The 115,343-nt window shown below is 61.1% G+C and carries 93 protein-coding genes, 2 pseudogenes and 1 riboswitch (1 of these 96 running past the window's edge); of the genes and pseudogenes, 32 read left to right on the top strand and 63 right to left on the bottom strand.

Annotated elements, in window-relative coordinates:
• From AB4037_RS03870 to AB4037_RS03860, 3 genes are all read left to right on the top strand, one after another.
• On the top strand, positions 1–654 hold the end of the coding sequence (locus tag AB4037_RS03870) for a sensor histidine kinase (RefSeq protein ID WP_441770595.1). It extends 714 nt beyond the left edge of the window; 654 of the gene's 1,368 nt are visible here — the last part of the coding sequence; the start codon falls outside the window, past its left edge; the stop codon is at positions 652–654.
• 201 nt (positions 655–855) lie between these two features.
• Positions 856–2,133, top strand: coding sequence for an ImpA family type VI secretion system protein (locus AB4037_RS03865; RefSeq protein WP_434960573.1), 1,278 nt, complete (start codon positions 856–858; stop codon positions 2,131–2,133).
• Positions 2,134–2,328: 195 nt separating this feature from the next.
• On the top strand, positions 2,329–4,653 hold the full coding sequence (locus tag AB4037_RS03860; RefSeq protein ID WP_441770594.1) for a caspase family protein: 2,325 nt from the start codon (positions 2,329–2,331) through the stop codon (positions 4,651–4,653).
• Positions 4,654–4,744: 91 nt separating this feature from the next.
• Here the strand turns inward: AB4037_RS03860 and AB4037_RS03855 are convergent, their stop codons facing one another.
• The 13 genes from AB4037_RS03855 to AB4037_RS03795 form a co-directional block, all read right to left on the bottom strand.
• On the bottom strand, positions 4,745–5,110 hold the full coding sequence (locus AB4037_RS03855; RefSeq protein ID WP_434960571.1) for a tail fiber domain-containing protein: 366 nt from the start codon (positions 5,108–5,110) through the stop codon (positions 4,745–4,747).
• Positions 5,111–5,870: 760 nt separating this feature from the next.
• On the bottom strand, positions 5,871–6,866 hold the full coding sequence (locus AB4037_RS03850; protein WP_441770593.1) for a zinc-binding dehydrogenase: 996 nt from the start codon (positions 6,864–6,866) through the stop codon (positions 5,871–5,873).
• A 28-nt stretch (positions 6,867–6,894) separates the two neighbouring features.
• Positions 6,895–7,980 carry an ABC transporter ATP-binding protein gene (locus tag AB4037_RS03845; protein WP_441770592.1) on the bottom strand — a complete coding sequence of 362 codons (1,086 nt, stop codon included), beginning with the start codon at positions 7,978–7,980 and terminating at the stop codon, positions 6,895–6,897.
• A gap of 81 nt (positions 7,981–8,061) precedes the next feature.
• Positions 8,062–8,886: a carbohydrate ABC transporter permease gene (locus AB4037_RS03840; RefSeq protein ID WP_434960568.1), complete on the bottom strand. Its 825-nt coding sequence runs from the start codon at positions 8,884–8,886 to the stop codon at positions 8,062–8,064.
• 17 nt (positions 8,887–8,903) lie between these two features.
• Positions 8,904–9,797, bottom strand: a complete 894-nt coding sequence (locus AB4037_RS03835) for a carbohydrate ABC transporter permease (RefSeq protein WP_441770591.1) — start codon at positions 9,795–9,797, stop codon at positions 8,904–8,906.
• 76 nt (positions 9,798–9,873) lie between these two features.
• Positions 9,874–11,286 (bottom strand): extracellular solute-binding protein, encoded by a 1,413-nt coding sequence (locus AB4037_RS03830; RefSeq protein WP_434960566.1) that lies wholly within the window; start codon positions 11,284–11,286, stop codon positions 9,874–9,876.
• A 115-nt stretch (positions 11,287–11,401) separates the two neighbouring features.
• On the bottom strand, positions 11,402–11,914 hold the full coding sequence (locus AB4037_RS03825; protein WP_434960565.1) for a VOC family protein: 513 nt from the start codon (positions 11,912–11,914) through the stop codon (positions 11,402–11,404).
• Positions 11,915–12,015: 101 nt separating this feature from the next.
• Positions 12,016–13,671 (bottom strand): GMC family oxidoreductase, encoded by a 1,656-nt coding sequence (locus AB4037_RS03820; RefSeq protein WP_441770590.1) that lies wholly within the window; start codon positions 13,669–13,671, stop codon positions 12,016–12,018.
• 104 nt (positions 13,672–13,775) lie between these two features.
• On the bottom strand, positions 13,776–14,813 hold the full coding sequence (locus AB4037_RS03815; protein WP_441770589.1) for a LacI family DNA-binding transcriptional regulator: 1,038 nt from the start codon (positions 14,811–14,813) through the stop codon (positions 13,776–13,778).
• Between the two features lie 151 nt (positions 14,814–14,964).
• The gene (locus tag AB4037_RS03810; RefSeq protein ID WP_441770588.1) at positions 14,965–15,825 is read right to left on the bottom strand and encodes a sugar phosphate isomerase/epimerase family protein; all 861 of its coding nucleotides are present in this window, start codon (positions 15,823–15,825) and stop codon (positions 14,965–14,967) included.
• A gap of 9 nt (positions 15,826–15,834) precedes the next feature.
• Positions 15,835–16,980 (bottom strand): dihydrodipicolinate synthase family protein, encoded by a 1,146-nt coding sequence (locus tag AB4037_RS03805; RefSeq protein ID WP_441770587.1) that lies wholly within the window; start codon positions 16,978–16,980, stop codon positions 15,835–15,837.
• 10 nt (positions 16,981–16,990) lie between these two features.
• Positions 16,991–17,773 carry a 3-ketoacyl-ACP reductase gene (locus AB4037_RS03800; RefSeq protein ID WP_441770586.1) on the bottom strand — a complete coding sequence of 261 codons (783 nt, stop codon included), beginning with the start codon at positions 17,771–17,773 and terminating at the stop codon, positions 16,991–16,993.
• Positions 17,770–18,915: an acyl-CoA dehydrogenase family protein gene (locus AB4037_RS03795; protein ID WP_441770585.1), complete on the bottom strand. Its 1,146-nt coding sequence runs from the start codon at positions 18,913–18,915 to the stop codon at positions 17,770–17,772. The genes AB4037_RS03800 and AB4037_RS03795 overlap by 4 nt, the downstream gene beginning before the upstream one ends.
• A gap of 134 nt (positions 18,916–19,049) precedes the next feature.
• Between AB4037_RS03795 and AB4037_RS03790 the strand changes: the two genes are divergently transcribed.
• The gene (locus tag AB4037_RS03790; RefSeq protein WP_441770584.1) at positions 19,050–20,066 is read left to right on the top strand and encodes an aldo/keto reductase; all 1,017 of its coding nucleotides are present in this window, start codon (positions 19,050–19,052) and stop codon (positions 20,064–20,066) included.
• Positions 20,063–20,536, top strand: a complete 474-nt coding sequence (locus AB4037_RS03785) for a MaoC family dehydratase (protein WP_441770583.1) — start codon at positions 20,063–20,065, stop codon at positions 20,534–20,536. Before AB4037_RS03790 ends, AB4037_RS03785 begins: the two co-directional genes overlap by 4 nt.
• A gap of 151 nt (positions 20,537–20,687) precedes the next feature.
• On the opposite strand, the gene AB4037_RS03780 is transcribed toward AB4037_RS03785, so the two are convergent.
• Both AB4037_RS03780 and AB4037_RS03775 read right to left on the bottom strand, forming a co-directional pair.
• Positions 20,688–21,458, bottom strand: coding sequence for an enoyl-CoA hydratase/isomerase family protein (locus AB4037_RS03780; RefSeq protein WP_434961347.1), 771 nt, complete (start codon positions 21,456–21,458; stop codon positions 20,688–20,690).
• A complete protein-coding gene (locus AB4037_RS03775; RefSeq protein ID WP_441770582.1) occupies positions 21,458–23,050 on the bottom strand; it encodes an acyl CoA:acetate/3-ketoacid CoA transferase in 1,593 nt (530 codons plus the stop codon). Before AB4037_RS03775 ends, AB4037_RS03780 begins: the two co-directional genes overlap by 1 nt.
• A 175-nt stretch (positions 23,051–23,225) precedes the next feature.
• Here AB4037_RS03775 and AB4037_RS03770 point away from each other — a divergent pair, with 175 nt between their 5' ends.
• Positions 23,226–24,044, top strand: coding sequence for an aldo/keto reductase (locus tag AB4037_RS03770; RefSeq protein ID WP_441770581.1), 819 nt, complete (start codon positions 23,226–23,228; stop codon positions 24,042–24,044).
• A 214-nt stretch (positions 24,045–24,258) separates the two neighbouring features.
• On the opposite strand, the gene AB4037_RS03765 is transcribed toward AB4037_RS03770, so the two are convergent.
• From AB4037_RS03765 to AB4037_RS03735, 7 genes are all read right to left on the bottom strand, one after another.
• Positions 24,259–25,857 (bottom strand): GMC family oxidoreductase, encoded by a 1,599-nt coding sequence (locus AB4037_RS03765; protein ID WP_441770580.1) that lies wholly within the window; start codon positions 25,855–25,857, stop codon positions 24,259–24,261.
• The gene (locus AB4037_RS03760; protein ID WP_434960553.1) at positions 25,857–27,356 is read right to left on the bottom strand and encodes an aldehyde dehydrogenase family protein; all 1,500 of its coding nucleotides are present in this window, start codon (positions 27,354–27,356) and stop codon (positions 25,857–25,859) included. The genes AB4037_RS03765 and AB4037_RS03760 overlap by 1 nt, the downstream gene beginning before the upstream one ends.
• Positions 27,357–27,441: 85 nt before the next feature.
• A complete protein-coding gene (locus tag AB4037_RS03755) occupies positions 27,442–28,476 on the bottom strand; it encodes a zinc-dependent alcohol dehydrogenase (protein ID WP_441770579.1) in 1,035 nt (344 codons plus the stop codon).
• Positions 28,477–28,492: 16 nt separating this feature from the next.
• Complete coding sequence (locus AB4037_RS03750) at positions 28,493–29,434, bottom strand: ABC transporter permease (RefSeq protein WP_441770826.1); 942 nt, start codon at positions 29,432–29,434, stop codon at positions 28,493–28,495.
• A gap of 11 nt (positions 29,435–29,445) precedes the next feature.
• Positions 29,446–30,951: a sugar ABC transporter ATP-binding protein gene (locus AB4037_RS03745; RefSeq protein WP_434960551.1), complete on the bottom strand. Its 1,506-nt coding sequence runs from the start codon at positions 30,949–30,951 to the stop codon at positions 29,446–29,448.
• 7 nt (positions 30,952–30,958) lie between these two features.
• Entirely contained in the window at positions 30,959–31,924 is a 966-nt protein-coding gene (locus AB4037_RS03740; protein WP_441770578.1) for an ABC transporter permease, read from the bottom strand.
• An 83-nt stretch (positions 31,925–32,007) separates the two neighbouring features.
• Entirely contained in the window at positions 32,008–33,120 is a 1,113-nt protein-coding gene (locus AB4037_RS03735; protein WP_441770577.1) for a sugar ABC transporter substrate-binding protein, read from the bottom strand.
• Positions 33,121–33,446: 326 nt separating this feature from the next.
• Here AB4037_RS03735 and AB4037_RS03730 point away from each other — a divergent pair, with 326 nt between their 5' ends.
• Positions 33,447–34,088, top strand: a complete 642-nt coding sequence (locus tag AB4037_RS03730; RefSeq protein ID WP_434960548.1) for a TetR/AcrR family transcriptional regulator — start codon at positions 33,447–33,449, stop codon at positions 34,086–34,088.
• Between the two features lie 220 nt (positions 34,089–34,308).
• Here the strand turns inward: AB4037_RS03730 and AB4037_RS03725 are convergent, their stop codons facing one another.
• From AB4037_RS03725 to AB4037_RS03685, 9 genes and pseudogenes are all read right to left on the bottom strand, one after another.
• Positions 34,309–36,105: a flavin-containing monooxygenase gene (locus AB4037_RS03725; protein WP_441770576.1), complete on the bottom strand. Its 1,797-nt coding sequence runs from the start codon at positions 36,103–36,105 to the stop codon at positions 34,309–34,311.
• Between the two features lie 230 nt (positions 36,106–36,335).
• A pseudogene (locus AB4037_RS03720) lies at positions 36,336–37,127 on the bottom strand (ABC transporter ATP-binding protein).
• Between the two features lie 149 nt (positions 37,128–37,276).
• On the bottom strand, positions 37,277–38,170 hold the full coding sequence (locus AB4037_RS03715; RefSeq protein ID WP_441770575.1) for a sugar phosphate isomerase/epimerase family protein: 894 nt from the start codon (positions 38,168–38,170) through the stop codon (positions 37,277–37,279).
• Between the two features lie 35 nt (positions 38,171–38,205).
• Positions 38,206–38,673: an SDR family NAD(P)-dependent oxidoreductase gene (locus tag AB4037_RS03710; RefSeq protein ID WP_441770574.1), complete on the bottom strand. Its 468-nt coding sequence runs from the start codon at positions 38,671–38,673 to the stop codon at positions 38,206–38,208.
• Entirely contained in the window at positions 38,670–39,443 is a 774-nt protein-coding gene (locus tag AB4037_RS03705) for an SDR family NAD(P)-dependent oxidoreductase (RefSeq protein WP_441770573.1), read from the bottom strand. The genes AB4037_RS03710 and AB4037_RS03705 overlap by 4 nt, the downstream gene beginning before the upstream one ends.
• 49 nt (positions 39,444–39,492) lie before the next feature.
• A complete protein-coding gene (locus AB4037_RS03700; protein ID WP_434960543.1) occupies positions 39,493–40,176 on the bottom strand; it encodes a class II aldolase/adducin family protein in 684 nt (227 codons plus the stop codon).
• Between the two features lie 97 nt (positions 40,177–40,273).
• Positions 40,274–41,029 carry a DeoR/GlpR family DNA-binding transcription regulator gene (locus AB4037_RS03695; protein ID WP_441770572.1) on the bottom strand — a complete coding sequence of 252 codons (756 nt, stop codon included), beginning with the start codon at positions 41,027–41,029 and terminating at the stop codon, positions 40,274–40,276.
• 36 nt (positions 41,030–41,065) lie between these two features.
• On the bottom strand, positions 41,066–42,475 hold the full coding sequence (locus AB4037_RS03690; RefSeq protein ID WP_441770571.1) for a rhamnulokinase: 1,410 nt from the start codon (positions 42,473–42,475) through the stop codon (positions 41,066–41,068).
• A 315-nt stretch (positions 42,476–42,790) separates the two neighbouring features.
• Positions 42,791–43,159: a winged helix-turn-helix transcriptional regulator gene (locus tag AB4037_RS03685; RefSeq protein ID WP_441770570.1), complete on the bottom strand. Its 369-nt coding sequence runs from the start codon at positions 43,157–43,159 to the stop codon at positions 42,791–42,793.
• Between the two features lie 126 nt (positions 43,160–43,285).
• On the opposite strand from AB4037_RS03685, the gene AB4037_RS03680 reads away from it, so the two are divergent.
• Complete coding sequence (locus AB4037_RS03680; RefSeq protein ID WP_441770569.1) at positions 43,286–44,119, top strand: enoyl-CoA hydratase/isomerase family protein; 834 nt, start codon at positions 43,286–43,288, stop codon at positions 44,117–44,119.
• Positions 44,120–44,195: 76 nt separating this feature from the next.
• Here the strand turns inward: AB4037_RS03680 and AB4037_RS03675 are convergent, their stop codons facing one another.
• The 7 genes from AB4037_RS03675 to AB4037_RS03645 all read right to left on the bottom strand — a co-directional run bounded on the left by AB4037_RS03675 (position 44,196) and on the right by AB4037_RS03645 (position 51,048).
• Entirely contained in the window at positions 44,196–44,972 is a 777-nt protein-coding gene (locus AB4037_RS03675) for an SDR family oxidoreductase (protein ID WP_441770568.1), read from the bottom strand.
• A gap of 10 nt (positions 44,973–44,982) precedes the next feature.
• Positions 44,983–46,260 (bottom strand): L-fuconate dehydratase, encoded by a 1,278-nt coding sequence (locus AB4037_RS03670; RefSeq protein ID WP_441770567.1) that lies wholly within the window; start codon positions 46,258–46,260, stop codon positions 44,983–44,985.
• 20 nt (positions 46,261–46,280) lie between these two features.
• Entirely contained in the window at positions 46,281–46,529 is a 249-nt protein-coding gene (locus AB4037_RS03665; protein ID WP_434960536.1) for a fumarylacetoacetate hydrolase family protein, read from the bottom strand.
• A gap of 25 nt (positions 46,530–46,554) precedes the next feature.
• Positions 46,555–47,499, bottom strand: coding sequence for an ABC transporter substrate-binding protein (locus AB4037_RS03660; protein ID WP_441770566.1), 945 nt, complete (start codon positions 47,497–47,499; stop codon positions 46,555–46,557).
• Positions 47,500–47,566: 67 nt separating this feature from the next.
• Complete coding sequence (locus tag AB4037_RS03655; RefSeq protein ID WP_441770565.1) at positions 47,567–48,565, bottom strand: ABC transporter permease; 999 nt, start codon at positions 48,563–48,565, stop codon at positions 47,567–47,569.
• Entirely contained in the window at positions 48,565–50,106 is a 1,542-nt protein-coding gene (locus tag AB4037_RS03650) for a sugar ABC transporter ATP-binding protein (RefSeq protein WP_441770564.1), read from the bottom strand. The genes AB4037_RS03655 and AB4037_RS03650 overlap by 1 nt, the downstream gene beginning before the upstream one ends.
• 192 nt (positions 50,107–50,298) lie before the next feature.
• The gene (locus AB4037_RS03645) at positions 50,299–51,048 is read right to left on the bottom strand and encodes an SDR family oxidoreductase (RefSeq protein WP_441770825.1); all 750 of its coding nucleotides are present in this window, start codon (positions 51,046–51,048) and stop codon (positions 50,299–50,301) included.
• 50 nt (positions 51,049–51,098) lie between these two features.
• Between AB4037_RS03645 and AB4037_RS03640 the strand changes: the two genes are divergently transcribed.
• Positions 51,099–51,953, top strand: a complete 855-nt coding sequence (locus AB4037_RS03640) for an IclR family transcriptional regulator (RefSeq protein WP_441770563.1) — start codon at positions 51,099–51,101, stop codon at positions 51,951–51,953.
• Between the two features lie 380 nt (positions 51,954–52,333).
• On the opposite strand, the gene AB4037_RS03635 is transcribed toward AB4037_RS03640, so the two are convergent.
• The 3 genes from AB4037_RS03635 to AB4037_RS03625 are packed head-to-tail and all read right to left on the bottom strand — an operon-like array spanning position 52,334 to position 55,819.
• Positions 52,334–53,281 carry a substrate-binding domain-containing protein gene (locus AB4037_RS03635; RefSeq protein WP_441770562.1) on the bottom strand — a complete coding sequence of 316 codons (948 nt, stop codon included), beginning with the start codon at positions 53,279–53,281 and terminating at the stop codon, positions 52,334–52,336.
• 35 nt (positions 53,282–53,316) lie between these two features.
• Positions 53,317–54,330 (bottom strand): ABC transporter permease, encoded by a 1,014-nt coding sequence (locus tag AB4037_RS03630; protein ID WP_441770561.1) that lies wholly within the window; start codon positions 54,328–54,330, stop codon positions 53,317–53,319.
• The gene (locus AB4037_RS03625; RefSeq protein ID WP_441770560.1) at positions 54,323–55,819 is read right to left on the bottom strand and encodes a sugar ABC transporter ATP-binding protein; all 1,497 of its coding nucleotides are present in this window, start codon (positions 55,817–55,819) and stop codon (positions 54,323–54,325) included. The genes AB4037_RS03630 and AB4037_RS03625 overlap by 8 nt, the downstream gene beginning before the upstream one ends.
• Before the next feature lie 432 nt (positions 55,820–56,251).
• Between AB4037_RS03625 and iolG the strand changes: the two genes are divergently transcribed.
• Genes iolG through AB4037_RS03610 form a run of 3 tightly spaced genes read left to right on the top strand, consistent with a single transcriptional unit; the run spans position 56,252 to position 59,539 of the window.
• Complete coding sequence (gene iolG, locus AB4037_RS03620) at positions 56,252–57,274, top strand: inositol 2-dehydrogenase (protein WP_441770559.1); 1,023 nt, start codon at positions 56,252–56,254, stop codon at positions 57,272–57,274.
• 2 nt (positions 57,275–57,276) lie between these two features.
• Positions 57,277–58,713 (top strand): NAD-dependent succinate-semialdehyde dehydrogenase, encoded by a 1,437-nt coding sequence (locus AB4037_RS03615; protein WP_441770558.1) that lies wholly within the window; start codon positions 57,277–57,279, stop codon positions 58,711–58,713.
• A gap of 10 nt (positions 58,714–58,723) precedes the next feature.
• Entirely contained in the window at positions 58,724–59,539 is an 816-nt protein-coding gene (locus AB4037_RS03610) for an HpcH/HpaI aldolase family protein (RefSeq protein ID WP_441770557.1), read from the top strand.
• Positions 59,540–59,628: 89 nt separating this feature from the next.
• Here AB4037_RS03610 and AB4037_RS03605 read toward each other — a convergent pair whose 3' ends face one another.
• Positions 59,629–60,630, bottom strand: a complete 1,002-nt coding sequence (locus AB4037_RS03605) for a Gfo/Idh/MocA family protein (protein ID WP_441770556.1) — start codon at positions 60,628–60,630, stop codon at positions 59,629–59,631.
• A gap of 33 nt (positions 60,631–60,663) precedes the next feature.
• Entirely contained in the window at positions 60,664–61,857 is a 1,194-nt protein-coding gene (locus AB4037_RS03600; protein ID WP_441770555.1) for a Gfo/Idh/MocA family protein, read from the bottom strand.
• A 333-nt stretch (positions 61,858–62,190) separates the two neighbouring features.
• On the opposite strand from AB4037_RS03600, the gene AB4037_RS03595 reads away from it, so the two are divergent.
• From AB4037_RS03595 to AB4037_RS03580, 4 genes are all read left to right on the top strand, one after another.
• On the top strand, positions 62,191–62,931 hold the full coding sequence (locus AB4037_RS03595) for an ATP-binding cassette domain-containing protein (protein ID WP_149250197.1): 741 nt from the start codon (positions 62,191–62,193) through the stop codon (positions 62,929–62,931).
• A 7-nt stretch (positions 62,932–62,938) separates the two neighbouring features.
• Complete coding sequence (locus AB4037_RS03590) at positions 62,939–63,982, top strand: ABC transporter permease (protein WP_441770554.1); 1,044 nt, start codon at positions 62,939–62,941, stop codon at positions 63,980–63,982.
• 62 nt (positions 63,983–64,044) lie between these two features.
• Positions 64,045–65,061, top strand: coding sequence for a substrate-binding domain-containing protein (locus AB4037_RS03585; protein WP_434960522.1), 1,017 nt, complete (start codon positions 64,045–64,047; stop codon positions 65,059–65,061).
• A gap of 173 nt (positions 65,062–65,234) precedes the next feature.
• Positions 65,235–66,104, top strand: coding sequence for a MurR/RpiR family transcriptional regulator (locus tag AB4037_RS03580; protein ID WP_434960521.1), 870 nt, complete (start codon positions 65,235–65,237; stop codon positions 66,102–66,104).
• Positions 66,105–66,223: 119 nt separating this feature from the next.
• On the opposite strand, the gene AB4037_RS03575 is transcribed toward AB4037_RS03580, so the two are convergent.
• The 3 genes from AB4037_RS03575 to iolD are packed head-to-tail and all read right to left on the bottom strand — an operon-like array spanning position 66,224 to position 69,840.
• Positions 66,224–67,042 carry an SDR family oxidoreductase gene (locus tag AB4037_RS03575; RefSeq protein WP_441770553.1) on the bottom strand — a complete coding sequence of 273 codons (819 nt, stop codon included), beginning with the start codon at positions 67,040–67,042 and terminating at the stop codon, positions 66,224–66,226.
• A 4-nt stretch (positions 67,043–67,046) separates the two neighbouring features.
• Positions 67,047–67,946: a myo-inosose-2 dehydratase gene (gene iolE, locus AB4037_RS03570; protein ID WP_441770552.1), complete on the bottom strand. Its 900-nt coding sequence runs from the start codon at positions 67,944–67,946 to the stop codon at positions 67,047–67,049.
• A gap of 49 nt (positions 67,947–67,995) precedes the next feature.
• Entirely contained in the window at positions 67,996–69,840 is a 1,845-nt protein-coding gene (gene iolD / locus AB4037_RS03565; RefSeq protein ID WP_441770551.1) for a 3D-(3,5/4)-trihydroxycyclohexane-1,2-dione acylhydrolase (decyclizing), read from the bottom strand.
• Between the two features lie 153 nt (positions 69,841–69,993).
• Between iolD and AB4037_RS03560 the strand changes: the two genes are divergently transcribed.
• Positions 69,994–71,004, top strand: a complete 1,011-nt coding sequence (locus tag AB4037_RS03560) for a hydroxyacid dehydrogenase (protein WP_434960517.1) — start codon at positions 69,994–69,996, stop codon at positions 71,002–71,004.
• Positions 70,991–72,118, top strand: a complete 1,128-nt coding sequence (locus tag AB4037_RS03555) for a Gfo/Idh/MocA family protein (protein WP_441770550.1) — start codon at positions 70,991–70,993, stop codon at positions 72,116–72,118. The genes AB4037_RS03560 and AB4037_RS03555 overlap by 14 nt, the downstream gene beginning before the upstream one ends.
• 307 nt (positions 72,119–72,425) lie before the next feature.
• Here AB4037_RS03555 and AB4037_RS03550 read toward each other — a convergent pair whose 3' ends face one another.
• On the bottom strand, positions 72,426–72,941 hold the full coding sequence (locus tag AB4037_RS03550) for a GAF domain-containing protein (protein ID WP_441770549.1): 516 nt from the start codon (positions 72,939–72,941) through the stop codon (positions 72,426–72,428).
• Positions 72,942–73,156: 215 nt separating this feature from the next.
• Here AB4037_RS03550 and msuE point away from each other — a divergent pair, with 215 nt between their 5' ends.
• The 3 genes from msuE to AB4037_RS03535 all read left to right on the top strand — a co-directional run bounded on the left by msuE (position 73,157) and on the right by AB4037_RS03535 (position 76,445).
• Positions 73,157–73,723, top strand: coding sequence for an FMN reductase (gene msuE / locus AB4037_RS03545; RefSeq protein WP_441770824.1), 567 nt, complete (start codon positions 73,157–73,159; stop codon positions 73,721–73,723).
• A 34-nt stretch (positions 73,724–73,757) separates the two neighbouring features.
• Positions 73,758–74,870, top strand: a complete 1,113-nt coding sequence (gene sfnG / locus AB4037_RS03540; protein WP_434960514.1) for a dimethylsulfone monooxygenase SfnG — start codon at positions 73,758–73,760, stop codon at positions 74,868–74,870.
• 465 nt (positions 74,871–75,335) lie between these two features.
• Complete coding sequence (locus AB4037_RS03535) at positions 75,336–76,445, top strand: calcium:proton antiporter (RefSeq protein ID WP_441770548.1); 1,110 nt, start codon at positions 75,336–75,338, stop codon at positions 76,443–76,445.
• Positions 76,446–76,872: 427 nt separating this feature from the next.
• Here the strand turns inward: AB4037_RS03535 and AB4037_RS03530 are convergent, their stop codons facing one another.
• Both AB4037_RS03530 and AB4037_RS03525 read right to left on the bottom strand, forming a co-directional pair.
• Positions 76,873–78,819 (bottom strand): TonB-dependent receptor plug domain-containing protein, encoded by a 1,947-nt coding sequence (locus AB4037_RS03530; protein ID WP_441770547.1) that lies wholly within the window; start codon positions 78,817–78,819, stop codon positions 76,873–76,875.
• A gap of 112 nt (positions 78,820–78,931) precedes the next feature.
• A riboswitch (cobalamin riboswitch) is annotated at positions 78,932–79,128 on the bottom strand.
• Positions 79,129–79,289: 161 nt separating this feature from the next.
• Positions 79,290–79,754 (bottom strand): MucR family transcriptional regulator, encoded by a 465-nt coding sequence (locus tag AB4037_RS03525; protein ID WP_441770546.1) that lies wholly within the window; start codon positions 79,752–79,754, stop codon positions 79,290–79,292.
• A 1,018-nt stretch (positions 79,755–80,772) separates the two neighbouring features.
• Here AB4037_RS03525 and AB4037_RS03520 point away from each other — a divergent pair.
• Complete coding sequence (locus tag AB4037_RS03520) at positions 80,773–82,230, top strand: hypothetical protein (protein ID WP_441770545.1); 1,458 nt, start codon at positions 80,773–80,775, stop codon at positions 82,228–82,230.
• A 494-nt stretch (positions 82,231–82,724) separates the two neighbouring features.
• Positions 82,725–83,000 carry a LysE family transporter gene (locus AB4037_RS03515; RefSeq protein ID WP_441770544.1) on the top strand — a complete coding sequence of 92 codons (276 nt, stop codon included), beginning with the start codon at positions 82,725–82,727 and terminating at the stop codon, positions 82,998–83,000.
• Between the two features lie 109 nt (positions 83,001–83,109).
• On the opposite strand, the gene AB4037_RS03510 is transcribed toward AB4037_RS03515, so the two are convergent.
• Entirely contained in the window at positions 83,110–84,231 is a 1,122-nt protein-coding gene (locus tag AB4037_RS03510; protein ID WP_441770543.1) for an MFS transporter, read from the bottom strand.
• A gap of 240 nt (positions 84,232–84,471) precedes the next feature.
• Here AB4037_RS03510 and AB4037_RS03505 point away from each other — a divergent pair, with 240 nt between their 5' ends.
• Entirely contained in the window at positions 84,472–85,257 is a 786-nt protein-coding gene (locus tag AB4037_RS03505; RefSeq protein ID WP_434960456.1) for an AraC family transcriptional regulator, read from the top strand.
• 219 nt (positions 85,258–85,476) lie between these two features.
• Here the strand turns inward: AB4037_RS03505 and AB4037_RS03500 are convergent, their stop codons facing one another.
• The 6 genes and pseudogenes from AB4037_RS03500 to AB4037_RS03475 all read right to left on the bottom strand — a co-directional run bounded on the left by AB4037_RS03500 (position 85,477) and on the right by AB4037_RS03475 (position 93,542).
• Entirely contained in the window at positions 85,477–86,913 is a 1,437-nt protein-coding gene (locus tag AB4037_RS03500) for an NAD(P)(+) transhydrogenase (Re/Si-specific) subunit beta (protein ID WP_434960455.1), read from the bottom strand.
• A 10-nt stretch (positions 86,914–86,923) separates the two neighbouring features.
• A complete protein-coding gene (locus AB4037_RS03495; RefSeq protein WP_434960454.1) occupies positions 86,924–88,495 on the bottom strand; it encodes a Re/Si-specific NAD(P)(+) transhydrogenase subunit alpha in 1,572 nt (523 codons plus the stop codon).
• Positions 88,496–89,212: 717 nt separating this feature from the next.
• Positions 89,213–89,359: pseudogene (locus tag AB4037_RS03490) on the bottom strand (ribose ABC transporter permease); the annotation flags it as partial.
• 50 nt (positions 89,360–89,409) lie between these two features.
• Entirely contained in the window at positions 89,410–90,894 is a 1,485-nt protein-coding gene (locus AB4037_RS03485) for a mannitol dehydrogenase family protein (protein ID WP_434960453.1), read from the bottom strand.
• A gap of 70 nt (positions 90,895–90,964) precedes the next feature.
• Complete coding sequence (locus tag AB4037_RS03480) at positions 90,965–91,915, bottom strand: ABC transporter substrate-binding protein (protein WP_441770823.1); 951 nt, start codon at positions 91,913–91,915, stop codon at positions 90,965–90,967.
• 400 nt (positions 91,916–92,315) lie between these two features.
• Positions 92,316–93,542 (bottom strand): MFS transporter, encoded by a 1,227-nt coding sequence (locus AB4037_RS03475; RefSeq protein WP_441770542.1) that lies wholly within the window; start codon positions 93,540–93,542, stop codon positions 92,316–92,318.
• A gap of 92 nt (positions 93,543–93,634) precedes the next feature.
• Here AB4037_RS03475 and AB4037_RS03470 point away from each other — a divergent pair, with 92 nt between their 5' ends.
• Entirely contained in the window at positions 93,635–94,654 is a 1,020-nt protein-coding gene (locus AB4037_RS03470; protein WP_434960451.1) for a LacI family DNA-binding transcriptional regulator, read from the top strand.
• Between the two features lie 178 nt (positions 94,655–94,832).
• Here the strand turns inward: AB4037_RS03470 and AB4037_RS03465 are convergent, their stop codons facing one another.
• On the bottom strand, positions 94,833–95,183 hold the full coding sequence (locus AB4037_RS03465; protein WP_434960450.1) for a hypothetical protein: 351 nt from the start codon (positions 95,181–95,183) through the stop codon (positions 94,833–94,835).
• Positions 95,184–95,218: 35 nt separating this feature from the next.
• Positions 95,219–95,779, bottom strand: coding sequence for a hypothetical protein (locus tag AB4037_RS03460; protein WP_434960449.1), 561 nt, complete (start codon positions 95,777–95,779; stop codon positions 95,219–95,221).
• Between AB4037_RS03460 and AB4037_RS03455 the strand changes: the two genes are divergently transcribed.
• The 5 genes from AB4037_RS03455 (at position 95,764) to AB4037_RS03435 (ending at position 99,498) form a co-directional block, all read left to right on the top strand.
• On the top strand, positions 95,764–96,096 hold the full coding sequence (locus tag AB4037_RS03455) for an NAD-dependent epimerase/dehydratase family protein (protein WP_434960448.1): 333 nt from the start codon (positions 95,764–95,766) through the stop codon (positions 96,094–96,096). The two genes, AB4037_RS03460 and AB4037_RS03455, sit on opposite strands and share 16 nt — an antisense overlap.
• 483 nt (positions 96,097–96,579) lie before the next feature.
• Complete coding sequence (locus AB4037_RS03450) at positions 96,580–96,858, top strand: hypothetical protein (protein ID WP_434960447.1); 279 nt, start codon at positions 96,580–96,582, stop codon at positions 96,856–96,858.
• A 1,601-nt stretch (positions 96,859–98,459) separates the two neighbouring features.
• The gene (locus AB4037_RS03445) at positions 98,460–98,657 is read left to right on the top strand and encodes a hypothetical protein (RefSeq protein WP_434960446.1); all 198 of its coding nucleotides are present in this window, start codon (positions 98,460–98,462) and stop codon (positions 98,655–98,657) included.
• A gap of 255 nt (positions 98,658–98,912) precedes the next feature.
• Complete coding sequence (locus AB4037_RS03440) at positions 98,913–99,122, top strand: cold-shock protein (protein ID WP_434960445.1); 210 nt, start codon at positions 98,913–98,915, stop codon at positions 99,120–99,122.
• 118 nt (positions 99,123–99,240) lie between these two features.
• Positions 99,241–99,498 carry a hypothetical protein gene (locus tag AB4037_RS03435; RefSeq protein ID WP_441770541.1) on the top strand — a complete coding sequence of 86 codons (258 nt, stop codon included), beginning with the start codon at positions 99,241–99,243 and terminating at the stop codon, positions 99,496–99,498.
• A 311-nt stretch (positions 99,499–99,809) separates the two neighbouring features.
• Here AB4037_RS03435 and AB4037_RS03430 read toward each other — a convergent pair whose 3' ends face one another.
• The 4 genes from AB4037_RS03430 to AB4037_RS03415 form a co-directional block, all read right to left on the bottom strand.
• Complete coding sequence (locus tag AB4037_RS03430) at positions 99,810–108,353, bottom strand: GH36-type glycosyl hydrolase domain-containing protein (RefSeq protein WP_441770540.1); 8,544 nt, start codon at positions 108,351–108,353, stop codon at positions 99,810–99,812.
• 418 nt (positions 108,354–108,771) lie between these two features.
• Positions 108,772–108,984: a hypothetical protein gene (locus AB4037_RS03425; RefSeq protein ID WP_441770539.1), complete on the bottom strand. Its 213-nt coding sequence runs from the start codon at positions 108,982–108,984 to the stop codon at positions 108,772–108,774.
• Positions 108,985–109,055: 71 nt separating this feature from the next.
• Positions 109,056–109,508: a hypothetical protein gene (locus AB4037_RS03420; protein WP_434960442.1), complete on the bottom strand. Its 453-nt coding sequence runs from the start codon at positions 109,506–109,508 to the stop codon at positions 109,056–109,058.
• A 727-nt stretch (positions 109,509–110,235) separates the two neighbouring features.
• Positions 110,236–111,072 carry a phytanoyl-CoA dioxygenase family protein gene (locus tag AB4037_RS03415; RefSeq protein WP_441770538.1) on the bottom strand — a complete coding sequence of 279 codons (837 nt, stop codon included), beginning with the start codon at positions 111,070–111,072 and terminating at the stop codon, positions 110,236–110,238.
• A 106-nt stretch (positions 111,073–111,178) separates the two neighbouring features.
• Here AB4037_RS03415 and AB4037_RS03410 point away from each other — a divergent pair, with 106 nt between their 5' ends.
• Entirely contained in the window at positions 111,179–112,228 is a 1,050-nt protein-coding gene (locus AB4037_RS03410; RefSeq protein ID WP_441770537.1) for a LacI family DNA-binding transcriptional regulator, read from the top strand.
• 260 nt (positions 112,229–112,488) lie between these two features.
• Here the strand turns inward: AB4037_RS03410 and AB4037_RS03405 are convergent, their stop codons facing one another.
• Complete coding sequence (locus tag AB4037_RS03405; RefSeq protein ID WP_441770822.1) at positions 112,489–113,652, bottom strand: extracellular catalytic domain type 1 short-chain-length polyhydroxyalkanoate depolymerase; 1,164 nt, start codon at positions 113,650–113,652, stop codon at positions 112,489–112,491.
• A gap of 352 nt (positions 113,653–114,004) precedes the next feature.
• Between AB4037_RS03405 and AB4037_RS03400 the strand changes: the two genes are divergently transcribed.
• Positions 114,005–114,928, top strand: coding sequence for a nitrilase-related carbon-nitrogen hydrolase (locus AB4037_RS03400; RefSeq protein ID WP_441770536.1), 924 nt, complete (start codon positions 114,005–114,007; stop codon positions 114,926–114,928).
• Positions 114,929–115,343 lie beyond the last annotated feature (415 nt).

Below are 115,343 nucleotides of genomic sequence, written 5' to 3'. Positions count from 1 at the left end.
GCCCTCGAAATCGCCCATGCCGTGAAGCTGGAACGCGAGCGCCTGATGCGGGAGATTCATGACGGCATCGGCTCGAGCCTGGTGGCGGCGCTGGCTTCGGCCGAACGCCAGGGCAAGGAGAGCACGACGGCTGTGGTCGCCCTCAAGGGCGCTCTGACCGATCTTCGCGTTGCGGTCGACTCGCTCGAGCCGGTGGAAGGCAATGTCGCCACCCTCCTTGCCAGCCTGCGCTATCGCTACGAGCCCGAGCTGCGAAAATCAGGGATTGCGGTCAAATGGATGGTCGAAGACGTGCCGGAGCTCGACTGGCTCGACGCGCCGAGCGCCTTGCACGTGCTGCGGATCCTGCAGGAATCGGTCAGCAACACCATGGGCCATAGCAAGGCGACGCAGCTCACCTTCAAGTGCAAGATGGCGCTGCTGCAGGGAAGGCCGGGTCTTCGCGTCGAGATTGCCGACAATGGCAGCGGTTTCGATATAAACGCTCCGGCCATAGGCCGCGGCCGCCGGAACATGGTCCAACGCGCCGAAGCCCTGGGTGCCACGCTGGACATATTGAGCAAACAGGGCGAAGGCACCGCCACCATCCTTTGGCTGCCGCTGGTCCGCAGGCATGGATTGAACCTGGAGGAAGGACAGGCAGCGGAGCAATAGACCGCTCGCAAGACCCACGGAATTGCTTTTCATAAGACACCGACAGTGGATCGATCGTTCCAAAACACAGATTGCGGAAGGCGGCCGCGGCCTTTGACAATGATCCGCGCGGCATTTTTGCGACCTCCCCCATATGGGGGGTTGCAGGTGGAGGCGCTGAACCGCATCATTTCGCTGCGGGATCCCAACAGGTAGGCCAAGATGGCAGTCTATGCCGGCATCGAGAACGAGATTTCAGCCGACACTCCCTGCGGGCCGGATCCCGATGCCGACGCCGATGCCCAGAATTTTCTGAGTGTCGCCGAAGGCCAATTGCCGGCGAGCTATCGCAGTTTCAACAGGAAGTCGTTCGAATCCAAGCAAACGCTTGCCGATCTTCGTACTCATCTCGAGAAATCGCGCGATCTGCGCTATCTCATCCTGGCGGCGAAATATCATATTCTGTCGGATGATTTGTCCGGCTTCGTCGACGCCATCGCAGCGAGCAATGCCTTGCTCGTCGCGCAGTGGGATCATTGCCATCCGACCCAGGCGGCCGGCGGTGCGGAACTGAGGTCCGCCTTCCTCAAATCGCTCGACGACCTGCCCACGGTCGTCCTGCCGCTGCAGAGCGCCACTTTGATCAACGACAAGCGCCTCGGTGCGGTATCGATTCGCTCGGTCCTGGTCGGGGAAGGAAAGCTGCCTGCCCGCGAGGGGGAGACGGTCATCGAGTCTTCCAGCATCAAGGACGCCTTTCTGCGGTTCGAGCCGCTGCAGCAGCTTGTCGATTTATCGGCCAGTCTTGAGACTGTCCTCGCCAGCCTCGAAAGCCTGCGCCAGCTTTTCATCGACAAGGCAGGACACGAGGCAGCGCCCCAATTCGAGCAGTTGCCAGATCTGGTGCGCGCCATTCGCGCTTACGTGGATGGTATCGTCACGACACGCGAGCCGGGCTTGGCACCGGCGGCGCCTACCGAAACCGAAAGCAGGCCGGAAAGCGCCGACGCCGCTGCCCCACCGCCCGCTCCCTTCGCGCCTTCGAATGTTGCTTCGGTGAAGGAGGCATCCAATGCGCTGGCCGCGATCCTGACCTATTATGCCGGCAAGGAACCGTCGAGCCCGGCGAGGCTTCTCCTCAAGCAGGCGCATCAACTCGTCGGCAAATCCTTCGTGGAAGTCATGAAGATATTGGCGCCTGGACTGGTCGAGAAAGCCAAGATCCAGATCGGCGGCACCATGCCCTTTGCCTTGAGCTTCGCCCAGCTTTCGGCGCTGGCGGTCGAGGACGGCAAACCGGACGAGACCGAGGCAGAGGCCCGCATCTATACCGTGGCGACGCGCGGCGAGGCTACGGCGCTGATGCGCCAGATCGAGATCTTCTACAACAATATCGAGCCATCGAGCCCGATCCCCATGCTGATCGAGAAGGCGAGAACTCTGGTAGCCAAGGACTTCAATGCTCTTCTCATGGAAATCTCGCGCAAAGATGAGAAGTAGGATGCTAAATCCTGAATCAACCAGGGTCGCTCATCGGGACGAACAAACGAGACATTCGGGGAGTTAAGTAAGGTATTCTTATCTCCTCTTCTATGCTTTCGGACTAAGCCGATATCACTATTTCGAGAGTGGCAGGCAACTGCTTCGAAAACTGATATCATGGAGTCAAATATAGTACAGGAGGCGTTGGTGGAGATGCTGACCTCAAATCAGGATCCGGGCAAGCGTCATTGCCTTGCTTGGAGGACCGGCCTGCCGGTTGCAGCGCTCGCGGCTGTCATGCTTGCCTTGCCGGCGAGCGTCAAGGCGGCGGAGCGGCGCGTGGCTTTCGTGGTTGGAAACAGCCACTACACGGTGGTTCCCCAGCTCAACAATCCGGACAAGGATGCGCAGGCCGTCGCGACTGCCTTGAAACGCGAAGGCTTCGAAGTGGTGTCGGCGCTCGACCTCGATCGGAACGATTTCGACAAGGCCCTGCAACGCTTCATCCGCTCGCTGCCGGGCGCCGACCTCAGCGTGTTCTATTATTCCGGCCATGGCATTCAGGTGGGCGGCGACAACCGCATCATTCCCATCGATGCCAAGCTGAAGGATCCGGCCGACCTGGAGGTCGAGACGATCAACGTCAAGACGATCTTCGCCTATATGCAGCAGAACTCCAAGGCGCAGCTCATTTATCTGGATTCGTGCCGGAACAATCCATTCCAGTCCCGCTCATTCCTGGTCGGGCCGCAAAAGCAGATGGCGGTCGCCGGCGTCGGCCTCGCCCCCCTGACCAGCCCGCCGAGCAGCCTCATCGCCTATTCGACCCAGCCCGGCGCGGTCGCGGAAGATGGCACCGGGGACAATTCGCCATTCACCGGCTCCATGGTGAAATATTCCTTCACGCTGGGTGTCGATGTGCAGCGCGCGCTCGACAAGGTGACCGACGACGTGTGGGCGGCCACCAACAAGCGCCAGCGCCCCTGGTCGGTCGGCACGCTGGCCCAGCCGATCTATCTGGCCAAGCCTGTCATCCGCATTGCCGCGGCGGCACCCGTACAGGTTGCCAGGAATGCCACCGTGAAGATTGGCCCGGCGCCCAAGCAGGGATCGGATACTTTCACCGATCAGGAAGCCCCGATACAGGTCGCCGCGCTGCTTGGCGAAACCTTCAACAAGCCGCGCCGCGTGCCGATCGGTGTCGGCCAGGTCGCGATGCTGGACGATCTGCCGCTGGTGCGCGCCGCGACGGGCGCGCAAATCCAGATCGCCGCGGCACCGGGTTTCGGTACGATGTATCTCAACGGAGCGCCTCTGGCCGAGGGTGACGTCGTCGACCAGAACGCCGTGCGTGCCATCACCTTCGAACCGTCGATCGGCTCGGAAGGCAAGGTGCAAAGCGTGCAGCTCAAGGTCGAGCAGCCCGGCGGCGAGGGACAGGTCGTCACCGGCAAGATCGAGTCTTTCGTACCCGTCTGCGACGACAAGGCGGGCGAACCACTCGACCCGCAGGGCGTCACCGTCGGCAAGCTGCCGAACGAGATCGACGCCAAGCCGGCCATCGCCGCCTGCAGCGAGGCGGTCGCCAAATTTCCCACTGTCGCGCGCTATAAATACGAACTCGGCCGCGCCAAGCTGGCCGATAAGGACGTTGCGGGCGCAATCGAACTTTTCAACGCGGCTGCCGATGCAAGCTATATACGTGCCTATTATGAGCTCGGCTATCTGGCCGAACGCGGCCTCGGCCGCTCGCAGGATCTGGTCGAAGCCAACAGGCTGTTCAAAATGGGCGCCGACCGTGGCGACCCCTATGCCATGCTCGCCTATGGCCGCAACCTAACCCTGGGACGAGGCGTGGCCAAATCAGTGGATGAGGGCGTCAAGCTGCTCAACCGGGCTGTGGAACTCGGGCATACCTATGCGATGAATGCTGTCGGCGCCATGTATTATTATGGCCAGAACCTGCCGGCCAATCCAAAGCGCGGCGTCAAGTTCTACGAAGCGGCCCTGGCGCGAAACGACATCTATGCGATGCGCAATATGGGCATCGCCTATCTCGACGGTAAAGGCGTGGCGCGCAAGCCGGCCATGGCAATGGAATTGTTCAAGCAAGCCTCCGAGGGCGGCCATCCCGGCGCGCCCACCAATATCGGCGCCATGTATTTCAAGGGCAACGGCGTCAAGAAAGACCTGGCGACCGCCACGAGCTGGTATGAGATCGGCGCTGAACGCGGCGACTTCTACGCAGCGTCCAATCTGGGCTGGATCTATTCCAAAGGCCCGGCGGCGCAGCGCGATCTGGAAAAGGCTGTCTGGTATTCGAGCCTCGCCGTCGCGCTCGATGCTTACGGCGAACACAAAGAAGAAGCCGGAAATCTTCAGGCTCTACCGCTGGCCGAGAAAAAGAAGGTCATCGACAAGCTCAATGGCGAGTTGGGCAGCGATGCGGTGGCCCCGACATCGGATGTCGACAGCACGGTCGTGCTGCTTGCTCGCAAGGCCTGGCAGAAGCGCAATCCTCGTCTCGACCTGTTCTGACGCAGCGTCGCAACGGAGGCGAAGGACAGTTCTTTTCTACGGCATAGAACCTGGCTTCAAGCCAGGTTCTATGCCGTCGGCATTATTGCACTCAGCGACCGAGCAGGTGTGCGGCCCTTTGATAATCCGCCAACATCGTCATCTTCACATCGATGCGGTCATAGTCCACCATGAAGTAGCCACTGTCGGTATGGATGACCGCTTCCGGGTGTGTCTCAAGAAGATCCTGGGCCATGACGCCCACATAGATCGGGCCGCCCCAGACATAGCGGAAGCGATAGATGGTGAGGCCGCTGGGAGACTGGCCGATGGCACGGATATCGGTCTTAAGCCGGCGGTCCGACCACCCGCCGCCCCCGCTCGAGCCGCCGCCGCCGCTATTTCCGCCCCCACTGCCTCCTCCGCCGCCGCCGCTGGGCATCGGGCCGCGTTCATCGTCGCCAGCGCCTGGCTCCATGATCACGCGCCTGCGCGGGGGCATCATCTTGTGATGAGGTCGGGTCGACCTCATCTTCCGACGCAGAGGCTCCGGTTCGTCCACGTAGACAGGTTCGTCGGGGTAACCTGACGCGCAGCTGGCAAGCACAACGGCCAGCCCGCTTCCCAAGACCCCAAACAACAGGCCCCGCCGAACTTCAAATTTGCTCGTCATCAGTATCTCCTAAAATCTGGCGGCACACACCGCGCCGATAAGGATCATAACAAGTACGACGGATTCAGGCGTGACAGCCCGCACAGAGGAACAGGCCGACCTGTATAGAAGCCGCCCCGCTGAACTGACCAAATGGTCAACAAAACAAGCGCGAAGACGACGACCCTGGTGAGGATATAGAACAAAACCCGTTCGTCACATAGATATAGTCTGTCTTTGCAAAGCAATTCCAGACGTCCCGGTGTGAGCCAGCCTGGAATGAAGACCGTGTTTTCCGGGCGATCGGCAGCCAAACGCCCCCGAGAGATGATTGGCTCGAGAGGCCTTTCCGAGTTGGGAAGGTCGGCCGTCAACCAAACCAAGGATCAATCCGCGGCTGCCGGAACTGGATCAGCCTCTTGCCGCCGGCGCAAGCAAGCCGCAGTGGGAGGAACCCACGCTGATTCGCAGAGCGGTTTGCCGGTTGGATCTGCAGCTCGCTCAAATGCGGTCTCTTGCGATCCCTCAAAACGCGCTTGAACCGCCCCAACGGTCATACAGGCTCGACAGTCCGGCTTCAAAGAACTCAGGCCGCGGTCCAATCGAGGATGACGAATGGTTCCTCGACTTCCTTCCGGAGCAATCTCCGATAGGACGTGGCGGGGTCATATGGTGTCATCGCGCTGAACATTCCGGCAGTCGGAATGCGGTTGTCCGCCAGCCATTTGAGTGCGGTCGCCAGACCAGAGAAGGTACTGTGCGGCGCGTTGTTGTAGCCCTCATAGAGTTCTTCCCATATGAACCCGCGAGAAAGGACAGGAATCTCCCATTCCCAGCCGCTGCGCAGCACGACATAGTTGAAAAAGACTTCGTGCAGGATTTCATGGGCCGAGATGTCCGTGTAAGCCTTCCAGGGAACGCCCACCAGCACAACCTCGCCGCGCTTGCGGACGACTTTGCAGCCATCGAGCACAGCCTTCTCGTGGCCGGAGCAATCAATCACGAGGGCGACCTTCCCTCGATAGTCCGCGTCCTCGACCGGAATGGCGGCCAGTGCCCGGCCAATACCGGAAGCGAGTGCCTTTTCACGGCGCCCGTGATCCGGCTCGACGATGGTGACGTCATAGCCCGCGATCTGGCACTGATGGGCTGCCAGGTAGCCGACCGGGCCAGCGCCGCAAACGATGACCTTCTCGCCGGGACGAGCCGCCGTCGTCATCAGCGTGGTCATCGACACGCCCATCAATCGTGCGACGACGGCAAGTTCCGCCGGCATGTCCTCGGGTATCTTAAGCGTGTAACGGTGATCGAACTGCTGGGTGGACCGATGACCGCCCATGCAGAGCAGGCGATCCCCCACCTTCACATCCGTCACGGCCGTACCGATCTCCTCAGCCCGAAAAACCGCTGCATAGCCCGGGCGGATCGGAAAGCTGTCGCCATTGGCCCAGGCAAGCTCGGTGCCGGGGCTGATAAGCGTGACCAGGGTGGGCCCACGCACCTCACTCGCGCCCAGTTTTTCCTCCTCATAGTCGAGGAGTTCGAATTGCTGCTTGCCTGTGAATACGATTTCGCGGCCCATGACGATCCTCAAACTTCTGGATGGGCGGTCACGCCCTGATGGCTTCGCCGCTGGTGGCGTCGAAGACGTGAAGATGCCGGGGATCGAAATTAACCCGGATGCTTTGCCGGTCGGCCGAGGGGCGGCTGGAAGCCGGGATCTGGGCGCAGAGTTCCTGTTCGCCGATCCGCAGATTCAGGAGTGCTTCCGAGCCGAGATATTCCGTGACCTCGATCGAGGCGTCATGACCTGGCGTCCCATCGGGGACGACCTGGATGTCGCTGGGACGTATGCCGATGACGGCCTTCTGGCCGGCCTTGAGCCGGGTGGCGATCGAGGCCGGCACCGGGAAGCCCAATGGCCCGGCCGAAAGCATTGCTCGACCGTTCGCCTGCTGAACCTCGGCGGGGATGAGGTTCATCGCCGGACTTCCGATGAAGGTCGCCACGAACAAATTGCGAGGATGCGCGAAAACCTCTTCGGGGGAGCCGACTTGCGCGATGTGACCGTCCTTCATGATCACGATCTTGTCGGCCAGGGTCATGGCCTCGACCTGATCATGGGTGACATAAAGCACGGTCGTCCCGAGGCGCTTGTGCAATTTGGCGATTTCGAGCCGGACTTGCGTGCGGAGCTTCGCGTCCAGGTTGGAGAGCGGCTCGTCGAACAGGAAGACCTTGGGCGTGCGCACCATCGCCCGTCCCATGGCTACACGCTGGCGCTGGCCGCCGGAAAGCTGCGACGGCCTGCGATCGAGCAGGGCCTCCAGGCCGAGTATCCGGACGGCCTCGGTGATACGAGCCGCAACGTCCTGGGCCGAGAGCTTTTGCGGCTTGAGCGCGAACTCCATGTTCTGCCGCACCGTCATATGCGGATAGAGAGCGTAGTTCTGGAAGACCATCGCAATCTGGCGGTCCTTGGGCGCAACGCTGTTCACCACCCTGCCCGCGATCTCGATTTCGCCTTGCGAAATGTCTTCGAGGCCCGCGACCATCCGCAGGGTCGTCGTCTTGCCGCAGCCCGACGGTCCCAGCAGGACCACGAACTCCCCCTCCTCGATCGCCAGGTCGATATTGTGCACGACCTCAATCTGGCCATAGCGCTTGATGACACCGCGCAGCGTTACGGATGACATGCGGTTACACTCCCAACTGCCTGGAGCAGACGCGTTCAGGCTGAACGCCTCCTTGCTCTAACCCCTTGTTTCGACGCGGCTTCAGCCCTTGACGGAACCCATGGTCAATCCCTTCACGAGCCAGCGCTGGCAGGTGAGGACAAAGATCATTCCTGGAATGAGCACGATGAACGAGCCGGCCATGATGCGTCCCCATTGGACCGCATCGCTGGACCAGAAGGACATCACCGCGACGGTGACCGTCTGGGCCTTGGAGCCGGTCAGCATCAGTGCGAACAGAAACTCGTTCCACGAGAAGATGAAGCAGAACACGGCCGAGACGGCCAGGCCTGGCGCGGTCAGGGGGAGCGTCACCTTGAGAAAGGTGGTGATCACACCATGCCCATCGACCTGGGCCGCTTCTTCGAGGGCCTCGGGGACCTCGTCGAAGAAGCCCTTCATCAACCAGACGGTAAGTGGAATGTTGAAGGTCGAATAGACGATGATCAGGGCAAGGGGTGTATCGAGCAGGCCGATCGTCTTGAAGATGATGTAGTATGGCACGACGACGGTGATCGGCGGAAACATCCGCATCGACAGGATCCAGAAGGCGACGTCGTTGATCCACTTGTTCTTGATCCGTGAGATCGCATAGGCGGCGAGCGAGCCTATGACCAGGCTGAAGGCCGTCGACCCCAGCGCCACGATGAGGCTATTCAGGATCTGCAGGTGGAACGGGCGTATGGTGAACAGGTCGTAGTAATTCTGCAGCGTCGGCGTGAAGATGAACTTCGGCGGCTGCGAGAACATATCCACGGGCTGTTTCAACGACGAGGCGAGGATGAGATAGATCGGCAGCATGAAGACGATCAGCACGATGCCGATGAGCAGATAGATCAGCGTTTTTTCGCGTATTGTGGGCGTCATGACTTAGAACCTCCCGCCTATCTTGCCTGGATGGCCTGGCGCCGCTGCATCGATCGGAAGAAATAGGTGATCAGCAGCGAGATGATGACCAGCGAGACAAAGGACGCGGCAGCCCCTACGCCCATCCGCCAGAACGTGAAGCTCTGGCGGTAGATGTAGAGCGACACGACCTCGGTCGCGTCAGCGGGACCGCCCTTGGTCAGCACGTAGATGATGTCGTAGATCTTGAAGGCATCGATCGCCCTCAAGAACAGCAGGCTCGCCAGCACGGGCCTCAACTGGGGCAGGGTCACGAAACAAAAGACGTCCCAGCGGGAATTGCCGTCGATGCGGGCTGCCTCATAGGGTTCCGTCGGCAGGCTCTGCAACGCGGCCGCCGTTCCCATCATGAAGAAGGGCGTCCATTGCCAGATGTCGGCGATGGCGATGGCCGTCAGCGCCCAGTTCGTGGTGGTGATCCAGCCGATGGGCGAGATCCCAAGCAGTCCGGTAAAATAATTGAGATAGCCAAGTTCCGGGAAATAGAGGAACAGCCAGACCAATCCCACGATCACGGGCGAAATCATCATGGGAATGAGCAGGAGGGTGCGCACGATCCCCATGGCCGGCAGTTTCTGGGTGACCAGAATCGCCATGCCCACGCCCAGGACCAGTTGCACCGACAGCGTCATCGCCATCAGCTTGAACGTGGTGATCAAGGCATGCAGGAACGCCGAGGAGCTAAGGACTTCCGCGTAGTTCGACAGCCCGACGAAAATGCGCGGGATGAAGGGCTTGGCAAGGTCATAGTTCCGGAAACTGAGCCAGAGCGCGTACAGCATCGGGAAGATGGTCGTGACGAACAGGATGACGATCGCCGGCAGCAGAAAGATGCGTGCGATGGCTCTGTTGCGGTTGGCTATCTGGCTCATGGCGTCTCCCCGATGCATCGGCTGATCGCCCCGGCTCGCAGGCCGGAGCTATCCAGGCTGGAGGTCCTCGTGCGATCTACTTCGCCAGGACTTCGACCGGCGTGTCCTTGATCCAGCGCAGGCGCTGTTCGAGCGGGAACATGGAGAGCTGCGTATTCACCGCAGTGCATGCCTTGGTCAGGGCCTCGAGCGCCGTCGGCGTTTCCCCAGCCATGTATTTGCTCAGCTCGACGCCGAAGTTTTCTTCAACCGTCTGGTAGAACGGATGGAAGATCCGGCGACGCGCATCGACCTGGCTGTCGAGGAGGACCTTGTAATAGGGGTACTTGGCCTGAAGCTTGGGATCGGCGAGGATCGACTTGCGGAACTGGCTGACGCCCTTGCCTTCTTCGGCAAACCGTCGCATGAGCTTCTCGCTCGTCGCCCATTTGATGAATTCCCAGGCCGCGTCCTTCTCCTTCTCGGGTGACTTGGCGTTGACGGCGAAACCAAGCGTGCCCGTATAGGTCGGTTGGGCCCCCGCGTCCGAGACGGGGTTTGCGGCAAAACCGACCTTGCCGTCCTTGGCGACCGTCGCCTCGTCGGGATTGGTCAGCCGCACCGAACGCACGCTCCAATAAGCTGCCTGTGCCGCCGCTCCGCGCTCCATGAAGCCGGACTGGATGTCCCACATCAGCCCCAGATAATCCGGCGGATTGAAGGGGATGAGCGCCTTCATATATTCGGCGGCCTTCACATGGGGCTCGCCCGTCATGGCGCACAAACCGGTCTTCGGGTCCCAATAGTCGCCGCCGAAGGAGCGCATGAAGGGGAAGTAGTCGTGGGTAATGGCCCCCTGCACGCGGCTGTAGGACTGGCTCACGCCATAAAGATCATGATCGAGGGGCTTGCCGCCGGCCGGCTCTCCCTTCTTGCGCGTGAAGAACTCGGCAATGTCGCGGTATTGCTGCCAGGTCTTGGCCGGCGCCAGGTCGTAGCCGTATTTCTTCTTGAAATTGGACTTCTCATCGGGGTTGTCGATCAGGTCTTGCCGATATTGCTGGAGCCACGTCATTCCCGAGGCCGGGAAGCCAAGCAGCTTTCCTTGCCAGCTCAGTTCCTGCAGCTGAACGGGAACGATGTCGTCAAGGCCGATCTCCCTGGCATCTCGCTTGGCTCGTGACGTCAGGTCCTCCAGCGCACCGGCTTCGCCGAGCATGCCGACCCAGGGACTGTCCACCCACAGCAGCTGGTAGGTGGGACTATCGGAGCTCGATTCGACGATGATCTTGTCGATCAGCCCGGGATAGGGCAGCTGGTCGATATGGACCTTGATGCCGGTCTGCGCTTCGAACTCCCCAACGAGGGGAGCGACGCGCGTGACCGACGTATCGCCGATACCGAGCATCTTCAGTTCCACGCCGGCATAGGGCTTGTCCTGCGCCCAGGCAGTTCCGGCCAGCATGGTCACCATGCAGGCCGCCCACACAGACTTCTTGACGTGTAGCATTCCCATTTCCCTCCCTGGATATTAGGCAGTGCACGCTTATTCGATTAAGCAGATAGTCACCGGACTGCTTGGGTTCAGCCGGCAGGGGAAAGCTGCGTTCCCTGCCCTCAAACTCTCAGCTATTCACGGACCACATTTTCGGGCCGCCGTCGCGCTCGTAGCCCAGCGCTCCGTCCCAGCTGACCAGTTCGAGAGACAGGCCCCATGGCGCCCTCAGATAGATCCAGTCGAGGCCCTCCAGAGGCCCTGACGGGATGCGCGTGGGTCCATCGAGCACTTCGACGCCGGCAGCGCGAAGCCTCTCCGTGGCAGCGCCCACGTCATCGACCTGGAAGGCAAGGTGGAAGCCGCCGACCTCGCTGTTGCGTTTCATCGGTGTCTGCTCGGGCTCGCCGGAATATTCGAAGAGCTCGAGATTTCCTCCGTTCCCGCACAGGATGACGCGCTGATCCTTGATGCGCGTCCCAGCCGGGACACCGAGTCGGCGGACCATGAACTCGTCGTCGAGATCGGCACCACCGCATTCCATTACCGTGACGGCACCGAAGACCGTTTGGAAGAAGTCAACGGCCTGTTTCATATCCGGCACGGTGACGCCGATATGCTGAATGCCTCTAACCTGGATCAAGTCTTCCCTCCCTCGGTGCCGCTTATCCGTTTAAGCAATTTTGTGCGGACTTCAGTAGTAACTAATTAGTTATTTCATTTTGGCTTGATATTGTCAACGCCCTAGGCCTCGGCGAACGGACGCGGCTCGTTGCGCTCCCAGGAGAATACGGCACTCGGAAGAGCCGGCCGGCCCCTCACCAGATCGGCTGCCTTTTCGCCGATCATGATGGTGGGAGCATTGGTATTGGAGGAATTGATCAAGGGCATGATCGAGGAATCGCAGACCCTCAGCCCATCGATGCCGTGAACCTTGAGATCCATCCCCACCACCGACATCGCGTCATGTCCCATCTTGCAGGTTCCAACCGGATGATGGTCCGTTTTTGCCATCCGGCAGGCGTAGTCGAAGGCCTTTGACGGGTCGTTGCCGATGTCCGCTCCCGGCAGGACCTCTCGCTTCAGGAATGGCGCCAATGCCGGCTGCGCCATGATCTGGCGCCCGAGTTCGAGACCGCGCTGAGACATTTCCAGATCATAGGGATCGGCCCAGTAATTGGGGTCTATCAGCGGTGCATCTGCGGGATCGGCACTCTTCAATCGCACGCTGCCGCGCGAGCGCGGCCTCATGAAGGCAGTGTTCAAGGTGACGCCCGGGTTCTGGAGCTTGGCGATGCCGGCCTCGATCCCGGAGCCCTGCCCGAAATGAAACTGGATATCGGGTGATCGCGCGGCGGGATCGGCGTACCAGAACCCGCCCGTTTCAAAGAGCGAGGACACCACCGGCCCTGTCTTGAACAGCATGTATTGCAGGCCCGCGGCCACCATACGATGCGGGCGCTGAACCCGATCGTAGGAATGGTCGCCGCTGCACTCGCACAATACGCACAGATCGACATGGTCCTGAAGGTTCTCGCCGACCCCGGACAGGTCGTGGACGACCTTCACGCCGACGGAGCCGAGGTGGCGGGCCGGGCCGATACCCGACAACAGGAGAAGGCGGGGCGAGCCGATCGCGCCCGAGGAAACGAGAACCTCCCGGTCGCATGCAATACGCCTGAGTGCCGCGCCCTCCTTGACCTCGACGCCGGCTGCCCGTCCCCGCTCCACCAAGATCCGCCTGACCTCGGCATTGCTCATGACGGTCAGATTGGGCCTCGGCATGGCAGGCCGCAAGAACGCCACAGCCGCCGAGGAGCGACGGGCATCGCGTTGCGTGAGCTGGTAATAGCCGATGCCGCGCTGATAGCGCCCGTTGAAGTCGGGGTTGTAGGGGAGGCCGGCCTGTTGCCCGGCCCGAATGAAGGCATCGCAGATCGGAAGCGCCCCACGCGGCATCGCCACACCAAGCGGACCGTCGACGCCATGGAATTCGTCGTCGAAGCGCTGATTGCCCTCGGCTCTCTTGAAATAGGGAAGAAGATCGCGATAGCCCCAGCCCTCGCAACCGGCCTCGTCGCGCCAGGCATCATAGTCGAGTGCATTGCCGCGGGTGTAGATCTGGGCATTGATGGTGGATCCTCCGCCCAGCACCTTCGCCTGGGTGTACCAAAGCACCCGCCCTTGCATGTGGCGCTGCGGTACGGTCGACCATCCCCAGGAAGCGATGCCCTTCGTCATCCGGGCAAAGCCTGCAGGCCAGTGGAACAGAAAGTTGCTGTCACCGCCTCCGGCCTCGAGAAGAAGCACCTTGACGTCGGGGTCTTCGCTCAAGCGCGAGGCGAGCACGCAGCCAGCCGGGCCAGCGCCGACGATGATGTAATCGAATTGAGCAGACACCGGCACGCTCCTCCCCGGTCCCGCGCCGCCGCGAGCCGATATATAAGTAACTGTATAGTTATTTTCTATGCATAGTTAGCCTGCTTTCGCCGATACGGTCAACGTCAAAGCCGCGGATGCGGAACGGCGCCTGCCACCGAGTGGCGCACGACAAGAGTGGGCTCGACCAGATATCGCCGAGGCTCGAGCCCCGCTCCCCTCACCTTCTCCAGCAGCGTCGCGGCGGCATGCCTGCCGATTGTGCGGGGGAAGAGATCCACGGTCGTGAGCGCGGGCAGCAGGGAAGATGATTGAGGCAGATTGTCGAACCCGACGATCGAGTAGTTGACGCCGACGAGCCTGCCCGCAAGGTGAAGGGCGGCATAGGCTCCGAAGGCGACGTAATCGTTGAAGCAAATGGCCGCGCAGCAGTCTGGATTCGTCTCCAGCAACCGCCTCATCGCGATCTCTCCGCCCTCGTTCGTGGGTGAGGTCGGTATGATGTGCTCTAGCGCGATGCTTTTGCCAACCTCTCCCAAGGCCCTGCGAATGCCCTGAAGACGGCCAGCCCAGGTCTTGCTTCTTTCATGGCCACCGACAAAGCCGAATTCGACGATGCCGGTGTCGATGAGGTGCCGGGCGGCAAGATAGCCCGCCGTTTCATCGTCGGCACCGATGAAATCAGCCGAAGGATCGTTGATGTCCCGTACGCAAATCACATAGGGCTTCGATCGCCGACGAAGGCCCACCATCATGTCGCATGATGTCGTATGACCCGGACTGATCAGCAGGCCGGCAACATTCTGCGCGACCAGAGCGTCGATTAGCGTCGCCTGGCGCGCCAGATCGTCCTTGGTATTCGCGACAATGGTCAGATAGCCCGCTTCGTAGCAAAACGCCTCGAAATCACTGAGCAATTCCGCAAAGAACGGGTTGGAAATGTCGTGAACGATCACACCGAGCAGGTTGGATTCGCCCGTGCGCAAACGTGCTGCGGTGTCATTCCTGATAAAGCCCATGGCATCGGCGACGCGCCGGACATTTTCCTGGGTCTCGATCGAGACGCGGCCATTGCCGCTCAGGGCATAGGACACCGCCGCCGTTGACAGCCCAACCGCCTGGGCGATGTCCTTGATACTCGGCCCTTTTGGACGCCTGACCACTTCCGCCCAGTTTCCCTGACGCTCACTGCGATGCTTCGAACCATCGAGACCCTAGTCTAGCGGGAGCGTCCAATCAAAGTTCTCCTTGCAACGCCGGCACAACCGTCAACAGATCGCTGAGAAGGCCGTAGCGCGCTCGAAGACAAGCGTTTCAACAGACGGAGCGAAAGCGCTCGACGCAGGTGTCGAGCACCTGCGCCGGATCGCGCTTCCACCAATTCTCGGCCGAAAAGACCTCGACCTCGCACAAACCCCGATAACCTGCGTCTTCCACCGCCGCGCGCAGCGACTTCAGATCGGCGACGCCATCTCCCATCATGCCGCGATCGAGCAGGACATCGCGCGTCTCGGCAAGCCAGTCGCACAAATGATATCCCAGGATGCGCTCCTTGCCGGCACGCCGGAGTTCGCCGGCAAGAGAGGTGTCCCACCAGACGTGATAGACATCGACGGCAATGCCGACATTGGCCTCGCCGATCGCCTCGCAGAGGTCGACGGCGTCACGCATCGTCACCAGGCAGGAGCGGTTACCCGCATAGACTGGGTTGAGCGGTTCGAGCGCCAGGCGAACGCCCCTCTGTGCCGCGTAGGGTGCGGCTTCGGCGACCCGCTCGGCCACGCGTTTCAGGCTTTCCTCCACCCCGAGACTGCCCGGCTCGACCCCGCCGACGACGATGGTCAGGATCGAGGTCCCGAGTCCTGCCGCCATGTCGATCGAGGCCCGGAAGTCATCCCGCAGGGTGGATAGAGGCCGCGGTGCCATCGGGCCTACCAGGAAGGGGCTGCGACACAGGCCCGCGACTTCGAGGCCCGCCTGGCGGGCACGATCGCCGATCGCGATGGCGCGATCCCCAATCTCCCGGCGCCAGAACACGATCCCGCCAAAGCCGCGCTCGGCGCAGGCATCGATGACGCGCTCGATGGGCCAGCCAGCGCCATGCCCGTCCAGATTGTGCCCGAGCGTCGCGGTATTCAGGGCGAGCGCCGAATGATCCGTCGAGAAATCGCGCATCGCGACCTCTCAGGCGCCGTAAAGGGCAAGCAGCCTGCGCATACGATCGGTTGCCAGATCCGGGTCGCGCAGCAGGCCGCAGGTATCCGCCTGCTTGAAAAGTTCGACGAAATAAGGCAGCGGCCGCATGGCCTGCGCCCCGCCCAGCATGATGAAATGCTCCTGGAAGCCATTGAGCCAGGCGAGGAAGACGACGCCCGTCTTGTAGAACTGGGTGGGTGCCCGGAAGATGAGCCGCGCCAGCGGGACGGTGGGATCCAGTACCGCATGAAAGGCTTGCCTGTCGCCCTCCCCCAGTTTCTGGATGGCGAAGGCCGCAGCCGGCGCAAGAGGATCGAAAATACCGAGAAGGGCATGCGAAAAGCCGACCTCGTCGCCGGCGATCAATTCCGGATAGTTGAAGTCATCGCCCGTATACATTCTGACGCCGGCGGGCAGGCGCCGCCGCATCAGGATTTCCTTGTCCTTGTCCAGGAGCGAAATCTTGATGCCGTCCACTTTTGCCACGTTCTCTTCGATGACGCGCAATGCCACCTGCATGGCGGCCTCGAAGCTTTCGCTGCCCCAGTAGCCCTTGAGCGCCGGATCGAACATGTCACCAAGCCAGTGGAGGATGACGGGCTGGTCGCAGCGGGCCAGGACATCGCCATAGACCTTCACATAATCTTCCGGTGAGCCGGCCACCGCAGCAAGGGCGCGGCTCGCCATCAGGATCAGGCGCCCTCCCAGGGCTTGGATGGCCTCAATTTGTTTGAAATAGGCGCGGCGAACGTCGTCAAGCCCACGCGCCTGGCTCGGCTCGAGCTGGTCGGTGCCACATCCATTGAAGATCAGCGCCTGCGGAAGCTCCTCGCGGGTGCGCCGGATAAGCTCGAGGGCCCGAGGCCAGTCCAGGCCCATGCCGCGCTGGGCCGTGTCCATCGCTTCGGCAATGCCGAGGCCGAGATCGTTCAGATGGTGACGAAACGCCATCGTCGCCTTCCAGTCGACCGTAGCCGGGCCGGAAGGATCATTGGCGGTGAACGGATCGGCCACCACATGCGCCGCCGAAAACACGACGCGCGCCGCGCCGGCGGGCAAGCGGGCGGCCGGGATCACCTTGCCGCTGAGCCGATAGTCGGAGAAAGCGCCATTGGCGTCTGGAAGACGGATCATCGTAGTTTCCTCAAAATCTCGGCACCAGCATGCCCGCATCCACGGCGATCACCTGGCCTGTCGTATAGGGCAGCTTGCCGGTGGCAAGGGTCGCCATCACGGTGCCGACATCCTGCGGCTGGCCCAGGCGCCGCATCAGGGTCAGGCCCTCTTCATCGATGCGCCGCTGGTACAGGCTGGTCACGGATTGCGTCATCGCGGTCTCGATCAGGCCCGGCCTGATGTCGTAGACGGCAATGTTCTCGCGCCCCAGGCGAACGGCGAACACCTTGCTGACCATGGCTGAGCCCGCTTTCGAAACGCAGTACTCCGCGCGCGGCTCGGCGACCGCATCGGCATTCGATGACGACACATTCAAGATCGCATAGAAGCGGCCGTCATTGCGATCGCGCGCGATAACGCGTCTTGCCCATTTCTGGCACAGGAAGAATTGCGCTTTGGCATTCACAGCCTGGCAGCGGTCGTAGCTTTCCTCGCTGACATCGAGCGGGTCGCCGCGGCTCAACACCGATACGCCCGCATTGTTGACGAGCGTCGAAAGCGGCCCCAGCGCCTTTTCGGCCAGGTCGAGCATTGTCTCATGCGCACCGATATCGGCGATGTCGCCGGCGACGCGGGTGACCGGGACACCAAGGCCACGCACGCGTTTCTCGGCGGCCTGCAGTTCCGCATCATCCACGGGCCCGTTCAAGGCGATCGCAAACCCGTTCCTGGCCAGTTCGATGGCGGCCGCCAGGCCGATTCCTCGGCTCGAGCCGGTGATGAAGGCCGCCTGCCGGAGCGGCGTACTCATGCCAGCGCTCCATGTTTGAACAACTCGCGGGCGATGATCATGCGCTGGATCTGGTTGGTGCCTTCATAGATCTGGGTGATCTTGGCGTCGCGATACAGGCGCTCGACCTCGAAGCCGCGGATGTAGCCGGAACCGCCGAAGACCTGGACGGCGTCGGCCGTGCGGGTCACCGCCATGTCGCCGGCGAAGCATTTGGCGATCGAACAGGCCTTGGTCGCATTGTCCCCGCGATCGATCTTCGTAGCCGCGCTGTGCACCAGAAGACGTGCAGCCTCGATATCCTTGGCCATGTCGGCAATCAGCCATTGCACGCCCTGGAACTCGGCGATTGCCTTGCCGAACTGCCTGCGCTGGCGGGCATAGTCGACGGCAGCCTCCAGGCCGGCCTGGCCGATGCCGACCGCGAGCGCCGCGATGCCGACGCGGCCCTTGTCCAGCACGCTCATCATCATGTGGAAGCCCTTGCCGAGGTCTCCCAAGAGCGCATCCGGCCCGAGCACGACATCGGTGAAATTGAGCGCGCCAACCTGGCTGGCACGCTGCCCCATCTTGTGCTCCTTGGGGCCGCGCTCGACGCCCTTGGCGTTGAGATCGACGATGAAGATGCTCATGCCGCGGTGGCCGGCATCCTTGTCCGTCCGGGCCAGCACGAAACCGACATCGGCGACCGGCGCGTTGTGGATCCAGATCTTGCCGCCGTTGAGACGCCAGGCCTCTCCGTCCCGTTCTGCCGCGGTCCTGATGCCGGACACGTCCGTTCCGGCCTCCGGCTCGGTTATGCAATAGGCCACGCGCTTGGTTCCGCGCATCACCGGTGCCAGCCAGGCTTGGCGCTGGGCCGGCGTGCCGTGCCTCACCAGCAGCGTGCAGATGAGTTCCACCAGGCCGCATTGATCGGCGACCGAGGCATAGCCCCTCGAAAGCTCTTCCATCACCAGCGCATAGGTCAGCGTGTCGAACCCCGGGCCTCCCATGGCTTCGGGAACGCCGATGCCGAAGAGCCCGAGCTCTCCCATCTGATCATAGATCTCATGAGGGAAGCGCTCCTCACGATCGAGCTCCTCGGCCAGCGGCTTGATCACGTCGTCAGCGAACTGTCGCGCCATGTCGCGCACCTGCATCTGCGTTTCGCTTGGGTACATGCGCTTCTCCCCCTTTTGTAACTATCTAGTTACTGCTATAACGCACGTGGATCAAACGGGTCAAGCCTGACGATCCCCTCGAATCGAGGCCAGGTCAGGCAAGCCATCAAAGAGCGATGCCAACGGAGGAAATCATGAAGCCATCGGAAAAGCGGAAATTCGGCCGCAGCGACATCGAGGTCACCCCCTTTGCCTTCGGGACGGCGCCGATCGGAAATTTCTTGCGCGAGATCAGCGAACCGGTTGCCGACGAAATGGTACAGCATGCCTGGAATGCCGGCGTGCGCTTCTACGACACCGCACCGATGTACGGTCATGGCCTTTCTGAACTGCGCCTGGGGCAGGCGCTGCGCTGGAAGAAGCGCGATGATTTCGTCGTCGCCTCGAAGGTTGGGCGCGTCCTGCATCCGGCCCGGCGTTCCGACATCGACTTCTCGCCTTGGGTCAATGCGGCGCCGAACACCATGAGCTTCGACTACAGCTATGATGGCACGATGAGGGCGTTCGAGGATTCCCTGCAGCGGCTCGCGCTCGAGCGCATCGACATGCTGTTCATTCACGACATCGACCGCTTCACTCGTGGCGACGATCAGCCGGAAGTCTTCAGGCAGGCCATGGACGGATGCTGGCGCGCTCTGGAGCGCCTGCGCTCGGAAGGCGCGGTGAAGGCGATCGGTGTGGGCGTCAACGAATGGGAAGTCTGCCACGAGGCGCTCAAGCAGCGCGATTTCGACTGCTTCCTCCTGGCAGGCCGCTACACGCTTCTCGAACAGGAGGCTCTCGACGGGTTCCTGCCGCTTTGCGAGGAGCGGGGTGCGGCCGTGCTGGTCGGTGGCGGCTTCAATTCCGGGATCCTGGCAACCGGCGCGGTGCCCGGCGCGAAATACAACTACGCCCCCGCCCCAGCCGCGGTGATGGAGAAGGTCGCCAGGATCGAGGCGGTGTGCCGCGACCACAGGGTGCCGATTGCCGCTGCGGCGCTCCAATTCGTCGTCGCCCACCCCGCCATCCCGGCCTTCTGCGCGGGAACGCGCACGGTGGAGCAACTCGACCAGAACCTGGACTGGTTCAGCCACCCCATTCCCTCGGACTTCTGGGCCGAGCTGAAAAGCAAGCAATTGCTGCGCGAGGACGCGCCGGTGCCGACATGAACGACATCGCACCCGACACCGGTCGCCGCCTCGCGGCGACCGGACTGCGCTATGAAGATGTGGCCATCGGGGATTGGTTCGACACACCGGCAAGGCATGTGGGTACCGAACTGATCGATGCCTTCGCCGATTTGACCGGCGACCGCTTCGAGATCCATATGGACGATGATGCGGCGCGTGCTCACGGCTTTCCCTCTCGCGTCGCCCATGGCCTCCTGATCCTGTCGCTCGTCGATGGGCTGAAGAACCAGGCGCAGGCCCGCTTCCTCGCCATCGCCTCGCTAGGCTGGAACTTTCGGTTCGAGTGCCCCGTCCTGGCCGGCGACACGATCGCCGCCCGCGTCGGCATCAGGGACAAGCGGACGACATCGCGGCCGGACCGAGGCATCCTCATACTGGGGTTTTGTGTACGCAAGCAGACTGGAGACATCGTCCAGTCCGGAGAGAACCAGTTGATGGTCTATCGCTGAGACGGCAAGCCAATGCCACGCGCGTGGAGACCGTCTCTTGCTGGGTCCGCGCAAACATACCCTCCCCTCGATGGGGAGGGTAAAGAAGCAGCGCGTCTTTTCCCAAAGCTAGCGCCTCGGAACAAAGATCTGTCGGCCGTAAGGCGGCCGGTCAGAATTTCGGCGGTCGCCTTTCGCGGAAGGCGGCGAGGCCCGCCTGCAGCTCGCTCGACTGTGCGGCGGCTATGCCGGCCAGGCAGTCGAAAACCCGTTCCGTCTCCTCCGCTTCGGCGGCGTTCACCAGCATCTTGGTCATCTCGGTCGCCAAGGGCGCGCGCGAGCACACCTTTTCCGCGACCTCCATGGCCCGGGCAAGCCCTTGGCCGGTCTCCACCACCTCGTCCACGATACCGAGTTCGCGTGCATCCTTCGCGGTCAAGATCTCGCCGAAGATCGCCATGCGTCGCACGGCCTGGGCACCAAAGCGCCGTGTTGCGCGCTGTGTACCCGACCATCCCGGGATAATGCCGAGCCCGGTCTCCGGTTGCCCAATCTTGGCGTGGGCTTCCGCAATGCGATAATCCGCGCAGGCAGCGAGCTCCAGGCCTCCGCCCAAGGCATGGCCGTTCAGCACGGCGATCAGGGGCTGGCGCAGCCGGGCCAGCGCGTCAAAGGCGGCGTGTCCCTCGCGCACCCAGAACCGGCCGAAATCCTCAGGAGCCTCGCGGCTCCAGGCCTCGATGTCACCGCCTGCCGAAAACGCTTTCGTCCCGGCCCCCGTCAGGATCGCGACGCGGATGGTCGCATCGTGCTCGATGAGAGCGCACAAACGTTGCAGCTCCGCCACCATGGCAGCATCGAAGGCGTTGAGCTTGCCCTCGCGTTCGATGACGATGCTCGCAACAGGCCCCTCGATCTTCAGCCGAACACCATCCCCGCTCATCACTCGGCCGCCTCTCTGGTGACTGCCTGCCGGCTGCGGCGATCGGGCTCGAACAGGTCGGCCGACATCAGCGGGAGAGGCTCGGCCACGGTGAGCGGAAAGGCGGCCTGGTCGAGGATATCACGCTTGAGGTCGACGCCCGGCGCAATCTCCGTCACGGTGAGCCGGCCGTCGATCAGCTTCAGCACGCAGCGCTCGGTGACATAGGTCACGTCCTGGTTCTGCAGCGTGGCGCGCTTGCCGGAGAACGAGACCTGGTCGACCTCGGGCACGAGCTTGGCAACCTTGCCTTCCTTGTCGATCCTCAGCTTGCCATCGACCACCGACAATTTCGCACCGGCATTGAAGTAGCCCGAGAACACGATCTTCCTGGCGCGGGAGGTGATGTCGACGAAGCCTCCGGCGCCGGCCGTCACATGCGGCCGCACCGCCAGCTTGGAGACGTTGACGGAGCCATCCTCCCCGATCTGCAGGAACGACAGGAGGGAGGCATCGAAGCCGCCGGCCTGGAAATAGGTGAACTGATGCGGCGAGGCCACGAACGCCTCCGCGTTGGAGGAACAACCGAACTTGAAGTCGAGTAGCGGGATGCCGCCGACGGCACCTTGCTCGATCACCCAGGTGATCTCGCCATGCCGGCCTTCCTCCAGGAGAATGCGCGGAACGTTCGCGGAAATGCCGAAACCGATATTCACGGCCCAGCCGTTCTCGAGCTCCATCGCCACCCGGCGAGCCATCACCTTGGCCGCATCGAAAGCGGGGATCGTGAACGTATCGAGGGGGCGAAACAGCTCGCCCGATATGGCCGGGTCATAAGCCGTCGCCGTCGTCTGCAACTGGTCCGGCGCCTCGACGATGATGTCGACGAGGATGCCCGGCACCCTGACGTCATGAGGACGCAGCGTGCCCGATTGGGCGATCCGCTTGACCTGCGCAATGACGGTACCGCCGGAATTGTGCGCAGCCAGCGCCAACTCCATGGCGCCGAGATAGGCGCCTTCATGCTCGAAGGTCAGATTGCCACGTTCGTCCGCCGTCGAGGCTCGGATGATGGCGACGTCCGGTGCGATCGCTGGGAAATAGAGCCACTCGTCGCCCTCGAACTCAATCTTGCGCACGATCGGCTGCGAGCGGGCGCGGTCATTCATGGCGCAGCCATCGAGCGCCGGATCGACGAAGGTGTCGAGCCCGACCTTGGTCAGGACGCCGGGACGCTTTCCGGCCGCCTCTCTGAGAATGTCGAACAGGATGCCGCTGGGCACGTTGTAGGCGCTGATCTTGTTCTCGCCGAGCATCTTCCAGATCAGCGGCGGCTCCGCCGAAGACGGTCCCGACGGATAGGACCCGCCGATGATGGTGTCGATGAGACCGTCCTGGGCCAGATGGTCTACACCCTTGGTGCCGAACATGTCGCCCGCGGCAATCGGGTGGATCATGGTAAGCTGGCGGGGATGGCCCTCTTCGCGGTACCGCTCCCCCAGTGCCTGGAGAACCAGGTCCGGGCAGCAAAGCCCGCTGGAGGAATTGACGGCAACGACCGCCTTGTCACCGATGCGCTGCACTGCCTCGAGCGCGCTCCTGATTTTGGACATCGTCTCCTCGCGAGGATTTTTATAAGTAACTATATGGTTAGTACCTTATAGCGCCAGCGCCTTCAACTCCTTTTCTCCGCCGCCCGCCTCCCAGAAGCCACCCACCGCGCTTGCCGGACGGCGAGACACGATATATAAGTAACTAGATAGTGCGATAAAAAAGGAAACGACAGGGATGAGCATCTATTTCACGCGGACGTTCCAGCGCTCCTTCGGTACCTACCCCCTGCGCGGCGACGCGTGTCGGCAGGCGATCGAAACGGCATTGGCCACCGGATATCGCGCCTTCGATACCGCGCAGATGTACGAGAACGAAGCCGAGGTCGGTGAAAGCCTGGCCAATGGCGGCGTAAAGCGGGACGAACTTTGCATCACCACCAAGGTCAGCATCCACAATTTCTCCGAAGAGCGCTTTCTCCCGTCGGTTGAACAAAGCCTGAAGGACCTTCGGGTCGACTTCGCCGACGTCCTGCTGGTTCACTGGGCGCCGGCCGACGGCCATATCGCCCCCTCGCTCGAACTCCTGCAAAAGGCACGGCAGCGTGGCCTGGCCCGCCACATCGGCGTCTCGAACTACACGGCGCGCATGATGAGGCAGGCAAGATCGATCGTCGATGCGCCGCTTGTCACCAACCAGGTCGAGTTTCACCCCTTCCTCAATCAGGACATTCTGCTGGCCGCCGCCAACGAGACCGGCATCCCGCTTTCATCCTATTGCTCGGTCGCACGAGGAAAGGTCTTCGAACAGCCGCTCTTTGCCGAGATCGGCCAGGCCTACGGGAAGACCGCGGGACAGGTGGTGCTGCGCTGGATTCTCCAAAAAGGCGTGCCGCTGAACACGATGTCGACGAAACCGGAAAACATCCGCTCGAACTTCGACATCATGGATTTCACGCTTTCGAGCATCGACATGGCGCGGATCGACGCGCAAACGCAGAAGAACCTGCGCATCGTCGGGCGTGACCTCATCCCCTGGGCGCCGGAATGGGACTGAGGCGCCTTCCGGATAAGGGGGCAATTACACGCAATAGATCGCGACTTGCACTCATACCAAGTCGCGTTGAGATCAACTCTCTTGGGGATCGCAGGCATCTCAGCCATAGCCATCCTGATGGTTGTGGCTGAGATGCCTGCGCTTGGAGGTGTTTGCCAGACGGACGGGAAGAGCAGGTAAGGATGCCTGCGATCCCAGAAAGAACTCCAGTCTTTCACATATTCCCGCGGATAAGGTCCGTAGCCTTCTCGCCGACCATGATCGCGGCGGCATTGGTGTTCGAGCCGATCAGGCTGGGGAATGTCGAGCTGTCGCAGATGCGGATCCGGTCGAGGCCCCGCACTCGCAACTGGGGATCGACCACGGCCATCGCATCAATGCCCATCTTGCAGGTGCCGCTGGGGTGATAGGAAGTCCTGCCGTACTGGCGCGCATAGTCCACGAACTGCGCGTTGGTTCTGACATCGTCGCCAGGTACGTGCAGGCGCTTGATGAACTTCTGCAGGGACGGCTTGGCAAAGATCTCCCTGCTGATCCGCACGCCTTCAGCGGAAACCCGGACATCGTCCGGCTCAGCCAGGAAGTTCGGATCGACGATCGGATTGATGGCTGGGTCGGAGGAAGCCAGCCTGACCGATCCGCGGCTTTTCGGGCGGAGCGTGTAGGAGTTCAGCGTAATGCCGGACCCGGAGGGAACCGTGGGCACGCCCGCTTCGGCGCCCGCGCCGGCAAGGAAGTGGAATTGCAGGTCCGGTATCGCGGCATCGGCATCGCCATACCAGAAGGCGCCGCCCTCGACGACGTTGGAGGTGACCGGCCCGGACTTGAAGAGCAGATACTGGAGCCCCGCCCATAGCATCCAATGCCACTTGTTATACTTGTCGAGGCTGGTCGGCCCCTTCAGTTCAGCCACGATATCGACGCCGAAATGGTCGTTGAGGTTCTCGCCCACGCCGGGCAGATCCTCGACCACGTCGATCCCGAGCTTCCTGAGATGATCGGCAGGCCCGACACCCGACAGCATCATGATCTTGGGCGATCCGATCGCCCCGGAGGTGATGAGAACTTCGCTCTCGGCCCTGGCGGTGATGAGCTGGCCATTCCTGACGAATTCGACGCCAATGGCGCGCGCATTCTGGAACAGGATGCGCCGGACCAGGCAACCGGTCTCGACGGTGAGATTGGATCGCTTCGCCGCCGGCCTGAGATAGCCGACGGCAGCCGAGCAGCGCCGCCCGTTCCGGATGGTCGTCTGGTAGATCCCCGCCCCTTCCTGCGCCCTGCCGTTGAAGTCCGGATTGTAGGGCATGCCGAACTCCTGGCAGGCCTGGACGAAGGCGCGCGACATCGGCTGCGGATCGGGCAGGTTCGAGACACCCAGCGGTCCGTCCGCCCCATGCATGTCGCCCGAAAGAATGGTGTTGCCTTCGGATCGTATGAAATAGGGCAGCACCTCCTTGAAGGACCAGCCGGCAGCCCCCTCCTCCCCCGCCCAGCGATCGAAATCGGCGGCATGGCCTCTCGTGTAGATCTCCGCATTGATCGAAGAGCCGCCCCCGATCACCTTTGCCTGGGCGTAGGGGATCTCCCGGTCGCAGGCATGGCGCTGCGGCGCCGTCTTGAGCCCCCAGGTCAGCGGCCCCGAGGTCATCTTGGCGAAGCCGACCGGCATGTGGATATAGGGGTTGCTGTCGCGGCCGCCGGCCTCCAGCAGAAGCACGCGCACGGCAGGGTTTTCGCTGAGGCGTGCAGCAAGCACGCAGCCCGCCGACCCGCCGCCGACGATCACATAATCGTAGCCATCTTCCTTCATCAGCGCACCCAAGGCTCGCGCTTGCCAATCTCGATATGGACGGACTTGATCTGGGTATACTCCTCGATGCCGTAGGAGCCAGCCTCGCGGCCCCAGCCCGACTGCTTGAATCCGCCGAGCGGGAGTTCCGGGCCACCGGCCAGCGTGGTGTTGACCCAGAAGCGGCCGGCGCGAACACGGCGTGTCACGTTCAAGGCTTTGTCGATGTTCTTGGTCCACACGCTCGCGGCCAGGCCATACACGGTGTCATTGGCCATGGCGATCGCTTCGTCCTCGCTGTCGAAGGGCATGACCGCAAGCACGGGGCCGAAAATCTCGTCGCGGGAAATCGCCATCGAACCGGTAACGTCCCCGAACAAGGTGGGCGCGATATACTGGCCGCGACCGAAGTCGAGCGCTCCGCCGCCACAGACAAGACGCGCGCCCTCCTCCTTGCCCTTGGTGATATAGCCCAGAATGGTCTCGTTCTGGGCCGTTGTCGTGATGGCGCCGATCTGCGTGGTCGGATCGAGCGGATCGCCGACCTTGACCTTTGCCAGCTTGGCGGCAACCAGCTTCTCGAACTCACTGGCCACCGATCGTTCGACGATCAGGCGGCTGCCGCTCACGCAGCACTGGCCGGTGTTGAAGCCAATGCCAAAGGCCACGCCATCGGCGGCATCCTCCAGGTCCGCATCCGCGAAGACGATTTGCGGATTCTTGCCCCCGAGTTCCAGCCCGAGCTTCTTGAAATTGCCGCCGGCGGCCTCGATGCAGCGTCGGCCCACGGAGGTCGAACCGGTGAAGGACACCATGTCGATGTCGAGGTGTTCGGTCATGGCCTGACCGATGACGCTGCCCGAGCCGGTGACGACATTGTAGCAGCCGTCAGGCAGCCCCGCTTCCGACAGGATCTCGGCCAGCATGAGGGTCGTGGCCGAGGTCACCTCCGAGGGCTTTGCGACGATGGTGCAACCGGCCGCGAGGATGTAGGGCACCCTTTCGCAGAGGATCAGGAATGGAAAGTTCCACGGCGTGATCAGGCCGACCACGCCGACCGGCTCCCGGGTGACCAGGCCGAACATGCCGTCACCCAGATTGTTGAAGGCATCGCCATGCAGCGTCCTGGCGAGACCGGCGGCATATTCGAACATGCCGGCGCAGCCATCCACTTCCGCCCTCGCCTGGCTGATGGGCTTGCCGTTCTCCAGCGTTTCCCAATAGGCCAGTTCTGCCGCGCGGCTGCGCAGGATCTGCGCGGCGCGCAAGAGCACGTTCGCGCGCTCCACGGCCGGGATCCTCGACCAGCGCCCGTCCTCGAAAGCGCGACGCGCCGCCTTCACGGCAAGGTCCAGGTCCTCCCTGGTGCACTTTGGAATGCGCGTCACCGGCACGTCATGCCCCGGGCTGCGGCGCTCGAAATAGGCGCGGTCGCCCGCCTCTATCTGCTTCCCATCGACGAAAAAGCCGAAAGTCCTGGGACTGTCGGGAAGCGACTGTCTACCGACGACCTGGTCCATGTCCTCAATCCTTTTATTCTATGAGCAATTGTATCAACGCGGCCGAGGCGCCTGTCATTCCGTTACCTCGGGGGACCCGAAGCGGTCATGCCGTCGTATCGATCTGTGTTTTCAGAACAGTCGGCCGATCCTGGATGGTCTCGAAGGCGGACTGAATTGCGCTCAGTGGCACGACCGAGCCGATGAAGGGCTCGATTTGGAAGCGCCCGTGGGTCAGCAGCGTCAGCGCATCGTGCATATCCTGGCCAATGCCGGCCACTGAACCTTTGACCGAGTTTTCCCGCAGGACCGTTTCGAGCAAGGGAAGCGGCACGCTGTCGCCGGGGCCCGTGATGCCGAAGGCGGCAACATGGCCTCCGGGACGGATGAGCCTGAAAGCCTCGGCGTAGAGTGCGGGGGCGCCGACGCTTTCGATCACCACGTCCGCTCCACGCCCCTCCGTCGCCTCGGCGACGAGCCTGCGGGCGTCCTTGGGGTCGGTGATGACGAGATCGGCGCCAGCCCTCTCGGCGAGTTCCGCTCGGGGTCGCGACGGCTCCACGGCGATGATCGGGGCGGCTCCGACGAGGCGCATCATCTGGATATGGAGATTGCCGATCGGCCCTGCGCCGAGCACGACAACCGACATGCCGAAACCGATGCCGGATTTGCGCGCGGCCCTGACAACACAGGCGACCGGCTCCGTCAGCGCCAGCAACTCGGGCTTGGCTTCGCTGGGCGCGGGAATGACCAGCCGGGCAGGAACCGCGACAAACTCCGCAAACCCGCCATCGCGATGGATTCCGATCTGACTGACTGCCTGGCAATTGAGGACCTCGCCGCGGCGGCAGAAGTAGCAATGTCCGCAGCCGATATTGACGTCCGCAACGACACGCTGTCCGACCTCGAAGCCCTGGACCCTGTCACCCACGCGGCTCACCGTGCCTGTGAGCTCATGCCCGGGAATGAAGGGCAGGGTGTCGGCGGCATAGTGGCCCTTGAAGATATGGATGTCGGTGCCGCAGATACCGCAGCGATCCACCTTGATGAGAGCGTCATCCGGGCCGATCCGAGGGATGGGAACGTCCCGGACTTCGAATGCCCCGGGGCGGGTAAGCACCGCGGCTCGCATTGTTTCCATGTGGCTCTCCCCTCGCTTACTTCACGATCCGCATCTTCGAGCGGTCGATGGTGAGGGCGATCGCGACGATGAGCACGATGCCGAAGAAGATCTGCTGACCCGTCGCGGGGATATTGAGATAGAGCATGCTCGCGCGCACGACGGCCACGATCATCGCGCCGATGAGCGTATTGACGACACCACCGACGCCGCCGGTGAGCGGGGTGCCGCCGACCAGCACCGCTACGATGGCTGGCAGGAGAAAGCCCTCGGCCAGGGTCGGCGAGCCGCCCGACAGCTTGACCGAGAACATGAGCCCCGCGATCGCCGCAAACAGGCCGGAAAGGGCAAAGGCCAGGATCTTGTAGCGCTCGACGCGTATGCCTGATGCGACCGCCGCCAGCTCGCCGGCACCCACGGCCTTCAGCGTGCGCCCGGCAGTCGTCCGGCTTTGAATGAACCAGGCTATCGCAAGCAGTCCCAGCGACACGATCAATTCGTGCGGGATGCCGGCGGTTCTGCCGAACATCCATCCGAACGCCTGGTCCCTCGCCCCTACATCCATGTGCAAGGCACGCTGGCCCGAAGCGAACTGGCCGACGGAAAGGGCAAGGCCGCCAACCGCCAAGGTGGCAATGAAGGAGGGCACCTTGAGCCTCGTCGTCACCAGCCCGGAGACGGCACCGAACAGCAAGCCCACCAGCGCGATCAGGAGTGCGCTGAAGACGCCGAGATAGGGCAGCGACAGGGTGGCGAGCACCGTCGTCATGTTCGCGACGGACTGAGCCGAAAGATCGATGCCGCCGATATAGATGGCGAGCGTCATGCCGAGCGCCATGATGAACAGGGGCGCGATGTCGGCGCCGAGCTCCATCAGGTTCTGCGGCCTGAGGAAGGTCGGATCCATGATGCCGACAAGCAGGATCAGCACGAGAAGCGTGATCCAGGGAAAATGGCGCTTGAGCTGGTGGAGATTCATCACCCTGGCGCTCACGTCATATGATGAAGCAGGTCGTAGAGGGAGGGCTTTGCGCCTGGCTGACAATTGAACCATTTTTGGATCTCGCCATCCTTGACAACGGCTATGGTGTGACTGAGGCCGATGGCCTCTTCGAGTGTGTCGGCGATGAGCACGATGCCCACGCCGTCGGCTGACATCTCCCGGATCATTTCGTAGACGTCCTCCTTGGCGCCGATGTCGAGGCCACGCGTGGGATGGTCGAGGAGGATGATGTTCGAGCCGCCACTGCGCCATTTTGCGAGCACGACCTTCTGCTGATTGCCACCCGAAAGGTTTCCGCAATCGGCGTTCTCGGAGGAGGCTTTGATCGACAGGCGCTTGATCCAGTCACGCGCGAGCTTGCGCTCGGAGCCAATGTCCAGAACGCCGGCCTTGGCATAGTTGCCAAGCTGCGAGAGCGTCATGTTCTCGAAGACGTTCATGCCGCCGACGATGCCTTCGATCTTGCGCTCCCTGGGAACATATCCGATGCCGCGGGCGACACCCTGCGAAGGACCGAAGTCGTGCACCTGGCTGCCCTGGACGGCCAATGCGCCCGATTGCATCCGCTCAAGGCCGAAGATCGTGCGCAGGATCGCCTCGCTTCCGCACCCTTCGACCCCGACGAGTGCCAGCACCTCGCCGGCATGCAGTTTGACGGAGATGTCCCGGTAGTGCCCGGGCAGGCTGATCTGGTCCGCCTGCAAGAGCAGCTTCTGGACATCGTAGGGACGCTGTTTTTCTTCCCGGTAATATTCCTGGTTGATGTCGCGGCCAACCATCCGCTGCTGGATGGCTTCGGCCTTGGCCTCGGCGCCTTTGACCACATCGACCACCGCGCCATCCTTGAGCACATAGATGCGATCGGACAGCTCGATGACTTCGTCGAGGCGATGCGAGACGAAGATGAAGGACGCCCGCTTGCGCAGGTCTCGTACCAGGCTGAACAGCAGCCCGATCTCCTCCTTCGAAAGGACCGATGTCGGCTCGTCGAGGAGGATCACGAGATGGCCGTGCACCCGCTCCTCGAGCGTCAGCACCTTCGCCAATTCGACGAGCTGGCGCTGGGCAAAGGAGAGCTTCGAGGTGACCGTCCTGGGGTCGATCTGCAGCTTGACCTTCTTCAACTGCTCGCCCGCCGCCTTCGCCATGCGCTTCCAGTTGATCTTGCCGAAGCGGGCGAACTGCTTCTCGAATCCGAGGAAGATGTTCTCCATCACGGTCAGGTTGGGGATGAGCGACTGCTCCTGGAAGACCATGCCCACGCCGCGATCCATGGCTTCGCGCGGGTTCTGGAAGCGGACGGCCTTGCCGTCGACGAGCACCTCGCCGCCGTCATGCTGGACGGCGCCGTAGATCACCTTCATCAGCGTGGATTTGCCGGCGCCGTTCTCGCCGACGAGCCCGATGATCTCGCCGCGGTCGATCTGGAAATTGATGCCCTTCAGCGCATGGACGCCGGGGAAGCGTTTTTCGACGTTTCGAAGTTCGAACATGGCGCGCCTATTTCACAAAGGCCAGCGATCGACGATCGGTGGACAGATAGACTGCTGTGATGACCAGGAGGCCGAGGACGCCATCCTGCACGTAGCTCGGCAGGCCGATCACCACCATGCCATTGCCGATGACATTGACGATCAGCACGCCGACCAGTGTGTTCCAGACGCCGCCGGCTCCGCCCCAAAGCGCCGTGCCGCCGACGACGACCGATGTGACCGAGACGAACATGAAGTTTCGGCCGGTCACGGTCTCGGCGATGCCGATCTGGGCTACGGCGAGAATGGCTCCGAGGGCGTAGAAGACGCCGGCGATCATGAAACAGATGACCCGTACCCTGGAGACATTGAGCCCCGATGCGTGGGCCAGGTCCTCGCCGCCTCCGACGGCGTAGAAATTTCGTCCGATGGTCGTCTGTGTCTGGATGAACCAGCCGGCGACCACCGCCGCAAGCGCCACATACGCCATCAACGGGAAGCCGCCGAGACGATAGGTGAGCAGCGAGCGAAAGAGAGGATCCTCGACGAGGATGCGGTCACCGCCGGTGATCAGCAGCGAAAGACCGATGCCGACGAAACCCATCGACAGGCTGGCCATGAAGGAAGGAATCTTCAGGCGGACATGGACTAGGCCGGTGACGGCTCCGAAGATTGCACCGACCGCCATAGCGCCCGGGATCGCCAGCCAGCCCCAGCCGGCAAGGGAACCGCCCAACGCCCCGAACAGCGTGGCAAAGAGCACCGCGCACACCGCAACCGAGCCTTCCATCGACAGATCGATGGAGCCCATCAGGATGACGAACGTCACGCCGACCGCGACCATCAGCGCCGGCGTCGACGAAATCGCGATGCGGGCGAAATTGCGCACCGACAGGAAGTTGGGATTGACGACCGAGAAGAACAACACGAGCGCCAGGAGCACCAGGACGGGTGCCCACTTTTGAATATTGTCCTTGGTGAGCAAGCTATCCATGTCGCGCTCTTGCATCGGAGGGAACGGGACGCGGCCGCATGCCCTCCTCCTGGAGGGCGTGCGGCCGGTGCGGGAGGAAGGGATCAGGACTTGTACTGGATCTGCCCCTTGCTCGGGCCCCAGAAGTCCTTCCAATCATATTTGGGATTGGTGTCGAGATATTTGGCTTTGAATTCCAGGGCGTCCTTGGGCGTGACCAGGATCGTCGGCCCATAGAACTCGCGGTGCTCCTTGGGTTCGCTCGAAGGCTTGAAGGCTCCCGTCGCTGCGTAATAGGCGAGCGCCGCGCTGATGCCGCCGCCCCAGTAGGGGTTGGTGAAGACGGTCGCCAGGATCTGTCCCTTGGCGACGAGTTCCACAGCCTGCTGGTTGCCGTCATAGGAGACGACGGGCATCCCCTCGATGCCCTCTGCACGCAGCGCCTCGAGCACGCCGTAGGCAATCGTGTCGTTGGCGCAGTGAACGCCCTTGATCTCGTCGCCATAGCGCGTGATGAAGCCGGCCATGACCTGATTTGCCTTCTGCGTATCCCAGTCTGCCGGCTGCGCATCGAGCAGTTGCACGTCGGGATAGTCCTTGAGGGCCTTCTTGAGCCCGTTGAGGCGCTCGATGGCGGGATTGTTGGAGGCGATCCCACCCAGATGAACCACGCCGCCCTTCTTGCCCATGGCGTCCATGAGGATGCGGGCAGTCTGCTCTGCCGGCCCCTCGTCCGACCAGGTCATGTGGGACACGTAGTGGTCGCCGAAGTCCCAGGGATGCAGGTCGTCGGTCTTGTTCCAGATGGTCGAGACATAGGCGCCGGCGGCCGCAACGGCCTCCACCACGGGACGGCAGTTCGGCGCATCGTTCGCATCGATCGCCAGTGCGACCTTGCTGCCGTTCTTGCCGAGCAACGCCTTGACGTCCGCCAGCGACTTTTCGCTGGATCCCTCATTGATGAGGTTGACCAGTGCGGTCTTGGGCAGCCCCAGGCTCTCGACGAAGGCCTCGCCGCCAGAGACGATGTAGTTCCAATAGGGATTGGTCCTGTCTCGATAGCTCCAGGCTATCGTCGGGCTGGATGCTGCCGCCCTTGCGGCAGTCGAACCCAACGCTCCGAGCGTCGCCAACCCGCCCAGGCCATAGGCGGATGCCAGGAGCAGATTGCGACGATTGATCGTCTCCTGCTCGATGAATTTCTTGATGAACGACATGTTTTCCTCCCTGCCGACCTTCGCATCGCGCCGCGCTTTTGAGCGCCATTGGACGCTGTCGCGTTCTCGATATTGCACTATCTAGTTACTTCGTTATCGTCGATGTGTCAACGCTGCCGGATGCGCGGGCACAGCCTCGGATCATTACGGCAAGGGAAAGCGGGAAAGTGGAAGCGGCACTGGCGCAGCGTCAAAGTAACCAGTAAGTTACCAAAATTCTTGATCGAATCCGCCGACCGGCCGACAAAGCGTAACTGGAAAGAGGCACGCGGCCTCGAGTACCATCACGGACGGCTCCGCATCAGGCGACGCCCAATGAGGTAGGAATGCTCACCAATCCCCCCAAGCGACCCCGGATCCGAGACGCGGAAGCCACGCAAGCGAGAATCCTTGCCGCGGCGAAGAAGGAATTCTCGAAAAACGGACTTGGCGGCGCAAGGGTCGACATCATTGCCGAACGCGCCAAGGCCAACAAGCGCATGATCTATCATTACTTCAAAAGTAAGGAGGATTTATTTCAACGCGTCTTGGAAGATGCCTATTCCGACATACGAACGGCCGAGCAAAAGCTCGATCTGGAACGACTGCCCCCCAAGGATGCGCTTGAGCGCCTGGTGCGATTTACCTGGAATTATTACCTGAAGAACCCGGAATTTCTGACGCTCGTCAACAGCGCCAATCTGCACAAGGCAAAGCACATCAAGAAATCCGAAGTCGTGCGCCAGGTGAGCACGCGCTTTGTCGACATGGTCGGGAAATTGCTTGATCGCGGCGTCGAGACGGGTGAATTCCGGTCAGGCATTGATCCCGTTCAACTGAACATCACGATTGCAGCAATCGGATATTACTATTTTACAAATCGCTATACCGGTTCGATTGTCTTTCAACGCGACCTCATGACCCCCGAAGCGCTTGAAGAACGGATCCGTTTCAACGTCGATACCATCATGCGGCTTGTCGAGGCCTGATATCCGGTCTCGAAGACGCTGATCTGCATAGGCGATTTTGGATTTCCCCCGGGACCGCCAGCATCTTGCTGGCTTCCGCCCGCAAAGGTCCCCCGCCCAGGAGCCAGCAAGATACTGGCAGTCCCAGGACGAGGCACTATTGTGCGCCCCGTCCGATGTGGATCTCTCCGCCGTTGCATCGGTCGCGGCGGTCAGCCACCGGCCAGTCTTTTCGCCATCGTCATACCAGATGATGAACCAGCGGCATCCCGAACACCGGCGTGGGCAGGCCTTCCATGCGCGCCTTCAACTGCAATGCGAGATATTGGGGGTAATGGCGGGACTGGTGCAGGTTTCCGCCATGGAACCACAGCCCTTCCTGCCGGGTCGGCTTCCACATGTTGCGCGGTTCACCCTCCCAGGGGCCTGGATCCTTGGTGGTATCGGAGCCGAGCCCCCAAACCTTGCCCACCCTGTCCGCGACCTCCTGCGAAATCAGCCTGGCGGCCCAGCCATTCATCGAGCCATAGCCGGTGGCGTAGATGATGAGATCGGCCGGCAACTCGGTGCCATCGCCGAGCATGACGCCGTTCCGGGTGATTTCGCGGACCCCCACGCCGCTTTTCAGCTTGATGTCCCCGTTCGCAATCAGGTCTGACGCCCCGACATCGATGTAGTAGCCCGAACCGCGCCGCATATATTTGAGAAAAAGGCCGGATTCATCGTCGCCGAAGTCGAGCAGGAAGCCGACCTTTTCAAGTCTCTCCAGGAGATCGGCATCCGCGGCCTTGATGGACGCGGTCACGGGCCTGAGAATTTCCGGCATGAGGCTGTAGGGCACCGAGGCATTCAACAAATCGGCCTTGTCGGTATCGATGCCCTGCTCGAGCGCGTCCTCCGAATAGAGCCGGCTGGTGCCAAACTGGAAGAGCGCGTCTGAACTCGCGACATGGGTCGAGGTTCGCTGCACCATGGTGACATCGGCGCCCTTCTCCCACAGATCGGCGCAAATATCGTGGGCTGAGTTGTTCGAGCCGATGACGACGCATTTCCTGCCGCTATAGGCATCACTGCTCTTGTAGCGGCTGGAGTGGCATTGTTCGCCTGCAAAAAGCTCCATGCCGGGAAATGCAGGTTCATTGGGAATACCGGACATGCCGGTCGCCAAAATGAGGTGCTTGGGCGTGAGCGTAACCGGCTTGCCCTCGCGCGAGACTTCCACGGTCCATTGCCCTCGCGCGGCATCGAAGGATGCCTTCCGACAAGGAGAGGAACTCCAGACATTGAGTTCCATCACCTTGGCATAGGCTTCGAGCCAGTCAGCCATTTTGTCCTTGGGCGTATAAACCGGCCAGTCATCGGGGAAAGGCAGATAGGGCATGTGGTCGTACCAGACCGGATCGTGAAGGCAGAGCGACTTGTAGCGCTTGCGCCATGAATCGCCCGGTCTCTCATGGGCCTCGACGATGAGGGTCGGCACACCGAGACGCTTAAGCCGGGCCCCGAGGGCCAGGCCGCCCTGCCCGGCTCCGACGATCACGCAATAGGGCTGGGTCTCGGTGCCCAGGAGGCTCTCTTCCTCCTGCCGTCGCTCCAGCCAGGTCTGCCGATCGCGGTGTACGCCATGCTGGGCACCCATGACGCGGCGGCGCCCTTTCTTTTCTTCGAATCCCTTCAGTTCCTCCATCGAGGTCAGCAGCGTCCAGCACAGATCGCCCTTGAGGCGGATATAGCCGCGACAGCGCGCTTCGCCGGTTTCAAACGTGAAAAATCCTTCGATGACGCCATCGGTTTCCGACACCTCGTCCTGCACGGCAAAGGCGATGGGCCGCGTGCGCGCCAAGGTCGCATCGATCAAGCCGCCAACGCCTTCCCTGCCCTCCGCAGTGTAAAGGTTCCAGGTGAACGCCAGCAGATCGCGCCAGTAGCAACCCTCCGCGAACAGAGCGAGGAGCCCGGATTTGTCGGCAGCCGCCGCGGCGAGAGCAAAGCGATCCAGCCACCTCGAAAGCTGGCCCTTTGCATCTGATCTACTCATGGCATTTCATCCCTATGTTTTTTAAAGCGCGCCTCATTGTGATCCGGGCGCCCGCAAAAAGCGGCGATTTAACAACGCATACCGGCAATCCGTATCGCCAAAAGGCCGTTATGCAGACGTAATACTATGGATTCTTCTCGCACCTCGTTCTTTCAGCACCAAATGGAGGTGATCACAAAGTATGTGTCAAGTAACTCTGAAACCGAAATCGATCGGGAAGGAATTGCGCATCATGCGGCAATGGCCACATCGTGCTCATCGAAGAGATGCACGCGGGACGCATCAGGCGTGAGGAAGATCCTATCGCCGGTCTTGAAGCGCCTTTCTCCCACGGCGCGCACGGTAATGGTTCCGAGCGATGGCACGTCGACATAGAGCAGGGCGTCGCTGCCGAGTTGCTTCTCCAGGGACACCGTGCCGTCCCACAGCCCAGCATCGGGGGAATAGAGAACGTGCTCGGGGCGGACGCCGAAGGTCATCTTCTGGTCCAGCCGGGTGCCCCGCCCATCCGGCAGAGCGACTTTCGAGCCACCGGCGAGCTCCAACTCCTTGTCGCCGCTCGGCATCGCCGGCACGAAGTTCATCTTGGGCGAGCCGATGAAGCTTGCGACGAAAAGGTTGGCGGGACGGTCGTAGAGTTCGAGCGGCGTGCTGAACTGCTCGGCATTGCCCGCCCGATCGCCACTTGCTGGCGATTTCCTGCTTGGGCATGCCGGCGATCTTCAGGCCGAAGCCGATATTGTCACACACGCTCATATGCGGATAGAGCGCGTAGGACTGGAAGACCATGGCAATGCGACGGTCCGCCGGCGCGAGCCGGGAGACATCCGTGCCGTCGATCAGCACGCGGCCGTCCGACAGCTGCTCCAGGCCGGTGATCAGCCGGAGCAGCGACGACTTTTGGCAGCCCGACGGGCCGACGAACACCACGAACTCGCCGTCCTTCACCTCCAGGCTGACATCGGAGACGATCTGATGGACCCATATTTCTTGCTGACACGGTCGAACTGAATGCTTCCCATGGTCACCTTCTGATGGCTCACACCGAAAATCATTGAAAATGGCTCTTGGTTCCGTCTCACGATTTTCGCCAAACCTTTGATTTTGCATCGAAAATCGTGAGGCGCTCAAGTCGCGTATGCATCAGCATCTTCGCGACTTGGTATCCGATCTAGACGAGGCTGCTGCGGCCGCGCTTTTCGGTCTCATAGGCAGCCTTGAGATGGGCCTGCGTGAAGGTCTTGGCATGAGCGGCGAGGTCGTCGCCGTCGTCCCACAGGTCACGCCAGATGCCGAGAATACCTTCGAGAGGCTGGCCGACGACCCGGGAGGAGAAGGATTCGAAGGTGATCGGTCCCTGGTAATTGGCCTTGGCGAGGGCGCGGAAGATCATCTTGAAATCGATCGAGCCGGTGCCGAGATAGCCGCGATTTGAATCGCCGGTGTGGAAATAGCCGAGCAGCGGTCCGGTCTCGACGATGGCGGAGGCGACGTCGGCCTCCTCGATGTTCATGTGGTAGCAGTCGAGATGGACCTTCACATTCGGGGCGCCGATGCGCTTGCACATCTCGACCGCCTGCGCCGCCGTGTTGAGGACGTTGCTCTCATAGCGGTTGACCACCTCCAGCCCGAGGGTGATATCGCTCTTGGCCGCCTGCTCGGCGACGCGCTGCAGGACCTCGACGGCGCGGGCGACACCATCCTTTGTGGGCGGCACGGCATATTTCTGGAACGCCGAATAGATGATCCCGCAGATATGCGTGCCCTTCAGGTCTCGGGCGATGGAGACGATGTCGAGAAGGCGCCGTTCGCCGCGCTTGGCCATCTCGGGGTCGCCATTCGAGATATCGGTGGTGGCATCGAGGCCGAGGGAGAAGGTGATGCCGATATTGGCTTTCTCGAGTTCGCGCCGCGTGAAATCCACGTCGAATACGCTCGGATCGAGGGCCGGCGCTTCGATGATGTCATAGCCCAGTTCCGCCGTCTTCCCGATGGCGCGAGCGCACTGTTCGTGGCTCCAGCCGGGTGTCCAGACAAAGGCGTGCAGTCCCAGTTTATTGTTCACGATGCTGGTCTTTCTTTCAGCGGAGGTTGATGGTTTCAGTGGAAGATGATGCCGCCGCAGACGTTGAGCGCCTGCCCGGTGATGAAGGATGCATCATCGGATGCGAAAAAGGCGACGGAGCCGACGACATCCTCAGGATATCCCAGGCGCCCGAGCGTGGTCTTCTCGATGACTTTCTTGAGCGACTCTTCGTCCCGATAATTGTTGCGGCCCATGTCGATGTCGATGATGCCGGGGCAGACCGCATTGACGGTGATGCCGTCGAGGCCGACCTCCATGGCCAGGATATGGGTGAAGCTGATCACCGCGGCCTTGCAGGAACAGTAACGCGCCCCGGCCTTGCGCTGCCGGAAATGGCCAAGCAGGGTCTTGGTCACCATGAAGGTGCCCTTGGTGTTGACGTCGTACATGCGGTCCCACGCGTCAGGCTCGATATCCTCGACCTTGTGGACCGACAGGACACCCGCATTGTTGACCAGGACATCGATGGTGCCGCATGTCACCAGCAGGTGAACCCGCCGTCTGCCACCACCGTGGTTCCCGTCATCAGGCTGGAAGCATCACAGGCCAGGAAATGCACCACCGATGCGATCTCGTCCGGCTTGCCGAGGCGGTGCATCGGCGTGTCGCGCAGCCAGACATCGATCATGCCGTCATTGTCGTGCCGGTACATTGTCATCGCCGTCTCGATATAGGTCGGCGCCACCGCATTGACCCGTACGCCACGATCGGCCCATTCCGCAGCCAGAGACGAGGTCATCTGGTGTACCGCGGCCTTGGCCGCATTGTAGTAGGTCTGCTTTTGAGGGCGGTTCGAAATCAGGCCGGACATCGAGCCGATATTCACGATAGCCCCCCGCCCCGCCTTGAGCATGTGGCGGCCGAACGCGCGATTGCACCAGAAAACGCCATTGTAGTTCACATCGTTCACGTGCAGCCAGTGCTCGTCGGTCACATTCTCGGCCGCCGTTCCCGAACGGGCAATGCCCGCATTGGCAACGAGGATGTCGACCCGGCCATGGTCCCGCACAATGCCGCCGGCCAGCGCATCAACCTCGGCGGGCTTGGTCACGTCGACCTGGCGCACATCGACTTCATAGCCCCTGCGCGCCAGTTCCGCCTGCCCTTCGGCGGCGATCGACAGGTCGATGTCCGCGATGACGACTTTTGCGCCATTTTCCAACAGGGCTTCGGCGCAACTCAGGCCAATGCCACGCCCCCCGCCGGTGACGACGGCAACCCGGCCGTCAAGACGGAACTTGCGCACATACATGGGATCCTCCCGTTTGCGGATATTATGGCAATACAGGTCGAGCCCGCTCTTATTCGGCAGGCCGATCGAGGAAGGGATGGCGTCCGGGCTGGGCGAATTTGGTGCGGCGGATATCGAGAAGCCTCTCGATCTGCTCGGCGTTGAATTCCTTCGCGCCGCCATAATGGGCCGCGAGGTAGACGACCTTGGCGTAATAATCGAGCGCTTCCATCTTGAAATAGGCACTGGTGAGATCGTGCCCGTAGGACAGCGCGCCATGGTTTTCCAGGAGCAGGGCGTCATATCGGTCGAGATAGGGAGCGATCGCATCGGACAATTCGCTCGTCGAGGGCAGCGCATAGGGCGTCAGAGGCACCTCGCCGAGGAACATGGTGGATTCGGGCATGATCTGCTGCGTGATCGGCTTGCCGCAGATGGCGTGAACGGTGGCATAGAGGGGATGGGCGTGCACGACGGCCCGGACATCGGGACGACGGTCGTAGACGCAGAGATGCATCTTGATTTCGGTCGAGGGACGAAAACCCCTGTCTTCGAGAAGAGCGCCCTGCCGGTCGATCCGGCAGATCATGTCAGGCGTCATGAACCCCTTGGAGACGCTGGTCGGGGTGCACAGCAAGGTGCCGTCATCCAGGAGAACCGAGAAGTTGCCGTCATTGGCGGCGCCCATCTCGCGCGCATAAGCGCGCCGCCCGATTTCACAGATATATTCGCGCAATCGCAGATCGTCTTGCATGCCGGGCACCTCATTGGTCGCCCCAAGTTTTCGTATATTCGGTCAAAAAGTCAATAATTCAGACATTATATTTTCTGTATTTGCCCGCTTATATCCATTACACGATCAGCTTCACCTCGTTCCTTTCGAACAATTCGCGCCATTCCGGCGATGGCTCCCGGTCCGTGACCACGAAATCGATGGGTCCGAAGCCGCAAATGCTGATCAGGGCCGTCTTGTCGAATTTCTCGCTGTCGACGAGGAGGCAAACCCGTTGTGCGCTCTCGATGAAGGCGCGCTTCACGTCCGCATCGGCCATGTTCGCCTCCATGAGACCGCCGGTCAGCGAGATTGCCTTGCAACTGATCAGGGCGACATCCGCATTGAACTGGGCGATGGTCTGGCCGGCCAGCGGGCCGACGAAGGTCATCGAGCGGCGCCGCAATTCTCCACCGACCGACATGATCGTGTAGGGGGGCAGGCTGGGGTCCGACAGGATGCGTACGGAATTGGTAATGAGGGTCAAATCCCGCCGGTTGCCAATCGCTCTCAAAGTCTCATAGGCCGTCGAGGACGAATCCATCATCACCGCGTCGCCGTCCCTGACGAGCGTCGATGCCTTCCCGGCGATCGAGCGCTTGGCTTCGATGTTGATGAGATGCCGTGTCCGATAAGGCAGGTCTTCGGCTTCGCCCTGGAGCGCGATCGCGCCCCCATGCGTCCGGCTGAGGAGGCCCTCTTTTTCGAGCTTGTTGAGATCGCGCCGTATGGTCTCTTCGGTGACCCCCAGTTCCTGGCTGAGTTCGGCCACCACAACGCTGCGGTTGCGGGTGACAAGGTCGAGTATCCTGGTTTTTCGCTCAACCGCCAACATGCATCACCGGATCACCTGACCAAATATCGGAACGTTTCAGACAAGATCGCGAATGTCCGCGGACTGTTCAACCAGAGCCCGCCCTTCTTCCAATGATTTTATCTGGCCCAGGCCAAGGAGCTGAACCAAGGCATTGCCCCAGGAACTCGCTTCGGCTGGACCGATCCGCACGGTCTTTCCGGCACGGGCGGCGATCCTGTCACACAGAACTGCATCCCGCACGCCACCGCCACACAAAGTGAGGCTCGGCAGCGGACGGCCCGTCAGCTTCTCGATCGTCTTGACCGCAGAACCGATTTCTGCGGCCAAGCCATTATAGACGGCCAGCGCCAGGCCTCCGAGGTCGTAGGGAGGAAAGGTGCCGTTCCGCGCACATGATCGGCGGATCGCCTCGATGATGTCCGGGGGATTGAAGAAGAGCGGATCGGATGGATCGATGGCGGGCGTATCATCCAGGGCAGCGGCTCTCGTGACTTCATCGGCGATCCCGGCAAACGTCACCGGCCGGCCGTGGCGCTGCTGCCAGGCAGCCCGCAATTTCTGGATGAGATGCAGGCCGTTCAGGCTCTTGACCAGGAAGGTACGGCCGAGAATGCCGCCCTCATTCCCGAAGCCTGAGGCCCGCACGCCATCATCGAGATCGGGCACACGCCGCTCCAGGCCGATCAGGGACCATGATCCGCAGATCACGAAGCCGCCGCCATCGGTTAGATCGAGCGCCGCTACCGCGCTGGCCGTATCATGGGCCGCGACCGAGATCACCGGAACCGGCCCCAATCCCAGCCTGTCGGCAAGTTCACCGCGCAGCGTGCCATAGACCTCGGCAGGGCGAATGATGGGCTGCAGTAGCTGCCGCGGCAGACCGAGCCTTTGGCAAAGCTCGGTACTCCAATCTTCCGTACGGGCATCGACGAGCCCGGACGTGCGCGCCAGGCTCAGTTCGGACCGCAGGTTCCCGGTCAGATGGTAATTGACGACATCGGCCATCATCAGAAGGCCGCGGCTCTTTGCCAGTTCATCGGGGCCATGCCGAGCCTGGTCGAAAAGCTGGCAAATCGTATTGACAGGCAGGTCCTGCGCGCCCGAGATCGCGTAGAGCTCTTCCGGGGCGAGCCGCAAGGCTTCCCGTCCGCGCTGCGAGCGCGGATGGCGGTAGTGATAGGGCTCTCCTACCAGCCCGCCGGCATGATCCAGCAACGCATAGTCCAGGCCCCAGCTATCCACGCCGATGGAATCGAGCGAACCGACCTCGACCCTGCACCGGCGCAGGCTCTCCTCGATCTCATCGAAAAGGCACGGGAGGGACCAATGAGGGCCGTCGTCCCTTTCGACCGCATAGCCGTCGAAGCGGTGAATTTCGTCGAGCCGTAGCTGGCGGTTCTCAAACGTAGCCAGCATCGCACGGCCGCTGCCGGCTCCAAGGTCAAGTACGAGACAACGCGTCATCGCCTCTTTCCGATTTCCAACCTTCCGCGATAAACAACATTATCGGGCAGACTCGACAGGTCGATTGTTGTCAAAAGTCCGAATTAGACATTAGAGCCCAACGCAGCCGACCGGCAACCGACAATTGCCGATTAGGCGGGATGATTGGGAGGTCCTTTTGATCGGAGGGAGAGCTTCTTCTCTTTCGCATCGTGACCCAACCAGGATGGAGGTTGCCTCTAGCCATCGCGGACCGGCTCATCCAGCGGACGATGGCATGACCGGCCACCAGGTGTGGGAACGGCCCGCTGGTGCATTCTGAGGCGGAGCGGCAATTCAATCGCTCGCTGAAAGTACGTCATAGCTGCGCTGGCAATCCTGAATCACGCCCATGTTCTCGACGGTCCAGTCGAACAGGGTGGCAAATGGGCCCTGCAATGATTGGCCCAGCGGTGTCAGCGCATACTCGACGCCGAGCACGCGGCCAGACAACACTCGGCGGGTCACCATGCCATTGCGCTCCAGCTTGCGCAGTGTCTGAGTCAGCACGCGCTGCGTGACCCCATCAAGACGGCGCTTGATCGCATTGAAGCGACGTGGCTCCCGCAGCACCGCCAGCACCATCATCGACCATTTGTCGGCGATCTGATCGAGGATCACGCGGCTCGGGCAGTCGGCACGGTAGATCGGATCGGTGTCATCCATCGGTATCCTCCGGCATCCCTGGGATGCTTCAGGTGCGTAATTGACGCTAGGTATCCAATGAATACCATATGATCAAAGGCGTGAAAGTCCAACGCCCGGTATTCCCCGAAACAAAGAGAAGTAGATATGACAGACGCAGACTTCAGCAAGCTCCGCATTTCCCAGGCGGATGGCGTCGCGACGATCACGATCGACAATCCGCCGGTCAACGTCCTCGATGTGACTTTGATGGGCGAAATCCGCCGCCTGCTCCTGTCATTGCGCAACGATCCAAACACGCGCGTGCTGGTTTTCCAGAGCGCCGATCCAGAGTTCTTCATCGCCCATGTCGACATGACATTGATCGACGAACCGCATGCCTTCGACGAGCTCGTGCGCGATGCTCCTGACGGGCTCAACCCATTCCAGGCGTTCGGCGAACTCCTACGGGAGCAGCCGCAGGTGACCATCGTCAAGCTCTCCGGGCTGGCCCGAGGCGGCGGCGCAGAGTTCGTTGCGGCAGCCGACATGGCGTTCGCCGCCCAGGACCGAGCAGGGCTCGCGCAGTGCGAGGCGTTGATGGGCATCACCCCGGGGGGCGGCGCCACCCAATATCTATCCAGTCGGATGACGCGCGGTCGCGCTCTCGAGGTGATCCTAGGCGGCGATCTCACCGATGCCGCGATGGCGGAGCGCTACGGATGGATCAACCGAGCCTTGCCGGCGGCAGAGCTTGACGATTTCGTCGATCGGCTGGCGCGCAACATCGCCGCGTTGCCCGAAGGCGTCGTCGCCGCCGCCAAGCAAGCCGTGCCTGTGACAGACCTGCAAGAAGGCTTTCGCCGTGAGCATGACGCCTGGGCCGGACTTTTCGAACGCCCCTCAGCCGAAAAGCTGATCCGGGGCGGCCTGCGGGCCGGCGCACAGACCAAGGACGGCGAGCGCAATCTCGAAGGCTTGCTCCGCGCCCTGGCCATCTGACCTGCGCCGCTACGATCTGCGCTGATCCTTGGTCAGACTGAATGCCTGCCCTCACCGCTCCGCCAAAACGACCTTATCATACCAGAGCGCGATCGAGATGCACGTAACCGCCGTCGACGAAGAGCCATTGGCCCGTGGTATGGCTGGAGGCATCGGACAGGAGGAAAATCACCGTATTGGCGATTTCCTCGGCCGTCGTCATGCGCTTGCCGAGCGGGATACGGCGCGTGATGTCCTGCAACCGCGCTTGCGGATCCTCAAAAGTGTTCAACCAACGCTCATAAAGCGGCGTCATCACCTCGGCGGGGATGACGGCATTGACGCGAATGCCGTCCTCTCGCAACGCCGCCGCCCATTCGCGGGTGAGCGCCAGTTGCGCGCCTTTCGCGGCCGTGTAGCCGCTCGTATTGCCCTGCCCCGTCAACGCCGTCTTCGAGGAAATATTGACGATCGAGCCTCTCGAAAGTCGCAATGCAGGCAGGCAATGATGGGCAAGGGTATAGTAGTGGATGAGATTGCGCTCCAGCGACGCACGGAAATCGGCCGGCCCCGCCTCCAGGCCAACACCGTCGTTTGCACCGGCATTATTGACCAAGCCATCAATTTTACCGAAGGCGTTGCAGGCCTCCGCGACGGCCATTTCGCAGGCCTGGTCTTGCGTCAGATCGGCCCTCACGAACAGGGCCGCGGGTGAAGCCTCGCGGAGGCGCCTTTCGAAATCAGCGTCCAGCGGGCTGCGCCCGAAAATGACGGGAATCGCGCCCTCTGCCGCAAGCCCCAGCGTAATCGCCCCACCGATCCCGGCGCCACCGCCGGTCACGATGAAGACTTTGTCTTTCAGACCAAGATCCATTCGTCTCTCCTCAACCGCGAAAGCGGAAATCTGAAAGGGTCTGTTCCTTCATCTCGATCGAGAACCCCGGTTCGCACGGCGGCATATAGGCAGCTCCCTGGATGATGCAGGGATCCTTGAAATGCTCGTGGAGGTGGTCGACGAACTCGATCACCCGCCCGTCCCGCGAACCGGAGACGACGAGATAATCGATCATCGACAGATGCTGCACATATTCGCACAGGCCGACGCCGCCGGCATGAGGGCAGACGAGAAGCTTGTATTTCGCTGCCATGAGCAGCACGGCGAGAACCTCGTTGATGCCGCCGATGCGGCAGGCATCGATCTGCACGACATCGATGGCGCCGCGCATGATGAACTGCTTGAACATAACGCGGTTCTGGCACATCTCGCCGGTCGCGACCTGTACCGGGGCCACGGCTGCCCGGATCCTGCGATGCCCCTCGACATCGTCGGGACTGGTGGGCTCCTCGATGAACCAAGGCTTGACGAAGCTGAGCTTCTTCACCCAGTCGATCGCCTGGTCGACTTCCCAGACCTGATTGGCGTCGATCATCAGCTTGACATTGGGGCCGACGGCTTCGCGGGCGATACTCAGGCGGCGAATATCGTCTTCGAGATCGCGCCCGACCTTCAACTTGATGTGGTTGAAGCCGGCCTCGACAGCCTCCCTGGCAAGGCGGCGCAGCTTCTCGTCGCTATAACCGAGCCAGCCGGCAGATGTCGTATAGCAGGGATAGCCTTCCTGCTGCAGCGTCTGGAGGCGCTCGGCCTTGCCCTGCTCCAGCCCACGCAGGAGGTCGATCGCCTCCTCGGGCGTGATGCAGTCCGTGATGTAGCGAAAGTCGATGCAGCGCACGAACTCTTCCGGCGTCATGTCCGCGACGAGCCGCCAGACAGGCTTCTTCTCGATCTTCGCCCAAAGATCCCAGACCGCATTGACCACGGCACCGGTGGCAAGGTGGATCGCACCCTTGTCCGGACCGATCCAGCGCAACTGGCTGTCGGAGGTCATGTGACGCCAGAAGGCGCCCATGTCCTTGGTGACCACGTCCATGTCGAGCCCCACGACGAGATGCCGAAGCGCCTCGATGGCCGCGCAGCAGATTTCATTGCCGCGACCGATGGTGAAGGTGAGGCCGTGCCCCGCGAGCCCGCCCGTATCCGTTTCCAGGATCACATAGGCAGCCGAATAATCGGGATCGGGATTCATCGCATCCGAACCGTCGAGATGCTGCGAGGTTGGAAAGCGCAGATCGAGGACCTGCATGCCGGTGATGATGGTCATGAAAACTATTCCTTGGAAGATCAGGCCGCGACGACGCGCTGTTTGCGTTCGCCCAAGCCCTCGATGCCCTGTGAAACGGTTTGGCCGGGCTGCAGATAGACGGGCGGTTGCTGACCAAGACCGGCGCCCGGCGGCACGCCGGTCGAGATAATGTCACCCATCTGCAGGCGCAGGAAGCGGGAACGACAGGAAATCATGTAACGGACGGCGCAGATCATGGTCTTGGCTCTGCCTTGAGCAGATTGAAGCGGGACGATGCTTCGGCGCACCGCCCCGTAATTGAGGGAGCCATACTCAATCGTAGAGGACCGCCTTGATTTCCGGCTGATCGATGTTGCTCTTGTCGTAATAGTAGAAACCGGTATCGATCTTCGGTGGCAATGTCTCGCCCTTGAGGGCCTTGACCGCCGCCTCTACCGTCCTGTAGCCGATGCCGACCGGATTCTGAGTGATGGCACCAGCCATCACGCCGTCGCGAATGGCCTTGATCTGGGCAGCACCGGAATCATAACCGATCACGACGAGCTTCCTGCCCGCTTCGCTCACGCCATTGACCACGCCGATGGCCGAGCCTTCGTTCGAGCCGAAAATCCCCTTGAGATCGGGATTGGCCTGCAGGATCGACTTGGTGATCTCGGTCGATTTGAGCTGGTCGCCGTCGCCATATTGAATGGAGACGATCTCGATCTTGGGGTAGGCTTCCTTGATGCGGTTGACGAAACCGTCACGCCGGTCGATGCCGGTCCGGCTGGTCTGATCGTGCACCACCAGCGCGATCTTGCCTTCATTGCCGATGAGCGCGGCCATCTTGTCGGCGGCCAGCGCCGCTGCAGCCTGGTTGTCTGTGGCGGCAGTGCTGAGCGGAATCGGGCTGTCGACGCCGGAGTCGAAGGCGATCACCGGGATTTTGGCATCCGCCGCCTGCTGCAAGAGCGGCACAGCGGCCTGACTGTCGAGTGCAGCAAAGCCGATCGCTGACGGTTTGCGCGAGAGGGCAGCGGCGAGCATGTCGATCTGCTTGTCGACCTGGGTTTCCGATTCCGGCCCTTCGAACGTCACCTTGACGTTGAAATCCTTGGCCGCCTTGTCGGCACCGGCCTTGACGGCCTGCCAGAACTGATGCTGGAAGCCCTTCGAAATCAACGCGACATAAGGCTGGTCGGCAGCCTGGGCCGCGGGAGCCAAGCCGGCAAGCGCCAATGCGGCGGCCGCTCCGAGCATCATGCGTCTGGTGATCATGGACGTCTCCTTCCTAGGTTATGAGGGTCTTGAGCTTTTCACTCTTTGGTCCGGCACGCCCGCACGCCTATTGTCGACGCTGGCGCAGCATGTCGAAGAAAACGGCGAGGATGATGATCGAGCCGGTGGCGACGAACTGCCATTCCTGCGGCACCGACATGATGCGCAAGCCATTGGACAGGACGCTGGTGATCAAGGCTCCGATGAGCGTCCCCAGAATGGTGCCCCGCCCGCCGCTGAGCGAGGTACCACCGATGACGACGGCCGCGATGGCATCGAGTTCGTAGCCCTGGCCGAGTGCCGGCTGGGCCGAGTTGAGACGCGAGGAAAGCAGAATGCCGGCAATGCCGCAGATACCGCCCGCAAGGGCATAGATGGCGATCTTCCAGGCGTCGACATTGACACCCGACAGGCGCACGGCCTCCTCGTTGGATCCCAATGCGAAGGTAAAGCGGCCGAGGATGGTGCGGCCAAGGATGAAGCTGGTGACGATCGCCACGGCGAACAGCACCAGCACGCCATTGGGCAGCGGCAAGCCTGGAACGACATCGCCGACCAGCGAACCCAGCGAGATCTTGCTGTAGCCCGGCGTCGAGTTGAAATAGATCGGCTTGGTTCCCGAAATCAGCAGGGCAGCTCCCTTGAGCACCAGCATCATGCCGAGCGTCGCGATGAAAGGCGGGATCTTCAGCTTGGCGACGAGCGTCCCGGAAAAAATGCCTACCGCCGCGCCTGCCAGGATCGTGCCGATCACGCCCATGGCCAATGGCATCTGCCCCCATGTGAGGATCACGCCGGCAATGACGGCGCAAAAGGACATCAGCGTGCCGATCGACAGATCGATGCCACCGGTGATGATCACCAGGGTAGCGGCGATGGCCAGCACGCCATTCACCGTGGTCTGCTGCAGGATGGCAACGAAATTCGACGATTGCAGGAAGCTGTCGGGTCGCAATATCCCGAAAACCGCCACGAGCGCGATCAGGCTCGCAAAAGCCAGCAATTTTTGCTGCGCGTCGGCGAAGCGCTTGGAAGTAGGCGCGCCGGCTGCTGTCGTACTGCTCATCAATGTCCTCCCCGATGGTCGCCTTGCGCTATTTCGGCTGCCACGCCGCCATGGCGTTGGGTTGCCAGGCGCATGATTTCTTCCTGCGAGGCGCCTCCCGGCAGCATGCCGGTCAAGCGGCCCTCGCACATCACCGCGATGCGGTGACTCAGCCGAACCACCTCCGGCAATTCGGAGGAGATCACGATGATCGCCTTCCCCTCCGCCGCGAGGGCGTTGAGCAGTTTGTAGATCTCGCTCTTGGCGCCGATATCGATGCCCCGCGTCGGCTCGTCGAAAATGAGGAGGTCGCAGTCACGCAGCAGCCATTTGGCGATGACGACCTTCTGCTGATTGCCGCCTGACAGCAGGCGCACGGTCTGGCGGTCCGACGGCGTCTTGATGGCAAGACTCGCCATGTAGTCCACCGCCACCTGGCGCATCGCCCCTTCCCTGAGCATGCCTCCCGCAGTGATGAAGCGCCTCATGCTGGCAAGGACGACGTTGTTTCGCACATCCATGCCGAGGGCGAGGCCAAAACGCTTTCGATCTTCCGACAGATAACCGATGCCGGCCCTCACGGCGTCTTGCGGCGTGTGGATGGAGACTTTGCGCCCATGCATGAAGATCTCGCCGGCCTCGCGGCGGTCTGCTCCGAAAATAGCACGCGCAACCTCGGTGCGCCCGGCTCCCATCAACCCGGCGAAGCCGAGGATCTCCCCTTTCCTGATCGCGAAGCTGACGTCCCGGATTTCGCGCCCGCGCCGCAGCCCCACCACCTTGAGCACTTCCGGCGCGGCGCCGAGGTCGGGGAAAACGGGTGTTTCGTCCTGCAGCGTACGGCCAACCATCATGGAGATGATGGTTTCAAGCGGCGTTGTCGCCGCAGGCACGGTGGCGACATATTCCCCGTCGCGCATCACCGTGACCTTGTCGGCAATGCGCTTGATCTCGTCCATCTTGTGGGAAATGTAGACGATGGCGACACCGTCTGCCTTCAGCCTGGCAATGATGGCGAAGAGTTCGGCGATCTCGGCATCATTGAGCGCCGCCGTCGGCTCATCCATGATCAGGATGCGCGAATTGAAGGACAGCGCCTTGGCGATTTCCACCATCTGCTGGCGCGCGACCGTCAAGCTGCCGACCGGCGTGCGCGGATCGAGTTGCAGATTCATTTCCGCGAAGATCGTTGCCGCCTGGGCATTTAGCTTGGCTTCGTCCAGCAGCAGGCCGGCTGCCTTGCGCGGCTCGCGACCGATGAAGATGTTCTGGGCGGCGGTCAGGTCATTCATCAGGTTGAGTTCCTGGTGAATGATGCAGATGCCCAGGGTCTGCGCCTGTTTGGGCGAGGTTATGGTGACCGGCCTGCCATCGAGCAGGATCTCGCCCGCATCAGGCGTGTAGATGCCGGAAAGGATCTTCATCAGGGTCGATTTGCCGGCCCCGTTCTCGCCCATCAACGCATGGACCTCGCCGCGCATGAGCTCCAGCCGCGCTTGACGAAGGGCATGCACACCGGGGAACGTCTTCTCAATTGCCGTCATCGAGACGATTGCGTTCATGACCTCTGGTCCATGTGGCTTGCGCAAAAATGAGAGGCGATACAGCTAGGCACGAGTCTACCTGCCGAGGATCGAGATCCCGGCTCCAGTACTTTGGCTTTACTTGCGAGATCGGCTCGAACGAGATCCAAGCCCCGTTGCTGACGGAGACCGATGAGCGCTCGATCCGCCCGTCACCCGCTCACGCTTTCCTCAGATCGTGACGCCGCCATCGACGAGAACGGCTTGACCGGTGACGAAACGCGATTCATCGGAGAGGAGAAAGACGACCATCGGTGCTATGTCGCCGACCGCTGCCAGGCGACCCATCGGCTGGCGGGCAATGAAGTCCTTTTCGGCCTGAACGGGATCGGCGGCAGTGGCGATACGCTCGCGCAGCGACGGCGTATCGACCGTCCCGGGGCAGAGGGCGTTGCATCGCAGCCGCCGGGACGCATAATCGGCGGCAATACTCTTGGTGAAGCCGATGACGGCAGCTTTCGTCGCCCCATAGACGAAGCGATTTGGGAAACCTTTGATGGATGACGCCATCGAGGCCATGTTGAGAATCGCGGCTGTGCCTGTTTGATTAGCCCGGTCCAGCAGCCCGGGCAGCAACGCTCTCGTTAGCCGATATGCCGACTTTACGTTGAGGTCGAAAGAAAAGTCCCAGTCCTCTTCCTCGCAATCGAGGATGGTTCCGTTGTGGACGAAACCGACACAGTTGAAGATCGCATCGAAAGGGGTCTGGGCCGAAGCAAAGGCGGAGACGGCCGATCCGTCGCAAACATCGAGAGGCAGGGTTTCGATGCGGCTGTCTTCGGCGGAAAGCGTTCGCAGGCCTTCGATATTGACATCGGTTGCCACCACCTCGGCGCCTTCGCGGGCACAAGCCAATGCACTGGCTCGGCCAATGCCCTGCGCGGCGGCGGAAATGAAAATACGCTTACCTTCCAAACGCATGGGCCTATCCATCCTCCCTGAGCTTGTGACTTCGACCACAATGCTTCTGCATGATAATCTGCCTGCGCGCTTCTTATACGAACAATCCGTTCATATGTAAACCGAGAACAATGGCAAAAAGAGAAAAGACGATGGCGACGCCACTCAAGGCCGATATGGAGAGCGAGGATCGCTACCGCGCTCCGGCTCTCGACAAGGGTTTGGATATTCTGGAACTCTTATCCGAGCAGCCCGGCGGGCTCACCCGCGCGGAGATCGTCAAGGCCATGGGCCGCAGTCCCGGCGAAGTCTATCGCATGGTCGAACGGCTCGTGGCGCGCAACTATGTCAGCCGCTCCCTCGAGGGAGACCGCTATGCGCTGACGATGAAGCTTTTCTCGCTGGCGCATCGGCATCCGCCGTTGCGGCGGCTTGTCGCCCCCGCCCAGCCGCTGATGGATGCATTCGCTCGCGAAACGCGTCAGTCCTGCCATCTCGTCCTGCGGGAGGCAGATGCGGCTGTCGTAGTCGCACACGCAAGCTGTCCGGGAAATTGGGAGTTCGGACTGCGGATCGGCGCGCCAATCGATCTTGTCGCCACGAGTTCCGGTCAAACGCTCCTTGCTTTTGCGAGCCCGGCCATGATGGAGGACCTCCTTGCTCGATGGGACGATCCCGATAAGCAGAAGTCCTTCCAGGCGATCAAATCTCACCTCGCCGAATACCGGCAGCAAGGCCATCGCATCGGGGACAGCCAGGAGGTTCGGGGCATCGAAGATGTCAGCGTGCCAATTCTGTCGCCGGAGCGCCATGCGGTCGCTGTCTTGACCTGCCCCTTCGTGCATCGTCTGGATTCGGTCGAGGGCGGGATTGACGATGCTCTTCAGCTCTTGAAGGAGGTCGCCGACAAATTATCCTTTTTATAGTCGAGAGACTGGCCAGCACATCGCGCTCAGCCCGGAGGTGGGGCTCGCTGTCGTTGTCGGAAACAGGCCGTAGATCGCCCTCTTCGGCGCTCAATGCCTCAGGCGCGAAATGCTTCGTCAGACAACAGGCAGCGGAGATAAGAAAACGCTCAAATCACCACTCCACGGGGCCGCGTGTGTGATCGGCATGGCTGCCGATGTGCACGGCCGCTGTAAGATCTTCCGGATGAACAAGGCAGCCCGGGAGGTTGCCTGCCCTTGTCGATGTGGGCGAAGAACGCCCGCTTAAGATTGTACGGATCGCCAAGGGAGCAGACCGCACGATCGCGTGCGGCCGCCAGACGCTTCAGCTTTCCACCGAACTCGCCCCCCGCTCTGGATCAATAAGGCGCATCCGGAAAGTAATATTCCGCGGCGTTGTCTTTGGTGATGAGCGGACTGGACAGAACATAGCGGCCGCTGATCGGTGCCTGAGTCGCATATTTCATAGTGACCAGTTCGATTGCGGGGATGATCAGGGTCGGCGGATAGAAAATATCGGCATCGACCATGTCGTGCCCATCCACGACGAGCTTGATCACCTTGTTCATGCCGGAACCTCCCAGTACTGCGACGTTTTTTCGGCCCGACTGCTTGATGGCCTCGATGGCGCCGAGAGCAGCGTCGTCATCGCCTGTCCAGACACCGTCGATCTCGGGGAAGCGCTGCAGATAGTCCTGCATCACTTCAAAGCCCTTGTCGGGATTCCAATTGGCGTATTGCATGTCGAGGACCTTGATGTTGGTCCCCTTCAACGCTTCGTTGAAGGCCTCGATCCGAATGTTGTCGATAGCGGTGGGAATGCCGCGCATGACGACGATCTTGCCGCCATTCGGAAACTTCTTCTTGAAGTACTCGGCAGCCGTGCGCCCATAAGAGGGATTGTCGCCCCCGACATAGACGTCCTCGATCCCTTCCTGGGACAGACCTCGGTCGACCGTTGCGATGAAGACCCCTTTGGCCTTCGCTGCCTTGACCGGTTCGGTGAGCGGGTCGGACTCAAAAGGCAGGATCACCAGGGCCTTGATGCCACGGGCGAGCATGTCCTCGACGTCGTTGACCTGCTGTGTCGCGCTCGACGACGTGGTGAGGACGAAGTCAACGTCTGGAAAGGCCGCTTTCATGCGCTCGATCGTGCGCTTGGTGTGATAGTTGAGCCCCCCAGTCCAGCCATGGGTGGCCGCGGGGATAGAGATACCGATCGTGGTTTCGGCGGCCGCCGCTGGCGCTGTCCATCCCGCCAGGAGCATGGCTCCGGCTGCCACGACCGATTTCAATCTGCCGAACATAGTTTCCTCCCTCTTTGATTGGTGTTCTGACGCCGTCAACCCTGTGAGCGATCGCGTTGGAGCAAGACGGCGATGATGATGATGGCGCCCTGGAAAGCCCCGTTCAGATAGGGGCTGACCAGACCGCTCAAATTGAGGATGTTGCTGATGAAGCCGAGGATCAGAACGCCGGCCACGGTTCCCCAGATGCGGCCAAATCCACCGCTCAGACGGGTCCCGCCGATGATGACGGCCGCAATCGCCTCCAGTTCCCACATCAGGCCGGTAGACGGCGTGGTCGTGCCGAGGCGCGGGATGTAGATCGCCGTTGCAACCGCGACGGTCAGTCCCTGCACGACATAGGTCAGTATGCGAACCCGATCCACGGGAATGGCCGAGTAGACCGCGACTGAACGGCTGGAGCCGATGGCCGCAACGTGCCGGCCGAAGCGCGTGCGCCGAAGTACGACTTCGCCGACGATTGCCATCAGAGCGAACACGATGATCGGCACGGAAATGCCGGCGATCTCGCCGTAGTAGATCGGGCGCGACGCCGTCCGCAGCGAGAAATCCAGCGCTATCGAGCCGCCATCCGACAGCCAGGTCAGGATGGAGCGAAAAATACCCATGGCGCCCAGGGTCACGATGAAGGCTTCGACACGCCCCTTCACGATCATGACGCCGTTGAGCAATCCGGCGCAGCCCCCCAGGAAGAGCGCGCAGGCAATGCCGGCCGCCACCAGGCCCCAACCGCTCCCGAGCCATGGCAGCCCGTGATTCATGAACATGATCGTCAAGCCGGCCACGAGGCCGGAAAGGGAGCCCACCGACAAATCGAGACCGCCGGCGGTGATCACGAATGTCGCTCCTATCGCGATGATGCCGATCAAGGCACTGCGCGTCAGCACATTCGATAGATTCTCGGCCCCGAGAAAACTGCCGCTCATGGAGGCGCCCACGATCAGGAGGAGCGCGAGGGCCAGCAATGGTCCCGCCGCTTCCAGCAGGCGCCGAGGCGACCAAACGAGCGCGCCGGAACCCGGGGCGCTGGCCTTTGCGATATCAGACATTGACTGCTTCCTCCCGAAGTCCCATCGCTAGGCGGATGATCTCGTTTTCCTTGACGTCAGCGCCGGCCAGTTCGCCCGCAATGGCGCCGCCGCGCATCACGAGAACCCGATCGGCCAGTCCGACGATTTCCTGCATTTCGGAAGAGATGACGACGACGGCTTTACCGGTCTCCGCCAGGTCGGCGATGATCTGGTAGATCTGCTGCTTGGCGCCGATATCGACGCCGCGCGTCGGCTCATCGAACACGATCAGATCGGGATCGGTGGCGAGTGTCTTCGCAATCAGGACCTTTTGCTGATTGCCGCCGCTGAGAGAGCCCGCGGCGATGTTCAAGTTGCCGGCGCGGATGTCGTAGACCCGCACCGCGTCGACGAGATCTTGCTTTTCCGCTCTGAAATCGATCCAGGCTCCGCCATCGATCGCTCCTTTGGTAAGGGCGATGTTCTCTTCCAGTTTCTTGCCGAGCAGCAGCCCCTTGCCTTTTCGATCTTCGGTCAGATAGGCCAGTCTCATGCGCCATGCCTGGCGTGCAGACGGCAGTCTCGAAGGCCTTCCATGGATCTCCAGTGAGCGGCAACTGGCGGAGCGCAGCCCCAAAAGGGCTTCGAAGAGCTCGGTTCGTCCGGATCCGATGAGGCCGGATATGCCGAGGATCTCGCCTCGGCGCACTTCGAACGTCGCGTTTCGCACAAGCGTCTTGTCCGAAAGCGCTTCCACCCGCAGGAAGATCTCGACCGTCTTTCGATCGGCCTTCCTCGGATAGATCTCCGCGAGCGGACGGCCGACCATCGCCTCGGCCATTTCCTCTTCAGAGATGCGCTCCGCCGTTTCGATCCGGGCGATCTGCCCGTCGCGCAACACGGCTACCTTGTCGGCGATCTGCTTGACCTCATCGAGGCGATGCGAGGTGAAAATCACCGAACCACCGGAGCTTCGGAATTTGCGAAGCCTGGCAAACAGCTGTGCTGCCTCATCGGCGGACAACACCGCCGTCGGTTCGTCCATGAGTATCAGCCTGGGATCGCGGGCGAAGGCCTTGGCGAGTTCGATCATCTGCCAGGCGGATACCGGCAATTCGCTGAGCCGCGCCCGAGGTGACACCGCCGAGCCGAGTTCGGCCAGGATTGCGGCGGCGGATATCCTCATCGCCTTCACATCGGTAAACAGGCCCCGTGTCAGTTCCCGCCCGAGGAAGATATTCTCCGCAACGGTCAGATGCGGCGCCAGGCAGAACTCCTGATGCACCATCACGATCCCGGCCTGCTCGGCTTCGATGAGCGTTCCAGGCGCCGGACTATCCTTGAACTTAAGAGAACCGGCGCTTGGCGCGGTCAGCCCCGCAACAATACGCATCAGGGTGGATTTGCCGGCACCGTTTTCTCCGACCAGCGCGACAACCTCACCGGGCGCGACGGTAAGTGTGATGTCCTTCAACACCTGGACATCGCCATAGGACTTGGCGACCTCCTCCAATCTCAGGAGTGACATTTTCGCTGGTTCCCGCCCTCGGAAATACTTAATGTTTTAATTTAGATTTTATCTCTATGAAGCTGTTTTAGATTGAAAACCCAGGTAAATCAGAGGGAACGATCTTCCTGGGCCCGCGGCATGCCTCCAGCGCATATGCCTTTTCCCGGCCAGTCATCACGTCCTCCCTCAGACATCTTTGCAAAGAAAATTGCAAACAATAAAAAATGTCAATAAACATTTCTCCATTGGGCGACATTTCGAGAGCCGACCCTGGCGCAGGCCGACGATGGGACCTGTGCCGGGCCGCCACGAACCGGGAGTTCGGCTGTCCGGCGCCTGACAGGGCAGCGCGAAAACGGTCATCCCAAAACTGTGATGGACGTTCCTCCAAAAACCCCGCATCAGTTGTTGACAATATGAGATTTTTGCAATGATCATTGCTAAGAAAAAATGGGAGGAACTTCCGTGCTCAGAATCGCTGTGTTGGGTTGCGGGCGCATCGGGCGGATGCATGCTGCGAATATAGCAGCGCACCCTCGGGCAAGGCTTGCAGGTGTCTTCGACGTTTCGAGGGAGGCGGCCATGGAGGTGGGGGCAAGGGAAGCCACCACCGTTTTTGAAACCGACGAAGACGTATTCGCCTCCGAGGGCGTCGATGCGGTGCTCATTGCGAGCTCCACGAGCACGCATGCAGACTATATCGAGAAGGCTGTGGCGGTTGGCAAACCCATCCTGTGCGAGAAGCCGATCGACCTCAGCCTGGAAAGAGTGGATCGCTGCGCCAGGATCATCGGCAAGTCGTCCCTGCCTATCATGCTTGGTTTCGTCAGGCGCTTCGATCCCACGCACAGGGCTACGCGCGCCGCCATCGTGAACGGTGACATCGGCGACCTGCACCAGATCGTCATCACCTCCCGAGACCCGGCAATGGCTCCAGCTGCCTATATGGAGGTTTCGGGCGGCATTTTTCGCGACATGACGATCCATGATTTCGACATGGCCCGCTTCCTGCTGGGGGAGGAACCCGAAACAGTGAGTGCCGTCGGAAGCCGCCTTGTGAACCCGCCACTGATGGAACGCTGCAATGACTGGGATACCGTATCGGTGGTTCTCACCGCGGCATCCGGGAAGCAATGTGTCATCCTGAACTCGCGGCAGGCTGTTTATGGCTACGACCAGCGGGTCGAAGTGTTCGGCAACAAGGGCATGGCGGTCTCGGAGAACCGGAGAACGCATGATTCCGTGCGCTTCACCGGGGAGTTCACATCCCGTGGGGCGCCCTACCTCAATTTCTTCATCGAGCGATATGCCGAGGCCTTCAACGCCGAGATCGGTGCGTTCGTCGACGCCGTCGAAAATGGCACGGCGCCGGAGGTTGGTTTTGAGGACGGCCGGCGAGCCCTCGTTCTGGCGGAAGCCGCCGGCAGATCCATCCAGGAGGGACGGCCGGTAAAGACAAGTGAGGTCATTTGAGCATGTACCAGGATTTCGGCCTTTTCATCGACGGCCAATGGTGCGAGGCAGCGGACAAGGCCCGCGCACCGGTCATCAGCCCGGTACATGAACGCGTATTGGGCGAGGTACCCGTCGCCGCACGCTCCGATACGCAAGACGCCCTTGAAGGTGCGGCAAGGGGGTTCACACTGTGGAAATCCAAACCGGCATTCGAACGCGCGGATGCCCTGCATCGCATTGCGGATGAGATGCTTCGCCGCAAGGACGAAGCCACCCGCATGATTTCGATTGAAACCGGCAAGCCTCTGGTACAGGCCGAACGTGAATGGATCCTGGCTACCGACCAGTTCCGTTGGTACGCCGAGGAAGCACGCCGCATCTATGGCCGCGTCATCGAAAGCCGGGTGCCGGCGGGGCGTTTCGAAGTCCTGCATGAGCCCGTCGGTATCGCTGCCGCCTTCACGGCCTGGAACTTTCCCGCGGCACTGGTGGCCCGCAAGGTTGCGCCAGCCCTCGCTGCCGGCTGTTCGATCATCGTTCGCCCTTCGAGCCAGACGCCGGGAACGGCCATGGTCATGGTCGATTGCACCAAGGCCGCCGGCATTCCGGCCGGCGTCGTCAGCCTTGTCGTCGGCCCGACCAGCGCGACCTATGATCCCATCATGGCCTCCGCGGGGGTGCGCAAGGTCTCGCTGACCGGCTCGACGCGCGTCGGACAGCAGATGATCAAGGATGCCGCCGAGACGGTGAAGAAGGTCTCGATGGAACTCGGCGGCAACGCGCCTCTCATCATCTATGACGATGCCGACCTCGAATTGGCGCTCAACGTTTCGGTACCGACCAAATACGCCAATGCCGGGCAAGTCTGCGTGACGCCCGATCGCTTCTTCGTTCACGAAAGCCGGCATGACGCCTTCGTGGAAGGGTTCGTTGCCCGGGCCCGGGCCCTCAGGCTCGGAGATGGCCTCGACAGCGCGACCCAGATGGGACCTCTCATCAACGCCAAGCGCCGTGACGAGATCGAATCCATCGTCGCCGAGGCCGAAAAAGCCGGGGCTAGGCTGGCCACCGGTGGACGAGCCCCCTCTGCCTTCAATACAGGCTTTTTCTTCGAGCCGACGGTGCTCACCCATGTCGAGGACGGCATGCGCGTGTTCGCCGAGGAGAATTTCGGACCGATCGCCGCCATAACGTCCTTCTCGACGGATGATGACGTCATCGCCCGGGCCAATGCCAGCGATATGGGGCTATCCGCCTATGCCTTCACGAGCAGCCCCAAGCGAGCCCGGCGCACCGTCGCGGAGCTGAAGTCCGGCATGGTCGGCATCAACAGCTTCGCGCTCGCGGCTGCCGAGGCTCCTTTCGGCGGCACCAAATATTCGGGAATGGGCCGAGAGGGAGGCTTCGAGGGCATTTCCGACTATCTCGACACCAAGCTGGCGCAGATCGTGTTTTGAGGAGGCACTCGTGATCAAGAACAAGCTGAAGCAGGCCTGGGCCGAGGGACGTCCCACGATCAACGGATGGCTCTCGATCGGCAACCCGTTCACCGCGGAGATCATGGCCGCACAGGGTTATGACAGTGTCACGGTCGACGTGCAGCATGGTGCCCTCGACTATTCCATGCTGCTGCCGATGTTCCAGGCCGTGCGCGCTTCCGGCGTCGTTCCAATGGCACGGGTGCCCTGGCTCGAACCCGGCATCATCATGAAGGCGCTGGATGCCGGCGCCTATGGCATCATCTGCCCGATGGTGAACACGGCCAGGCAGGCCGCCGAGTTCGTCAGCTATATGCGCTATCCCCCCCTTGGCCAGCGCAGCTTCGGGCCGACGCGCGCCAATTTTTCGGCAGGGGCAAACTATGCCGCCGAAGCCAATGACGAGATCCTCGCCTTCGCAATGGTCGAGACCGCCGAAGCCATGTCAAACCTGGAGGCGATCGCTGCCACACCCGGGCTGGACGGCATCTATGTCGGGCCGGCCGACCTGACCTTCAGCCTGCATCAGGGACGCCTGGCTCCGGCATTCGACCGCGAGGAGCCGGAGATGATCGAGGCGCTGCAGACGATCGTCGCGGCGTGCAGGAAATCGGGCAAGATCGCCGCCCTGCACTGCGGCACGCCCGACTATGCGACGCGCGCCATCGCATGGGGTTTCGACATGACGACGGTATCGGGCGATTCACGATTGCTCGCGGCAGCCGCCCAGGCCAGCGTCGCGCGTTTTAGGGAGCTCAACGGAAAGGCTTCGGCCGCACCGTCGACGGTGAAATCGGCCTATTGACCTCTCGCCGGAGGGCCGCATCGCCGGATTACAGATCCAGCGGTGCGGCATTTGCGCAAGAGATCTTGCCTCGTCGGACGCGAACCGGATCAGCCATAGAGCTTTGGAACAGGTACGGCGGAGATTTCCTCCCGCAGGCCCGACTTCAGCGATCGCATCCCTGCCTCGGCCACGCGGGTGGCGGCATAGCCGTCCCAGGCACTCGCACCGTTGGGCTTGCCCGTCCTGATGCCTTCGATCCATCCCTGCGCCTGTAGGCGATAGGCATCCTGGAAGCGCGGACGCCAATCGAGGGGGTAGGCGGTCCCCTGCAACAAAGCGTGGTTGACGACACCATGAACCGGCCGTTGCAGCTCGACAGTGCCCTTTTCGCATACGAGTTCGCCCCTGACATCGTAGCCATAGGCCGCGTCGTTGAAGACCTCGATCGTCACCAGGCTGCCACCGGCACTGTCCAGCACCAGGAAAACGGGCGCTCCCGGCGATTGGCCTGAGATGTTGGCGGGCCTGAATATGGAGATCGCCGTCAATTCGCCGGCGAGCAGCCAACGGGCAATATCGAATTCGTGCACGGCCGAATTGGCTATCGCCATGCCGCCGTCGAACCAGGGCGGTGCGGCGACATTGCGATGAACGCAGTGAAACATCAGCGGCTTGCCGAGTTGGCCTGCCGCGAGGTGGTTCTTCATCGCCACATAGGATGGATCGTAGCGTCGCATATAGCCGACTTGTATGAAACGCCGGCCCGCCGCGAGTTCGGCCTCGATCAGTTCGAGGCATTCCGGCGAAGTCGGGGCAAGCGGTTTCTCGCACAGTACCGGCTTGCGGGCCGCCACACAGGCGAGCGCCAGCTCCTTATGGGTGGCATCAGGAGAGGCGATCAGGACGGCATCCACTTGCGGATCGTCAATGAGACGCCTGGGATCGCCGGCCACATCGGCGGCGCCGACTTCGTCAGCAATCTGCCGCGCCCGCTCTTGATTGGCATCGTAGATGCTATGGATGGCCGCTCCTGCCACTTGCGAAGCGATCGTGCGCGCATGATCGGCGCCCATCACGCCGACGCCGACAATCCCCAACCTGACAGTCATGCCTTCCCTCCCGATAGTGACCCCGGCCGACTTCTACGCCGGCCCGCACGGCGTCCAAGCACCGCCATTTTCATGAGACTCCACCGCGGCATGGATGAAGCGCACCCCGCGAGCACCATCCTGCGCAGTGGGAAATTCCAGCATTCCCTCAGGCAACGAACGCTCGGCGGCTCTCGCCTCGATTGCCACCGCAAATTCGGTGTAGAGATTGGCCCAGGCATTGCTGAGCGCCTCGCCATGTCCGCTCGGCAGCGTGGACATCTTCTCGATGGAAGGGAGCATCGCCCCCTCCTTGCCCCGCACGATCATCTCGTCTGGCTGTCCGAGATAGCTGACCCGCAGATATTCCGGTTTTTCCTGGTCCCATTCGATGCCGCCCCGATCGCCATAGACCCGGATACGCAGAGCGCAGTAATTGCCGGGGGCGACCTGCGTGACCAGAAGCGTGCCGGGCGCCCCGCCAGCCAAGCGCACATTGATGAAGGCCGTGTCCTCCAGCCCGCGCTCCGGGCCGCAAACATACAGATCGGCCTTCAAGGCGACGATCTCTTCGCCCGTGACATAGCCAGCCAGATGAAAGGCATGCGTGCCGATGTCGCTGATCGCAGACGCCTTTCCAACCCTGGCGGGATCCTGCCTCCACGAGACCTCGCCGCTGTCTGGTTTCTTTTCCAGGCAGGACCATTCCTGGAAATACTCGACATGGACCTGGCGGATCCGCCCTATCCTGCCCTCCAGGATCATGTGCCGCGCCTGCCTCACCATGGCATGGAAGGCAAAGGCATAGGTCACGCCTAAGACGAGCCCGGTGTCTTTCTGGAGAGCGACAAGGGCCTGGGCGTCTTCGAGAGAGGTCGTCAGGGGTTTGTCGCAGATGACATTGATGCCCGCCTGCAGGAATGTGCGCGCGATCTCATAATGGGTGTGATTGGGCGTGCAGATCGCAACTGCATCTACGGGATCGGCACGAGCCGCCTCGCGCTCGGCCATGGCGTGATAGTCGTCATAGATGCGATCCTCGGCCAGGAACCAATCGCGGCCCGATAACCTCGCCTTTGCAGGATCGGTGGACAAGGCGCCCGCAACGATATCCCATCGATTGGAAAGACGAGCGCCCGCAGCATGCCAGGCGCCCACCTGGCCACCCCGCCCGCCTCCGACAAATCCCAGTCTCAAGCGGCGATCCGGCGGGGGATAGGTATCGATCCGAAATTGCTCGGCTTTCATGCCTTCTCCTCCCAGGAGCGGGTCATTTGACGGGGTGACCGCGGTTTTCCGCATGAATCAACGATTATTGCTAAAAATAAAAATAGTCAATTATTGTTTCAAATCGTCGCGCCGGCACCACAATCGCAATAAGTGTTGCAATTTTTAAAATCATGAAATAGAAATTGCAAAGCAAATCAACTGGCCATCCCGGGGCCATCCTCGGCTTCGGCAGGACCATTCGCGGTGAGACTATCGATCCAGGCAGCGGTCGATATCGGCGCCTCCCCGGTGGCAACCTGCGGTTGATGTGTCATGATTAGACAAACAAGAAAATAAACCAGGGAGCGAGGAATGACACTGCTGCAGCTGAAGTCAGTCTCGAAGAGCTTCGGCGCCATCAAAGCACTGACGGACGTCGAATTGACGATTGGCAGAGCTGAGATCGTAGGCTTGATGGGTGACAACGGTGCCGGCAAGTCCACCTTGGTGAAATTGATCGCCGGCAACTTCCCGCCCACCTCTGGCGAAATCGTCCTGGATGATGAGATCGTGCATTTTCATAAGCCCGTCGAAGCTCGGGCCAAGGGCATCGAAGTCGTCTACCAGGACCTGGCGCTGTGCAACAACCTCTCGGCGGCGGCCAACGTCTTCCTCGGCCGGGAGATCAAGAAACGAGCGGGTCCTTTCCGCTGGCTTGATCACGGGGCGATGATCAAGAAAGCCGGTGAACTCTTCGGTGAGCTGAAGTCCGAAACCCGGCCGCGCGACCTCGTCCGCCAAATGTCGGGCGGGCAGCGCCAGGCCGTCGCCATCGCACGCACCAGGCTGTCCCAGGCTAAGATCGTGCTGATGGACGAGCCGACCGCGGCGATCAGCGTCAGGCAGGTTGCCGAGGTGCTGGGGCTGATCCACCGCCTGCGCGACGCTGGGATCAGCGTCGTACTGATCTCGCATCGAATGCCTGATGTCTTCGAGGTCTGCGATCGGGTGATCGTGATGCGACGCGGCCACAAGGTGGCCGACAAGCTCATCGCCGCAACCTCGCCGGAGGAAGTTACGGGTCTCATTACTGGCGCAATCCATACGGCGTGAGGTCGCGATGACGGACACTTCTTCCAACCGCCCGAAGCAGGCCAATACGCCTGCACCAGCCAATGTCTCCATCGAGTCCGTCCTGACGGTCAAGGAGAAGTCGCTGTGGCAGATGATGCTGTCGAGCCAGGCCTTCTGGGTCACAATCGCGCTGATCGTCATTTGCGCCATCATGTCCATCCGCGAGCCGCGCTTCGCCACGGAAGACAATTTCTACAACATAACCCGCAACTTCGCCTTCATCGGCATCATGGCGCTCGGCGCCACCATGGTCATTATCACCGGTGGCATCGATCTTTCGGTCGGCTCGATCATGGGCCTTGTCGCAGTCGCCTGCGGACTCACGCTGGAAGCAGGTTATCCCTGGTACGCGGCGGTGATTGCAGGCCTCGCGGCGGGTGGCGTCGCCGGCGCCATTAATGGCGGTCTCATCGCCTATCTGGGACTATCACCCTTCGTGGTGACCCTGGGCATGCTGTCGGCGGCACGCTCCGTGGCCGTGGTGCTTTCCGGCAACAAGATGCTCTACAATTTCGGTCCCGGCGGCCCGGCTTTCAAGTCGATCGGCGCTGGTGCGATCTTGGGTATCGCCAACCCGGTCTGGGTGCTCGTTGTCCTGACCCTGACCATGTTCGTGGTGATGCGCATGACGACATGGGGCCGGCATCTGCTCGCCGTCGGTGGCAATGAGCATGCGGCCAACCTCACCGGGGTACCGGTCAAGCGCATCAAATTGCAGGCTTATACCATTTCCGGGCTCAGCGGCGCCATCGCGTCGATCCTGAGCGTGGGTTGGGCAGGCTCGGCGATCAACTCCCTGGGTACGGGCTACGAGCTGCGCGCCATCGCCTCGACCGTGATCGGCGGCGCGAACCTGATGGGCGGTGAAGGTGGAGCGCTCGGTGCATTCATCGGTTCTGCCCTTCTCGAAGTCATCCGCAATTCCCTTCTCATGGCCGGCGTCGACTCCAATTGGCAGGGCGTCTTCGTCGGTAGCTTCCTGGTTCTCGCGGTGCTGCTCGAGCGGATCCGCGGCAAACGACGCGAATGACCGGCCAAAGCCGGCGTCGTGTGAAACGCCCGAAACGGCGAACAACCCATCTGGAGGAAACGATGTTGAGATATCTGCTGACCACGGCGGCGATTGCCGTCGGTCTTGCCGCCACGGCCGGTGGCTCCTACGCCGCCGACAAGCTTACCTTCGCGCTGGTTCCCAAGAACACCAACAATCCCTTCTTCGACCAAGCCATGGCCGGCTGCAAGAAGGCGGAAAAGGAACTCAACGGGGCCATCGAATGCCTCTATGTCGGCCCTGGCGAGCATGGCGGCGGCGACGAACAGGCGCAGATGGTGCAGGACCTCATCACCAAGGGCGTCGACGGCATTGCGGTTTCCGTAGCCAACGCCCCGGCCATCGCGGCGGCGCTGCAGGGTGCCGCTGGCGCAAAAATTCCGGTCCTGACCTGGGATTCCGATCTCCTGCCCGACGCCAAGGGCGAACGCGCCGCCTATGTCGGAACGCATAATTACGAGATTGGCGTGAACCTCGCCAAGATCGCCATGAAGATCAAGCCGAAAGGCGGCAAGATCTGCATCCAGTCCGGCGGCGCAGCTGCCGCCAATCACAATGAGCGCATGCAGGGCATTCGCGATACGCTTGCGGGCAAGGAAAGCGCCCAGGCCCCCGGCGATCGGCTGGCTGGTCAAAATGGCTGGACCGAAGTCGACGGCTGCCCGCTCTATACCGATGACGATTTCCCCAAATCGGTGCAGCAGCTTGAAGATACTCTCGGCAAGTATCCCGATCTCGACGCCTTCATCCCGACAGGCGGCTTCCCGCAATTCCTGCCGGATGCCTACCGGCAAGTCGCGACCAAATACAAGGCCAAGATCGCCTCCGGCGCTCTCGCCCTCGTGGTTGCCGATACGCTGCCTGTGCAGATCGACCTGCTCAAGGAAGGTCTGGCCTCCGGCAATGTGGGTCAGCGCCCTTTCGAGATGGGCTACAAGGCCATGTACTACCTGAAGGACATCAAGGACGGCAAGGCAGCGCCCAAAGACCCGAGCTATACCGGTCTCGACATCTGCACGCCGGACAATGTCGCCACCTGTATCGGCGGTGGCAATTGACGAAACGAGAACGCTCTGCGCAGCCGAGCGATCCCGCTTGACCTCCCGGGTCTCGTTTCGGGCCCATGCCTGCATGTCGCGCGACTAACGTTGCGCGGCATGCCTATGCTAGAAGCGCCATTTGTACATGGCACGCTTGAGAGCCGCGGACGTATTGGAAAGAGGGAATATTCATGGGCGCCGACAGTGTCCCGCAAGACTACGAGGACCTAATTCGGATCATCCACGACAAATATGACGGGATGAGCAAGGCCTATCAGAATATAGCGGTGTATCTGACCCAAAATCCCAATGATGTGGCGGTCATGTCGCTCAACGCCATTGCAGAAACCTGTGGTATCCACGCATCTAGCTTCGTACGCTTCGCCCAGATGCTGGGATATAAGGGTTTCAAGGAAGTACAGGCGGTCTTTCAGCGGCGCCTATCGACCGCAGCTCCCGGTTTCCAGGCTAGAATCAAGGCCCTGGAGACCGAGCTGAGCGACCGCGAGAATGTCGGCGGCTGGGGATTCCTGCACGACCTGGTGCTACGGGATATCGACGCACTCCAGGAATTGTTGAACTTGACCTCCGGGGAGACCATCGAAAAGGCCGTGGACCTGATGGAAAAGGCAGACACCATCTATCTGGTGGGCCAGCTCCGCTCAGCGCCGATCGTCGATCTCACCCGCTACATTCTGACGATGCTGGGAAAACGCACGGTTCTCCTGGACGCAAGCGGCGGTCTTTCCACGCATATCGCCGGCACCATGCGGCCCACGGACCTGCTTTTTGCCGTTTCATTCCGCTTTTACGCAACCGAGGTCGTCAACATCGTCGAGCAGGCTGCAGCCAAGGGCCTGCCGATCCTGGCGATAACGGATTCGACCCTTTCGCCACTTGCCAAGAGTGCAACGGTTCTCTTCTCAGTGCCCGAGCATCAGTATACGTTCTCAAGATCCCTGGCCGCACCGATGTGCCTGGCTCAATCCCTTACGGCAGCTCTGGCCGCTCGGCTGCAGAAGGCTCCCGTGCCGCGCATCCCGATCGTCACGCAGCCCTGAAGAGCTCTTGTCGCCTCCACAGGATACATGCGTTCAGGACGCATGCGCCCGGGTCTTGAAAAGAAGCAGCCCGAGACGGGCTGCTTCCAGTCGGGACAATGGATTTTTCCTGAAAGGCATCAGGCGAGCGCAAGCGCCTCGGCCGGTACCGGCATTGGGCCGGCCGAGCCGCCCCACACCGTCTGGTCGTAATTGACCACGGCACCCGTCATCAGGCCGGCGTCATCGGATACGATGAAGTTGACAGTTCTTGCGACCTCCTCCGGGTCGACCAGCCGTCCGAACGGCAGTGTGGCGGTAGCCTTGGCCTCCCAGTCCGGATCACCCGTGGCCGCGGCCTGCAGCTCCCGTTCATGGTCGGACGACATCCAGCCGACATTGAGCTGGTTCACCCGGATGCGATTCTTCATCACCGAAAACGCCGTGTTGCGGGTCAGCGTCGCCAGCGCGCCCTTGGAGGCGCAATAGGCATTGATGAAGGGCTGGCCGGTATGTTCGGAGATCGAACCGATATTGCAGATCGATCCCGCGACGCCATCACGGACCATCAGCTTGATGGCTTCCTGCATCAGGAAATAGGGCCCGCGCACATTGGTGGCGAAGATGAGATCAAACAGTTCCGGTGAAGTATCGATGATCGTGCCGCGATCCGTGCAGGCAGCGGCGTTCACCAGGACATCCACGCGGCCATAGAGGCGGTCCGCTTCGGCGATGGCATGCCGGCATTCCCCGACATCGGCGACATCGGCCTTGACGAAATGAACGGGAACGCCGGTCTGCGACTTGATCCTGTCGGCCACGGCCTGACCCTTCGCGGCATTGCGTCCAAGCGTCACCAGGCCGGTGGCACCGGCGGCAGCAAGTTGCCGGGCGATCTCGGCACCCAGGCCCTGCGTCGAGCCGGTCACGACGCAGATCTTTCCATCCATGCGGTTCATGTCGTCAGTTCTCCACGGTATAGCCGGCTGCTGCCATCACGCGCAGCAGTTCCTTGTGTCCAGTCTTGGCCATCTGCAGCGGCGGGCTCTTGACGGGGTCCTGCTCCGCCTCGACCACGAACCAGCCCTCATAGCCGTAGGAAGCCAGGCGCTTCACGATGGCCTCGAAGTCGAGCGAGCCGTCACCGGGAACCGTGAAGGCTCCCTTCACCACCGCGTCGAGGAAACTCTCCTTGCCCCGATCGAGGCCATCAATCACCTCCGCCCGGATGTCCTTGGTATGGACATGCGAGATGCGGGCGTGATGCTTGTCGATTACCCGCAGGACATCGCCGCCCGCGAACGCCATGTGTCCCGCGTCATAGAGCAACGGCAGGGCTTCGCCCGAGTGCTTCATCAGGAGGTCAAGCTCCGCCTCGGTCTCGATCGCCGCCGCCATGTGATGATGGTAGCTGATCGGCATCCCCTGCCCCGCGCACCATTCGGCGAAGGCCGTCATCTTGCGGCCATAGGCCTTGATCTCGTCCTCGCTCAGCCGCCGCTTGGTCGCGAGCGGCGCCGAGCGATCGCCCTGGATGGTACCGGCGGTCTCGCCATAGACGATGCAGGGAGCACCGACGGCCTTGAAGAGCGCCATCTGGGCAGCGACGCGCTCCTTCTCCCGCTCGAGGTCACCGTCGAGCAGCAGGCCTGAGAACCAGCCGCCGCATACGCTCACGCCGTGCTTGTTCAGCACAGGCTTGAGGTCGGCGGGATCCATCGGGAAGCGGCGGCCGGTCTCCATCCCGGTGAAGCCCGCCTCGCGGGCCTGGCGCAGGCACTCGTCGAGGGAGACGTCGTCACTCAGTTCCGGCAGGTCGTCGTTCCACCAGGCAATCGGCGCGATGCCAAGTCTCGCTTTCATAAGATTCTCCAACGCATGCGTAACAGTCAGTCAGCTTTGGGAACGCCCATCAGACGCCGACTCGCTGATGCTGGCGGCCAGCGATTTGGGCGTCATGCGCCTCGCGTACTTCCTTCCTCTCGCTGGTGGCCGGGACCCCGACATCCCACCAGGCATCGCCCGGCGTCCAGGTGAAGGCATCCGACACGAGGGTGATGACGGTGGTGCGGTCATTCGTCTTCGCCCATTCCACGGCCTGGCCGAGATCGGCCAGGCTCTCCACGCGCCGCGTCAGCGCCCCCATCGCCTCGGCGTGCTTGGCGAAGTCGACCGAGAAAGGCTCCTTCACGCGGCAATCCTTGATGAGATTGTTGAAGCCGGGCGTACCCTTGGCGTTCTGGAGGCGGTTGATGACAGCATAGCCGCCATTGTCGCAGACGATCAGAATGATCTTGTGGCCGCTCAGGACGGTCGAATAGACGTCCGAGTTCATCATCATGTATGTGCCGTCACCGATCATGACGATGGGCGTGCGTGTCGGATCGGCCATTGCGGCGCCCCAGCCCGCGGCGATCTCGTAGCCCATGCAGGAAAAGCCGAATTCGCAATCGAAGGTATTGGGATCCTTGACGCGCCAGTTCTTCATGACTTCGCCGGGCAATCCGCCGGCAGCGGTGATGAGCAGGTCCCTTGCGCCGGCCTTGGCATTCACCACGCCCACGACCTGGGCATAGGTCGGGATAGGATCATTGGTGGGTTTCTGGAAGCCGTCGAGCATGTCGTTCCATGTGGCGAATTCGGACACGCCCTTTGCCGTCCAGGCCTCCGGCGCCTTCCAGTCATCGAGCGCAGCTTCCAGTTCCTCGACGGTTTCGAGGGCGTCGCCCACCACCGCCAATGCGCGATGCTTGGTGGCATCCCAGCGCGCCGCGTTGATGGAGATGAACTTCGCCGCCGGGGAGAAGGCGGTCCACGAGCCGGTGGTGAAATCCATCAGCCGCGTGCCGACGGCGACGATGACATCGGCCTCACTGGCAAGCGCATTGGCGGATGTCGAGCCGACAATGCCGAGCGGCCCGACATGGGCGGGATGGTCATGCGTCACCGCCCCCTTGCCGGCAATGGTCTCGGCCAATGGAATGCCGCGCTTCTGCGCGAAATCAGCCAGGGCCTTTTCCGCGCCCGAATAGCGAACCCCACCACCGGAAATGATCAGGGGGCGCTTGGCCTGTCGCAGCATATTGACCGCCTCGCCGAGACGATCGCGATCGGGCCGGGCCCTCGGTATCCGGTGCATGACCGGCTCGAAGAACGCTTCCGGGTAATCCCACGCCATCTCCTGCACGTCCTGCGGAAGCGCGATGAAAGCGGGCCCGCAATCGGCCGGATCCAGGAGCACGCCGACCGCCTGCGGTAGCGAGGAGATGATCTGCTCGGGATGCACGATGCGATCCCAATAGCGCGTCACCGCCTTGAAGGCGTCGTTGACGTTGATGGTCGGATCGCCGAAATGCTCCACCTGCTGCATGACCGGATCAGGTCGCCTGTTGATGAAGGTATCCCCCGAGAGCAGCAGCACGGGCAGGCGATTGGAATGGGCAACGCCGGCGGCCGTGACCATGTTCAGGGCGCCGGGCCCGATCGAGGTCGCCGCGACCATGATCTGGCGCCGCCGCTTGGCCTTGGCAAAGCCGACGGCGGCGAGCGCCATCGACTGCTCGTTCTGGCCTCGCCAGGTCGGCAGCGTGTCCTTGACGGCTTCCAGCGCCTCCGAAAGACAGGTGACGTTTCCATGCCCGAAGATAGCGAAAACGCCGGGAAAAAGAGGCACCTTCGTGCCATCCACGACTGTGAACTGGTTGCACAGGTAGCGCACCAGGGCCTGGGCCATGGTGAGACGAATGGTGGCGGACATCGTGTTCCTCCCTCGCAATTGCGATTTTTATACTGCTTACGAAATGATTATTGACAAAGCAATATAATTGCAATCACCATTGCATAATTAGTCGAACAGAGACGCAAAAGGCTGGTCTCTCACGGGCCAGCCCCGGTCCCGTGGCGGGCCGTGATGATCGAGACAGCCAGTCGTCAGAATTGGTCGGAGGAAACGATGCCGCATATACTCGTCGCGGGCAAACTGCATCCGAGCGGGATCACCCTTTTGCGGTCTGAAGCCGGCGTGACATTCGACTATGTGGAAGAGGTCTCGGAGGCCAGCTATGCCCCTCTCATCTCCGCTGCGGACGGGTTGATCATTCGCACGCAGCCTCTCTCGGCCGCCACGGTCGCACATGCCGCCAGGCTCAGGATCGTTTCCCGGCACGGCGTCGGCTACGACGCCGTCGATCTGGCGTCATTGAACAGCAAGGGCATCGCTCTTTCGATCGTGGGCGACGTGAATTCGATATCGGTGGCCGAACACGCGATGATGTTGATGCTTGCTTGCGCCAAGCAGTTGCTGCGGGCGGATCGTTCCGTGCGGGAGGCCGGCTGGGCCTGGCGCAACCGGCTCGAGGCCACTGAACTTTTCGGCAAACGTCTCCTCATCATGGGGTTTGGCCGCACGGGGCGGCAACTTGCCAAGCTTGCCGCCGTCTTCGGCATGGAAGTGCGGGCATTCGACCCCTATCTCCAAAGTCTGGGCTGGCCTAAAGGCGCGGTTGCCTGCGTGAGCGACCTGAGGGCGGGGCTGGCTTGGGCTGACGCCATATCCGTGCACGTACCGAGAGGAGAACGCCCGGCAATCGGCGCGGACGAACTGGCGCTCATGAAACCGTCGGCAATCCTGGTCAACACGGCGCGAGGCGGCGTCGTCGACGAGGCTGCGCTGCTCGACGCGCTTCGCACGGGAAGGATCTCGGCCGCGGGTCTCGATGTCTTCGACGATGAGCCTCCCCTCGCCGATCATCCTCTGTTTGGGCTCGATCAGGTGATCCTCACACCGCATATCGCCGGCCTGACGGCGGAATGCGCCGAGCGGATGGCCATCTCATCGGTCCAGAATGTGCTGGATTTCTTTTCCGGCGCGATCGATCCCGCACTCGTCGTCAACAGAGAACATCTCAATGCCAGCTCATAAAAGGCAGCTCAGGATCGGCCTCATCGGCACGGGCTTCATGGGCAAAACCCACGTGTTCGGATTTACAGCCGCGCAACGTGTCTTCGACCTTCCCTATGAACTCGTGCTGCATACCGTGGCGGATCGCACCGACGATCTGGCTACCGAGGCGGCACGGACGCTCGGCTTTGCCAAGTCATCCAGCGACTGGAAATCCCTCGTCGTCGATCCCGACATCGACGTGATCGACATCACGGCCCCCAACACTCTGCACAAGGAAATGGCGCTTGCCGCGCTGGCGGCCAGCAAGCACGTCTATTGCGAAAAACCTCTCGCGACCACCGCCGTGGATGCGGCCCAAATGGCGCAAGCCGCGCAAGAGGCCGGCGTCTGTACCCAGGTCGGCTTCAATTATCTGTGCAACCCTCTGTTTTCACTCGCCCGCGATATGATCCGCGGTGGCGAACTCGGCGAGATCCGCAGCTATCGGGGTATTCACGCCGAGGACTATATGGCCGATGCCGAAAGCCCCTTCACGTTCCGGCATGATCCGGCCGGCGGCGGGGCATTGGCGGATCTGGGCAGCCATGCCTTGGCGACGGCGGAGTTCCTCCTCGGGCCGATCGAACGCGTCCAGGGCGACAGCGCCACCGTGATCGCCAGCCGGCCTGATGGCAAGGGCGGGCGACGGCAGGTTGAGATCGACGATTTAAGCAGAGCCTTCCTTCGGTTCGCCAATGGGGCTTCCGGCAGCCTGGAGGCAAGCTGGATCGCCACGGGCCGCAAGATGCAGCACGATTTCGAGGTCTATGGCACCAAGGGAGCGCTGGTGTTCACGCAAGAGCGCTTCAACGAACTGAATTTCTACGATGCCGCAGACAAGCAGGGTCGGCGGGGTTTTCGCCGCATAGAGGCGGGCCCCGACCACACTCCTTACGGGTTGTTCTGCGTTGCCCCTGGCCATCAATTGGGCTTCAACGACCTCAAGGCCATCGAGATCGCCGGCTTCGTCAACGCCATCGCCGGCAGGCATCCCGAACCCTTTGGCTTCGGATCGGGCCAGCGCATTCAGCAACTCGTGGAAGCAATCCAGAGGTCTGCCACCGAAGGCCGGTGGGTCGATACCGGCCCATGATCTTCGACGGAAAAATGATCTTCGACGGAAAATGAACTCCGGCGGCAGGTCGAAGCCATATCGAGTTGATGGAAAAGCAAAAAACCCGACGCCAACAAGCGCCGGGTGAGATGGTCGTTAGGAGTATCATCCACGTGTACAGGACGCGGAGTTACGCCGGTCAGCGTATCGCGAATATTGGGCCGAACAACATATACGAAGGTTTACGGCTCTCCAGCCCATGAACCTCGCAGGTGTGCAAATGTATTTTGGCGGCGCTCTGTGATCACTCCCGGTCGGGAGATAGGACGCGATCTTTGATCGAACCTCACGGTAGCGTTATGGCTTGGTCCCATTCGCTTCCAGCAACATAGATCCCGGCGAGTTCCTCCATAGCCGCCTGGTCGGCGAGGTCGAAGCGCCCCGCGACCGGGCTGTCGAGATCCAGCACCCCCAAGATCCGGTCCCCCCGCATGAGGGGCACGACGAGTTCGGATCGGGAAGCCTCGTCGCAAGCGATGTGCCCCGCAAAAGCGTGCACATCCTCGACCAAAACCGATAGGCCGCGTTCGACGGCACTTCCGCAGACGCCGCGCCCGACGGCGATGCGCACACAGGCAGGCTTACCCTGGAATGGACCGACCACCAGCTCCCTTTCGGAGCGCAGGAAATAAAAGCCGGCCCAGTTGAGCTGAGGCACCATCTGAAAGATCAGGGCCGAGGTGTTGGCGGCATTTGCGATCGCGTCGCGCTCTCCATGCAGAAGGGCACGGAGCTGCGCGGCGAGATCATGATAGAAGTCCGACTTGTTGTCGCCTTGAATAGCCGTTGCCTGAAAGCTCATATCGATCGTTTCCCATATGTGCGAGTGAATCTGCCGGCCTGAGAGCGTGCCGCCCTACGGCCGAGCGAGACCCGACCGACCTTTGATCACCGATACCGCAACAAAGGCAGGACGCTAGCGCCAAGCCTGCAAACGAGGTGCTCCAAATAATTAATTGACAAAATCTATAGATTATAAATTCTTAATGGCGCAACAAAGGGATCGCAATGTCTGGCTTGAAGATTGTCGGAATATCCGGAAGCGTGAGGCGGCCGTCCCGGACGACTGCCCTCGTCCAGAACATCCTGGACAGACTGGGGGATCTCGGTGCCGTTACCCTGCTGGAACTTGTCGACGAAGCACCGCATCTGTTCTCTTCGTTGACGGCTGCAACCCTCTCGGATCGTGCCGCCACGGTTGTCCAACGCGTAGAAAATGCAGACCTGCTGGTGGTCGGCTCGCCCGTCTATCGCGCTTCCTATACTGGCGCCCTCAAGCATCTTTTCGATCTCGTCGATTATCGGGCCCTGCGCGGCACGCCGGTCGTCCTCACCGCCACCGGCGGTACTCCTTTGCACGGCCTGATGACCGAGCACCAACTTCGACCGCTATTAGGCTTTTTCGGTGCCCGCACGATCTCGACCGCCGTCTACGCACTCGATGCCGACTTCGATGACTACGAGCTCACCAGCCAGGCCGTGCAGGAGCGGATCGATCGGGCTGTGGTCGAAGCCCGGCAACAACTCACCCTACCCGCGCTCACCTCGCGCCCTGCCCCGATCCGTCTTTCGGTCAATGCCTGAACCTCTCCGCCCCTCCCAGATCCAGGATAAGCCAATGTCGTCCAACCCTTTGCCACGCGAGCGTGAACCACTGAAATTTGCCTATTGGGTTCCCAATGTGTCTGGCGGACTCGTGATCAGCAATATCGAGCAGCGCACGAGCTGGGACATCGACTACAATCGCAAGCTTGCCCAGATCGCCGAAAACAACGGCTTCGACTACGCGCTCAGCCAGATTCGCTTCACGGCGGGCTACGGCGCCGACAACCAGCACGAGCCCGTGACCTTCAGCCAGGCCCTGATCGCCTCGACCGAGCGCCTGAAGGTGATCGTAGCTCTCCTGCCGGGGCCGTGGAATCCGGCCGTCGCCGCTAAGCAGATTGCGACGATCAACAATATCTATGGCGGCCGCGTCGCGGTGAACGTGGTGAGCGGCTGGTTCCGGGGCGAGTTCACGGCCATAGGCGAACCCTGGCTTGACCATGACGAACGCTATCGCCGTTCGGAAGAATTCATCCGCGCCTTGCGCGGAATCTGGACCCAGGAGAACTTCACTTTCCGGGGCGATTTCTACCGTTTCACCGACTACAATCTCAAGCCCAAGCCGATCGACCCCCAGCCGGAAATCTTCCAGGGCGGCTCCTCGCGGGCGGCTCGTGATATGGCGGCCAGGGTCTCCGACTGGTATTTTACCAACGGCAACACGCCCGCCGAAATCAAGAAGCAGGTTGACGACATTCGCGCCAAGGCGGCCGCGAATGGCCATTCCGTCAAGGTCGGCGTCAACGCCTTCGCCATTGCCAGACAGACGGAGGAGGAAGCCAAATCCGTCCTGGCCGAAATCATCGCCAAGGCCAATCCTGATGCCGTGCACGGCTTCGCCCATGAGGTGAAAAACGCCGGCAAGGCCTCGCCCGAAGGCGAAGGCAATTGGGCCAAGTCCTCCTTCGAGGACCTCGTGCAGTATAATGACGGCTTCCGTTCCAATCTGATCGGCACGCCGCAACAGATCGCCGAGCGCGTCATCGCCCTCAAGGATGCGGGCGCTGACCTTATTCTCCTGGGCTTCCTGCACTTCCAGGAAGAGGTGGAATATTTCGGCAGGCACATCATCCCACTGGTGCGTGAGCTGGAAGCCGAGCGGTCGCTGGCTGTCGCGGCCGAATAGTTCATCAGCCCGCGGCTGGCAGCCTCTCCTTCGGCGGCGTCACGACGCTCGCGCAGGTAAGCCTGCTTGTCCGCCCCGCTGAGATATTTGCCATCATCGGGCTTAACGGCGCAGGCAGGAATTCGCACATCAACGTCATCTATAGGCGGGACACCAGCCGTAGACGTGACCTTGCGCCTGCACACTACGAAACTTGAAGATAGGAAGCCTATCCTCGACATCTGCCGCTACCTGTTCCATCGGGGGGACAATGCCTCCCAATCCTGAGAGCAGAAGAACGAAATGCTTGCCGGGATGCATCTCAGAAGAACCATGAGCAGCGCTTCCCCTCCAGCCCCGTTTTCGATGCCTCGTCGCAATTCCAGTATCCTCGTCTGATCGCAAAACGCTTCAGGCTCGATTTGCCGTGGAGCGATTGACGGGCCATTCTCCGACATCCCGTTGGACATCCGAGGTCTCCCCTTCATGCCGATCCTGATTCTCCGCCTCGTCACCGCATGGGCCAGCGTCGCCGCTTTCCATTTCCTGGCGGACCCGCTTTTGGGTCACCTCGACACGCCACTTGTCGCAGTGGCGGTCTTCCTGTGGCTCCTGGCTGTGATCATGTGGACCGCCTTCGGCGTCGTGCACGAGGCGGAGGTGCTGGCACATCGTCTCGGCGAGCCCTACGGCACATTGATCCTAACGCTCGCGATCGTCATCATCGAGGTCGCGCTGATCTCCGCCGTGATGCTGGGCGCCAAAGGAGCCCCGACCCTCGGGCGCGACACGATGTTCGCGGTGCTGATGATCGTTCTCAACGGGGTGGTCGGGCTTGGTCTTCTACTCGGGGGCATGAAGCATTTCGCCCAGCGCTACAATCTGAAGGGCGCGGCATCCTATCTTGCGATCATCATTCCGCTGGCCGTCATCCCCCTGATCTTGCCGAATTTCACCACCTCCGTCAGCGACGGCTCCCTGACGCGCTTCCAGGCGATCAGTTTCTCGATCTTCACGCTCATGCTCTATGGCGCCTTCCTGGTGCTTCAGACCGGCCGCCACGCCGAGTTCTACCGCGAGCCGTCTGCGGAAACCGCTCCAGTACAAGAGGAGGACACGGGGATCCAGGAGGCAGCCGACGACGGCCCGATCGTGCCCCATCTTCTCCTGCTTTTGCTGAACATCCTGCCGATCGTTCTGCTGGCGAAAAGCCTGGCAAAAGTGCTCGACTTCGGCATCGCCCGCCTGGGCGCTCCGACAGCGCTCGGCGGCATTCTGATCGCCATGATCGTGTTTACACCCGAATGCATCACGGCTTTGCGGGCCATTACGGCCAATCAGCTACAGCGGGCCATCAATCTATGTCTCGGTGCGGCGGCCTCGACGCTGGGCCTCACCGTGCCGGCCATCCTCGTGATCGGTCTCCTGACCGGACAGAATGTGGTGCTCGGGCTTTCAGCGACCAACATGATATTGCTGGCGATGACGCTGGTGCTTTCGACGCTCACCTTCACAGGCACCAGAACGACGATGCTTGAGGGCGCAGTGCATCTTGGCGTGTTCTTCGTCTTCCTGGTTCTGGTCTTCAGCCCGTAAGAGGCATGGCCCGCCTGTCTCTTGCACAAGCCGACCCGCCAACGGCCAGGCGATGGCGAGCATATCTGCAGTCGTGGCGGAAGCGCTCCTCTTCTGTCATGACGAAATAAGGCCTCCAGGCGCCTGTCCATCTCACGGATGATAGCTTCTCCCCTGTCCGGCTCTCCGACGAGCCTGGCGACCTGGCGGATCTGTCCGCGCACGCCCTCGAGACCCTGCAGGACATCGGACTCAGCGACATTCATGCCCACACGATGCAGCAGCAGAAGTTCATCCGTACACATGTTGATGGAGACGACGCGTTTGGGTGGTGGAGACGCAGACACCGGAGTCTCGGCGCTGGCTTGTCCGATACCAGACATCGCGAGGACCAGGCAGGCCACCAGAAGGTGGACGCTGCTCTGGTCGAGACCCCGAGATCGGCGCATCAAAACGCCCGCACCCGAACACCGCCATAGACCCCGAGGCCCGGCTGAAGAAAACCAATTGGTTCCTGATAGCGACGGTCGAACAGGTTATCGACGCGCGTGTAGAGATTGATCTTGTCGTTCAGATCATAATCGGCCGCGAGGTTCACCGTCGTGTAGCTGGGAGTTCGCATGCGTCGGATCGAGAAATCACGGTTACCGTCGACCCAGGAACCGACGAAGAGCAACGTGGCGGAGAGGTGGAGCTGGTCGATCGGCGACCAGTTCGCCTGCAGGCTGGCCTTGTGCCGTGGTCGCCTCAGCAATTCCTGGCCCTCGTCCTCGTCCTTGGCGATGGTGAAGGTGTAGTCCGCCCTCAGATCGAGCTGATCGTTCACCTTCCAGGCGATGAAGGACTCGTTGCCATGCGTTTCGGCCCTGCCGATGTTGATATTGGTGGTGAAATCGGCATTGGCCATGATGAGATTCTTGATCTTGTTGTAAAAATAGGTCGATCCAACCCGAACCTTGCCATCCAACAAGGGCTGTTCGAAACCGAGATCATAGCCGGTGCTCTCTTCCGGCTTGAGGTCGGGATTGGCGTAGAAACCAAAGGCTGGAAAACTCTGATAGAGCTGGCTCAAGGTCGGTGCCTTGAAGCCCGTGCCGACGCTGGCCTTCAGTTGGGTTCCGGTCTGATCGAAGGTGTAGGTCGGGGCGAGGCGATAGGTGAAGTGACCGCCGAAACTATTGTAATGGTCATAGCGAATGTTGGACGCCACGGTGAAGCCCTTGAAGAGGTTTGCTTCCAACTGGGCATAGGCTGCGTTGTCGACATCCGAAGCCTTGAGATTTCCCAGATCCAGGCTGAAGCGCTCGTGCTCGACGCCGAGCAGCACCTTGTAATTGTCGCTGAGGGCAATCTCCTGCCTCAGGTCAAACTTCAGCCGTTCGCCGGTTGCCGCGCTCGGCGCCGTGAAGGTCACCGGCGGATAGACGTTCCGGCTCCATAGATTGCTGTAGGAAACGCCGAATATGGTTCGGTAGCGATTATCGAGCGAATGCCAGATACCCTCGGCACGCGTGAACAATTGATGGTTCAACAGCCAGGTGCGCGAAGGGTTGGGCGCGCAAAAGCACGCTCCATAGCCGTCGCTGGTGAAACCGAGCTTGGAGTCGGTGTAGCGGGCAATGACGTTGACGGAGAAATTATCCGTCAGATCGGCACCGACCCGGCCGGAATAGGTGTAATTGTCATAGTAGTTGGGGCGCGCGACGGTGCCGGATACGAGAAGTTCCCAGGGCGTGACCGGCGTGTCCGTCGAACGAAAATGCTCGATACCGAAGGTATAGTTGAAAATCGAAGCCGAGCCGCTCACTCCCGCGCGTTGATTGAACGTGCCATGTGATCCGCCTTCGACACTGGCCGTCAGCTTGGGGGCGCCTGAGCCTTTCTTCATGGTGATCGAGATGACGCCTCCGATGGCGTCGGCGCCATAGAGTCCGCCTTGCGGTCCACGCAGAATTTCGATGCGCTCAATGTCACCGGTCAGCAATTGGCCAAGATCGGCGGCAGCATTGGGAACGGCAGGATTGGAAACATCGATGCCGTCGATGAGCACCTTGACATGGTTGGAATTGGTTCCGCGCATGAAGATGGAGGTCTGGGTGCCCGGGCCGCCTGACTGCACGAGATTGAGGCCGGGCGCGGTGCTCAGTACGTCTTTGACGGTGCGCCGCTGCTGTTTGGCGATGTCATCTGCCGTGATTACCGTGATCGAACTGCCTATCTGACTGGCGGGTGTCGGCGTCAGCGTGGCAGAATTGACATAGACCGGATCCAGTTCGATCGGCTCGGGCGGTGTTCCCGCACTCTGCGCCAGAGCATGCGTCGCCAGAATGTAGGACGTCCCAACGATGCCAGCTGTCAAAACCGCGCGTTGCAGGCGCGAAATAGTCGAGTCCATGAAGACCTCAAGCAGGATAGCCAATGGCCGTCACTGCGATTGAAGTCCCTCCCGCTGCCCCATAAGGACATCTGGATCGACCACCATTGAGGACCCCCGCCCAATGTTACCGCGCGTGACCATTGTGACGGCAGGTCTCCTGGCTCACGGGTCGTCGTACGCCTCGTCGCCTTCCCGGGCCTGATCCCAGTGGCATGTAACGAAGGACTCACCGCCTACAGTTGCGGGGGCAGCCGCGGTTCGAAATGATTTCTCACTTCTCCGCGTTCCCTATTATCCCCGAGGGGAACCGTCGACGTGACGCTAGGGTGACAGGGTCGCACCTGTCAAGCACTGGGAATCCCCGTCCTGTGCAATCCTGGACGATTTCAGGGAAAGCTTGAGCTCCATCTACCTGGCTTGGATCGTACTCGCCGGCCCTGCTGGAGCCGGCGAGATCGGGATCGTCATTAGACCGAGGTGACGAACGTCTATGACGCCTTTTTCCTTCTGCCCTTGCTTGGGGCGGGAGGCGGCGGTGGCTCGCTCTTGGCTTTCTGGCGCACTTGGCCAAGGCCGAGTTCCCTTGCGAGGCGAGAGCGATGAGCCGAATAGTTTGGTGCAACCATGGGGTAGTTGCTGGGTAGCCGCCACTTTTCCCGATACTGCACCGGCGTCAGGTCATAGGCTGTTCGCAGATGCCGCGTCAGCGATTTGAATTTGCGACCGTCTTCCAAACAGATCAGATGATCCGGGGTGACGGACTTCCTGATCGGAACGGCAGGCGTCAGCGGTCTGTCCGCTTCAACCGGCTTTGGACTATTCAGACCAGTAAGGCTTCCATGCACCGAACGGATCAGATCCGCGAGGGAAGCTGTGGCGACCTGATTGTTGGCTACATAGGCAGAGACGATGTCGGCGGTCAGGTCGAGCAAACTCGTGTCTTCTTCAAGCATGTTCAATCACTTTCTTGTTGTGTTGATATCGAAGTGAGTGACGTTTTTCTTTATGAGCGCAGCATTGTGGACCCGATCGCTGCGCCATCTTGGATTCTCAGGCAATTGCGGGCCAGTGTAAAGGACGCTCCGTAAACAATCGAAGTCCTCGCCACCACTATTTTGAGTTTTCTCGAATTTTGCTTCCACCAGCGGCTCTCTTTGAACAAATCCAGATAAAAGAGGGTCGTCTGAGAGCATTCGATTTACATCGGCCCGTTCCCGAACGAAGATCAATCTCCTCAAGACAGACAAGCTGCCACGCCCATCCGCCGGGGTTCATGCCAGCAACGTTCCTACCTTTGGAGAAGCCCACGGTCGCAACCTCACGCAAGGGGCACCCTGGCAGAAACAGCGGCGTTCGTGTGCAATGACTTGCTTACGCTCCCGAAGCGTGGCGTGGTTGGAGCGAGTGTTTTGCATCGGATCATCATGCGGCGGCAGCGCAGCCGACGGCTTCACATGCCCGCCGGTCGCTCATTCCCTGGGTTCGACCGGATGTGCTGACGGGCTTCCGCGCGACAGGGGGCGTCACCATTTCTTTCCCACCAGATCTCTCCGCGACATTGTCGAACATCACATGCGCTAGCGTCGGTTTGAGTTGGGCGTTCTCATCCCTTCATCTGCCTGGCCAGCGATACATTCATGCCGCCGTATTGCGCCTTCCACTTGTAAAATGCTGGCGTCACCGATCCCATGATTCCGGCAGGGCGCCGAGATGGTGACACAGCGGATACCGTATCGTCGGCGAGCATCTCTGTCGTTGTGGCGCTCCCATACAGAATCTGGCCTACAGCGCATCCTTTGTTTCAGATGATATGCATACCCCATCAAAGCTGGGATCAAAGATCCAGGATAATCCAATCTTGATCCCTATCCTGCATTGCTATTGGCCACACCTTCCGGCATCGATAAAATTTACCGAATTCTACGCCAATCGACTATATTTCCCGCAACACCTTTCGGCCAATAAAGACCGATGAGAATAGCAACCATCCACGACATTTTTCGTTCCAGCGTGCTCGGAATGCCGGAAGCCGATCCCGTCATTGGCCACTGGTTCTACAATCGGTTCCTTCAGATTTTGCGACCACTTCGCGTCGAGGTCGAGCGTGTCTCGATCCTGGCGGATGGCGGCCCCACCCTGCTCGAGGATCTCGCAGCACGGCATGGTTGGCCGCGGGACAAAAGTGGCTGGGCGCATGTCTTTTCCCACCCTGACGTCAGTAACCTGATCATGCCGACACTTGCTCGGCTTCGAGCCTTTGATCTGGTGCTGGGCTTCGAGATGCCTCCCAATCTCATACGTGGTCTGCATGCACACGGACAAAGACTGATCGATATCTCGATTGATCCCATCCGCTTCTGTGAGGATTTGTTCTTGCGAATGCGCAGCAACGATCCCGTGCTCCAGACGTTGCTTGCCGAACAATCCGTTCCGTCAAAACAGATTGCTGCCGGCGCAGCAGACCTTAGAGCCCGAATTCAGCCGCTCCCTGCCCAGCCGGAGGCAATCGTGTTCGCAGGACAAGTTCCCGATGACAGCAGCCTGATTGCCGGGAGCCGCATTCAAAGCGCAACGCCTTTTGCCCATCGATTGAACGAGATCGCTGCCGGACGCCAAATTCTGCTGAAGCCGCATCCCTATGCCCCTGGCAATCCCGATCTTGCGACGCTGCATCGCGCCTTGCCCAGAAGCCGCTTTACGCGCGACAACATCTACGCCTTGATGACGGCTCCCTGGCTTGGGGCAGTCGTCACTCTTTCATCAAGTGTCGCGACAGAAGCCATGTATTTCGACAAGCCCGCCAGCCGGCTGATCGACCCCGATGTGGAGTTTGTCGAACCCGGCGTGGTTGGCCCGTTTCAGCGCATCGATGGCAGGGCTTCGAGCGCTCCCTTCTGGGGGGACCTGCTCAATCAAGCCGTTCAAACGCCAAGTCTTCCTTCCCCAGGTCTCCCGGTGCGTCGTCTATTCGGGGCGAACTGGGGGCTTCCGTCGCCCGCGACGGCCACTGCCCTCTCGCCGCTCTCGCGAGGCGAAGCAACGACGAATATCCAACCCTATTGCGTGTTCGGCTGGAGCGGAACAGAACCGGATGGCGTCTGGAGCGACGGCATATTGGCTGTTCTTCAGGTACCTGCCTGCAATGACGGGACGGCATCGACACTGGTTCTGACACTCAGCGCCTTTGTACCGGATGCGGATCACCCACAGGAACTGGTTATTTCTTCACAACCCGTCGGCCTCACCGAGAAAATGGTATTGGCAACCGCCGAAACGTGCGAATTGCAGATTGCCCTCCCACCGGCCACGGCAGGTTCGATAGTGGAAATTTCGATCGGCATGGACACCGCGATTAGTCCCAAGACGCTCGGCATCAATTCGGACGAACGCCGCCTTGGTATAAAGCTGCATCGAATGGAGCTCATCTAAGACCTGCCGTAACATGCCACTGAGTTGTCAGGCGTCGGCTGCTATTTCAGCCGGTGCGACACCAGACTGGGTATTGGTGTCCCGTCCTTTTCAGGCCGTCGCGGTTGGCGGCCTTACGATCGGCATCGAGAAGCGATGCCGCCATGGATGCACGCCATGGGCGTTTCCAAAATGACGATCGCAACTACAGCGATAGTCCAACCGGACGATGTTCAGCGCGCGGCAAACGCTAGCGTGGCCAATCAATGCTCTTGGCCTCCTATGTCGGCAGCAGAAACAAGAAGTCCCAATTCGCCAACTCAAGAATAAGTACAGCGCTGAAATCCGAACAAGCCTTGTGACTGCAAGCAGCAGACTTGTGGCCTGTGTGGTTTCGTATTGTCAGTGGAGGGAGGAACAATGAAGCGTAAAGCAGCCGCAGTCGCTGTTATCGCCGGAATCACGTCAATAAATGCAGCCTTAGCCAGCGATCGGGCAGTCGCGACATTTTCCTCGTGACGCTCCTCAACCCCAAGGCACTCTTGTTCACGCTGTCGATCGTACCGCACCTGCGTGACGGCCAGATATTGGCCGCCCTTCCCTATCTTTGCTGGTTGTCGGTACTCATCCCATCGGCAGGCCTCGTCTGGACCATGATCGGCGCCGGGCTCGCCTCGCGCTTCAGACTCATGGCTTCGTCGCGGTTGTTCGCCCGTATAGGGGCACTGGTGCTCCTGCTCTTTGCCGCTTCCCTCTTCGTATCTACGGTGGTCAAAGCCTTCGACCGGTGATCCCGCGCGCGCTCTCGCGCACGTGGGCTCGCTATCCATGGGACTTGTGCCCGAACGTCTGTTCCAGGCTCAGATGCCGCACAGCAAAGTGAGCGCCGCCGCCAGCCCCTCATGCCTGCGATGACTCGTGCCCTCGCAGGTTCGGCAGCAACACCGTGAGAATGCCGAGTGCCGGCAGGAAGGCACAGAGCTGGAACACGAAGTCGATGCCGGTCCGGTCCGCTAACGTGCCGAGTGCGGCTGCCCCGATGCCACCGATCCCGAAAATGAAGCCGAAGAACAGGCCCGATACCATGCCCACACGGCCCGGCATCAGCTCCTGCCCATAGACCACGATCGCCGGGAAGGCAGAGGAGATCACGAAGCCGATGATCACGCTCAGCACGGCGGTTGCGGTCAGGCCGACATGCGGCAGCAGCAGGGTGATTGGCAGCACGCCAAGGATCGAAACCCAGATCACGACTTTGCGCCCGAGCCTGTCACCGATCGGCCCGCCGGCAATGGTACCGGATGCGACGGCCGCGAAGAAGACGAACTGATAGATCTGGGCCGTCTGCGTGGCCAAGCCGAATTTGTCCTTGAGATAGAAGATGTAATAGCTCGTGAAGCTGGCGAGATAGATATATTTTGAAAAAAGTAGCGCGATCAGTACGGCCATTGCCCGCGAAACCTGACCGCGTGTCAGTGTCGGATGATGGCCGGGAGCCTTGTGCGATGCCCGCTTTGCGTGACCGTTGAGCTGATACCAATGCCCCAGCGCCGTCAGGATGATGATGCCGGCAAGAGCGGCGAGCGCGAACCAGGCGAGCCCGGCCTGTCCACGAGGCAGCACGAAGAAGGCGGCCGCCAAGGGACCGAGCGCCGATCCGAAATTGCCGCCGACCTGAAACAGCGATTGCGCCAGACCATGGGCGCCGCCGGACGCCAGGCGAGCAATGCGTGACGATTCCGGATGGAAGATCGAGGAGCCGAGGCCGAGCAACATGGCGCCGATCAGCAGCACGCCATAATTGGGTGCGAAGGCGAGCGTCAGCAAACCCGACATCGATGAAGCCATGCCCACAGGCAGGGAATATGGCATGGGCCGGCGATCGGTATAGTAACCGATGAAGGGCTGAAACAGCGATGCCGTGATCTGGTAGATGAAGGTTAGAAAACCGACCTGTGCGAAGCTGAGTTCGAAATTGCCCTGAAGGATCGGATAGACGGCCGGCAGGAGCGCCTGCAGCATGTCATTCAGCAAATGGCAAAAACTCGCCGCCCCCAAGACGGTGAATACTGTCTTTGTCCTTGTCTGCGGTTGGGGGGATGTATGTTGACGCGGTAGAGTTCGGGTAGACACGGGAAAATCCTCGGAGAAAGCCATCGCCGATCGGAACGGAGAGCTTGTGTTCGGCCGATCGGCAGCGTACCGAGTGGCCATGCGGCCTGCCACCAATGTTGGGCCAAAATCCTACGAGAGTGGGCCAACATGCGGGACATTCATATCGACACCGTCGATCACATCCCCCGGCCGATTATCGCGATCGGCCGAGATTATCCGGATGGCTTCATCGTCCCGCCTCACCATCACCGACGCGGGCAGTTGATCTCCGGCGCGTCCGGCGTCGTCGTGCTTGCGACACCGGACGGTACTTGGGTCATGCCTCCGCAACGCGGAATGTGGATTCCACCCGGCACGACCCATCATGTTCGCATGGTCGGCGTGGTCGGCATGCAAAGCCTGTATCTCGAGCCTGACGCGGTTCCGAGCATGCCTGCCCACTGCCAGGTCGTCGGCATTTCGCCGTTCATGCGAAGCCTCATGACCGAGGCGCTCAGCCTACCACTCGAATACGACCTCGATAGCCGCTCCGGCGCACTGATGGAGTTGATACGCCATGAAATGCAGCAAATGCCGGCCCTGCCGCTTTCGCTGAATTACCCCTCGCACGGCCCGCTGGCTCTCCGCTGCCGACGTTTCGTCGAACGACCGAACATTCACGAGCAAATCGACGACTGGAGCACAGCGCTCGGCATGAGCCGGCGCACGTTCACGCGCGTTTTTCGGCTCGAGACGGGTCTCAGTTTCCTGGCCTGGCGCCAGCAGGCCTGTCTATTATTTGCCATGCCCCGTCTGGCGGCGGGCGAGCCCGTCACGACGGTTGCGATCGACCTGGGCTACGAAAACCCGGCCGCATTCACGATCATGTTCAAGCGCGCCTTCGGCAGTCCGCCCCTGACCTATCTTGGGATGCGTACCAGCCGCGCGAACTGAAAAAAGGCCAAGAAACCCTGATACTGCGAAGGCCTCTTGCGAGCCTTGAATGATGATCTTGGAAAACGGCCTCGCACCCTCGGCCAATTTCTATGCTGCTTCACAGTGCCAGGGACCGGTGAATGTCGAACACCGCAATTCCTCGGGAGGAAGCCTCCGGTCGCTCCCATATGCCGGGAGCGACCTTTGCCATGTATATTCCGATATCGCCCCGTTGGATCAGGCCAGCATGGGCAGGAGCTGGTCGATCGACTTCTTGGCGTCACCGTAGAACATGCGCGTGTTCTCCTTGAAGAACAGCGGGTTCTCGATGCCCGAATAGCCGGTACCCTGGCCGCGCTTGGAGACGAAGACGGTCTTGGCCTTCCACACTTCGAGCACCGGCATGCCGGCGATCGGACTGCCCGGATCCTCCTGGGCTGCCGGATTGACGATGTCGTTGGAGCCGATGACGATGACCACGTCGGTGGAGGGGAAGTCCTCGTTGATCTCGTCCATCTCCAGCACGATATCGTAGGGCACCTTGGCCTCGGCGAGCAGCACGTTCATGTGGCCAGGTAGCCGGCCCGCCACCGGATGGATGGCAAAGCGCACGTTCTTGCCGGCGGCGCGCAGCTTGCGCGTCAGCTCGCTGACCGACTGCTGGGCCTGGCTGACCGCCATGCCGTAGCCGGGCACGATGATAACGCTTTCGGCATCGTTGAGCGCTGACGCCACGCCGTCGGCATCGATGGCGACCTGCTCGCCCTCGATCTGCATGGTCGATTGCTGTTGGCCGCCGAAGCCGCCGAGAATGACCGACACGAAGGAGCGGTTCATCGCCTTGCACATGATGTAGGACAGGATCGCGCCCGACGAGCCCACCAGCGCGCCGGTGACGATCAGGAGGTCGTTGCCCAGCGTGAAGCCGATCGCCGCCGCCGCCCAGCCCGAATAGGAGTTGAGCATCGACACCACCACCGGCATGTCAGCCCCGCCGATGCCCATGATCAGGTGCCAGCCGATGAAACCGGCAGCGAGCGTAATCAACAAAAGCGCCCACAGCCCGGCGCCCATGCAATAGGCGATGCCCAGAACCAGGCAGAGCAGCGCTGCCCCGGCATTGAGGGCATGGCCGCCAGGATATTTCTGGGCCTTGCCGTCGATCTTGCCGGCCAGCTTGCCGAAGGCCACGATCGAGCCGGTGAAGGTGACCGCGCCGATGAAGATGCCGAGGAAGACCTCGACCTTCAGCATGGCGATCTCGGCCGAGGTCTTGTGCGCCAGCACCGCCGCAAAGCCCGTGAAGGTCTCTGCCGTACCGGAGGCATGAGCCGCGACCACATCCTGCAGCGTGATCTCGGCATTGATGCCGATGAACACCGCGGCAAGGCCCACGAAGGAGTGCAAGGCAGCCACCAGCTGCGGCATTTCCGTCATCTGCACGCGATTGGCGACATACCAGCCGGCCAGCGCGCCGAAGGCGATCATCACCACCGTCAGATAGAAATGGCCCGAGCCGGCGCCAAATAGGGTGGCGAGCACCGCCAGCGCCATGCCGATGATGCCGTACCAGACGGCGCGCTTGGCGCTCTCCTGCCCCGACAGGCCGCCGAGCGACAGGATGAAGAGAATGGCGGCAACAACATAGATCGCCGTGGTCAATCCGTATTCCATGGCGATCCCCTTACGACTTCTGGAACATGGCGAGCATGCGCCGGGTGACGAGGAAGCCGCCTACGACGTTGATCGAGGCGATCAGTACCGAAATCGCCGAGAGAAGGATCACCCACCACGATCCGAACCCTATTTGCAGCAGTGCGCCCAGGATGACGATGCCGGAGATCGCGTTGGTGACCGCCATCAGGGGCGTGTGCAGCGAGTGACTGACATTCCAGATCACCTGGAAGCCGATGAAGCAGGCCAGCACGAAGACGATGAAATGGCCGAGGAAGCTGGGCGGCGCATAGAGGCCGACGATCAGCATCAGCACGGCGCCGATGCCGAGCAGGGTGAACTGCGAGCGGGTCTGTGCCCTGAAATCGGCGCGTTCCTTGGCCCGCTTTTCCTCCAAGGTCAGCTCCTTGGCCTTCTCCTTCGGCTTTTGCGCGGCAATGGCCGCGATCTTAGGCGGCGGCGGCGGGAAGGTGATGGCACCATCCCGCGTGACGGTCGCGCCGCGGATCACGTCATCCTCCATATTGTGGTTGATGATGCCGTCCTTGGCAGGTGTCAGGTCGGCGATGAAGTGGCGGACATTGTTGGCGTAGAGCTCGGAAGCCTGCGCGCCCATGCGGCTGGGGAAGTCGGTATAGCCGACGATGGTGACGCCATTCTCGCTGACGATCTTCTCGTTCGGCACGGTCAGGTCGCAATTGCCGCCGCGTTCGGCGGCAAGGTCCACCACGACCGAGCCGTTCTTCATCGCCGCCACCATGTCGGCGGTCCACAGCTTCGGAGCGTCGCGGCCGGGGATCAGGGCCGTGGTGATGACGACATCGACCTCGGGCGCCTGTGCGCGAAACAGCTCGAGTTGTTTGGCCCGGAATTCGGGCGATGAGGGCGCGGCATAGCCACCCGTCGAAGCGCCATCCTGCTGGTCGGAGAAATCGAGGAAGAGGAACTCGCCACCCATCGACTCGATCTGCTCGGCGACTTCAGGCCGAACGTCGAAGGCGCGCACGATCGCCCCGAGCCCGCGGGCTGCGCCGATCGCGGCAAGGCCTGCGACGCCGGCGCCGATCACCAGTACCTTAGCCGGCGGCACCTTGCCGGCGGCAGTGACCTGCCCGGTGAAGAAGCGCCCGAAATTGTTGGCAGCCTCGATTACCGCCCGATAGCCGGCGATATTGGCCATCGAGGACAAGGCGTCCATCTTCTGGGCGCGCGAGATGCGGGGTACCATGTCCATGGCCACCGCGGTGACGCCCTTGTCCTTCGCGTGCTGGAGCAGTTCCTGGTTCTGGCCTGGGTAGAAGAAGGAGATCAGCGTCTGGTCGCTCTTCATGCGCTCCAGTTCCGCATCGCTGGGCTGGCGTACCTTGGCCACCACGTCGACGGCCTCGACGAGATCGGCGGCAGAATTGGCCACCACGACGCCCGCCTTCACATAGTCGGCATCGCCAAAACCGGAAGCAGTTCCAGCGCCGGCCTCGACAAAGACTTCATGGCCCAGCTTGGCAAGGTGCGCCGCGGACGACGGGGTCACCGCAACCCGCGTCTCACCCGCCCATATTTCTTTCAGTGCGCCTATCTTCATTCCACTCCCCTGCGCCAGCACTCCCACCGGCATCCTTCGATGTTCAGTTTTGATGGATCGCCAATATTTAGCTTCGGCTTATGTCGTGGGGTCAAGTCCATGTCGACGACCCATACACACTTTGACCTTATACCAAGCCCCGGAGATGCTGGCGCAACGGGGGTTTGAACACCTGACGATCTCAGACACCAAATCGACGATTTGGCAAAAATCGTTGGACGGAACCAGGAGTTATTGAAAATGCCTCTTGCTATAAGAGTCTTTTAGAGCACCACCCTCGACAACCGATAGGAGCCGTCGAGAAGGCCGCAAAATTATCGGGATAGGCCTGCATCAGCTCGGCCCTCGGCTTGGCAACGTCCAAGATTGGCGGACTTGGTGGCAATTACGGCGATCGCCTCGCCGCCGGCCAAGCACATCGGCGAGAATCCGCACCCACAGCGCGTTGCGGGCTCCATCCCCGATCACCGCCACTTCGCCAGGAGCGATGCCGGCTTCGGCAAGGCAGGCCGCGATAGGGAGGGAGAGCCTGCTCGCTCCCAGCCAGCATGATCTCGTATGCGTCGACGACGATGATGCGGTCGTTTCTGGTTTTCATTGTTGAGATCACGCAATGAAGCCGTTTCGTGGGCTCTCTCGAAAAAAAGGGCCACGCGCCCAAGGACAGGGCAGATTCTTGGGCGGGGCCCTATCGACCTCACGAGTGAGTATCGATTTCTATGTCCGGGCGTCGCCGGAAGATCGCAGGCGGTCGAGAGCGACGGTTCCGATAATGATCAAGCCCTTAATGATGAACTGGCAGATGTCGGAGACACCGATCAGAATCAGGCCGTTGGAGAGCACGGCGATGATCAGGGCGCCGACCGCATTTCAAGGAAGGCTTGCCTCTGGCCTGTGTTCATCCTGCCCCCAACTCAATGCCGTGATCTCAGCAGTTGCACCAATGTTGCAGCAGCGCCCTGCTCTGCCAGAGCCCCTAGGGATTTGAGATAGGCCGCAACGAAGGCCGAGCTTCGGCGAAGACCCAGGCTGGCAAAAGCCTCGATGTCGAGCACGGCCAGGGGATCGCCACCCTTCAGCCTCTGCCAATCGGCTGTGCCGATGCGCGGTTCGAAAATCTCGAAGGCAACGCCCTGATCATCCACGCCGCCTAGATAGCGGGCAAAGCAGGCAAGCAGGAAGGCCTCGCGGTCGAGCTCGCCACCGCCGGCAAGCAACTGGCCGATCGTCTTGCCGTGGAAGACCACGATTTTGGAGGCGCCGTCGCCGGCTACCCTGAGGAGCTGGTCCTTGATCGCGGGATTGGCGAAACGTTCGATCACCTTGTCGGTGAAGTCTTTCGTCGAATAGCCGGCGGGCGGTTCGACCAGGCGCCGGACGTCTCGCTCCCAGAAGGCGTGGAGAAGGCGGGGAATGTCGGGGTAGCGCATGCCTTCGTCGACCAGGCGGGCACCCATCAGCAAGGATGGATAGCACATCAGCATGTGGGCGGCGTTGGAGAGCCTCCCCTTCACCGCGACATAGGCCGGCACCTCATCGCTGAACACCACCCCGGCCAGTTCGAGCTGCGGCCGCCCGGCGCAGAAACGATCCTCCACCACCCAGCTCGTATAGGGTTCACAGGTGGCGGCGACGAAATCGTCGACGCCGATACCGGTGGTGATGCGTCGGCGCTCGTCTTCCGGCACCTGCGGTGCGATGCGGTCGACCATCGAGTTGGGGAAGGCACCATTCGCCTCGATCCAATCGGCAAGACCGGGATCGAGAGCGCGGGCAAAACCGATCACGGCCAGACGCGAGGTGTCGCCATTGCGTGGGAGATTGTCGCAGGACATCACCGTGAAGGGCGGCAGCCCGGCTTGGCGCCGGCGCGCCAGCGCAGCCACGATATAGCCGAACACTGTCCGGGGCGGTCCGCCCGCCAGATCGTGGCGGATGTCGGGGGTATCGAGACGGAAAGCGCCGCTGGCTTCGTCGATATTGTAGCCGCCTTCGGTGATGGTGAGCGAGACGATGCGGGTCGCGGAATCAGCGAGGCGGGCGAGCACAGCTTCCGGATCCGCCGGAGCATGCAGATAGTCGATCATCGCCCCGACGACCTGCGTTTGCTTCGGCATCGACGAGGTGAGTTGCGTCACCGTGTAGAGATTGTTCTGCCGGCGATAGGCATCGGCCTTGGTGCGGGCAGCGGCACCATCCGTCAGGCCTACGCCGCAGATCGCCCAATCCTCATGTCCGGGATGATGAAGGCAGGCATCGATGGCGATTGCCTGGTGCACCCGATGGAAATTGCCGACCCCGAAATGCACGATCCCGGCCCGCAGCCGGCTCCGGTCGTAGATCGGCCTGGTCACGGTCGGGCCGAATGAGGCAAGTGTCGAAGTATTGAGCGGGAGCATGGGCCTGTACTTTCAGGATTGAAATGGCCTCCTCGGGCAGGAGGAGGCCATCTTGAGCCAGACGATGGTGTCAGTCGTCGTGCTTGGTATTCCATCCCTTGTAGTCGCCGACATTTTCGCGGGTAACCAGGGCGGAGGGAATCAGAATAATGGGCTTCTCGGGCTTCTTGCCGTTGACCAGGTCCATTGCCGTCTGCGCCGAGACTTTGGGAATGGCATAGAAATCCTGGCTGGCCGAGGCCTTGATCATGTCCAGGGCCGGATCCTTCAAGGCGGACTCGATGTCGGGCGAGCCGTCGACGGACGTGATGAAGAACTCGCTGCGACCTGCCTGCTTGGCCGCGAGCGCCGTGCCGATAGCCTGCGGATCGTTGATGGTGAAGATCGCATCGATTTTGGGGAAGCGGGTCAGATAGCCCTGCGCCACCGCCATGCCGCCGTCGCGCGATCCCTTGCCGTCCTGGTCGTCCGACAGGATCTTGATGTCGGGATATTTGGCTAGTACCTGCTTGCAGCCCACCACACGGTCGATCACCGAAGAAACCTGCGGCCCGTTCTGAATGACGACATTGCCGGCACCCTTGAGCTTGTCGGCGATATACTGGCAGGAAACACTGCCAGCCATGATATTGTCGGTCATTACTACGGCATCGGCTCCCTCGGCGGCCGTATCGAAGGCGACGACGGGAATACCGGCCGCCTGCGCCTTCTTGATGGCCGGGGTGATCGCGTTGGGATCGCCGGGATTGAGCAGGATGAAGTCGGCACCGGCAGCGATGAAATTGTCGATCTGGTTGACCTGCTTGCCGAGGTCGTAGTCGTAGCCGACGGTGGTCACTTGTGCTTTGGGATAGGCCTTCTTGATGATCTGGGTCGCCGTGTTGGCGATGATCACGAAGCCGGGATTGCCGAGCGATCCCACCGATATACCCACCGATCTGACGTCCTTGGCCGATGCTGGAGCAACCGCACCCATGGCCAAGGCAACGCCGGTCATTGCAAAGCCGGCGAGATAATTCATGGCTTTCACGTTTTCCTCCCTAATGAGATCGATCTCATTAGAATTTAACATTTAACGTGTACAGATTGTTATCAACTCGACTGCCCTGTCAACCTCTTATGTCGATCTCGAGCGGACCCGTGCGCTGCGCCGATCGCGGCACCGTCTGCGCCGAACCGTGCTACCGAAATGGGCGACGGGTAAAAGCCATGAACAAGGTAGATTCTCAGCTGTTCACGGACTTGATCGGCGACGCGGAGAACAACACTGCAAGAGGCCCGCCGGCGACGGCACGATCGTGTGCTCCAAGTAATCGCTACCTGGAATCCGGCAGGCAAGGTCCCTGTCGTGCTGCCGGACGATGGTTTGCTCTGACAGAACCGGCTGAGGTGATCGGTTGACGCGCAGCGCTCGAGCAAAACTATTTCAACTCAGAGGAGCGGGCCATCGCAGCCAATCCGATGACGGCAACGGCGGAGAAAGCGGCGGGAAAGAAGAACACATTCGGCAGTCCGACCAAGGCGACTCCAAGCCCGCCGGTCGCGCCTCCAAGAGCTGTGCTGAGTGCCGCCGAACTCATGAAGATGGCTGATGCTGTGGCGACCGCTTGTGGGAGGAGCCGTTGGGCAACGATGATGCCAAGTGCCGCGAACACGCCCCACACGCCGCCCATGAGAATCTGGCCAGCAAACATTCCGGCTGCCGTGCTCCAGACAGCAAAGCAGATATTGGCCGCAACGCCAAGTGCTGCGGCCAGTGACATCAGCCAGAGAAATCCGATCCTGCGGCCAAGAACGACGCTGAAGGGCATGATCAGCAGTTCCACGAAAGGCTGAATACCGATGACAGCGCCGCGGGTTCCGGCATCCAGCCTGAGTGTTTCTTCCATATAGAGCGGCAGGAAACCGTATTTGATTGATTCCCCACCGTAGACGAGAATGAAAAAGCCGGTGAAGACCAGCAAAGGCAGCATTGACCGCCACGATGCGACTTGACCGCTCCCGGCGGGCAGTGCTGGCGTGCTTTGCCTTGGCGGCACTGAAACGTTCAAGGTACCCAGCGGTACGATCTGCAACAGGAAACACAGTGCCGTTGCCCACAACATGGTGCGGTAACCCGCTTCGGCAGCAAGCCATGTCCCGGCCACCGGTCCCAGAACCCAGCCTGCAGTAAGGGCCATGCGGACGATGGCGACAACGCTCTCATTGGCTCGCCCTCCTCCCCGGCCCAAATCATCATGAAGGGCCGCGAACACCTGTGAAGCGGCTGCCACGGAGAACGCCAGGAAGAAAGCGCTCATCACGAACGGCATCCACGCCGCAGTTGAGATTGCGATGCCGGCCCAGCCTAGGAAGCCCAGGATTGCGCAGATCCGGAACAGACCGAGGCGGTTGCCGGTTCGGTCGGAGTAGCTACCGACGACATAACCGGCAATGGGTGCCACCAGACTGGTCAGATAGAACAGACCAGCGACCGGCAGGGAGATGCGCAATTCCTTCACCAGGAACAGCACGATCTGGGGAGCCGCCGCCGACGTTGCGAGGCCGGAAAGGAACATCGCCATGGTCGCGCCACGGTAAAGCGGCGAAGACAAAACCTGTTTGATGGCCGACGGGCCTTCGGACTGGTCGAAAACACGCGCTTCCATGCCTTAGGCCTTTGCAGTAACCGGTTACTATATGCATATTCTGTCCAAGCGATGCGGTCAATCATCGCGACGACAAGACGAGGAGCCTCAGATTGGGCGGCAATACCACCGGCACGAAGAACATCCGAGATGTCGCCAGAGCGGCCGGCGTTTCAGTCGCCACGGCATCACGCGTTCTGGCTTCGACAAATTACCCGGTCGCCGCGGCAACGCGCGAAAAAGTTCAGGAGACGGCACGGGCGCTTGGTTTTGTGCCTAACGCACTGGCCCGCAGCCTCGCTCGGGCGCGAAGCGACAGCATCGGGGTGGTCGCACCATTGTTGGTGAATCCCTATTACGCGGCCATGGTCGAGGGCATTGATGCAATGGCACGTGAACATGGGCTTTGCATGCTGCTCAGTCTCACCAACAGCGATGAGGAAAGACGCGAGACGGTGATCGACGAACTGCTTGCTCGCCAGGTCGATGGCATCATCGTGTGTGCGGGCGCCGCAGACCACATGCCCGGCCGTACGCCTGAAGCCGCCGGCGTCCCCTTCGTGCTGATCGGTCAGCAGGCCAATACAGGATTTCCGATCATCACCGTCGATAACCGCCGCGCCGGCTACGAAGCAACCGAGTATCTTTGGAGCCTGGGACATCGCCGGTTCGCCTATCTGACGGGTCATGCAGGCTGGCACGACTTCAAGGACAGGGAAGCGGGCATGCTGGAGTTTCTGCGCAGCAGGGCCGAACATCATCAGGCCCGGGTCTTTGAGGACCTCCTCGATGAAGCCGATAGCTATCGCTGTGTTCGTGAAGCCTATGCAGCCGGATTGAACGCCACCGCCCTCCTTGCCTCCACGGACCGCCATGCTCTCGGTGCCTTGGCGGCGCTCGCCGATTGCGGCCTTGGCGTTCCCGGCGACATATCCGTCATGGGCTTTGACGATTACGTCACCAGCAAGTTCGTGCGCCCATCGCTGACGACCATGCGCATGCCGGCCGGCGACATGGGCCGAGCCAGTGTTTCCAAGCTGCAACATATGTTTTCCAGCAAGGAGAAAGCAGAAGATGCACGGTTTTCAGCCACTCTCATCGAGCGAGGATCGGCAGGGGCGGCGAAATCCTGATGCATTGACGAGATTATCGGACATCGTGGAGGAGTGGCAAACGGCAGTGCCATACTGAACCGCCTCTACACCGCCGATCTGGTTGCCATCGCCCCTGCGCCCGCTGTTTCTGGACGGGACGGCGATGCGCACCCATCTCGGTCCACGGCATATTCTTCAAACTCGATCTCGTGTCTTTTCAAAGTCCCGCCAGGGAAAAGATCACCACAAGGCTCATCAAGACCCAACCCAAATGCCTGCCTCGGCTGGCTATGGCGTTGCCGACAGCCGCGTAGCCATAGACGATCACCGCGGCTCCAATGATCCATCGGCGGGCATTCTCCGAACCTAATGCAGGGGCCGCAATCAGTAGCGCCCCAATTGCAATCCAGTCAATCGTGCTTGCCTGCCAGACCATCCTGAGCAGCGCGCGCACCCTCTTTGTCTCGATGATCGCTTTGGGAAACAGCTGCCATTCGCCAATGACCCCGTGCATCATCGCAAACATGATGGCCAACGCTCCCGCGGCCTGCAAAGCCAGATCTCTCATCGGGCACCCCCGTCGGGTCGATATGTCGACACCGTTTACGACGGCTCTCCTCGAGCATCATCGGTTTGGAGCCCAAGCCAGGCGATGCGCATGACGACGTCGACGAGTTCTGCACGCGCGACATCGGGATGGTCGAACCACCACAAGCCGAGCGCGTGGAGACCATGCTTGAGAAACTCCGTCGCAGCCTGCACGCGGGGCGAAGCATCGCCCCGCATAAATGTGGCAAGCAGAACTACCAGTCTCGCGGAAGCCCCGACCTGCACCGCACGTGACAGTTCAGCCGCCACTAAATTGTCGGTCGGCGTCGACAGCAAAACCCGCGCAGCCACCGGCTGCTGCTCGATAAACAGAAAGAAAGCATCGATGGCACGACGGAACTTCGGTTCCGGCTCCACCAGATGCAGCCCACCCTCGACGCGCTGACCTATATGGAGCGTCGCGTCACCACGTCGAGGGACGTGGAGGGGGTCGTCCTGCGCTATGGCGCTTTCTACGGTCCCGAGAGCGGCGTATTCGATCCGAGCCTGATCGAGCAGATCCGCAAGCGCCGCATGCCGATCATCGGCAACGGCATGGCATGGCATGGTGGTCATTCCTGCATATCGACGACGCGGCAGAAGCCACAGCTCTGGCGGTCGACCGCGGCTTGCCTGGCATCTACAACGTCGTCGACGATGAGCCAGCACCGGTCCGCGAGTGGCTTCCGGCGTTGGCAGAATTGCTTGGCGCCAAGCCACCAATGCACATCCCGGCATGGATCGCCCAGTTCGTTGTCGGCGACCACCTGGTCAAGATGATGACTGAAATCCGGGCCGGCTCGAACAGGAAAGCAAAGACCGAAATCGGATGGATCCCGCGATACCCCTCGTGGCGCCAAGGCTTCGCCCAGGTACGCGCGGCCCCTGGCTGATCCGGCAGCCGCGAGCATCGGGCTAAATGGTCGATCTGACAGAACCGTCAAAACCTATGATGCGCCGCTCCAGCACAAACACCATTGGAATACGGATTGGAATATCGGCGCCACCGACAAAAGCCGCACCGGCGAAGCGCTTCCCAGCAAGTGGAAGCCTTCCATTTTGAACCTTTCCGCGTTTGTGGCTCGGCTCGCGCCTACGATGCCGATCTGCTTTCTAACTCATTGATATACCGAGTATGGCTGGGGTCCCGCTACAATGCCGACCCACATTTAGAAGCGACCAGGGGGCATCTACGGCGGGTCTGACGCGATCAGCGTGGTGGGAACCGGGTACCGGGTTTTCGCGCGGTGAAAGCTCAACTTCGCTGCGATCCTACAGATAAAGACCGTCGTCACATGCGAGTGTGGCAACCTCGAACTGGAACCTTGCGAGTGCCATACTGTTCTCACCCTATGAGGATTGGTAGGGGAACGGCGATGACCACGGTTCGATTTCTTCGCGAAGACGAAAGCCCTCCGACGGAAAGCCATTGGGTCCTGATTGAATTGACCGGCCCCGTTTGGGTTGTAAACAGCGCCACATACTCGGAGGATGTTGTTCCCTCCGACCCCATTGGGCCGTTTCATACCCGCGGCGATGCAGTCAAAGCCGCAACGAATTTGGCCCAAGAAGTAGGCATCGACGTCGTTTATGTGCGCGGGCCTCAGTTGGAATTGCCCTCGATGAATGAGCACGCGGCAAACAAGAGCAATTAGAATTACTTAGACAAAATAAATATTTATTCATATTAAATCCGACAAATAAGGCTTAAGATGTAAACTTGATGATTGGATTGGATAATATGAAAAATAAAAATGATAAGTCTGCACAAAAAAATCAACCGAAGAACAGCGATTTTGCTGTCGCTTCAAGTTCTTATTACAAGAAGCGCTCCAACGTTTCGCAAGAAATACAAAGGCATGACAGCGAAGGCGACCGTGAAGAGACCGCCGGCGGTACAAATACCGACGGGACACCGCCTACGCGAACCAGGCTCCAAAAGACATCCCCCGGATCTCGACGGGTCCAGCGAGCCCGTCTAATTCGCTCGTCCCCATAAGGTGCAATGCTGTTGGAGCGCAGCAGCGGGCAGCGGACGGAAAACAGAGATTTCAGAGTGAGAAACCAAGACCGAGGCAACACCTGTTTGCTTATGAGGGAATGCTGTCTGCAGAGCTTCAAGGTCCTCCTTGTTTAGCGTACCCTTCACGCCTTGTTATGTTGCTCGTCAGGGGCCACATTCATAATCCGAGGGGGCAGATGAAACCAATCCTCATGACACTCACAAAGACAGGCCGCGACGCAACACCGGTTACTGTGAACGTATCCCAGATTTTGAAAATCGAACCTCTCAAGGAGGGGTCGATGATATATCTGGGTGATCAAACGACAGTATCCGTAGCCATAGGGCATGAAGAACTCATTCAAAGGCTACGGGAAGCCATCGCCCATGCGCCGTAGCGAACTGGCAAGATCCCAGCGTTGATCGGCTAGAAACGAAAAGGAGCTTCCCTGGCTCGAAAGCCGTAGAGACGAGTAATATCGAGTCTCAAACACACTGACCTATCGAAGACTTAGCTTTCCTGGGAGCGCGGACGTCCCTGCAACACTCAAGAGAGTGTCGGACGATCCGCTCTTCGATCCGCGATTGCCGTGTTTCCAAGAGCGGACGAGAACGTCCGCGCTCCCAGGAAGAGTCAAGCTCAACGCGACCTGGGATAAGTTCTGGTCGGCGTGCAAGACGAATGTGATTTTGAAAGATCCTGTCAATAGACTGCAGGGGGGTCCGTGGCTGGATGATGACCTTGGTCCCTTTGCTTGGATGTCACCCCAGCCAGCGTTCGCACCATTGTCCAAATGAAAGTGAGACAATCACATTGTCATGATGACAGGTACTGAGGAAGCCAGCGGCGCGGCGGGGAACGGCTGCGACGTGGAGCTCTCACCCGGGCCCTCTCATTTTGCCTGAAGCTGACCCAACTCATTGCCGGCTACCGCAAAACAGGAGAACTGAGATGGAAGAACGACGTGAGCTTTACAGAAGCCCTGGCGATGATGTCTGGTACCTCGGTCGCGATCCTTCGGACGGGATGGCCATCATCATTCATCAAGCGAATGGTCCTTCCGGCTCCGCCATTTCCTTTATCGCCTTGCGCGACTTCCTCAGAGCTGGCGCAGACGGTCCAGAGCATAGGGCTTTGCTGCGACTCATAGCGACACTTGTGCAAACGCCTCCCTTTGCCGATCGGGGGAATGCGGAACGGTAGGCAGGGGCCTTTCCGCTCACCGGTAACAGACACACTGAAAGGAAAGAACGATGTCCCAAAACCTCTCCGGCCCGGTGGAGCGCATTTGCCGCTTGATGTGCCGCATGGAGGGACATGAGGAATTGGTAGGGTTTGAGGGCGAGCCCATGTGGGAGTCCTTCCGGGAGGACGTGACGCAGATACTTGCTGAGCTTCGCGACGGGGACACATTGCCGAGTGGATTATCCGTCGTTAAGATCGACAAGTGAACATCTCGTATTTTCTGGAATACGAGATGTTAATTCCGGGAATTTCTGGGATCTTTCCGAAGAAAGTTCTAAAAATATTTATCTGACTTGCCATAATCATATTTAAAGTTTATGGTAATTTTCATCGATCTTGTTGCCGATCTTTTTCTGCGCTATTAGCGCCGACGATTTTCCTCTCCAAAAATCGATCAAAACTTACTCGCCGGGGCTTTGCACGGTGGGTTATTTATTATGAACGATTGAAAGGAAATCGTTATGAATACCGGAACCGTAAAGTTCTTCAACACGACCAAGGGCTTTGGCTTCATCCAGCTCGATGCTGGAGGCTCCGATGTGTTCGTTCACATTTCGGCCGTCGAACGGGCGGGAATGCACACCATCGTAGAGGGTCAGAAGCTCTCGTTTGATGTCGTGACGGATCGGCGCAATGGAAAAAGTGCAGCTGAGAACCTTCAGGCTGCGTGAGAATATGGCGCGTCTGGTCTTTGACCACGGATGTACTGGCACTGGCCATTGATGCGCGATGAGAAGGCCGGGTTCGCCCGGCCTTTTTGTTATGGTAATTTACGAGAAGATTGCCGAAATGACGACATTGGATTTCACGACGCCCGCAGCGGTATATGTGCAGATACCCGGGGCCTTTCGTTCAATGCGAGGCAGGGCACCCCAGAAATATCGTCGGTTCGAAAGCCTCGCACTTGCCGTTCAGTTCGCGGTCGAGAAGTCGCTGGCAGAACTGCGAACGCTCATGATCGAAACCGATGATGGCGATTACACCGGCGCCGAGATCCAGTCTCTCTACGACCATAATAATTATCCGCTGCGCAAAGCGGCCGACTGAGACGTTTCCGAACAACAGCTGTTCGAGGAACCTTCCAGATCGGCAGGCCTGTTACAGCGCCCTCCTCCGCCTTGTCCTTCTCCATCCTGCTCCGCAGGCCTCTATGGGTTTTCAGCGGAAAGTCTTTCAGCAACAGTGCGTTCATAGTGGCCTCGAAGCCGGCCTGCACTGCCGGTCTGGCTTTCGGCCGAGCACGTCGATGAACTCGATTGGCCGTGGCTTGGCCGGCACCTGTTCGAAGAGATCGCGCACGTTGCGGCAATGCCGACGAACACTTCCACAAACTCAGAATCGGAGAGGCAGACGAACGGTCATGCCCCATGAATAACCTTTCCACCGAGACTGATCCGCAAATCGTGCATTCCTCCGTCCAGGGGGACACGGGCGTAGCCTTTGACGCATCCGAGAGGTGCCCCGTCGAGGACAGCCGCAACAACAACATTGCAACCCGTATCGGATGGGCTTTCGACACGGATGGTGTACTGGGTGGCGGCAATCTTGACCGTGGCTTCGAAGCCCGGCCAGGCAGCGGGGATGCAGGGATCGATAACAAGGTAGGCACCCTCGCGGCGAATGCCCAGGATGCTTTCCACGCCCGCGCGATACATCCATGCGGCTGAGCCCGTATACCACGTCCACCCCCCTCGTCCCACATGGGGCGGAACGGAATAGACGTCGGCGGCGATGACATAAGGCTCGACCTTGTAGCGCTCGACCTCCTCAGGCGTTCGGGCGTGGTTGATCGGATTGAGGAGCGAAAACAGATCGGCAGCCGCTGTGCCGTGCCCTTGCTTTGCAAAGGCCATGATAGCCCACATGGCGGCATGGCTGTATTGTCCGCCGTTCTCGCGTAAGCCCGGCGGATAGCCCTTTATGTAGCCGGGATCGCGGGAGGTCGTGTCGAAAGGCGGTGTGAAGAGCAGCGCCAGACCATCCTCCCGGCGGATCAGGTGTTTATTGAGGGCGGCCATCGCCTGCACGGCGCGCGCGGGGTCTGCAGCACCCGACAGCACCGCCCAGGACTGGGCGATGGAATCGATCCGGCATTCCTCGCTCTCCTTCGAGCCGAGCCACGTTCCATCATCGAACGTCGCCCGGCGATACCATTCGCCATCCCAGGCGTCGCGCTCGATCGCGGCTTGGACGGAGGCGGCATGCGCCCGCCAACGTGCGGCACGGGCCGGATCGCGACTGTCGGCAAAAGGAGCAAAAAGCGCGATCGCACGCACCAGCAGCCAGCCGAGCCACACGCTCTCGCCCCGGCCGCCTTCGCCGATCCGGTTCATGCCATCGTTCCAGTCGCCGGTTCCCATCAGCGGCAGGCCGTGCTCGCCCGTAAGTTCGAGGCACTGGTCAAGGCCCCGAGCGCAATGCTCGAACAGCGTCTCCTGCTCGTCGGCGATCGAGGGCTGGAAGAAGGCGTCATGCTCGCCCTCGCCGAGCGGCGGCCCCTCCAGGAATGGCACTGTCTCTTCCAGCACTGCAGCGTCGCCGGAAGCAGCGACATAGGTCGCGGTGGCGAAGGCAAGCCACACACGGTCGTCGGAAATGCGCGTGCGCACGCCCTGGCCCGAATGCGGTAGCCACCAATGCTGCACGTCACCCTCGACGAACTGCCGAGAGGCCGCGCGTAGGAGATGGCGGCGGGTCTCTTCGGGAGCCGCAAAGGATAGCGCCATGCCGTCCTGGAGCTGGTCGCGGAAGCCGTAAGCGCCGCTCGCCTGATAGAAAGCCGAGCGGGCTGTGATACGGCATGCGAGCGCCTGGTAGAGCAGCCAGCCGTTCAGCATCAGGTCCATGGTGCGATCCGGCGTCCTGACCTGGATCGAGCCGAGCAGGGTCTGCCAATGTTCGGTCACCGATGCCAGTACCGCGTCGAGATCGGCGTTGCGATAGCGCATGATCAGTTCGCGCGTGTCTTCCACCGAACTGCACTGGCCGATCAGCCACACGATCTCCACTGTCTCGCCCACGCCGAGCTCGATGCTCGTGGCGAGCGCCGCGCAGGGGTCCAGGCCGGCTCCCGCCGCACCCGACAGCGCGTACTCGTCCATGAGTGCGGCCGGCGTGCCAGGCTCCCCGCCACGCCCGAGAAACTCACTACGATCCGTTGTCCACGATGTCTGACGCCCGCCGAGATCGGCGAAGGCGATGCGGCCCGGAAAGGCTGTGTTCCAGGGGTTGCGGGCGAAGATGGCGCCGGTGACCGCATCGATCTCCGTCACGACGAACGGCGCGGAAGCGCCGCGCGATATGCCCAGCACCCATTCCGCATAGGCCGTGATCGACAATCGGCGCGACCGCTCGCAATTGTTGCGCAATGTCAGGCGGGAGATCTTGACCGGGTCGGAAAGCGGCACGAATTGCAGCAGCGCGAGGGCGATCCCGTTCGTCTCATGTTCAAAGCGGCTGTAGCCGAAGCCATGGCCAGCGACATAGGTACCACCGTCACGGATGGGCTGCGCCGTCGGGCTCCAGAGATCGCCGGTGACTTCATCGCGCACATAGATCGCTTCGCCTGAGGGGTCTGCAACCGGATCGTTCGACCATCGCGTCAACTGGTTCTCGCGGCTGTTCTCCGCCCAGCTATAGCCCGCTCCGTCCACCGAGACCTGGAAGCCGAAGCTGGCGTTGGCGATCACATTGATCCAGGGCGCGGGCGTGGTGCGGCCGCCATGGAGGATGGTCACATATTCCTGCCCGTCCCTGTCGAAGCCGCCGAGGCCGTTGAAGAATTCGAGTTCGGGTGCTGCTGGCTGTGACAATCCGAGGGGTATAGTCGCCTTTGTCCGCCGGCCATGGGACGGCACGGCTGCTTGGGGCCAAAAGCGCCCGACCTGATCGGCAATTGGCCCGCGACGGGCGTGGAGTACAACTCGGGCCGCCGCATGCAGCAGGGACCGGGCCTCGGCACTCATGAGATCGGTCCGCAGCACATGAACCGAGCCATTCGCGTGGGCATCGCCCAGCCTTGGCCGGGACTGGCTGCTGCGCACGGCCATTTCAATCGCGATGTGTAGATCCTGCATGTACGAGGCGGCATGCTCGTTGACGATGACAAGATCGACGGCGAGGCGCTTCATGCGCCAATACTCATGGGCACGGAGCAACTGTCCGACCTGGGTGATGTCCGCGATATCGTCGATGCGCAGCACGACGATCGGTAGGTCGCCGGAGATTCCAAGCGGCCACAGTCCAGACTGGGGTCCAGCCCCGCGCAGGATCGCTTCCGACGATGCCCGAAAACGCGGATCGGCGTAGAGGATCGGCGCAGCGAGGCGCTGAAAATCGGCCGCCTCCGTCGCCGCGACGCCGAGATGGCGAAGCTGAACCTGTGCCTGGGTCCACGCCAGTGTTTTTGCACGATCGAACGAGCTGCGATCGTGATGCAGGTCGACGATGTCCAGAAGCTCGGGCCGCGACGATGCAACCACGGTCCAGAAAGCGACCCGCACCACCTTGCCGGGCGGAACGATCACGCGCTGCCTGAGCGAGAAGATCGGATCGAGAACCGTGCCGACCGTGTTCGAGAGCGGCCGATCCTCCTTGAGAGCCGCCGCGTCGGCGATCGTGCGGCCGCGGCCGAGGAAGCGGGCCCGATCGGTCTCATATTGCGGATCGGCAGCAATCTCACCCTCGACCACCGTGAGATGGGCCGCCCAGAGCCGTGGCTCGTCAGGGGACCTCGGCCGGCGCGTCGCCACGAGTGCGCCAAACTCGGCAAGATGCTCGGTCTGAACGAACATCTTGGAAAAGGCCGGGTGAGCGTTGTCGGCGGCGGGCGTCGCCAGCACCATTTCCGCGTAGGAGGTAAGCTCGATCTCACGCGGGCGGCGACCATTGTTGGTCAGGCCTATGCGACGGACTTCGCCATCGTCCTCGGAAGAGACCAGGACGTCCATCGTCGTGGTCAGACTGCCGTCGCGATGGATGAAGTGGGCGTAGTCCTCGCCGAAGATGACTTCTCCGTGTCCGGAACCGTCCCCTATCGGCTGTGCGCCCCCGGTCCAGACCTTTCCGGTCTGGACGTCTTTGAGGAAAATGAACGCCCCCCAGTCGTCGCGGGTCGCATCCTCTCGCCATCGCGTCACGGCCATGTCGCGCCAGCGGCTGTAGCCGGCGCCGGTGGTGGTCAGCATCACCGCATAGCGACCGTTCGAGAGCAGATGCGTCATCGGCGGGCCTGCAGCCGAGGCGGCAAGCCGCCGCGCCGAGGCAACTTCGTCGATGGCTGCGACAAGCGGCGCATTCACCTCCTCAGCCCGGGCTTGCGCTATGGCGATCTCGTCCGGGATACGTTCCTGCAACAGGAGTTCGCTGGCCTTTATCATCGGTTCGCGATGGAACCGGGCGCGCATCCGTCCCTCCTGGAGGGTGTTGGCGATGGCGACGATCGTCATGCCTTGATGGTGGGCCATGAAAGCGCGCACGATGGCGACTTTCTCTTCCGCCGGCAGACGGGAGCGGGTGAAGTCGAGCGCTTCATAGAAGCCGTGGCGGCCACGGGCGCCCATCGCAGCGAGCCGGCTATAGTTCGCGCGCGCCGCCTGGGGGTCGATCATGGTCGCCAGTCCCGTCGCGTAGGGCGCGATCACGGCCTGTCCCGCGAGGCCGCGCTTGAGACCCAGGCCCGGCACGCCGAAGTTTGAATACTGGTAGGTGAACTCGAAGTCGCGGGCGTTGTAGGCCGATTCCGATATGCCCCACGGGATGCCGAGGGAGCGCGCATACGCCTGCTGGTACCCTACCACCAGGCGGCTCGTCTGCTCGAGCAGGCTGCCGGCCGGCGCACGCACCACCAGCGACGGCATTAAATATTCGAACATTGATCCGGACCAGGAGATCAATGCCGAACCGCTTCCCACCGGAGTCGCGGTTCGGCCCAGCCGGAACCAGTGCCGTGTGGGAACATCACCCTTGGCGATCGCGAACAGGCTGGCAAGCCGCGCCTCCGAGGCGAGCAGGTCGTAACAACTTGGGTCGAGGCCATTGTCGGCAAGCGAATAGCCGATCGACAGCAGTTTCCGGTCGGGATCGAGAAGGAACGCGAAATCCATCGCGAGCGCCATTTCACGCGCCGTGTCGGCGATCGCTTGCAGGCGCTCCTCGAGGAGGTTCGGCACATCGGCAATCCCGGGACGATCACGGCTCCACTCGATCACGCCTTGCCTCATCGCCTCGATCCAGAACAACAGGTCTGGCGGGCCGCCTTCTCCATTGTCCTTCATCAAAGACATAGCCGTGCGGGCCGAATCGGTGGCCTTTTCGACCAGCCTGTTGAGCGGCGCAGCGATGGACTCGATCGCCCTCGGACTGTTGAGCAGGGCCTCGATCTCATCGAGAATGACGGTGAGTGGTTGCCCGGGCCCTCCTCCTCCGGCGGGCAGGGCGTCGGCCGCCTCGCGCGCCAGGGTGAAGGCGTCCAGCATGCCGGCCCTCACATCCGGCGCCTGTGCGGCGCCCACCCATTCCTCGCAGGCGTTGGCAAGCGCGATCAGGTGACCCGCGAGGTTTCCGCTATCGACCGACGAGACATAGGCCGGCTCGAGAATGCGCAGATTCTGCGTATCATACCAGTTGAAGAAGTGCCCCTTGAACAAGGCGAGCTCGCGCATGGTGTCGAGTGTGGCTTCCAATCGCTCGACGGTTTGCGTAAGCCCGGCCCAGCCGAAATCGCGGGCGGCAACCGCGGAAAGCAGATAGAGCCCGATATTGGTGGGTGACGTACGCCGCGCGAGCACCGGCTTCGGCTCTTCCTGAAAATTATCGGGCGGCAGCATATTGTCGGACGGTGTGACGAAGGTCTCGAAATAGCGCCAGGTGCGACGCGCAGTGAGGCGCAGATCGGCCGCCTCCGCCTGCGACATGGTAAGCCGGCGCGAGATCGGCGGCGCGCGGCTGATGCGGAACGCAAGTGCCGGCGCTCCGGCCCAGAGCAATGCGAAAGGCAGGACGAGCAACCAGGAGGCCGGAGCGAGCGTGACGGCGAGTGCCGCCAGAACCAGGCCAAGCGCCACACCGCCCGCCATCCGGCGATAGAAGCCACCCACGCTCAGGCGCGGTGCTGCAGCCGATCTTGCCGCCGTCGTCCACTCCAGAAGATGCTTATGCGTGACGAACAGCCTCGCAAGGGTTCTTGCGATCGCGTCTCCCGTCCGCCAAGCCTGATCGGGCAGGAAGGCGATCGAAAAGAACGCCTGGGCAGCCGCGAGGCGCAGGCCACGATCGAGCATGCCGAGATGATTGCGCAAATGCAGTCCCGAGCGGCGCGGCCATATGGAGAAAGCGCCCGGCAGGAAGGCCGGGATCGCAACGGCCGCGAACACGACCGCAAGTCCGACCGCTGCCGCAGGGATTGGGAACAGCCACGACAGAGCAAAGGCCATCAGCGTGAAGGGCGCCAGCAGCGACCGCCTCAGATTGTCCAGCATCTTCCAGCGCCCCAGGGGCGGCATCGCCCGGTCCCCGGTCGAGGAGCCGAACACCCAGGGCAGAAGCTGCCAGTCGCCCCGGATCCATCGGTGCTGGCGTCTTGCGGCGACGTCGTATCGCGGCGGGACCTCCTCGACGACCTCGATGTCGGAGGCAAGGCCGGCGCGAGCGAAAACGCCCTCAAAGAGATCATGGCTCAGCAGCGTGCTGTCCGGCACGCGTCCGGCGAGAGCGGCCTCGAAAGCATCGACGTCGTAAATACCCTTGCCGGTATAGGTGCCCTCGCCGAACAGATCCTGGTAGACGTCCGAGATCGCCGCCGCGTACGGATCGATGCCGGCCGGGCCCGACGACACCCTTTGATAGATGGAGCCCTCATGGTCGAGCGGCAATGCCGGCGTGACACGCGGCTGGAGTATCGCGTAGCCGCTCGCGACTCGTCGTTCGCCGTCGTCGAATCTGGGTCTGTTGAGGGGATGGGCGATCTTGCCGACCAAACGGCGCGCGGCATCGCGCGGCAATCTGGTATCGGCATCGAGGGTAATGACGAAGCGTACGCCGTCCGGCACCTGGGGGGGGCGCCCTTCCACGGCCACGAAGCTGGTGTCGGAGGCCCCGCGAAGCAGCCTGTTGAGCTCGTGCAATTTGCCTCGCTTGCGCTCCCATCCCATCCATGTGCTCTCGCCTTCGTTGAAGAGGCGGCGACGATGGAGAAGAAGGAACCGGTCGCCTCCCGGTCCCGGGCCATAGCGTCGATTGAGTTGCGCGATCGCCTGCGCCGTCACCGCGATGAGTCCCGCATCGCTCTCGACGGTCTGCCGATCCGCGTCGAGGCCGTCCGTGAGGAGGGCGAAAGTCAGGTCCCCGCTCGAGCCCGCCAGATGATGCACTTCCAGCCGCTCGACTTGTTCGAGGAGATCGGCCTCGCTGGTCAGCAGCGTCGGCACGGCGACGAGTGTTCGCAGCGATTGCGGCACGCCATCGGCGAGTTCGAGGCCCGGCAACGCTGTCGCGCCGAAGCACCAGGCAACCACTCGGTTGACCATCGCGATCGCGGCCTCCGTCGCCGGCACGAACCCCACCAAGACGAACAGGGCAAGCCAGCCGGCATCAAGGCCGTAGAGGCCAAGCGCCCATGACGCCAGGGCGAGCAGCACGGCGGTAACGGAAAAAATGGCACCCGCATATCCGCTGATGCCCAGGCGCAGGCCGAAGCGGGTTATCCGCGTTCGTGGAGGCGGCTTGAAGTCGATCGCCCGTTCCAGCGCGCGCCGGCCGTCCCCGATCAGATGGTAGCCGGGATCAGCGAGGCGCCAGCGTTCCTCGGGCTCGACCACGCCCGCGGCTGCCCGGCGCGCTGTCTCCAGCACCTGCCCGGTGATCTCGAGTTCCGTCAATGTCGAGCCGCGAGCGAGTTCCTCGATCGCGCTCCGGTAGAGATTGCGCGTCGGGAAGTCCATCGCGGCGAAATCGCTTCCCGAGCCAAGACGCTCGTCGACGAGACTCACGGTCTCGAACAGGTCCGCCCAATCGATGTCGGAGATCAGCCTCATGCTGGTGATGACATTGCGCACGGTGACGTTGGATGCTCCCAGCCTTTGCTGGGCATGCTGCACCACGTCCTCGATCGAGGTGCCCTGCAGGCGGAGCCGCTCCGTGAACCATCCAAGCGCGGGGGTCGTCCTGGGATCCTGATCCCGCAACCGCTTGGCGAGTTGCGCGGCAAAGATGTCCGACAGGGGCACGAAGGGGCCCATCAGGACATCGAGCTCAGAAGCCGCCTGCCCTATTGCAGGAAGCTTTTCGACCAGGGCGTCGGCATCCGCCCGCTCCTCGCGTCCGGCAATGATCTGGTCGGCGAGCCGGCGCAGATTCTCTACGAGGACAATGCGCAGCGTGATCGCGACGGCCCACAATTCACCGATCGTCAACGGCTGGACCTGCTGGTAGGCGCGGATGAACCGGCGCAGTAGCTCGGGATCGAAATAGCTGTCGGTATGCGCTATGAAGGCCCAGGCTAGCCCGAACACCCGCGGATAGCCCGCGAAAGGCCCGCTCGCCAGCTTCGGCAGTTGCCGATAATAGCCAGGCGGCAGGTCATCCCGGATCTCGCGGATCTGCTCCTCGACCAGATGATAATTGTCGAGAAGCCATTCCGCCGCGGGAACAATACCAAGGCCGCTCTCCACGTCCGCGGCGCTTGCCCGGTACGCCTTGAGCAGTGCAGTGGCATTGTCGTTCAATCGTGTCTGTAGAGGCAGAACGGCGGGCGGGCGCCTCGTGACCGTTTGCGCAGCAGCGAGGCTTTGCGCATGCTGCTCGAGCCGCTCGACGCCGAACAGCTCCTCGCGCACCGGTGCGATGGCGCTCCATGGGTGTGGTGGCGCGCGAAGCCCGAACATCCGATGCAACAAAGCGTTCATTCCCTATCCAGTCGCGCTGTCAGCGCCGGCTTCAGCGCATATGAATGGCGAGCTCCATGGCAGCACGCGTATGCACCTCCCAAATCGGTCTCATCCAAAATGACATGCCAGCAAACGCCCGCTAGTCCATCCGTGGCTAGCGCCTGCTATTGTTTCCGTTCAGATTAGACGATCAATCGCGAATATTTTCGGGACTTTATATCAACGTATTAACAGCATTTTTGAAAAAATGTTCGATTCTGAATTGAATCGAACGGCGAACTAGCGATAAATTATAAAAATAGAACTACAAAAATATCGCAATATTGAGGTTTTATGATCGAATTGTGGATCAAATTCACATCGAGACTCGCAATTAATTTTTCCGATCCGATGCCCGTGTCCTGAATTTTTCTCTTCGGGCTACCCGAACGAAGAATTATTTGCTCAGCAATGCTCGCAACGCGATCCCTTGTGGGCTCTCACCATCGCGCAGAATGAAATCGTCAACATCGATCTCGACTGCTTTCCCGCCCGAAGACCGGTTCGGTTCATGCCTGACCAAAGATCGGCCGGATTCGATGTCGTGGACCAGAACCCAACGATCCCCGTTTGAACTGCTGTAGATCGGCTTCACATCTGTAACCATCATGGATTTCCTTCGTCGTTTTAGATTTCGATAGGGGGTTCCACGTCACCGGAGAACCTTGCGGTGCAGACGGATTATTCACGTACCGGCGCAAGCCGATAGCCGAGCAGGCCGTGCATGCGCCGGACGAGGTCACCCGCGGGATATGGCTTCGGCAGAAAATCCGTATCGATCTCGCCCGACTCCGCTTGGGCATCCGGCCAGGCGGACCGGACCAGGATCTTCATCGACGGATGGTGATTTACCGCGTAGCGAACAAGAGCCAGCCCACCGGGAGCATGCTCCGCGTCAATGTCACCAATCATCGCATCGAAGTCGCTGCGACTCCGCAAAATGCTCATAGCCTCGCTGGCACTTTCACTTTCGACAATATCGTAGCCTTCATCCAGCAGTTCGTTGGCACTGCTCACACGCGAAGCGAGTTCGTGCTCCACGAGTAGAACCAAGGGAGATGAGGCCAATTGCAAAGGCCTGTCCGAATGCCGGCGGCGATGATTCACCGCGGCGATGGTGGTGCTGGTGGGCATATCAAAGCCTGTCGATACGAGGGCCGGGATGGGCCTGTTGCGTGGCGACGGCAGGTAATTTGCCCTGGCTGGTCCCCGCTGCAAAAACCGGTGGCGCAGCACGTGAAGCCCGATTGACCTCACATATGGTGGCACCTCTGGCCACGGAGGTCAGAAAATGCAGTAGTGAAACCTTACACGGATCCACCTCAATATCAAGGTATTTTTCATGAATTTAAAATAAACAAAATAATATATCCTCCTCCCCTTTTAATTTTTGTAATCATAACTACCTAAGTGAAAACGTAAATTGCCTATTTCAAATGTCAATTGGCATGATTTTTGCGTTCATTTACGAATATAATTGTGAAATATGATGTAACATAACTAACGAAACCATCGCACCATTTTGGATTTCAAAGATCGCAGGGCTTTGTGTTTCTGCACAAGAAATTCAAAATGCGGCTGACAAAGGGCGACAGGAATGGCCAAGGGACAAAAACGCGGCAATCGGGAAACTCGCAAGCCAAAGGCTGCCAAGCCGGCAGCCCCCGCTGCCGCAACTTCATTACTGACGCGAGGAACGCTGACGCCGGTCAGCACTATTCTTCCAAAAAAGAAGTAATAGCATAGCCTAGCGTCGTTCTGTGGTGGGCGTCAATGCATCCCGGTATTCTCGACATTCTACCACAGAGTTCGAGACACCAAAATGGCGGGCTGGTTGATCCACCCGCGCTGAGGGCTGTCTTCAGGTCGGATCGGCTCCCATCACGAGACCTTCGATATCGTGCTTCTGGCTGATCGGCACCAACTCATCCACGACCCGGCAGACGAGATGTTTTCTCGCAATGTCCGGCAACGCGTCATACCAGTCGCGGGTGACCATCATGTCATGCAGTTCGGCATGTCCGGCCCCTGGTGCATCGACGCCGAGGACCATGACGGGCCGCGCGATAGGCGATTGGTGCTCTGTTCCTCGGTGGACCGTCAGGGCAGACCGACAGGAGACATCGCCACGCTGAGGATATTTGCGGGTCGCACGCTCCTGGAAACGGCTCCAGAGCGACTTGTCCGGAAACATCTCGTGCTTCCATTCGCGGCCGTCGTCATATTGCGTTCCGGGCGCCACTTCGAAAGGCCCCATATCCTCGGTGACGTCGACGCCGGTGAGGTTGAAGGCGAGCGAGGTGATTTTTCGATCGCGATAGGTGTCGACAGGCGAGGGAAAGTCACGGTGCCAGGGCTGGTACTTTGCACCTTGGAACGGCACGTCGAAGCCGACTTCCACGATCTGGTAATCAGGCCCCAGGACATGGGTGCAGACATCCACCACCCATGGGTGGACGATGAGGTCCACAAAACCGCCAAACGCCTGCGGGTGTATCTCGACATACCAGCGGCGCGGACCGCGACCGACGGCGCCGCCGGGCCTTTGAATGGCTGACCAGAACGCCGTCATCATGTCTTCCCGCATGTGGTCAGCCCATACGGGGCTGAAGGCCCCTTTCAGTCCGATAATGCCGTCCTCGGCAAGTTGCGCCACCTGAGAGGCGATGTCGTATTTGTACGAGGGCTGCGCGGTCATGGAGCCATCTCCTCCCAATTTTTCCAACACTACCGCTACTAATAATTATTAGTCAATGGTCGAACTTTATTAGTTCATGTACGATCGAGGTCCGAACGGGGGACACGTGAATAGCCGGAAGACCACCAAGCGCGTGACGATGATGGACGTGGCGAAGGCGGCCGGTTGCTCGCAGGCGACGGTATCCGTCGTTCTGAACAGCGTCACGGACATCAAGATCTCTCCCGAACTGCGGGAGCGGGTGTTGAATGTTGCCAGCTCCCTTGGCTACGGAATGGGAAGTCCGATCCGGCGGGCGGGTCTCGAAGACCTGCGAGGCGGTTGCATCGGCTTCATTGTGGACCAGTTGGCGACAACGCCGGAAGCGGTCAACGCCATTGAGGGCGCCCGGCACGCGTCCTGGGAAAACGACGTGACCATTCTCGTGGCGCAAACCCAAGGCCGGGCGGAGCACGAGCGCAAAGCGCTGGCTCGGCTTCTGCAGGCCGGCGCGCAAGGCATTGTTTATATGTCGATCTTCACACGTCGGGTCTCCTTGGATCACGCCTTTGACACTCTTCCCGTCCCCCTGGTCTTGCTCAATTGCTATACCGACGATGACCGCTTTCCAGCGGTGGTCCCCGATGAGATGACGGGCGGGCGAATGGCGACCAGCTCACTGATCAAGAAAGGGCACAGGCGCATCGGCACAATCGTTGGAGAGAGTTTCATGGAGGCCGCTCAGGATCGGCTCGCCGGCTATAGAGGGGCGCTGGCGGAGGCTGGCCTTCCTTACGACGGCCGGCTGGTCGTCGAGGGGAGCTGGACACCGACATCCGGCTTCGAGGCGACGCAGAAACTCCTGTCGATCGAGGAGCCACCGACTGCCATTTTCTGCCAGAACGACAAAATGGCCATGGGCTGCTTTACTGCGATCGGCGAGGCCGGATTGCGTATTCCGGATGATCTTTCCGTCGTCGGATATGACGATGACGAGCTGTCACGCCACCTGCGGCCCCAACTGACCACGCTTGAGCTTCCACATCGTCCGATGGGCGCCTGGGCCATCGGGCAACTCGCAAACAAGACCACATCGTCGCCTCACCGCATTCACAAGGTCGGATGCACTCTGATCGAGCGGGCGTCATCAGGCAGACCAGCAGTTCGCAAGCCATGACATCGCGCCCGGTCGGCCCAGGCGAGACTGGGGCATGTCGGTCTGCATCATGCCGTGGACTTCATCGGTTGATCCACGACATATCCATTGCCTCAGGGAAGCTACGCCCGCATCCTGAGACGTTCGGCGACTTTCAGATCGGGCCCAATCCGACCATCCGCGGGCTCTCATCGAACCCAAGAGCCCCCTACTCTGCCTGTTCAGGCTCAGACAACAGCCGCAGAGCACGCGCGAGGTCAATTTATACCGTGATGCCTACATCAACGCATCAAGCCCGCTGCCCGAAGCGCATCTTCGATGATCGTGCGTACACCCCGCCGGTCTGTCTCCAATCGAGGTGTGGATAGACCACCGTCCGACGGGGCTGGAAGCCTCGCCATCTTCTTTTCCGCGGCCGGCGACGGCATGCTCGGTGATGGCACTTCTGTTGCAGCCACGATGGGCTTCGATGGTGTCGAATCGCTTATCTGCATCGCGTCGATGCCCCAGAAACGCGCGATCTCGCGCGTGGACGAGATGCCAATATCGAGCATGTAGGGTCCGGGAGTGCCCAAGCCATCTCCGACGGGTGTTCCGTGCCCCATTCCCGCGATCATCCTGATCTCGACGACCGCCTCACCGGAAGCATCGCACCAGACCTGTCTTGCATGGGCACCGGTGGTTTCCGAACGTGCCGGGGTATTTTTCAACCTGTGCACGTCCTGCCATTGAAGGGCGATTGCTTCCGCGTTGGAAGGGGCAACCGTGTAGTCGGCCGTGCCTTGCCAGATCGATATCTTCGGCCACGGTCCACGGTGGTCCGAAGCACGATGGAGGAGCCGCTGCAGATCTTGCGCCGACGGGCCGCCGTGGCCGCGCATGCGATCGAACGCCTCCGGGACCGTCGCCGCGCTGCCATACGGCAACCCTGCGATGATTGCCCCGCCGGCAAAGACCTCCGGATACGTCGCCAGCATGGTCCCCGCCATTGCGCCGCCGGCTGAAAGCCCGGTGACGAAGATGCGCTGTCGATCGATCCCGTGCGTAAGGACCATCGCCTCGATCATCTGCCAAATCGAGAGCGCTTCACCGGAGTTACGCCTGGTGTCTCCAGGCTCAAACCAGTTGAAACAAAGGTTCGGATTGTTGGTACGCTGTTGCTCGGGAAAAAGCAGGGCAAAGCCGGCGTCGTCGGCAAGCCGAGACCATCCGGAATGATGGTCGTATGCGGAGGCATTTTGGGTGCAGCCATGGAGCACGACGACAAGCGGCGCATTCTCTGGCAAGTCGATCGGAAGGTAGAATTTGCCCTTCAGCGCCCCCGGATTGGAGCCAAAGTCCGTCAGAACCTTGAGGCGGTCTTGCTTTCCATGGTCCAGGGCTTGAACGGAGCGTTGCATGTGCAACGCGCTTAGGCGCGCGATCGTATCGGAGATTTTTCGCAATGTGGCTGTCTCTGTTTTGACGCCCGGAATTGAACGGCAACGGGAACAACGCATCTGCAGCAATATCGTTGCTGCACTGCACAAAAAAACTGGATTGGAAATCGTCCATGAACACCAGACGAGAGCTGCCTTTGCCAGCCGGGACGGCAATATGCCGACATCGACCTCCATCGACTCGTTCTTGCCATGTTCCTAGCTTGATTAATCCGATATCACTTTCCTAGGTCATTCGAGCAAATATGACGCACCGGCAGCAATAACGGCGTACTGGAAATAATTCCGGCATTATTCACACAGAGCCATAACAACTCCAGCGCATGAATTGTTCGGGTTCGACAGCAGGAGATGGACCATGGACACGTTATCCGTCGCGATGTGGGCTACGAATCTTGAAGTATCGGCTGTTAGCCTGGAGGCCTGGGTCGGGTTCGTTGAAGCGAAGATGATGGAATTCTCGTCGTCCACACCGCAAATCCTCGCTCTGCCTGAATTCGCCTGTATGCAGTGGCTCAGTTTCTCTCCGCCCGGGCTTACGGTGCCAGATCAGTTGCCCTGGCTCGCCGCGCAAGCCGTGGAAGCGCTTGTCATGTTGCGCCCACTTGCAGCGCGCTACAATGTGGCCCTGCTGCCGGGTACAATGCCGCACGCACTCATCGACGAGAAAGGCAGTACGCGCTACGCGAACCGAGCCTGGCTTTTCCTTCCGGACGGGCGCGAGGTTAGCCAGGACAAGCTCTGCCTTACGCCGAGCGAGATGGACCCGCAGGGCTGGCTGCTGTCGCCTGGAACCGACGTCGAGATTATCGAGTGGGCGGGCTTGCGCATTGCGATACTGATCTGCCTCGATGTGGAATTCACGTCGCTGTGGGCCCGCCTCGGCAAACTCGACCTCGATCTGATTCTCATTCCAGCCAAGACGGGACTGATCTCGGGCTATTACCGCGTGTTCAGCTGTGCCTATGCGCGAGCGACCGAACTTCAGACTGTCGTTTGTGTCGTCGGCGCCGTCGGCACGCCAGGCAGCAACCCGGCAACCGACGTCGTCATGGGCGGCGCTTGCGCTTACGTGCCGTGCGACGGGGCACTCGGCTACACCGGCATTGCAGCGGCGCTCGGGCCGCATGCGGCCGCATCCGGCTTGAGCCCCATCCTCATCGCGCATGATTTGCCGGTCGGCTACTGCCGCAAGATGCGCCACGGGGCTGCCGAGGCAGAGGTGTGGCCCAGTTCATGGTCGGCCGACCATGTTATTATCAACGATCCGGCGGCGTCGTAGCTTTCCGATTCGAAGCGGCCGTCATCATTTGGCTCTGATCAACGAGTCCTGGGCCTTGCCGCTTCTCCCTCTCTCTCAGCTCCTTCCATCAACGGCTTCTGCTATTGGTTGCAGGGCACGGAACCCCTGATTTGAATCTGCGATTGTAAGTGCTTGATTTTATTGATGCGCAATTTTTCGAGCGAAACGAGGTCGCTAAAACATTGTTTAAGCCATTGCCGGACCGGCCCATCGAGCAGGCGATAGCCGAGTCGGGCTGAAAGCCCGTCAGTTCGGCACGCCCGCCTTCGGATCCGGCGGGAAATAGGCGCTCTTCTGCGCACCATGCAGCAGGTCGATCGCCTTGTTGAGCTGGGTATCGTCCTTCTCGTTGGCGGGCACATAGGCCGAGGAGCCGCCTTCCTCCGACTTGTTG

The sequence above is a fragment of the Labrys sp. KB_33_2 genome, assembly GCF_052114505.1.
Taxonomy (GTDB): domain Bacteria; phylum Pseudomonadota; class Alphaproteobacteria; order Rhizobiales; family Labraceae; genus Labrys.
The sequence above is the reverse complement of the archived record's forward strand: the minus strand, read 5'-3'. Positions and strand labels throughout refer to the sequence as shown.

What these genes read in the sequence shown, in the direction of transcription:
- AB4037_RS03865 (WP_434960573.1), top strand. Translation starts at nt 856, where the DNA reads ATGGCAGTCTATGCCGGCATCGAGAACGAGATTTCAGCCGACACTCCC.
- AB4037_RS03860 (WP_441770594.1), top strand. Translation starts at nt 2,329, where the DNA reads ATGCTGACCTCAAATCAGGATCCGGGCAAGCGTCATTGCCTTGCTTGG.
- AB4037_RS03855 (WP_434960571.1), bottom strand. Translation starts at nt 5,110, where the DNA reads ATGGAGCCAGGCGCTGGCGACGATGAACGCGGCCCGATGCCCAGCGGC.
- AB4037_RS03850 (WP_441770593.1), bottom strand. Translation starts at nt 6,866, where the DNA reads ATGGGCCGCGAAATCGTATTCACAGGCAAGCAGCAATTCGAACTCCTC.
- AB4037_RS03845 (WP_441770592.1), bottom strand. Translation starts at nt 7,980, where the DNA reads ATGTCATCCGTAACGCTGCGCGGTGTCATCAAGCGCTATGGCCAGATT.
- AB4037_RS03840 (WP_434960568.1), bottom strand. Translation starts at nt 8,886, where the DNA reads ATGACGCCCACAATACGCGAAAAAACGCTGATCTATCTGCTCATCGGC.
- AB4037_RS03835 (WP_441770591.1), bottom strand. Translation starts at nt 9,797, where the DNA reads ATGAGCCAGATAGCCAACCGCAACAGAGCCATCGCACGCATCTTTCTG.
- AB4037_RS03830 (WP_434960566.1), bottom strand. Translation starts at nt 11,286, where the DNA reads ATGCTACACGTCAAGAAGTCTGTGTGGGCGGCCTGCATGGTGACCATG.
- AB4037_RS03810 (WP_441770588.1), bottom strand. Translation starts at nt 15,825, where the DNA reads ATGCGCGATTTCTCGACGGATCATTCGGCGCTCGCCCTGAATACCGCG.
- AB4037_RS03805 (WP_441770587.1), bottom strand. Translation starts at nt 16,980, where the DNA reads ATGATCCGTCTTCCAGACGCCAATGGCGCTTTCTCCGACTATCGGCTC.
- AB4037_RS03800 (WP_441770586.1), bottom strand. Translation starts at nt 17,773, where the DNA reads ATGAGTACGCCGCTCCGGCAGGCGGCCTTCATCACCGGCTCGAGCCGA.
- AB4037_RS03795 (WP_441770585.1), bottom strand. Translation starts at nt 18,915, where the DNA reads ATGTACCCAAGCGAAACGCAGATGCAGGTGCGCGACATGGCGCGACAG.
- AB4037_RS03790 (WP_441770584.1), top strand. Translation starts at nt 19,050, where the DNA reads ATGAAGCCATCGGAAAAGCGGAAATTCGGCCGCAGCGACATCGAGGTC.
- AB4037_RS03785 (WP_441770583.1), top strand. Translation starts at nt 20,063, where the DNA reads ATGAACGACATCGCACCCGACACCGGTCGCCGCCTCGCGGCGACCGGA.
- AB4037_RS03780 (WP_434961347.1), bottom strand. Translation starts at nt 21,458, where the DNA reads ATGAGCGGGGATGGTGTTCGGCTGAAGATCGAGGGGCCTGTTGCGAGC.
- AB4037_RS03775 (WP_441770582.1), bottom strand. Translation starts at nt 23,050, where the DNA reads ATGTCCAAAATCAGGAGCGCGCTCGAGGCAGTGCAGCGCATCGGTGAC.
- AB4037_RS03770 (WP_441770581.1), top strand. Translation starts at nt 23,226, where the DNA reads ATGAGCATCTATTTCACGCGGACGTTCCAGCGCTCCTTCGGTACCTAC.
- AB4037_RS03765 (WP_441770580.1), bottom strand. Translation starts at nt 25,857, where the DNA reads ATGAAGGAAGATGGCTACGATTATGTGATCGTCGGCGGCGGGTCGGCG.
- AB4037_RS03760 (WP_434960553.1), bottom strand. Translation starts at nt 27,356, where the DNA reads ATGGACCAGGTCGTCGGTAGACAGTCGCTTCCCGACAGTCCCAGGACT.
- AB4037_RS03755 (WP_441770579.1), bottom strand. Translation starts at nt 28,476, where the DNA reads ATGGAAACAATGCGAGCCGCGGTGCTTACCCGCCCCGGGGCATTCGAA.
- AB4037_RS03750 (WP_441770826.1), bottom strand. Translation starts at nt 29,434, where the DNA reads ATGAATCTCCACCAGCTCAAGCGCCATTTTCCCTGGATCACGCTTCTC.
- AB4037_RS03745 (WP_434960551.1), bottom strand. Translation starts at nt 30,951, where the DNA reads ATGTTCGAACTTCGAAACGTCGAAAAACGCTTCCCCGGCGTCCATGCG.
- AB4037_RS03740 (WP_441770578.1), bottom strand. Translation starts at nt 31,924, where the DNA reads ATGGATAGCTTGCTCACCAAGGACAATATTCAAAAGTGGGCACCCGTC.
- AB4037_RS03735 (WP_441770577.1), bottom strand. Translation starts at nt 33,120, where the DNA reads ATGTCGTTCATCAAGAAATTCATCGAGCAGGAGACGATCAATCGTCGC.
- AB4037_RS03730 (WP_434960548.1), top strand. Translation starts at nt 33,447, where the DNA reads ATGCTCACCAATCCCCCCAAGCGACCCCGGATCCGAGACGCGGAAGCC.
- AB4037_RS03725 (WP_441770576.1), bottom strand. Translation starts at nt 36,105, where the DNA reads ATGAGTAGATCAGATGCAAAGGGCCAGCTTTCGAGGTGGCTGGATCGC.
- AB4037_RS03705 (WP_441770573.1), bottom strand. Translation starts at nt 39,443, where the DNA reads ATGTATGTGCGCAAGTTCCGTCTTGACGGCCGGGTTGCCGTCGTCACC.
- AB4037_RS03700 (WP_434960543.1), bottom strand. Translation starts at nt 40,176, where the DNA reads ATGCAAGACGATCTGCGATTGCGCGAATATATCTGTGAAATCGGGCGG.
- AB4037_RS03695 (WP_441770572.1), bottom strand. Translation starts at nt 41,029, where the DNA reads ATGTTGGCGGTTGAGCGAAAAACCAGGATACTCGACCTTGTCACCCGC.
- AB4037_RS03690 (WP_441770571.1), bottom strand. Translation starts at nt 42,475, where the DNA reads ATGACGCGTTGTCTCGTACTTGACCTTGGAGCCGGCAGCGGCCGTGCG.
- AB4037_RS03685 (WP_441770570.1), bottom strand. Translation starts at nt 43,159, where the DNA reads ATGGATGACACCGATCCGATCTACCGTGCCGACTGCCCGAGCCGCGTG.
- AB4037_RS03680 (WP_441770569.1), top strand. Translation starts at nt 43,286, where the DNA reads ATGACAGACGCAGACTTCAGCAAGCTCCGCATTTCCCAGGCGGATGGC.
- AB4037_RS03675 (WP_441770568.1), bottom strand. Translation starts at nt 44,972, where the DNA reads ATGGATCTTGGTCTGAAAGACAAAGTCTTCATCGTGACCGGCGGTGGC.
- AB4037_RS03670 (WP_441770567.1), bottom strand. Translation starts at nt 46,260, where the DNA reads ATGACCATCATCACCGGCATGCAGGTCCTCGATCTGCGCTTTCCAACC.
- AB4037_RS03660 (WP_441770566.1), bottom strand. Translation starts at nt 47,499, where the DNA reads ATGATCACCAGACGCATGATGCTCGGAGCGGCCGCCGCATTGGCGCTT.
- AB4037_RS03655 (WP_441770565.1), bottom strand. Translation starts at nt 48,565, where the DNA reads ATGAGCAGTACGACAGCAGCCGGCGCGCCTACTTCCAAGCGCTTCGCC.
- AB4037_RS03650 (WP_441770564.1), bottom strand. Translation starts at nt 50,106, where the DNA reads ATGAACGCAATCGTCTCGATGACGGCAATTGAGAAGACGTTCCCCGGT.
- AB4037_RS03645 (WP_441770825.1), bottom strand. Translation starts at nt 51,048, where the DNA reads ATGCGTTTGGAAGGTAAGCGTATTTTCATTTCCGCCGCCGCGCAGGGC.
- AB4037_RS03640 (WP_441770563.1), top strand. Translation starts at nt 51,099, where the DNA reads ATGATAATCTGCCTGCGCGCTTCTTATACGAACAATCCGTTCATATGT.
- AB4037_RS03635 (WP_441770562.1), bottom strand. Translation starts at nt 53,281, where the DNA reads ATGTTCGGCAGATTGAAATCGGTCGTGGCAGCCGGAGCCATGCTCCTG.
- AB4037_RS03630 (WP_441770561.1), bottom strand. Translation starts at nt 54,330, where the DNA reads ATGTCTGATATCGCAAAGGCCAGCGCCCCGGGTTCCGGCGCGCTCGTT.
- AB4037_RS03625 (WP_441770560.1), bottom strand. Translation starts at nt 55,819, where the DNA reads ATGTCACTCCTGAGATTGGAGGAGGTCGCCAAGTCCTATGGCGATGTC.
- iolG (WP_441770559.1), top strand. Translation starts at nt 56,252, where the DNA reads ATGGGAGGAACTTCCGTGCTCAGAATCGCTGTGTTGGGTTGCGGGCGC.
- AB4037_RS03615 (WP_441770558.1), top strand. Translation starts at nt 57,277, where the DNA reads ATGTACCAGGATTTCGGCCTTTTCATCGACGGCCAATGGTGCGAGGCA.
- AB4037_RS03605 (WP_441770556.1), bottom strand. Translation starts at nt 60,630, where the DNA reads ATGACTGTCAGGTTGGGGATTGTCGGCGTCGGCGTGATGGGCGCCGAT.
- AB4037_RS03600 (WP_441770555.1), bottom strand. Translation starts at nt 61,857, where the DNA reads ATGAAAGCCGAGCAATTTCGGATCGATACCTATCCCCCGCCGGATCGC.
- AB4037_RS03595 (WP_149250197.1), top strand. Translation starts at nt 62,191, where the DNA reads ATGACACTGCTGCAGCTGAAGTCAGTCTCGAAGAGCTTCGGCGCCATC.
- AB4037_RS03590 (WP_441770554.1), top strand. Translation starts at nt 62,939, where the DNA reads ATGACGGACACTTCTTCCAACCGCCCGAAGCAGGCCAATACGCCTGCA.
- AB4037_RS03585 (WP_434960522.1), top strand. Translation starts at nt 64,045, where the DNA reads ATGTTGAGATATCTGCTGACCACGGCGGCGATTGCCGTCGGTCTTGCC.
- AB4037_RS03580 (WP_434960521.1), top strand. Translation starts at nt 65,235, where the DNA reads ATGGGCGCCGACAGTGTCCCGCAAGACTACGAGGACCTAATTCGGATC.
- AB4037_RS03575 (WP_441770553.1), bottom strand. Translation starts at nt 67,042, where the DNA reads ATGAACCGCATGGATGGAAAGATCTGCGTCGTGACCGGCTCGACGCAG.
- iolE (WP_441770552.1), bottom strand. Translation starts at nt 67,946, where the DNA reads ATGAAAGCGAGACTTGGCATCGCGCCGATTGCCTGGTGGAACGACGAC.
- iolD (WP_441770551.1), bottom strand. Translation starts at nt 69,840, where the DNA reads ATGTCCGCCACCATTCGTCTCACCATGGCCCAGGCCCTGGTGCGCTAC.
- AB4037_RS03560 (WP_434960517.1), top strand. Translation starts at nt 69,994, where the DNA reads ATGATCGAGACAGCCAGTCGTCAGAATTGGTCGGAGGAAACGATGCCG.
- AB4037_RS03555 (WP_441770550.1), top strand. Translation starts at nt 70,991, where the DNA reads ATGCCAGCTCATAAAAGGCAGCTCAGGATCGGCCTCATCGGCACGGGC.
- AB4037_RS03550 (WP_441770549.1), bottom strand. Translation starts at nt 72,941, where the DNA reads ATGAGCTTTCAGGCAACGGCTATTCAAGGCGACAACAAGTCGGACTTC.
- sfnG (WP_434960514.1), top strand. Translation starts at nt 73,758, where the DNA reads ATGTCGTCCAACCCTTTGCCACGCGAGCGTGAACCACTGAAATTTGCC.
- AB4037_RS03535 (WP_441770548.1), top strand. Translation starts at nt 75,336, where the DNA reads ATGCCGATCCTGATTCTCCGCCTCGTCACCGCATGGGCCAGCGTCGCC.
- AB4037_RS03530 (WP_441770547.1), bottom strand. Translation starts at nt 78,819, where the DNA reads ATGGACTCGACTATTTCGCGCCTGCAACGCGCGGTTTTGACAGCTGGC.
- AB4037_RS03525 (WP_441770546.1), bottom strand. Translation starts at nt 79,754, where the DNA reads ATGCTTGAAGAAGACACGAGTTTGCTCGACCTGACCGCCGACATCGTC.
- AB4037_RS03520 (WP_441770545.1), top strand. Translation starts at nt 80,773, where the DNA reads ATGAGAATAGCAACCATCCACGACATTTTTCGTTCCAGCGTGCTCGGA.
- AB4037_RS03510 (WP_441770543.1), bottom strand. Translation starts at nt 84,231, where the DNA reads ATGCTGCAGGCGCTCCTGCCGGCCGTCTATCCGATCCTTCAGGGCAAT.
- AB4037_RS03505 (WP_434960456.1), top strand. Translation starts at nt 84,472, where the DNA reads ATGCGGGACATTCATATCGACACCGTCGATCACATCCCCCGGCCGATT.
- AB4037_RS03500 (WP_434960455.1), bottom strand. Translation starts at nt 86,913, where the DNA reads ATGGAATACGGATTGACCACGGCGATCTATGTTGTTGCCGCCATTCTC.
- AB4037_RS03495 (WP_434960454.1), bottom strand. Translation starts at nt 88,495, where the DNA reads ATGAAGATAGGCGCACTGAAAGAAATATGGGCGGGTGAGACGCGGGTT.
- AB4037_RS03485 (WP_434960453.1), bottom strand. Translation starts at nt 90,894, where the DNA reads ATGCTCCCGCTCAATACTTCGACACTTGCCTCATTCGGCCCGACCGTG.
- AB4037_RS03480 (WP_441770823.1), bottom strand. Translation starts at nt 91,915, where the DNA reads ATGAATTATCTCGCCGGCTTTGCAATGACCGGCGTTGCCTTGGCCATG.
- AB4037_RS03475 (WP_441770542.1), bottom strand. Translation starts at nt 93,542, where the DNA reads ATGGAAGCGCGTGTTTTCGACCAGTCCGAAGGCCCGTCGGCCATCAAA.
- AB4037_RS03465 (WP_434960450.1), bottom strand. Translation starts at nt 95,183, where the DNA reads ATGAGAGATCTGGCTTTGCAGGCCGCGGGAGCGTTGGCCATCATGTTT.
- AB4037_RS03455 (WP_434960448.1), top strand. Translation starts at nt 95,764, where the DNA reads ATGGCATGGTGGTCATTCCTGCATATCGACGACGCGGCAGAAGCCACA.
- AB4037_RS03460 (WP_434960449.1), bottom strand. Translation starts at nt 95,779, where the DNA reads ATGACCACCATGCCATGCCATGCCGTTGCCGATGATCGGCATGCGGCG.
- AB4037_RS03450 (WP_434960447.1), top strand. Translation starts at nt 96,580, where the DNA reads ATGACCACGGTTCGATTTCTTCGCGAAGACGAAAGCCCTCCGACGGAA.
- AB4037_RS03445 (WP_434960446.1), top strand. Translation starts at nt 98,460, where the DNA reads ATGTCCCAAAACCTCTCCGGCCCGGTGGAGCGCATTTGCCGCTTGATG.
- AB4037_RS03440 (WP_434960445.1), top strand. Translation starts at nt 98,913, where the DNA reads ATGAATACCGGAACCGTAAAGTTCTTCAACACGACCAAGGGCTTTGGC.
- AB4037_RS03435 (WP_441770541.1), top strand. Translation starts at nt 99,241, where the DNA reads ATGACGACATTGGATTTCACGACGCCCGCAGCGGTATATGTGCAGATA.
- AB4037_RS03430 (WP_441770540.1), bottom strand. Translation starts at nt 108,353, where the DNA reads ATGAACGCTTTGTTGCATCGGATGTTCGGGCTTCGCGCGCCACCACAC.
- AB4037_RS03425 (WP_441770539.1), bottom strand. Translation starts at nt 108,984, where the DNA reads ATGATGGTTACAGATGTGAAGCCGATCTACAGCAGTTCAAACGGGGAT.
- AB4037_RS03420 (WP_434960442.1), bottom strand. Translation starts at nt 109,508, where the DNA reads ATGCCCACCAGCACCACCATCGCCGCGGTGAATCATCGCCGCCGGCAT.
- AB4037_RS03415 (WP_441770538.1), bottom strand. Translation starts at nt 111,072, where the DNA reads ATGACCGCGCAGCCCTCGTACAAATACGACATCGCCTCTCAGGTGGCG.
- AB4037_RS03400 (WP_441770536.1), top strand. Translation starts at nt 114,005, where the DNA reads ATGGACACGTTATCCGTCGCGATGTGGGCTACGAATCTTGAAGTATCG.